This is a genomic window from Enterobacter sp. DSM 30060 (assembly GCF_013375955.1).
GTDB classification, from domain to species: Bacteria; Pseudomonadota; Gammaproteobacteria; order Enterobacterales; family Enterobacteriaceae; genus Enterobacter; species Enterobacter intestinihominis.
Genome location: NZ_CP056118.1, coordinates 4520168 through 4635510 on the forward strand (window position 1 = coordinate 4520168; position 115343 = coordinate 4635510).

General features: G+C 55.0%; 109 protein-coding genes and 1 pseudogene (2 of these 110 running past the window's edge). 36 read left to right on the top strand and 74 right to left on the bottom strand.

The features are described 5' to 3' along the window. The 5 genes from rnd to HWQ15_RS21560 form a co-directional block, all read right to left on the bottom strand. Positions 1-843: the 5' portion of a ribonuclease D gene (rnd, locus tag HWQ15_RS21540; RefSeq protein ID WP_123059168.1), read on the bottom strand. 273 nt of this gene lie to the left of the window's left edge; the window shows 843 of its 1116 coding nt (coding positions 1-843); its start codon is at positions 841-843; its stop codon lies beyond the left edge, outside the window. A gap of 83 nt (positions 844-926) precedes the next feature. Next, entirely contained in the window at positions 927-2612 is a 1686-nt protein-coding gene (gene fadD, locus HWQ15_RS21545) for a long-chain-fatty-acid--CoA ligase FadD (RefSeq protein ID WP_074132809.1), read from the bottom strand. A gap of 203 nt (positions 2613-2815) precedes the next feature. Then, positions 2816-3397 (bottom strand): Slp family lipoprotein, encoded by a 582-nt coding sequence (locus HWQ15_RS21550; RefSeq protein ID WP_023300347.1) that lies wholly within the window; start codon positions 3395-3397, stop codon positions 2816-2818. A gap of 37 nt (positions 3398-3434) precedes the next feature. Continuing rightward, positions 3435-4130: a tRNA (adenosine(37)-N6)-threonylcarbamoyltransferase complex dimerization subunit type 1 TsaB gene (gene tsaB / locus HWQ15_RS21555; protein ID WP_023300348.1), complete on the bottom strand. Its 696-nt coding sequence runs from the start codon at positions 4128-4130 to the stop codon at positions 3435-3437. A 66-nt stretch (positions 4131-4196) separates the two neighbouring features. Beyond that, a complete protein-coding gene (locus HWQ15_RS21560) occupies positions 4197-6107 on the bottom strand; it encodes an ATP-dependent DNA helicase (RefSeq protein WP_023300349.1) in 1911 nt (636 codons plus the stop codon). Between the two features lie 133 nt (positions 6108-6240). On the opposite strand from HWQ15_RS21560, the gene HWQ15_RS21565 reads away from it, so the two are divergent. After that, entirely contained in the window at positions 6241-6585 is a 345-nt protein-coding gene (locus HWQ15_RS21565; RefSeq protein WP_022648440.1) for a RidA family protein, read from the top strand. A gap of 6 nt (positions 6586-6591) precedes the next feature. On the opposite strand, the gene HWQ15_RS21570 is transcribed toward HWQ15_RS21565, so the two are convergent. Further along, the gene (locus tag HWQ15_RS21570; RefSeq protein ID WP_022648441.1) at positions 6592-6771 is read right to left on the bottom strand and encodes a YoaH family protein; all 180 of its coding nucleotides are present in this window, start codon (positions 6769-6771) and stop codon (positions 6592-6594) included. Between the two features lie 61 nt (positions 6772-6832). Here HWQ15_RS21570 and pabB point away from each other — a divergent pair, with 61 nt between their 5' ends. The 4 genes from pabB (at position 6833) to HWQ15_RS21590 (ending at position 12020) form a co-directional block, all read left to right on the top strand. Further along, positions 6833-8167 (top strand): aminodeoxychorismate synthase component 1, encoded by a 1335-nt coding sequence (gene pabB, locus HWQ15_RS21575; RefSeq protein ID WP_063148581.1) that lies wholly within the window; start codon positions 6833-6835, stop codon positions 8165-8167. After that, complete coding sequence (locus HWQ15_RS21580) at positions 8164-8742, top strand: CoA pyrophosphatase (RefSeq protein ID WP_063148580.1); 579 nt, start codon at positions 8164-8166, stop codon at positions 8740-8742. The genes pabB and HWQ15_RS21580 overlap by 4 nt, the downstream gene beginning before the upstream one ends. Before the next feature lie 184 nt (positions 8743-8926). Further along, a complete protein-coding gene (gene sdaA, locus HWQ15_RS21585) occupies positions 8927-10291 on the top strand; it encodes an L-serine ammonia-lyase (RefSeq protein ID WP_022648444.1) in 1365 nt (454 codons plus the stop codon). A 130-nt stretch (positions 10292-10421) separates the two neighbouring features. After that, positions 10422-12020 (top strand): EAL domain-containing protein, encoded by a 1599-nt coding sequence (locus HWQ15_RS21590; protein ID WP_023300353.1) that lies wholly within the window; start codon positions 10422-10424, stop codon positions 12018-12020. 6 nt (positions 12021-12026) lie between these two features. Here HWQ15_RS21590 and yoaE read toward each other — a convergent pair whose 3' ends face one another. Further along, a complete protein-coding gene (gene yoaE, locus HWQ15_RS21595) occupies positions 12027-13586 on the bottom strand; it encodes a CNNM family cation transport protein YoaE (protein WP_023300354.1) in 1560 nt (519 codons plus the stop codon). A gap of 463 nt (positions 13587-14049) precedes the next feature. Here yoaE and manX point away from each other — a divergent pair, with 463 nt between their 5' ends. The 5 genes from manX (at position 14050) to mntP (ending at position 18197) form a co-directional block, all read left to right on the top strand. After that, positions 14050-15006, top strand: a complete 957-nt coding sequence (manX, locus tag HWQ15_RS21600; RefSeq protein WP_022648447.1) for a PTS mannose transporter subunit IIAB — start codon at positions 14050-14052, stop codon at positions 15004-15006. A 47-nt stretch (positions 15007-15053) separates the two neighbouring features. Next, on the top strand, positions 15054-15854 hold the full coding sequence (manY, locus tag HWQ15_RS21605) for a PTS mannose transporter subunit IIC (protein ID WP_022648448.1): 801 nt from the start codon (positions 15054-15056) through the stop codon (positions 15852-15854). Positions 15855-15866: 12 nt separating this feature from the next. Continuing rightward, entirely contained in the window at positions 15867-16718 is an 852-nt protein-coding gene (locus HWQ15_RS21610) for a PTS mannose transporter subunit IID (RefSeq protein WP_006810994.1), read from the top strand. A gap of 53 nt (positions 16719-16771) precedes the next feature. Beyond that, complete coding sequence (locus tag HWQ15_RS21615; RefSeq protein WP_022648449.1) at positions 16772-17230, top strand: DUF986 family protein; 459 nt, start codon at positions 16772-16774, stop codon at positions 17228-17230. Positions 17231-17630: 400 nt separating this feature from the next. Further along, a complete protein-coding gene (mntP, locus tag HWQ15_RS21620) occupies positions 17631-18197 on the top strand; it encodes a manganese efflux pump MntP (protein ID WP_032622454.1) in 567 nt (188 codons plus the stop codon). Here mntP and rlmA read toward each other — a convergent pair. From rlmA to mgrB, 6 genes and pseudogenes are all read right to left on the bottom strand, one after another. Beyond that, a complete protein-coding gene (gene rlmA / locus HWQ15_RS21625; protein WP_063148579.1) occupies positions 18194-19009 on the bottom strand; it encodes a 23S rRNA (guanine(745)-N(1))-methyltransferase in 816 nt (271 codons plus the stop codon). The genes mntP and rlmA overlap by 4 nt on opposite strands. 39 nt (positions 19010-19048) lie before the next feature. Continuing rightward, on the bottom strand, positions 19049-20794 hold the full coding sequence (gene ftsI / locus HWQ15_RS21630; protein WP_023300357.1) for a peptidoglycan glycosyltransferase FtsI: 1746 nt from the start codon (positions 20792-20794) through the stop codon (positions 19049-19051). A 216-nt stretch (positions 20795-21010) separates the two neighbouring features. Then, positions 21011-21220: a transcription antiterminator/RNA stability regulator CspE gene (gene cspE, locus HWQ15_RS21635; RefSeq protein WP_001062678.1), complete on the bottom strand. Its 210-nt coding sequence runs from the start codon at positions 21218-21220 to the stop codon at positions 21011-21013. 12 nt (positions 21221-21232) lie between these two features. Then, a pseudogene (locus HWQ15_RS21640) lies at positions 21233-21377 on the bottom strand (DUF2627 domain-containing protein). Between the two features lie 669 nt (positions 21378-22046). Then, positions 22047-22334, bottom strand: a complete 288-nt coding sequence (locus HWQ15_RS21645; protein WP_022648453.1) for a YebO family protein — start codon at positions 22332-22334, stop codon at positions 22047-22049. 74 nt (positions 22335-22408) lie between these two features. Continuing rightward, a complete protein-coding gene (gene mgrB, locus HWQ15_RS21650) occupies positions 22409-22552 on the bottom strand; it encodes a PhoP/PhoQ regulator MgrB (protein ID WP_003859906.1) in 144 nt (47 codons plus the stop codon). A gap of 160 nt (positions 22553-22712) precedes the next feature. Between mgrB and HWQ15_RS21655 the strand changes: the two genes are divergently transcribed. Beyond that, the gene (locus HWQ15_RS21655) at positions 22713-22952 is read left to right on the top strand and encodes a YobH family protein (protein ID WP_022648454.1); all 240 of its coding nucleotides are present in this window, start codon (positions 22713-22715) and stop codon (positions 22950-22952) included. 63 nt (positions 22953-23015) lie between these two features. Here HWQ15_RS21655 and kdgR read toward each other — a convergent pair whose 3' ends face one another. Next, positions 23016-23807, bottom strand: coding sequence for a DNA-binding transcriptional regulator KdgR (kdgR, locus tag HWQ15_RS21660; RefSeq protein WP_022648455.1), 792 nt, complete (start codon positions 23805-23807; stop codon positions 23016-23018). Positions 23808-23985: 178 nt separating this feature from the next. On the opposite strand from kdgR, the gene HWQ15_RS21665 reads away from it, so the two are divergent. After that, positions 23986-25359: an MFS transporter gene (locus HWQ15_RS21665; protein ID WP_022648456.1), complete on the top strand. Its 1374-nt coding sequence runs from the start codon at positions 23986-23988 to the stop codon at positions 25357-25359. A 51-nt stretch (positions 25360-25410) separates the two neighbouring features. Here HWQ15_RS21665 and htpX read toward each other — a convergent pair whose 3' ends face one another. The 4 genes from htpX to HWQ15_RS21685 all read right to left on the bottom strand — a co-directional run bounded on the left by htpX (position 25411) and on the right by HWQ15_RS21685 (position 29834). Next, positions 25411-26292 (bottom strand): protease HtpX, encoded by an 882-nt coding sequence (htpX, locus tag HWQ15_RS21670; protein ID WP_003859899.1) that lies wholly within the window; start codon positions 26290-26292, stop codon positions 25411-25413. A gap of 193 nt (positions 26293-26485) precedes the next feature. Next, complete coding sequence (gene prc, locus HWQ15_RS21675) at positions 26486-28534, bottom strand: carboxy terminal-processing peptidase (RefSeq protein ID WP_003859896.1); 2049 nt, start codon at positions 28532-28534, stop codon at positions 26486-26488. A gap of 19 nt (positions 28535-28553) precedes the next feature. Continuing rightward, positions 28554-29240 carry an RNA chaperone ProQ gene (gene proQ, locus HWQ15_RS21680; RefSeq protein WP_003859895.1) on the bottom strand — a complete coding sequence of 229 codons (687 nt, stop codon included), beginning with the start codon at positions 29238-29240 and terminating at the stop codon, positions 28554-28556. A 96-nt stretch (positions 29241-29336) separates the two neighbouring features. After that, positions 29337-29834 carry a GAF domain-containing protein gene (locus HWQ15_RS21685; RefSeq protein WP_006811006.1) on the bottom strand — a complete coding sequence of 166 codons (498 nt, stop codon included), beginning with the start codon at positions 29832-29834 and terminating at the stop codon, positions 29337-29339. A 132-nt stretch (positions 29835-29966) separates the two neighbouring features. Here HWQ15_RS21685 and yebS point away from each other — a divergent pair, with 132 nt between their 5' ends. The 4 genes from yebS (at position 29967) to HWQ15_RS21705 (ending at position 35716) form a co-directional block, all read left to right on the top strand. Further along, positions 29967-31250: a membrane integrity lipid transport subunit YebS gene (yebS, locus tag HWQ15_RS21690; protein WP_022648459.1), complete on the top strand. Its 1284-nt coding sequence runs from the start codon at positions 29967-29969 to the stop codon at positions 31248-31250. Then, positions 31219-33852 carry a PqiB family protein gene (locus HWQ15_RS21695; protein WP_063148578.1) on the top strand — a complete coding sequence of 878 codons (2634 nt, stop codon included), beginning with the start codon at positions 31219-31221 and terminating at the stop codon, positions 33850-33852. The genes yebS and HWQ15_RS21695 overlap by 32 nt, the downstream gene beginning before the upstream one ends. Before the next feature lie 71 nt (positions 33853-33923). Then, positions 33924-35372, top strand: coding sequence for a 16S rRNA (cytosine(1407)-C(5))-methyltransferase RsmF (gene rsmF / locus HWQ15_RS21700; protein WP_196344779.1), 1449 nt, complete (start codon positions 33924-33926; stop codon positions 35370-35372). A 104-nt stretch (positions 35373-35476) separates the two neighbouring features. After that, a complete protein-coding gene (locus HWQ15_RS21705) occupies positions 35477-35716 on the top strand; it encodes a YebV family protein (protein ID WP_006811010.1) in 240 nt (79 codons plus the stop codon). Between the two features lie 34 nt (positions 35717-35750). Here the strand turns inward: HWQ15_RS21705 and pphA are convergent, their stop codons facing one another. Further along, positions 35751-36395, bottom strand: coding sequence for a protein-serine/threonine phosphatase (gene pphA / locus HWQ15_RS21710; RefSeq protein WP_063148576.1), 645 nt, complete (start codon positions 36393-36395; stop codon positions 35751-35753). A 167-nt stretch (positions 36396-36562) separates the two neighbouring features. Here pphA and HWQ15_RS21715 point away from each other — a divergent pair, with 167 nt between their 5' ends. Both HWQ15_RS21715 and HWQ15_RS21720 read left to right on the top strand, forming a co-directional pair. Continuing rightward, a complete protein-coding gene (locus HWQ15_RS21715; protein WP_023300363.1) occupies positions 36563-37543 on the top strand; it encodes a VirK/YbjX family protein in 981 nt (326 codons plus the stop codon). A 45-nt stretch (positions 37544-37588) separates the two neighbouring features. Then, complete coding sequence (locus HWQ15_RS21720; protein WP_032609507.1) at positions 37589-37786, top strand: hypothetical protein; 198 nt, start codon at positions 37589-37591, stop codon at positions 37784-37786. 125 nt (positions 37787-37911) lie between these two features. On the opposite strand, the gene HWQ15_RS21725 is transcribed toward HWQ15_RS21720, so the two are convergent. Genes HWQ15_RS21725 through yobA form a run of 3 tightly spaced genes read right to left on the bottom strand, consistent with a single transcriptional unit; the run spans position 37912 to position 39509 of the window. Continuing rightward, entirely contained in the window at positions 37912-38250 is a 339-nt protein-coding gene (locus tag HWQ15_RS21725) for a YebY family protein (protein WP_022648464.1), read from the bottom strand. Positions 38251-38266: 16 nt separating this feature from the next. Further along, the gene (gene copD / locus HWQ15_RS21730) at positions 38267-39136 is read right to left on the bottom strand and encodes a copper homeostasis membrane protein CopD (RefSeq protein WP_063148575.1); all 870 of its coding nucleotides are present in this window, start codon (positions 39134-39136) and stop codon (positions 38267-38269) included. 1 nt (position 39137) lies between these two features. Next, complete coding sequence (gene yobA / locus HWQ15_RS21735; RefSeq protein WP_023300433.1) at positions 39138-39509, bottom strand: CopC domain-containing protein YobA; 372 nt, start codon at positions 39507-39509, stop codon at positions 39138-39140. 137 nt (positions 39510-39646) lie between these two features. Here yobA and HWQ15_RS21740 point away from each other — a divergent pair, with 137 nt between their 5' ends. The 3 genes from HWQ15_RS21740 to exoX all read left to right on the top strand — a co-directional run bounded on the left by HWQ15_RS21740 (position 39647) and on the right by exoX (position 41314). Next, positions 39647-39877, top strand: a complete 231-nt coding sequence (locus HWQ15_RS21740; RefSeq protein ID WP_003859784.1) for a DNA polymerase III subunit theta — start codon at positions 39647-39649, stop codon at positions 39875-39877. 111 nt (positions 39878-39988) lie between these two features. After that, positions 39989-40627, top strand: coding sequence for a nitrilase-related carbon-nitrogen hydrolase (locus HWQ15_RS21745; RefSeq protein WP_063148574.1), 639 nt, complete (start codon positions 39989-39991; stop codon positions 40625-40627). Between the two features lie 24 nt (positions 40628-40651). Next, a complete protein-coding gene (gene exoX, locus HWQ15_RS21750) occupies positions 40652-41314 on the top strand; it encodes an exodeoxyribonuclease X (RefSeq protein WP_022648468.1) in 663 nt (220 codons plus the stop codon). Here the strand turns inward: exoX and ptrB are convergent. Next, positions 41296-43371, bottom strand: coding sequence for an oligopeptidase B (ptrB, locus tag HWQ15_RS21755; protein ID WP_063148573.1), 2076 nt, complete (start codon positions 43369-43371; stop codon positions 41296-41298). The genes exoX and ptrB overlap by 19 nt on opposite strands. A 75-nt stretch (positions 43372-43446) precedes the next feature. Continuing rightward, a complete protein-coding gene (locus HWQ15_RS21760) occupies positions 43447-44097 on the bottom strand; it encodes a tellurite resistance TerB family protein (RefSeq protein WP_022648470.1) in 651 nt (216 codons plus the stop codon). Between the two features lie 171 nt (positions 44098-44268). Here HWQ15_RS21760 and purT point away from each other — a divergent pair, with 171 nt between their 5' ends. Then, positions 44269-45447 carry a formate-dependent phosphoribosylglycinamide formyltransferase gene (gene purT, locus HWQ15_RS21765; RefSeq protein WP_022648471.1) on the top strand — a complete coding sequence of 393 codons (1179 nt, stop codon included), beginning with the start codon at positions 44269-44271 and terminating at the stop codon, positions 45445-45447. 61 nt (positions 45448-45508) lie between these two features. On the opposite strand, the gene HWQ15_RS21770 is transcribed toward purT, so the two are convergent. From HWQ15_RS21770 to zwf, 9 genes are all read right to left on the bottom strand, one after another. Next, positions 45509-46903: a hypothetical protein gene (locus HWQ15_RS21770; RefSeq protein ID WP_063146313.1), complete on the bottom strand. Its 1395-nt coding sequence runs from the start codon at positions 46901-46903 to the stop codon at positions 45509-45511. Further along, positions 46903-47160, bottom strand: coding sequence for a PAAR domain-containing protein (locus HWQ15_RS21775; protein WP_063147810.1), 258 nt, complete (start codon positions 47158-47160; stop codon positions 46903-46905). Before HWQ15_RS21775 ends, HWQ15_RS21770 begins: the two co-directional genes overlap by 1 nt. A 12-nt stretch (positions 47161-47172) precedes the next feature. Then, complete coding sequence (locus HWQ15_RS21780; protein WP_063147809.1) at positions 47173-47892, bottom strand: hypothetical protein; 720 nt, start codon at positions 47890-47892, stop codon at positions 47173-47175. 3 nt (positions 47893-47895) lie between these two features. Next, complete coding sequence (locus tag HWQ15_RS21785) at positions 47896-48603, bottom strand: hypothetical protein (protein WP_063147808.1); 708 nt, start codon at positions 48601-48603, stop codon at positions 47896-47898. A gap of 9 nt (positions 48604-48612) precedes the next feature. After that, positions 48613-50727, bottom strand: a complete 2115-nt coding sequence (locus tag HWQ15_RS21790; RefSeq protein ID WP_155019758.1) for a DUF3274 domain-containing protein — start codon at positions 50725-50727, stop codon at positions 48613-48615. Further along, on the bottom strand, positions 50724-53237 hold the full coding sequence (locus HWQ15_RS21795; RefSeq protein WP_063147806.1) for a type VI secretion system tip protein VgrG: 2514 nt from the start codon (positions 53235-53237) through the stop codon (positions 50724-50726). The genes HWQ15_RS21790 and HWQ15_RS21795 overlap by 4 nt, the downstream gene beginning before the upstream one ends. A gap of 338 nt (positions 53238-53575) precedes the next feature. After that, positions 53576-54217 (bottom strand): bifunctional 4-hydroxy-2-oxoglutarate aldolase/2-dehydro-3-deoxy-phosphogluconate aldolase, encoded by a 642-nt coding sequence (kdgA, locus tag HWQ15_RS21800; protein ID WP_023300441.1) that lies wholly within the window; start codon positions 54215-54217, stop codon positions 53576-53578. Between the two features lie 39 nt (positions 54218-54256). Further along, on the bottom strand, positions 54257-56068 hold the full coding sequence (gene edd, locus HWQ15_RS21805) for a phosphogluconate dehydratase (protein WP_063147805.1): 1812 nt from the start codon (positions 56066-56068) through the stop codon (positions 54257-54259). A 234-nt stretch (positions 56069-56302) separates the two neighbouring features. After that, entirely contained in the window at positions 56303-57778 is a 1476-nt protein-coding gene (gene zwf, locus HWQ15_RS21810) for a glucose-6-phosphate dehydrogenase (protein ID WP_022648481.1), read from the bottom strand. 354 nt (positions 57779-58132) lie between these two features. Between zwf and HWQ15_RS21815 the strand changes: the two genes are divergently transcribed. Both HWQ15_RS21815 and pyk read left to right on the top strand, forming a co-directional pair. Beyond that, positions 58133-59002, top strand: coding sequence for a MurR/RpiR family transcriptional regulator (locus HWQ15_RS21815; protein WP_003859769.1), 870 nt, complete (start codon positions 58133-58135; stop codon positions 59000-59002). Positions 59003-59116: 114 nt separating this feature from the next. After that, a complete protein-coding gene (gene pyk / locus HWQ15_RS21820; RefSeq protein WP_003859767.1) occupies positions 59117-60559 on the top strand; it encodes a pyruvate kinase in 1443 nt (480 codons plus the stop codon). A 43-nt stretch (positions 60560-60602) separates the two neighbouring features. Here pyk and lpxM read toward each other — a convergent pair whose 3' ends face one another. From lpxM to znuA, 3 genes are all read right to left on the bottom strand, one after another. Continuing rightward, a complete protein-coding gene (gene lpxM / locus HWQ15_RS21825) occupies positions 60603-61574 on the bottom strand; it encodes a lauroyl-Kdo(2)-lipid IV(A) myristoyltransferase (protein ID WP_063148572.1) in 972 nt (323 codons plus the stop codon). A gap of 119 nt (positions 61575-61693) precedes the next feature. Then, entirely contained in the window at positions 61694-63013 is a 1320-nt protein-coding gene (gene mepM, locus HWQ15_RS21830) for a murein DD-endopeptidase MepM (RefSeq protein ID WP_022648483.1), read from the bottom strand. 15 nt (positions 63014-63028) lie between these two features. Next, on the bottom strand, positions 63029-63973 hold the full coding sequence (gene znuA / locus HWQ15_RS21835; RefSeq protein ID WP_032677373.1) for a zinc ABC transporter substrate-binding protein ZnuA: 945 nt from the start codon (positions 63971-63973) through the stop codon (positions 63029-63031). A gap of 77 nt (positions 63974-64050) precedes the next feature. Here znuA and znuC point away from each other — a divergent pair, with 77 nt between their 5' ends. Together znuC and znuB are read left to right on the top strand one after the other, a co-directional pair. Continuing rightward, positions 64051-64806: a zinc ABC transporter ATP-binding protein ZnuC gene (gene znuC, locus HWQ15_RS21840; protein WP_003859757.1), complete on the top strand. Its 756-nt coding sequence runs from the start codon at positions 64051-64053 to the stop codon at positions 64804-64806. Continuing rightward, positions 64803-65588 carry a zinc ABC transporter permease subunit ZnuB gene (gene znuB, locus HWQ15_RS21845; protein WP_022648485.1) on the top strand — a complete coding sequence of 262 codons (786 nt, stop codon included), beginning with the start codon at positions 64803-64805 and terminating at the stop codon, positions 65586-65588. The genes znuC and znuB overlap by 4 nt, the downstream gene beginning before the upstream one ends. 52 nt (positions 65589-65640) lie before the next feature. On the opposite strand, the gene ruvB is transcribed toward znuB, so the two are convergent. The 6 genes from ruvB to aspS form a co-directional block, all read right to left on the bottom strand. Continuing rightward, positions 65641-66651 (bottom strand): Holliday junction branch migration DNA helicase RuvB, encoded by a 1011-nt coding sequence (ruvB, locus tag HWQ15_RS21850; protein ID WP_006811035.1) that lies wholly within the window; start codon positions 66649-66651, stop codon positions 65641-65643. A gap of 8 nt (positions 66652-66659) precedes the next feature. Further along, on the bottom strand, positions 66660-67274 hold the full coding sequence (ruvA, locus tag HWQ15_RS21855) for a Holliday junction branch migration protein RuvA (RefSeq protein WP_022648487.1): 615 nt from the start codon (positions 67272-67274) through the stop codon (positions 66660-66662). Positions 67275-67354: 80 nt separating this feature from the next. Further along, a complete protein-coding gene (gene ruvC / locus HWQ15_RS21860) occupies positions 67355-67876 on the bottom strand; it encodes a crossover junction endodeoxyribonuclease RuvC (protein ID WP_014884319.1) in 522 nt (173 codons plus the stop codon). Between the two features lie 34 nt (positions 67877-67910). Further along, positions 67911-68651, bottom strand: a complete 741-nt coding sequence (locus HWQ15_RS21865; RefSeq protein WP_003859747.1) for a YebC/PmpR family DNA-binding transcriptional regulator — start codon at positions 68649-68651, stop codon at positions 67911-67913. 27 nt (positions 68652-68678) lie between these two features. Continuing rightward, on the bottom strand, positions 68679-69122 hold the full coding sequence (nudB, locus tag HWQ15_RS21870) for a dihydroneopterin triphosphate diphosphatase (RefSeq protein ID WP_023300445.1): 444 nt from the start codon (positions 69120-69122) through the stop codon (positions 68679-68681). Between the two features lies 1 nt (position 69123). Beyond that, entirely contained in the window at positions 69124-70896 is a 1773-nt protein-coding gene (gene aspS, locus HWQ15_RS21875) for an aspartate--tRNA ligase (RefSeq protein WP_063215905.1), read from the bottom strand. Between the two features lie 263 nt (positions 70897-71159). Here aspS and HWQ15_RS21880 point away from each other — a divergent pair, with 263 nt between their 5' ends. The 5 genes from HWQ15_RS21880 to cmoB are packed head-to-tail and all read left to right on the top strand — an operon-like array spanning position 71160 to position 74740. After that, on the top strand, positions 71160-71726 hold the full coding sequence (locus HWQ15_RS21880) for a hydrolase (protein ID WP_023300447.1): 567 nt from the start codon (positions 71160-71162) through the stop codon (positions 71724-71726). Then, the gene (locus HWQ15_RS21885; protein ID WP_063148571.1) at positions 71723-72541 is read left to right on the top strand and encodes a DUF72 domain-containing protein; all 819 of its coding nucleotides are present in this window, start codon (positions 71723-71725) and stop codon (positions 72539-72541) included. Before HWQ15_RS21880 ends, HWQ15_RS21885 begins: the two co-directional genes overlap by 4 nt. Before the next feature lie 51 nt (positions 72542-72592). After that, the gene (locus tag HWQ15_RS21890) at positions 72593-72988 is read left to right on the top strand and encodes an MAPEG family protein (protein ID WP_003859737.1); all 396 of its coding nucleotides are present in this window, start codon (positions 72593-72595) and stop codon (positions 72986-72988) included. A 40-nt stretch (positions 72989-73028) separates the two neighbouring features. After that, the gene (cmoA, locus tag HWQ15_RS21895; RefSeq protein WP_003859735.1) at positions 73029-73772 is read left to right on the top strand and encodes a carboxy-S-adenosyl-L-methionine synthase CmoA; all 744 of its coding nucleotides are present in this window, start codon (positions 73029-73031) and stop codon (positions 73770-73772) included. Then, positions 73769-74740, top strand: a complete 972-nt coding sequence (gene cmoB / locus HWQ15_RS21900) for a tRNA 5-methoxyuridine(34)/uridine 5-oxyacetic acid(34) synthase CmoB (RefSeq protein WP_015570275.1) — start codon at positions 73769-73771, stop codon at positions 74738-74740. The genes cmoA and cmoB overlap by 4 nt, the downstream gene beginning before the upstream one ends. 260 nt (positions 74741-75000) lie before the next feature. Here cmoB and cutC read toward each other — a convergent pair whose 3' ends face one another. Beyond that, complete coding sequence (gene cutC / locus HWQ15_RS21905) at positions 75001-75744, bottom strand: copper homeostasis protein CutC (protein ID WP_032622415.1); 744 nt, start codon at positions 75742-75744, stop codon at positions 75001-75003. Positions 75745-75822: 78 nt separating this feature from the next. Further along, positions 75823-76383, bottom strand: coding sequence for a VOC family protein (locus HWQ15_RS21910; protein WP_063148569.1), 561 nt, complete (start codon positions 76381-76383; stop codon positions 75823-75825). Between the two features lie 238 nt (positions 76384-76621). On the opposite strand from HWQ15_RS21910, the gene argS reads away from it, so the two are divergent. Then, the gene (gene argS / locus HWQ15_RS21915) at positions 76622-78355 is read left to right on the top strand and encodes an arginine--tRNA ligase (RefSeq protein ID WP_022648494.1); all 1734 of its coding nucleotides are present in this window, start codon (positions 76622-76624) and stop codon (positions 78353-78355) included. Between the two features lie 45 nt (positions 78356-78400). On the opposite strand, the gene HWQ15_RS21920 is transcribed toward argS, so the two are convergent. The 18 genes from HWQ15_RS21920 to HWQ15_RS22005 all read right to left on the bottom strand — a co-directional run bounded on the left by HWQ15_RS21920 (position 78401) and on the right by HWQ15_RS22005 (position 97788). Further along, positions 78401-78841, bottom strand: coding sequence for a DUF3421 domain-containing protein (locus HWQ15_RS21920; protein ID WP_063215904.1), 441 nt, complete (start codon positions 78839-78841; stop codon positions 78401-78403). 45 nt (positions 78842-78886) lie between these two features. Further along, positions 78887-79177 carry a hypothetical protein gene (locus tag HWQ15_RS21925; RefSeq protein WP_022648496.1) on the bottom strand — a complete coding sequence of 97 codons (291 nt, stop codon included), beginning with the start codon at positions 79175-79177 and terminating at the stop codon, positions 78887-78889. 244 nt (positions 79178-79421) lie between these two features. Then, on the bottom strand, positions 79422-80561 hold the full coding sequence (locus HWQ15_RS21930) for a glycoside hydrolase family 105 protein (RefSeq protein ID WP_063215909.1): 1140 nt from the start codon (positions 80559-80561) through the stop codon (positions 79422-79424). 4 nt (positions 80562-80565) lie between these two features. After that, on the bottom strand, positions 80566-82149 hold the full coding sequence (locus HWQ15_RS21935) for an MFS transporter (RefSeq protein WP_022648498.1): 1584 nt from the start codon (positions 82147-82149) through the stop codon (positions 80566-80568). A gap of 261 nt (positions 82150-82410) precedes the next feature. Continuing rightward, entirely contained in the window at positions 82411-82803 is a 393-nt protein-coding gene (locus HWQ15_RS21940; RefSeq protein WP_063148568.1) for a flagellar protein FlhE, read from the bottom strand. Continuing rightward, positions 82803-84881, bottom strand: coding sequence for a flagellar biosynthesis protein FlhA (gene flhA, locus HWQ15_RS21945; protein WP_003859723.1), 2079 nt, complete (start codon positions 84879-84881; stop codon positions 82803-82805). Before flhA ends, HWQ15_RS21940 begins: the two co-directional genes overlap by 1 nt. After that, a complete protein-coding gene (gene flhB / locus HWQ15_RS21950; protein WP_022648500.1) occupies positions 84874-86022 on the bottom strand; it encodes a flagellar biosynthesis protein FlhB in 1149 nt (382 codons plus the stop codon). The genes flhA and flhB overlap by 8 nt, the downstream gene beginning before the upstream one ends. A gap of 149 nt (positions 86023-86171) precedes the next feature. Continuing rightward, the gene (cheZ, locus tag HWQ15_RS21955) at positions 86172-86816 is read right to left on the bottom strand and encodes a protein phosphatase CheZ (protein ID WP_022648501.1); all 645 of its coding nucleotides are present in this window, start codon (positions 86814-86816) and stop codon (positions 86172-86174) included. Positions 86817-86826: 10 nt separating this feature from the next. Further along, a complete protein-coding gene (gene cheY / locus HWQ15_RS21960) occupies positions 86827-87216 on the bottom strand; it encodes a chemotaxis response regulator CheY (RefSeq protein WP_000763862.1) in 390 nt (129 codons plus the stop codon). A gap of 17 nt (positions 87217-87233) precedes the next feature. After that, the gene (locus HWQ15_RS21965; RefSeq protein ID WP_014884341.1) at positions 87234-88283 is read right to left on the bottom strand and encodes a chemotaxis response regulator protein-glutamate methylesterase; all 1050 of its coding nucleotides are present in this window, start codon (positions 88281-88283) and stop codon (positions 87234-87236) included. After that, entirely contained in the window at positions 88280-89146 is an 867-nt protein-coding gene (gene cheR, locus HWQ15_RS21970) for a protein-glutamate O-methyltransferase CheR (RefSeq protein ID WP_017384409.1), read from the bottom strand. Before cheR ends, HWQ15_RS21965 begins: the two co-directional genes overlap by 4 nt. 19 nt (positions 89147-89165) lie before the next feature. Continuing rightward, positions 89166-90767: a methyl-accepting chemotaxis protein IV gene (gene tap / locus HWQ15_RS21975; RefSeq protein WP_063215903.1), complete on the bottom strand. Its 1602-nt coding sequence runs from the start codon at positions 90765-90767 to the stop codon at positions 89166-89168. 44 nt (positions 90768-90811) lie between these two features. Continuing rightward, the gene (tar, locus tag HWQ15_RS21980) at positions 90812-92479 is read right to left on the bottom strand and encodes a methyl-accepting chemotaxis protein II (RefSeq protein WP_063148567.1); all 1668 of its coding nucleotides are present in this window, start codon (positions 92477-92479) and stop codon (positions 90812-90814) included. Between the two features lie 86 nt (positions 92480-92565). After that, complete coding sequence (locus tag HWQ15_RS21985; RefSeq protein WP_023300457.1) at positions 92566-93528, bottom strand: spore coat U domain-containing protein; 963 nt, start codon at positions 93526-93528, stop codon at positions 92566-92568. Further along, positions 93525-95909, bottom strand: a complete 2385-nt coding sequence (locus tag HWQ15_RS21990) for a fimbria/pilus outer membrane usher protein (protein ID WP_063215902.1) — start codon at positions 95907-95909, stop codon at positions 93525-93527. The genes HWQ15_RS21985 and HWQ15_RS21990 overlap by 4 nt, the downstream gene beginning before the upstream one ends. Continuing rightward, the gene (locus tag HWQ15_RS21995; RefSeq protein WP_023300459.1) at positions 95885-96646 is read right to left on the bottom strand and encodes a molecular chaperone; all 762 of its coding nucleotides are present in this window, start codon (positions 96644-96646) and stop codon (positions 95885-95887) included. The genes HWQ15_RS21990 and HWQ15_RS21995 overlap by 25 nt, the downstream gene beginning before the upstream one ends. Before the next feature lie 16 nt (positions 96647-96662). Beyond that, positions 96663-97208, bottom strand: coding sequence for a spore coat U domain-containing protein (locus tag HWQ15_RS22000; protein WP_022648507.1), 546 nt, complete (start codon positions 97206-97208; stop codon positions 96663-96665). Between the two features lie 7 nt (positions 97209-97215). Beyond that, on the bottom strand, positions 97216-97788 hold the full coding sequence (locus tag HWQ15_RS22005) for a spore coat protein U domain-containing protein (RefSeq protein WP_063199239.1): 573 nt from the start codon (positions 97786-97788) through the stop codon (positions 97216-97218). A gap of 427 nt (positions 97789-98215) precedes the next feature. On the opposite strand from HWQ15_RS22005, the gene HWQ15_RS22010 reads away from it, so the two are divergent. Continuing rightward, entirely contained in the window at positions 98216-99475 is a 1260-nt protein-coding gene (locus HWQ15_RS22010; protein ID WP_023306494.1) for a dicarboxylate/amino acid:cation symporter, read from the top strand. 96 nt (positions 99476-99571) lie between these two features. Here HWQ15_RS22010 and cheW read toward each other — a convergent pair whose 3' ends face one another. From cheW to flhD, 6 genes are all read right to left on the bottom strand, one after another. Continuing rightward, positions 99572-100075, bottom strand: a complete 504-nt coding sequence (gene cheW, locus HWQ15_RS22015; protein ID WP_003859699.1) for a chemotaxis protein CheW — start codon at positions 100073-100075, stop codon at positions 99572-99574. Between the two features lie 19 nt (positions 100076-100094). Beyond that, a complete protein-coding gene (cheA, locus tag HWQ15_RS22020) occupies positions 100095-102104 on the bottom strand; it encodes a chemotaxis protein CheA (protein WP_022648510.1) in 2010 nt (669 codons plus the stop codon). Positions 102105-102108: 4 nt separating this feature from the next. Beyond that, positions 102109-103038 carry a flagellar motor protein MotB gene (gene motB / locus HWQ15_RS22025; RefSeq protein WP_022648511.1) on the bottom strand — a complete coding sequence of 310 codons (930 nt, stop codon included), beginning with the start codon at positions 103036-103038 and terminating at the stop codon, positions 102109-102111. Continuing rightward, entirely contained in the window at positions 103035-103922 is an 888-nt protein-coding gene (gene motA, locus HWQ15_RS22030) for a flagellar motor stator protein MotA (protein WP_003859696.1), read from the bottom strand. Before motA ends, motB begins: the two co-directional genes overlap by 4 nt. A gap of 123 nt (positions 103923-104045) precedes the next feature. Beyond that, complete coding sequence (gene flhC / locus HWQ15_RS22035; protein WP_022648512.1) at positions 104046-104624, bottom strand: flagellar transcriptional regulator FlhC; 579 nt, start codon at positions 104622-104624, stop codon at positions 104046-104048. 2 nt (positions 104625-104626) lie between these two features. Then, on the bottom strand, positions 104627-104977 hold the full coding sequence (flhD, locus tag HWQ15_RS22040) for a flagellar transcriptional regulator FlhD (protein ID WP_176587412.1): 351 nt from the start codon (positions 104975-104977) through the stop codon (positions 104627-104629). Between the two features lie 796 nt (positions 104978-105773). Between flhD and uspC the strand changes: the two genes are divergently transcribed. Next, on the top strand, positions 105774-106202 hold the full coding sequence (uspC, locus tag HWQ15_RS22045; protein WP_022648513.1) for a universal stress protein UspC: 429 nt from the start codon (positions 105774-105776) through the stop codon (positions 106200-106202). A gap of 15 nt (positions 106203-106217) precedes the next feature. Here uspC and otsA read toward each other — a convergent pair whose 3' ends face one another. The 6 genes from otsA to HWQ15_RS22075 all read right to left on the bottom strand — a co-directional run bounded on the left by otsA (position 106218) and on the right by HWQ15_RS22075 (position 113018). Further along, the gene (otsA, locus tag HWQ15_RS22050; RefSeq protein WP_058677595.1) at positions 106218-107642 is read right to left on the bottom strand and encodes an alpha,alpha-trehalose-phosphate synthase; all 1425 of its coding nucleotides are present in this window, start codon (positions 107640-107642) and stop codon (positions 106218-106220) included. Next, positions 107617-108420: a trehalose-phosphatase gene (gene otsB, locus HWQ15_RS22055; protein WP_022648515.1), complete on the bottom strand. Its 804-nt coding sequence runs from the start codon at positions 108418-108420 to the stop codon at positions 107617-107619. Before otsB ends, otsA begins: the two co-directional genes overlap by 26 nt. 153 nt (positions 108421-108573) lie before the next feature. Then, positions 108574-109554 carry an arabinose ABC transporter permease AraH gene (gene araH, locus HWQ15_RS22060; protein WP_022648516.1) on the bottom strand — a complete coding sequence of 327 codons (981 nt, stop codon included), beginning with the start codon at positions 109552-109554 and terminating at the stop codon, positions 108574-108576. Positions 109555-109568: 14 nt separating this feature from the next. Then, complete coding sequence (araG, locus tag HWQ15_RS22065; RefSeq protein WP_023300465.1) at positions 109569-111083, bottom strand: L-arabinose ABC transporter ATP-binding protein AraG; 1515 nt, start codon at positions 111081-111083, stop codon at positions 109569-109571. 71 nt (positions 111084-111154) lie between these two features. Further along, positions 111155-112144: an arabinose ABC transporter substrate-binding protein AraF gene (gene araF, locus HWQ15_RS22070; RefSeq protein ID WP_023300466.1), complete on the bottom strand. Its 990-nt coding sequence runs from the start codon at positions 112142-112144 to the stop codon at positions 111155-111157. 316 nt (positions 112145-112460) lie between these two features. Then, complete coding sequence (locus HWQ15_RS22075; RefSeq protein WP_063148565.1) at positions 112461-113018, bottom strand: DJ-1 family glyoxalase III; 558 nt, start codon at positions 113016-113018, stop codon at positions 112461-112463. A gap of 504 nt (positions 113019-113522) precedes the next feature. Here HWQ15_RS22075 and HWQ15_RS22080 point away from each other — a divergent pair. Beyond that, entirely contained in the window at positions 113523-114026 is a 504-nt protein-coding gene (locus HWQ15_RS22080) for a non-heme ferritin-like protein (RefSeq protein ID WP_022648520.1), read from the top strand. A 141-nt stretch (positions 114027-114167) separates the two neighbouring features. Next, positions 114168-115343, top strand: the 5' portion of a protein-coding gene (locus HWQ15_RS22085; protein ID WP_063148564.1) for an anaerobic C4-dicarboxylate transporter. 168 nt of this gene lie beyond the right edge of the window; the window shows 1176 of its 1344 coding nt (coding positions 1-1176); its start codon is at positions 114168-114170; its stop codon lies beyond the right edge, outside the window.

Consider the following 115343-nt stretch of genomic DNA (forward strand, 5'->3'; position numbering starts at 1 on the left):
CAGCTGCTGAGCTTTCTCTACGAGCGCGAGCAGCGTTTTACCGTGGAAACGGATCTCACTCCCGGAAAGGCCAATGCTGTCCAGTTCGCCAAGGCTACCCGGCATATAGCGCGCTACCGCCCACAGGTGTTCTTCACGCACCACGAAGTTTACCGCCAGATCGCGCTCACGTGCTTTACGCAGCCGCCAGTCAGCCAGCAGTTGCAGACAGGCCAGTTGACGGGTGCGCAGCTGCCAGGCGTTAGTGATGTCACGCCAGGCCTCTTTCGGATCAACCACTTCCTGACGACGCTGCTGCGTCATGCGGCACTCGTCCAGGGCGGCAGACAGCCAACCGGACGCCTCAGCCTCTTTCATAAGCTGGCCAGCAATCGGCAGCAGGTAGAATACATCTGCCGCGGCGTATTCAAGCTGACGCGCCGTCAGCGGGCGCGCGAGCCAGTCGGTACGCGATTCGCTCTTATCCAGCGTCAGACCGGTGTACTCTTCCACCATCGCCGCGAAGCCCCAGGAGAGCGGACGACCGCTGAACGCCGCGAGGATCTGGGTATCAATCAGCGGCTGCGGCATGATGCCAAAGGTGTTGAGAAAGACTTCCAGATCTTCACTGCCGGCGTGCAGATATTTGGTCACGGCGGTATCAAGCAACAGCTCGCGCATTGGCGCCCAGTCGGTAATGCCGAGGGGGTCAATCAACGACACGTGTTTGCCGTCATACATCTGGATCAGGCCCAGTTGCGGGTAGTACGTGCGGGTACGGACAAATTCCGTATCCAGGGCGATAGCGGGGAAATCACGCGTCACCTCGCACAGCGAAGCCAGCTCGTCGTTGGTAGTGATCATCTGGTAATTCAAATCGGACTCTCTTTTGTTTGCGCCCATAAAAAACGCCGGCTTAACCGGCGTCTGGGCGATTAACGTGAAGCTCAGGCCTTATTGTCCACTTTGGCACGGGCTTCGTCACGTAATTCTCGTCGTAATATCTTCCCGACGTTGGATTTCGGCAGCTCATCGCGGAATTCCACCAACTTCGGTACTTTATAGCCCGTCAGCTGCCGGCGACAAAACGTTATCAGCGCTTCCTCGGTAAGAGAAGGATCTTTCTTGACCACAAATATCTTCACCGCTTCACCACTGCTGCCGGAAGGAACCCCCACCGCTGCCACTTCCAGCACGCCGCTGTGCTGCATCACCACGTCTTCGATTTCGTTCGGATAGACGTTGAAACCGGAAACGAGGATCATGTCTTTCTTGCGATCGACGATACGCAGAAAACCTTCGTCATCCATCACCGCGATGTCGCCGGTGTACAGCCAGCCGTCTTTGATGATCTCATCCGTGGCATCTGGGCGCTGCCAGTAGCCCAGCATCACCTGCGGCCCTCTGACGCACAGCTCGCCCGGTTCGCCGTGAGGCACTTCGTTACCCTCATCGTCCACCAGTTTAGCTTCCGTCGACGGGACCGGCAGACCGATACTGCCGCTGTGGTAGTCGATGTCATGCGGGTTGACGCTGACCAGCGGGGCGCACTCCGTCAGACCATAGCCTTCCAGCAGATACTGTCCGGTGAGTTTTACCCAGCGCTCGGCAACCGCCTGCTGAACCGGCATCCCGCCGCCCGCAGAAAGATGCAGCGTGGAGAAATCGAGCTGCTGGAACTCTTTATTGTTAAGCAGCGCGTTAAACAGGGTGTTCACGCCGGTCATGGCGGTGAACGGGTATTTCGCCAGCTCTTTAACCAGCCCCGGAATGTCGCGCGGGTTGGTGATCAATACGTTTTGACCGCCAAGCTCGATAAACAGCAGGCAGTTCATGGTCAGCGCAAAAATGTGATACAGCGGAAGCGCGGTGATCACTAGCTCCTTGCCCGGGTGCAGCAGTGGCCCGTAGGTGGCGTTCACCTGTTCAAGGTTCGCCAGCATATTACGATGGGTCAGCATCGCCCCTTTAGCCACGCCGGTGGTACCGCCGGTGTATTGCAGGAACGCCAGATCTTCTGACACGATCTCCGGCTTAACGTACTGCATCCGGTAGCCCGCATGCAGCGCGCGGCGGAAGGAGATGGCATCCGGCAGGTGGTATTTCGGCACCAGCCGCTTAACGTATTTCACGACAAAGTTGACCAGCGTACCTTTCGCGGTAGAGAGCTGGTCGCCCATGCGCGTCAGGATGACGTGCTTAACCTGGGTTCTTTCAGCGACTTTTTCCAGCGTGTGGGCAAAGTTGGAGACAATCACAATCGCCGCCGCACCGCTGTCATTCAACTGATGTTCCAGCTCGCGCGGGGTATAGAGCGGGTTAACGTTAACCACGATCATCCCCGCCCTGAGGATCCCGAACAGCGCCACCGGGTATTGCAGCAGGTTTGGCATCATCAGCGCGACGCGATCCCCTTTCTGCAAGCCCAACCCTTCCTGTAAATAGGCCGCAAACGCCCGGCTGCGCTCTTCCAGCTTACGGAAAGTCATCACTTCGCCCATATTCACAAATGCGGGCTGGTCAGCGTAGCGCCGTACCGAGTGTTCAAATAATTCAATCAGGGATTGATAACGGTCAGGATTGATCTCCGCAGGGACATCCGCGGGATAACGGTTAAGCCAAACCTTTTTCAATGCATCACCTCTGAAATGAGTGTTCGTCGTCATCACAGCCCCGATAATAAACAGTTTGTTAACATTATATTAACTCAGCGTACCAGTTTATTAATTGCTCAGATTGCAGGTTGCGAAGCGCGTCACTCTTTTTTTTCGTTTTGTCCGTAAAAAAACAGAGACAGCGGCTGAGCCGCTGTCTCTTTCCTAACAATAACAGTAAGTTACTCAGTTACGATTGTTTGAACCTGTGCAGGGCCTGGATTGTACCAACCCCAGCCACCGTAGCCGTAACGATACGGATGTGGACCCCACATCCACGGATCGATTGGCTGTGGCGGCATCACCACCTGCTGGGCGATACGCCAGCGTTTGTAGCCGTTCACCTGCATGGTCATAAATTTGTATGGCGTATTGCCGATTTTCCCCGCCACCGAACCGGTAATCGGCCCGACGACGGTCACCAGCTGCCCGCGGAAATCTACCGGATCGAGGAAGCCGCTGACGTCAGCGTAGATCCGCCCGCGCGAGGCTTCACCCAGAACAGGCCGTGCGCCGCTGTCCAGTGGAACGGTGGCAATCTCCAGCCGTGTTTTCCCCTGCTGGTTTAGCACTTCAACCACCTTGCCGCCAAAGCGCGCTTCCTGCCCGACATACAGCTCCGGAGCATTCATCACACGTACCAGATCCTGCTGTGGCGTCGGGCTGGTGCCCTTGATCGCATCAGGAACGGTGACGCACCCGCTCAGTGCTATGGCAACCGCGCCTGCCATAAAAAAGCGTACAACTTTAGTCTGAACCGCCATGATGCGACTCCTTTTTCTCAGTTCCTGTTACTGAGATTCACTCGCGGCCAGGAAGTTTCTTCCACGCGACGGTGTTTCGTAAATAAACCGGCTCGGCGTGTTCAACGGCCACGGTTTTTCCTGCGGCAAGCTGCTGACAGGCAACAGGCAACATATCTTCGGCGGCAGGCAGGAGCATGTTACCGTCCACCAGCGTAAGGCCGGTGTCCTTCGCCATCTCAGGCCATGCCGGCCAGCCGGTTCCGACCGTCGCCCACTCACCGGTGAGCTGTTTCAGGCGCTCGGTGACGGCTTCAGGTTTAAGCACGGCTTCCGACTCTTCGCCGTGCCAGACGCCGTTTTCGTCACGGGTGTACTCCGCCCAGTAGACTTCACCCATGCGGGCATCAATCGCGGCCAGCACGCGGCTGGCACCGGTCATGCGCCAGGCACCCTGAGCCATGGTCGCAAGCGTTGAGACGCCGATCATCGGCAGGTCAGCGCCCAGCGCCAGCCCCTGCGCAATGCCAATCCCGATACGTACGCCCGTAAAGCTGCCCGGACCACGGCCGTAGGCCAGCGCGTCGAGGTCAGTCAGGGCGGTGTTGCCCTCGGTTAAAATGGTTTTTACCAGGGGCAGAATACGTTGGGTGTGTTCCCGTGGGCACTCTTCGAAATGAGCAAAAGTCGTACCGTCGTTCCACAGGGCAACGGAACAGGCCTCTGTCGCGGTATCAATAGCCAGAATTCGCATCAGTCGTCGCGCTCTCGCAATGGTCAGTCACAAAATGGCGCGCATCTTAACACACTCCGGGAAGAATTACTCCGCCGTCGGGTTCGCCAGGAAGCGGACCGCGCGTTTAATATCCCGTGTGCGCGGCGCAGGCGGCAGGCTGGCGAGGAAGGTGGCGCCGTAGGGACGCATCACCAGGCGATTGTCGCAGATCACCAGCACTCCGCGGTCGGTGACGTCGCGTATCAGTCGCCCTACCCCCTGTTTAAGCGTGATAACCGCGTCCGGCAACTGGACGTCGTCGAACGGATCGCCCCCGCGCAGACGGCAGTCCTCCATGCGTGCTTTCAGGAGCGGATCGTCCGGCGATGTGAATGGCAGCTTATCGATAATCACCAGCGAGAGCGTATCACCGCGCACGTCCACCCCTTCCCAGAAGCTGCTGGTCGCCACCAGCAGGGCATTACCGGCGCTGACAAACTGCTGGAGCAGCTGGCCTTTGCTGGTTTCCCCCTGCAACAGCACCGGCAACGTCATGGTCGCGCGGAACTGCTCGGCCAGATCGCGCATCATGGCGTGAGAGGTGCAGAGCATAAAGCAGCGTCCGTTGTTGGCCTCAATCATCGGCTTTAGCATGGCCGCCAGATGGCGCGCCGCCCCTGGCTGGTTAGGCAGCGGCAGATTGCGTGGCACGCACAGCAGCGCCTGTTTCTCATAGTCGAACGGGCTTGGGAGGAGTAAGGATTCAGCCTGCTCAATGCCGAGACGCTCGGTAAAGTGGTGCAGATCGTCGTTGACCGACAGCGTGGCCGAGGTAAAGACCCAGGTGCCGGGCTTTTGCGCCATCACCTCTTTGAATTTATCGGCAACGGTCAGCGGCGTGAGCGCCAGGGTAAAGTGGCGCGAGGTACATTCATACCAGTAGCTGTAGCCCGGCTGGTTGATCTCTTTCAGCCGCTTCAGCCGCCCACGGTAGAGCGTGGCCCGCTCGAAGGCGGCGTCCAGCAGCGCTGAACGTCCGAGGGACAGCTTCGCCACGTCGTAACAGAGTTCAAGGGCATCATCGAGCAGCAGCAGCGCGCGCTGGATATTTTTGTCCGCAAGCAGTTCGCGCAGGTTGCCGCGATAGCCCGGCTCGCCAAGCTGTAAGCGGAAATCCTGTGCGCATTGCGCCAGGCGGTCCGCGCACTTCTGCAACTGCTGGGTATCTTTGAGCTCGGTGCGATAGGCAATGGTAATATCTTTCGCCAGATCCTGAAGCTGACGGCTGGAGAGCGACTGGCCAAAATACTGGCTGGCGATGTCCGGTAGCTGATGGGCTTCATCGAAGATCATCACCTCCGCCTCCGGGATCAGCTCGCCGAAACCACTGTCCTTGACCACCATATCCGCAAGAAACAGGTGATGGTTCACCACCACCACATCGGCTTCCATCGCCGTTTTACGCGCTTTCACTACAAAACAGTCTTTATACAGCGGGCAGTCGCTGCCGAGGCAGTTGTCGTTGGTGCTGGTCACCAGCGGCCAGGCCGGGGAGTCTTCCGGCACGCTCGCACAGGTGCTGATGTCCCCCTCCTCCGTCTGGTTGGCCCAGGCGCGCAGGACGATCACATCGCTGAGTGTTTGTACCGGCAGGTCACCGCCCGCCAGCGCCTGCTGTTCGAGACGCTCCAGACACAGATAGTTAGAACGCCCTTTCAGCAAGGCCAGACGCCCTTTGTATTTTAGCGCTTTCGCCACCGTGGGTAAGTCGCGGCTGTAGAGCTGATCCTGGAGCGCTTTTGATCCCGTAGAGATGATCACCTTTTTTTTCGCCCGCAGCGCAGGAGCGAGGTAAGCGTAGGTTTTCCCCGTACCGGTGCCGGCCTCCACAACCAGCGGCTGCGCCTTGTCGATGGCGTGTGCGACGGCATGCGCCATCTGACGTTGGGGTTCGCGCGGTTTAAAACCGGGAATTGCCTGTGCTAACTGACCTTCAGGGGAAAAATCGTCTGCCACGGTGTTCTCTCACTGTATTTTTGCACAGGGATTATGTCAGCCCCTTCTCTCCGGTGCCACCCCAAATAGTGACGACGGCGGAACAATATGGCAGTCTTGCCGCCTGACGATGAAAGATAACGAGGATACGTTTATGACAATTACGCGCATTGATGCCGAAGCCCGCTGGTCTGATGTGGTGATCCACAACCAGACGCTGTACTACACCGGTGTCCCTGCCAATCTGGACGCCGACGCCTTCGAGCAAACCGCTAACACCCTGGCGCAGATCGACGCCGTACTGGAAAAACAGGGCAGCGATAAATCCCGCATTCTGGACGCGACGATTTTCCTGGCGAATAAAGACGACTTCGCGGAGATGAATAAAGCCTGGGATGCGTGGGTAGTGGCGGGTCACGCGCCTGTACGCTGCACCGTACAGGCCACGCTGATGAAACCGGAGTATAAGGTGGAGATTAAGATTATCGCGGCAGTTTAAGCCCGGTTATTCATCTTCATCTTCAAATCGCGCCACTATCCGCTCGCCGGTATGACTGGCGCGAATTTCCTGAGCGACGACGGTGATCGCTTCTCCGCTGCTCATACCCTGGCCCATCAGTTCCTGAATCCGCTCTACCGCTTTCTGCTGTTGGTCATGACTGAGAGAAGGTAAACCTGCAAACATCGTTAACTCCTGCTAAATTATTCGCGCTAATTATTTCACGCTACCCGGTAGTATGCCATACATGAACATGCGCTTCCCCACTGTTATTACCTTACCCTGGCGTGCAGACGCCGCCGAGTTCTGGTTTGCCCGTCTGAGCCACCTTCCTTTTGCCATGCTGCTGCACTCCGGGCATGCGGTTCATCCCTACAGCCGCTTTGATATTCTGGTGGCCGACCCGGTTAAAACGCTGACGACCGATGCGCTGTCACCGACGGACGATCCGCTGATGCGGCTTCAGAACGAGATCCATGCTCTGGGCTTATCTGCCACACCGGATCCGGATCTGCCTTTCCAGGGGGGCGCGCTGGGCCTGTTTGGTTACGATCTGGGTCGCCGTTTCGAAAAGCTGCCCGAGCATGCGCAGGCGGATATTTCCCTGCCGGATATGGCGGTGGGGCTGTATGACTGGGCGCTAATCGTGGATCACCGTAAGCAGACGGTTTCCCTGCTTAGCCACCGAGACTTGCAGGCGCGTCTGGCCTGGCTTGAGGCGCAACGGCCCGCCACAGCGGAACACTTTATGCTGACCTCCGGCTGGCACTCGAACATGAGCGCGGCGGAATATGCGGAAAAATTCTCTCGCGTGCAGGCGTATCTTCACAGCGGCGACTGTTATCAGGTCAACCTTGCCCAGCGTTTCCAGGCGGCGTACCGGGGAGACGAATGGCAGGCATTTACTCGCCTCAATGCCAGCAATAAGGCCCCGTTTAGCGCATTTTTACGCCTTGAACACGGCGCCATCCTCAGCCTTTCGCCTGAGCGTTTTATTCATCTGGCTGACGGTATTATTCAGACCCGCCCGATCAAGGGCACCCTGCCGCGCCTTGCCGATGCTAACGCCGACCGCCAGCAGGCGGAGACGCTGGCGGCCTCGCCGAAAGATCGCGCTGAAAACCTGATGATTGTCGATCTGATGCGCAATGATATTGGCCGCGTCGCCGAGCCGGGCAGCGTGCGCGTGCCGGAGCTGTTCGTTGTGGAGCCTTTCCCGGCGGTACATCATCTGGTCAGTACTATCACTGCACGCCTGCCGGCCTCGCGGACCGCCTGCGATCTGCTCCGCGCCGCGTTTCCGGGCGGCTCCATCACCGGCGCGCCGAAGGTCCGCGCGATGGAGATCATCGACGAACTGGAACCGCATCGCCGCAACGCCTGGTGCGGCAGCATCGGCTATGTGAGCCTGTGCGGAACCATGGATACCAGCATCACTATTCGCACCCTGACGGCCTGCGACGGTAACCTTTACTGTTCCGCAGGCGGCGGCATTGTGGCCGACAGCCAGGCCGGAGCGGAATATCAGGAAACCTTTGATAAAGTGAATCGTATCCTGAAACAACTGGAGAACTCACGGTGAAGAAAGACAGCCTGACCCTGGATGATTTTCTGTCGCGCTTTCAGCTTCTGCGGCCCCAGGTTAACCGCGCCGCGCTGAATCAACGTCAGGCGGCGGTACTGATCCCGGTCGTGCGTCGTGAACAGCCGGGTCTGTTGCTTACCCAGCGCTCACCGCATATGCGAAAACACGCCGGTCAGGTTGCGTTTCCGGGCGGCGCGGTGGACAGCACCGATGCTTCCCTGATTGCCGCCGCGCTGCGCGAAGCGCATGAGGAGGTGGCGATCCCCCCGGAGGCGGTCGAGGTAATTGGCGTGCTGCCGCCAGTGGACAGCGTAACCGGTTTTCAGGTCACGCCGGTCGTCGGCATTATTCCGCCCGATCTTCAGTATCACGCCAGCGTCGATGAAGTTTCAGCGGTGTTCGAAATGCCGCTTGAAGAGGCCCTTCGTCTGGGCCGCTATCATCCTCTGGATATTCACCGCCGCGGGCACGATCATCGGGTCTGGCTGTCGTGGTATCAGCATTATTTTGTCTGGGGCATGACGGCAGGCATCATTCGTGAGCTTGCGCTACAAATCGGCCTGAAGCCTTGACTATACTTTACATTCCACCCTTTTCTGGCAGGTTTGCGATCGGCGTCGCGCTATTAGCTAAACCATCGTTAACCATTAGTTTAATTCATGTGAATAGTTAAGCCGAGGTTAGTGTTCCCTCTTACACTATGCGCAGTTATAACATCGTTACTGGAACCCCAGTAACCCTGTCAGGAGTGTGAAAGTGATTAGTATATTCGACATGTTCAAAGTGGGGATTGGTCCATCTTCTTCCCACACTGTAGGGCCGATGAAGGCCGGTAAACAGTTCGTCGATGATCTGGTCGAAAAAGGATTACTGGAAAGCGTTACCCGTGTCGCCGTAGACGTTTACGGTTCACTGTCATTAACGGGTAAAGGCCACCACACCGATATCGCCATTATTATGGGTCTGGCGGGCAATATGCCGGACACAGTTGATATTGATGCCATTCCGGCATTTATCCGCGACGTGGAAACGCGCGGTCGTCTGCTGCTGGCTAACGGTCAGCACGAAGTGGACTTCCCGCAGGATGACGGGATGCGTTTTCGTAGCGACAACCTGCCGCTGCATGAAAACGGTATGACCATCCACGCCTGGAGCGGCGAAAAAGAGATCTACAGTAAAACCTACTACTCCATCGGCGGCGGCTTTATCGTTGACGAAGAACACTTTGGCAAAGAGAGCGCGGGCGATGTGAATGTGCCCTATCCGTTTAAATCTGCCACCGAGATGTTGGCCTATTGCAAAGAGACCGGTCTCTCCCTCTCCGGCATGGTGATGCAGAACGAACTGGCGCTGCACAGCAAGAAAGAGATCGAAGATTATTTTGCTAACGTGTGGCAAACCATGCGCGCCTGTATTGACCGCGGGATGAACACCGAGGGGGTTCTGCCTGGGCCACTGCGTGTGCCACGTCGTGCCTCTGCGCTTCGCCGTATGCTGGTCACCACCGACAAATTCTCCAATGATCCAATGAATGTGGTTGACTGGGTGAACATGTTTGCGCTGGCGGTTAACGAAGAGAACGCAGCGGGTGGTCGCGTGGTGACGGCGCCAACCAACGGCGCGTGCGGTATCGTTCCGGCGGTACTGGCCTACTACGATCACTTTATTGAGCCCGTGACACCGGAGATCTATATCCGTTATTTCCTCGCGGCAGGCGCTATCGGCGCGCTGTACAAGATGAATGCCTCCATCTCCGGTGCCGAAGTAGGCTGTCAGGGTGAAGTGGGCGTGGCCTGCTCTATGGCGGCGGCCGGTCTGGCGGAACTGCTGGGCGCAAGCCCTGAGCAGGTGTGCGTGGCGGCGGAAATCGGCATGGAGCACAACCTCGGTCTGACCTGTGACCCGGTTGCCGGCCAGGTGCAGGTACCGTGCATTGAGCGTAACGCCATCGCCTCCGTCAAAGCGATCAACGCCTCGCGTATGGCGATGCGCCGTACCAGCGAGCCACGCGTGTCACTGGATAAGGTTATTGAAACCATGTACGAAACCGGCAAGGACATGAACGCGAAGTACCGTGAGACTTCGCGCGGCGGTCTGGCCATTAAGGTGCAGTGCGACTAAACCTTCCTTTTCGCCCATCTGCAACAGATGGGCGAATTTTCCCACCGCCTCTCGTCGCTTCACGTATTCCCCACTACACTGTCACTGTTGCGTCTGGCTTTTCCGGCCGGTGCTTATCAGGCGACCGTTCATGCAAACTGCACAAACGATCATTAAAGACTATCGCCGAAAACGCGTTATCGTCTGTGTTACGGTTGCGCTCGTTACGCTCGTCCTGACGCTGGGCATTCGCTTTATTTCACAGCGCAACATTAATCAGGATCGGATCCACGACTTTACTCACCACACCGTGCGTGCGCTTGATAAGGTGCTTCTTGCGTTAGAAACCCAGCGTGAAACTCTACGTTTTCTGGTTGATATGCCCTGCGCTGAAGCGAATCCGATTCTGCGAAAACAGGCGGCGATCCTCCAGACCGTGCGCTCCATCGCCCTCGTCAAAGACGGAATACTGTATTGCTCGAGCGTATTTGGCAGCCGAAATATGCCCGTCAGTGACATTGAGCCGATGCTTCCGTCCAGTGAACCCAGGCTGATCTTGTTGACCGATCGGTGGCTGTTAAAGGGCAGTCCGGTACTGATTCAGTGGTCACCCCTTGCGGGCGACGGCAGTGACGGGTTGATGGAGGTAGTGAATATCGATCTCATCACCAAAATGATTCTGGAGCCACAGCGGCCACAAATCACCGACGTGGTCCTGAGAGTAGGCGATAATTTTCTCCGCGACGGGCAGCAGGTGACGAATACGCCGACCTTCGATGAACACGCCTCCCTGCTGGAACAGTCTTCACAGCACTACCCTTTCAGCGTCACGGTCAGCGGCCCGGGGGCAGGCCAAATGGCATTGAAAAATCTGCCCACCCAGCTACCGCTGGCGTTGATGCTCAGTTTACTGATGGGCTATATCGCCTGGCTTGCCACGGCGCGACGCATAAGTTTCACCTGGGAAATTAATATGGGGATTGCTGCCCGGGAGTTTGAACTCTTCTGCCAGCCGCTGGTAAACGCCCGCACCCGGGAATGCGTTGGCGTCGAGATCCTCCTGCGCTGGAACAACCCGCGTCAGGGCTGGATTTCTCCCGATGTCTTTATCCCCCTGGCTGAAGAACATAGCCTGATTGTTCCGCTTACCCGCTACGTCATCAGCGAAACGGTGCGGCAGATAGGCTTTTTCCCGGCCTCACGGGATTTCCATATTGGCATCAACGTGGCCGCCAGCCATTTTCGCCGCGCTGCGCTGATCCGGGATCTCAACCGCATCTGGTTTAAGGCGAACCCTGTTCAAAAGTTGATTGTAGAGTTAACCGAACGCGATGCGTTGCTCGATGTGGATTACCGCATCGTGCGGGAGCTGCATCGCAAAGGGGTGAAGCTTGCGATTGATGATTTTGGTACGGGCAATAGTTCTCTTTCGTGGCTTGAAAAACTTCACCCGGACGTGCTGAAAATTGATAAATCCTTCACCACCGCGATCGGCACCGACGCCGTGAACTCAACGGTAACGGATATTATTATTGCGCTGGGCCAGAGGTTGAATATTGAACTGGTTGCAGAAGGGGTTGAAACCGAGGAGCAGTCACGCTATTTGCGCCGCCACAGCGTACATATTTTGCAGGGGTACTTGTATGCGCGGCCGATGCCGCTGCGGGAGTTTCCGAAATGGCTGGCGGAAAGTAACCCTCCGCCAGCCCGTCACAACGGACACATCGTGCCTTTATTGCCGTTACGCTAGATAGCGTTACTCTTCTTCGTCGTGTACAGAGTGCTCTTTAACAATACGAACCATATCAACGCGATAGTCGTTGGCTTCAACGATGGTAATTTGCAGCGGCGGCAGCTCAAGCACATCACCGATACGCGGGATCTGCCCGTTAACGGCAATCACCAGCCCCGCTACCGTGGCGATGTCTTCATCGTCATTGACCACGTTTTCGACGCCCAGCGTGTGCGAGAGCGCGTGCAGGTCGGTGGTGCCTTTCACCAGCCAGCCGTCACCGTCGGCAACGATTTCTGGCGTTTCATCCGCATCAGGGAATTCACCGGCAATGGCTTCCAGCACGTCCAGCGGCGTTACCAGACCTTGTACCACACCAAATTCGTTGGTGACGATAACAAAGCTCCCGCGAGCACGACGCAACACGCCCAGCAGGTTAATCGGATCCAGCGTCTCCGGCACCACGATGGCAGGCGACGCGGCCGCTACGGCCTCGACGTTGACGCCCTCTTCCAGCGCCACGAGCATCTCTTTCGCGCGCACCACACCGATGATCTCATCCAGCTCGCCCCGACAGACCGGGAACAGGCTGTGCGGCGAGGAGAGCAGCTGCTGGCGAATTTCGTCGACGCTCAGGTTGGCGTCCACCCAGCTGATTTCACCGCGCGGCGTCATAATGCCGCGCAGGGAGCGGGAGGCCAGCGAAAGCACGCCGTTGATCATGTAGCGTTCTTCTTCCACAAACGCGCCTTCCGGCACCGGAACCGGGTTACGGTTCTCGTTATCCGCCTGCACGTTCACCTGACGACGCCCGCCCATCAGGCGCAGGATCGCATCGGCGGTACGCGCGCGCAGCGGCTGATTCGACTGCTGCTTAATGAAGTTACGGCGCGCAATCTGGTTAAACAGCTCGATCAGAATCGAGAAGCCAATCGCGGCGTACAGGTAGCCTTTCGGTATATGGAAACCAAAACCTTCTGCCACCAGGCTCAGACCAATCATCAACAGGAAACTCAGACACAGCACGACGACCGTCGGATGTTGGTTGACGAAACGCGTCAGCGGTTTCGACGCCAGCAGCATTACCGCCATCGCAATCACAACCGCCGCCATCATCACCGGCAGATGGTTCACCATGCCAACCGCTGTAATCACCGCATCCAGTGAGAAGACCGCATCAAGCACCACAATCTGCAGGACCACCACCCAGAAGCTGGCATACCCCTTACCGTGGCCATCATCATGCTGCCGGTTCTCCAGCCGTTCATGCAGCTCTGTTGTAGCTTTGAACAGCAGGAAAAGCCCACCCACCAGCATGATTAAATCACGGCCGGAGAAGGTGAAATCCATGACGGTGAAGAGAGGCTTAGTCAGCGTAACCATCCACGAGATCACGGACAGCAGGCCCAGTCGCATGATCAGCGCCAGCGAGAGGCCGATCAGACGGGCTTTATCACGCTGTTTCGGCGGCAGCTTATCCGCAAGGATGGCAATAAACACCAGGTTATCAATACCGAGAACGATCTCCAGCACGACCAGCGTAAGCAAGCCTACCCAGATTGACGGGTCCATTAAGAATTCCATGACACGCTCCTGCTAAAGGAATGACAAAACGGTGCCCCGCTAATTTCGGGCATTTCAAAGGGAATGGGGGTCGATGCGTGGCGAAGGTCGCCGGTGAATAAGGCGCGGAATGGCCTGGAAGATGACTGACGTCGGTGACGGTCCATATAGTGGGCTGTAGCCCTATACTCCTGAATAATTAAACGGACGCTAAACATATCAGAGACAATGGGTTTTTAGCAAAGATTTACGTTCCTTTGCAAACTTCTGTAACACACGTGGTTTATCTTACAGAAAAATCTGTAAGGCGTAGCTAAATTACGGATCTTCATCACATAAATTATTTTTTCACTATCTAAAATAATTCGCGGAAGTCTTGGTTTTTTAGAAATCTAACCCTTATCTGAATCGATTCGGTTCGCCAATACGATTCTCAGTACGCCTGCCTGGCAGACGTATAAATGATAATAATAGGAGGTAGCAAGTGACCATTGCTATTGTCATAGGCACACATGGTTGGGCTGCGGAGCAGTTACTCAAAACGGCAGAAATGCTGTTGGGCGAGCAGGAAAACGTCGGCTGGATCGATTTCGTTCCCGGTGAAAACGCCGAGACGCTGATTGAAAAGTACACTGCTCAGCTTGAGAAGCTGGATACCAGCAAAGGCGTGCTGTTTCTCGTGGATACATGGGGCGGCAGCCCGTTCAACGCTGCCAGCCGCATTGTCGTCGATAAAGAGCATTATGAAGTCGTCGCCGGGGTAAATATCCCAATGTTGGTGGAAACCTTCATGGCGCGTGACGACAACCCAGGCTTTGACGAGCTGGTGGCGCTGGCGGTGGAAACCGGTCGCGAAGGCGTGAAGGCGCTGAAAGCACAGCCGGTTGAAAAACCTGCCCCTGCTGCACCAAAAGCCGCGGCACCGGCGAAGCCAATGGGTCCGAACGATTACATGGTTATCGGCCTTGCGCGTATTGATGACCGTCTGATCCACGGCCAGGTGGCGACGCGCTGGACCAAAGAGACCAACGTACAACGCATCATCGTGGTCAGTGACGAAGTGGCCGCCGACACTGTCCGTAAAACCCTTCTTACCCAGGTTGCACCGCCGGGCGTCACCGCGCACGTCGTGGATGTCGCCAAAATGATCCGCGTTTACAACAACCCGAAATATGCGGGCGAACGCGTGATGCTTCTGTTCACCAACCCGACAGACGTTGAACGCATTGTTGAAGGCGGCGTGAAAATCACCTCCGTTAACATTGGCGGTATGGCTTTCCGTCAGGGCAAAACGCAGGTCAACAACGCGATTTCAGTGGATGCGAAAGATATCGAGGCCTTCAACAAGCTGAATGCACGCGGTATCGAGCTGGAAGCCCGTAAGGTTTCCACGGATCAGAAACTGAAAATGATGGATTTGATCGGCAAAGTGGGGAAATAAGCCCGGGCCGGTTTTTCATATAGAGCTTATGTAATAGGAGAAGTGCAATGGAGATTACTACTCTTCAGATTGTGCTGGTGTTCATCGTCGCGTGTATTGCGGGTATGGAGTCCGTACTTGATGAATTTCAGTTCCACCGCCCTCTGGTGGCCTGTACGTTGATTGGCGCCGTTCTCGGTGACATGAAAACCGGTATCATCATCGGTGGTACCCTGGAAATGATCGCCCTCGGCTGGATGAACATCGGTGCGGCAGTTGCGCCAGATGCCGCGCTGGCGTCCATTATTTCGACCGTTCTGGTTATCGCCGGTCATCAGAGTATCGGTGCCGGTATCGCGCTGGCCATTCCACTGGCCGCGGCAGGCCAGGTGCTGACCATCATTGTTCGTACCATCACCGTTGCCTTCCAGCACGCGGCAGATAAGGCGGCCGATAACGGCAACCTGACAGCGCTCTCCTGGATCCACGTCTCGTCCCTGTTCCTGCAGGCGATGCGTATCGCTATTCCGGCCGTTATCGTGGCGATTTCCGTTGGGACCAGTGAAGTTCAAAGTATGCTGAACGCCATACCAGAAGTGGTCACCGGCGGTCTGAATATCGCGGGCGGTATGATTGTGGTCGTAGGTTACGCGATGGTCATCAACATGATGCGCGCAGGCTATCTGATGCCGTTCTTCTACCTTGGCTTCGTTACCGCTGCATTCACCAACTTCAACCTGGTTGCGCTGGGTGTGATTGGTGCGGTGATGGCGATTCTTTATATCCAGCTCAGCCCGAAATACAACCGTGTCGCGGGTGCCCCTGCGCAGGCTGCTGGTAACAACGATCTCGATAACGAACTGGACTAACAGGTGAGCGAAATGGTTGATATGACAAAAACTACCACTGAGAAAAAACTCACTCCGGGTGATATTCGTGGCGTGTTCATCCGTTCTAACCTGTTTCAGGGTTCATGGAACTTCGAACGTATGCAGGCGCTCGGCTTCTGCTTCTCCATGGTGCCGGCAATCAAACGCCTGTATCCGGAAAACAACGAAGCACGCCGTCAGGCAATTAAGCGTCACCTGGAATTCTTCAACACCCACCCTTACGTAGCGGCGCCTGTTCTGGGCGTAACGCTGGCGATGGAAGAGCAGCGTGCAAACGGGGCTGAAATCGACGATGGTGCTATCAACGGTATTAAAGTCGGTCTGATGGGGCCGCTGGCAGGCGTGGGCGACCCGATCTTCTGGGGTACCGTGCGTCCGGTCTTTGCGGCACTGGGCGCCGGGATCGCCATGAGCGGCAGTCTGCTTGGTCCCCTGCTGTTCTTTATCCTGTTCAACGCGGTGCGTCTGCTGACCCGCTACTACGGCGTGGCATACGGTTACCGTAAAGGGGTGGATATCGTTAAGGATATGGGCGGCGGCTTCCTGCAAAAACTGACTGAGGGGGCGTCAATCCTCGGCCTGTTTGTAATGGGGGCTTTGGTTAACAAGTGGACGCACGTGAACATCCCGCTGGTGGTATCGACGATCACCGGTCAGGATGGTCAGACGCGCGTCACCACCGTGCAGACCATTCTGGACCAGCTGATGCCTGGCCTGGTACCGCTGCTGTTAACCTTCGCCTGTATGTGGCTGCTGCGTAAGAAAGTGAACCCGCTTTGGATCATCGTTGGCTTCTTCGTCATCGGTATCGCGGGCTACGCCGTCGGCCTGCTGGGTCTGTAATAAAATGCGTTACCGACCGGGGGCTTGCCCCGGTCTTTTTATCTGGAGGATGAATGACTGTCACGGACACCGTACTGGTTTTATTTATTGTTGCCCTTCTGGCTTACGCGATCTATGACGAGTTCATTATGCCTCGCCGCCACGGCGAGACGCTGCTGACCCTTCCCCTCTTACGCCGTGGGCGCATTGATGCGTTTATCTTCGCCGGTCTGGTAGTCATCCTGATTTACAATAATGTGACCAGCCACGGCGCAATATTAACCACATGGTTATTATGTGCGCTGGCATTAATGGCGATTTACCTGTTCTGGATCCGCTCGCCAAAACTCATTTTTAAAAAACACGGATTCTTCTTCGCCAATGTCTGGATAGAATATAACCGCATTAAAGAGATGAATTTATCCGAAGACGGAGTTCTGGTGATGCAATTAGAACAACGCCGCCTGCTCATTCGGGTCAAAAATATTGACGACCTGGAAAAAATCTACAAATTACTCCTTAAAACTCAATGAATTAATTTTATAGCATCGGCTATGTATTGTATTATTCTCAAACCAGCAATATAGCCGATGCTATATCTCCCCTGCGAATTAACTTATATTTATTAACGATACTTTCACGCATAAACCTAAATGAAAATCGTTATCAATATAGTGGCTATATAAAGCCATCTTCGTTGTTGTTTTATATTCTCAAAATATGTTAAGGTTGCGCCCGTCGTTGGGGAGTAGCCGATTTCCTGCCTGCGGGAAATGTACGTGTCAACATACTCGTTGCAAAACGTGGCGCGTACGGATCGTTTTCAGCACACTTACTGTGCCAAAAGCGATCAGGCGAGACCATAGATACATCAACTGCTGTTTACTGGGGGCAGTGATGTGTCATATGGATATCCCCGGTCTGGACGCACTTATGAATATCTCCGCTACGATCCTTCTGGCTTTTGGCATGTCCATGGACGCATTTGCCGCCTCTATCGGTAAAGGTGCCACCCTCCATAAACCTAAATTTTCCGAAGCCCTGCGCACCGGTCTCATCTTTGGCGCAATCGAAACGCTGACGCCGCTTATTGGCTGGGGTCTGGGGATGCTCGCCAGCCAGTTTGTGCTGGAGTGGAACCACTGGATCGCCTTCGTGCTGCTGGTGTTCCTCGGCGGACGCATGGTAATTGAAGGTTTTCGTGGCAACAGCGATGAAGATGATGCGCCGCTGCAACGCCACGGCTTCTGGCTTCTGGTGACAACCGCTATCGCAACCAGCCTGGACGCAATGGCCGTCGGTGTCGGTCTGGCGTTTTTGCAGGTCAATATTATCGCCACCGCGCTGGCGATTGGCTGCGCCACGCTGATTATGTCAACGCTGGGGATGATGGTGGGGCGGTTCATTGGCCCGCTGTTAGGCAAACGCGCCGAAATTCTGGGCGGTATCGTGTTGATCGGAATTGGTGCCCAAATACTCTGGGCACACTTCGCGGGTTAATCTTCGCGCTGCCAGCAATGGATGCTGAAATCCGTCTGGCAGCGAAATTCTGTCTGTGCTGCCAGCGTTTCCCACACCTCTGGTTTTGCCCGCCACGCAAACGGCGTCATTTGCAGTAACGCCACCGCTTCACTTCCCTGCAACGTCATCTCATACGCCACTGACTGCGCCTGCTTTAACGCGAAGCCCGCCAGCTGTTCAGAGTGCGGCGCATGCAGGTGAACTTCATCATAGATCAGCCCTTTTAGCCCCAGCAGATGACGCGGTCCCGGCGTAACGGTGATAACCCACCCGCCGGGCTTAACGACGCGCGCCAGCTCCTCTGCCTTGCACGGGGCATAGATACGCACTACGGCGTCCATACTCGCTTCCTCAAACGGCAGGCGGTGGCTGGAGGCCACGCAGAACGTTACCGCTGAGTAGCGTTTTGCTGCTGCACGGATAGCCACTTTCGACACGTCCAGCCCGTAAGTTTCGGCGCCCTTCCCAGCCGCGACGTCAGCAAACGTGGCGGTGTAGTAGCCCTCACCGCAGCCGATATCCAGCATAGCGGATGCGCCTTCTGTCAGATATTGACGGAGTAAGTCGACAACGGCATCCCTGAGCGGTTGATAGTGCCCGGCATCAAGAAACGCCCGGCGCGCCTGCATCATCTCCGCGCTGTCACCCGGATCCCGGGAGCGCTTGTGCTGTACCGGCAGAAGATTGACATAGCCCTCTTTAGCCTGGTCAAACTGATGTCCCAGTGGACAGATGAACGTTTTCTCCGCGCGCGTCAGCGGCGCGTGGCAAAGGGGACAACTGAAAGACATGACAGCTCCAGGGCGAAAACCAAAAGGCGAAGTGTACCGCTATTCGCCAGGGTTATAAACGGCTGGGTGACGCATCACGATCAGATGGTCAGAATCTGCCGGCAGCCCGTCTGGCTTCACGTTTTCCAGGCGCAAGACGTTACCCATAATTTCGCTGAACACGGGCGCGGAAACGGCCCCGCCGTAGTAGGCTCCGTTTTTCGGATCGTTGATCACCACCACCAGTGCAAAACGGGGATCGCTGGCGGGCGCAACGCCTGCTGTGTAGGCGACGTATTTATCCACATACTTACCGTGTTCATCGATTTTTTTGGCCGTCCCGGTTTTAATCGCCACACGATAGTTACGCACCGCCGCTTTGATCCCGCCACCGCCGGGTAACGCGACGCTCTCCATCATGTGTTCCACCTCGTGAACAATCTCCCCGGGCATCACCCGTTTGCCAATCACGGGGGGATCGATACGGGTGATGGACAGAGGCCGTTCAATGCCATAGCTACCGATGGTGGCATACACATGCGCCAGCTGGAGGGGAGTAACCATCAGGCCATACCCAAAGGCAAAGGTCGCCCTGTCTAACTGACTCCAGAATTTTCGCTGCGGCAGTAAACCTGAGCTTTCTCCCGTTAAGCCAAGCCCGGTACTCTCGCCAAAACCAAAGTTTTTATAGGTATCAAGTAACCGTTGCACGGGCATCGCGAGAGAAAGACGGGATACGCCCGTGTCGCTGGATTTTTGCAGGATCCCGGTCATGGTCAGCTCGGGGTAGTAACCCACATCGCGAATACGATGGCCATCAATGGTGTAGGGATGCGTGTCTATCACGCTGTCAGGCTGCACCAGCCCCTGCTGTAGCGCCGTCATCAGCACCAGAGGCTTAACGGTCGAACCCGGTTCAAAGGTGTCGCTGATCGCGCGATTACGAAAGTCATCCAGCGTTGCCCCTTCCCGATTGTTGGGGTTGAAGTCAGGGAAGCTCGCCATCGCCAGAATTTCGCCCGTCTGGATATTAATCAGCACCGACGCTCCTGACTCGGCTTTATTCCACGCCACGGCATTATCCAGCGCGTCTTCGGTGATAGTTTGCAGGCGTTCATCGATACTAAGCTGGATATTATGTGCCGGTACGGGCGCCACCTCCGTGAGGTTCTCAACCACATGCCCGTAGCGATCTTTCCTGACCAGCCGCACGCCTGCCTTCCCGGTGAGCTGCGTGTTAAAGCTTTTCTCGACGCCCTCAATACCCTGACCATCAATATTAGTGAAGCCAATCAGGTTTGCCGCCACGTGTCCGGCAGGATAAAAGCGGCGGGACTCATCGCGTAGGTTGATACCGGGAAGACGCAGCTTATCAATCCACTTTGCCTGGGAGGGATCAACCTGACGAGCTAGATAAATGAATCGCCCGTGCGGATTGCTGTTTATTCGCGATGCGAGCGTGCTCAGAGAAAGGTGTAAAGCATTTGCCAGGGCCTGCCAGCGCGAATCAAAGCCAATCCCCCCTTTATCAAGCACAGTTTTGGGATCGGCCCAGACGGCCTGGACAGGTACGCTTACCGCAAGGGGACGCCCTTCACGGTCAACAATCATCCCACGCGGGGCGTCTATCGCCACTTCGCGCAGGGAACGCATATCCTCCTGCTTCACCAGATTATCCGGTTTGATAATTTGTAGCCATGCCACGCGGCCTAACAGAAAAGCAAGGCTACAAAAGATGGCGAGACACAGAAGTGCAAAACGTGCCGGTGTAAAGTTTCCGTTGGCCGTTATTGTCTTTTTTTTCACTTTAACCCCAGGGCTGTTAATCAACGCCCTGATTTAACGGGAAAAAGGGATAATAAGGCGGGAAAACAATGCTAATAATCTCGCGGGTTTGCAACAAGATAATAACAGAGGAGGAATACGTAACATTTTGAAAAATAAGTGAATAAAAAAGCCCCGCATCGGCGAGGCTTATGTCTGAGATCGAAGCGCTAAGCGCTTTAGTCAGCAGTGATTCGATCAGATAGCAGTTACGTTAACCGCAGCTGGGCCTTTCTGGCCGTCCTGAATTTCGAACTCAACGTTCTGGCCTTCAGCCAGAGTTTTGAAGCCGTTACCCTGGATTGCAGAGAAGTGTACGAACACGTCTTTGCTGCCGTCAGCAGGAGTAATGAAACCAAAACCTTTAGACTCGTTGAACCACTTAACTTGACCTTTAATCTTTGCCATTTGCAAAATTCCTTAGAGTGTTTTCTTAGCCCGCAGGCTTTAACATAGATAAAACTGAGACATTACTGCTTGAGGCACTAATATAAGGTTCGGCAGAGAAGCGGTATTCAACGACAACGTGTTTACTCAGGACTTCTTTACTGAAAATGCCACACATAAACAGAACTGTACCTCGTTTGACCCAAAACGTGTTATCACACACAACGTTTAATATGGCAAGCCATTTTTAAACGTGTCTCGATCCGCCGCACAAATTCAGGCGTTACTCCATAACAATCTGCACAGTTATGCGAATTGTCAAATGAAGCGCCACCTGACCTCACCGCCCACAGGGTGCGCTGACGCGCCCTGTAATCAAAGACTTTTTAAACATAGCTCAATCATTTCAAAGCGTCCATCCCAATCCCTGAATTTCTTTAAAGGAATGACTGAGTTAGAACATTTTGTGAAAAGTTATGCTGAAAACATCGCAATGCACCAGAGTGTGACAGTGAATAAACGATGTTAAATACATTTTGCTAACTGTATTAAAATCCACCATTTAATAAGCGTTATTCTGCACCAAAATAATGAAATTTTTATGACTCTGCCTCAAAACAAGGCAAGCAAAACGTTTCGATAAAAATAAAACACTTCAGGAAAGTTAAAGCTCACAATTTATTCAACGAAACGGTATGACTTGTATAAGGATAAATATTCGCCAGTTTTCAGTATACTGAAACAGTAGTTAACTGCTGCTTAATTATATGTTGGGATGTTATGGGTTACATTTGATAAGGGAGGAGATTTACGCCGTACGTCAGGCCACCTCCCCGTTCCGGGCAGACTATCGTTCGGCCACCAGGCGAATGAACTCTTCCTCGTCTTGTTTTTGAACATCAGCTTCCTTCGGCACCGCTTTCTCCTCCGGCTCGTTGGCTTCGCACAGACGACGCAGCAACGCAGTCTGCCGTTTCTGCTGATCGAGCAATGCTTCCAGCAGCTCAATCTGCTCGTTTGTGCGGGAGCTGGCGCGATTAACGAAGAACCACAGCACCAGTCCAACGACCAGCACCACTAAAGACATTACCAAGGATGCAATGCTCAGCAGCCCCGAATTCATTAACTCACCCATTTCACCACCTCAGTAAAAACAGTCATTTTACCACTGCAGCCACGTAAGGACATCGCTCAGTGCAAAAATAGCCACTACCAGGGGATAAACTTATTGATTGAACAAATGCCGCTAAAGAACTGTACATCCTGATCGCACATCACATTGATAGTCTGCGTCCACAGCACCACGCATGCTATCAGCACTATAATCAGAATTACCCAGCGTATTTTTTTCACTCCACACTCCGTCTTATGACCTGATGTAGCCAGGTTATCACGGCTATCTTAAACAGGGGCTAACTGTACCTTCAACAGACGCTTTTCGGAATCGTGCACTTGTTTCACTGCGTAAACCCGTTACGCTTACTCCATGACAACAAAGAAAAAAGAGGCATCGATGCGTTTACTCGTTCGTACGATAATTGTACTGGCACTTGTGTGGATCGGCCTGCTGTTAAGTGGGTATGGCGTATTAATGGGAAGCAAAGAGAATGCCGCGGGTTTGGGTATTCAGTGTAAATATCTCACCGCCCAGGGGGTAAGCACGGCTCAGTACATCCATTCCGACAGCGGGATCATCGGGTTAACCAACTGTCCTGTGCTGCGTAAATCATCTGTTGTGGTTGATAACGGCTAATCAGAGCTAAATTTCGCTTACAAAAACGCCGCAAGAGTGCGGCGTTTTTATTGGAGGCATTGATCAGAACGGGTATTCGTTATAGCCCATCTGCTCTGAAATTTTGCGCGCTGCGGTATGCAGAATTGCCACATACTCATGAAGTCGCTCTTCGGAGAAACGCAGCGTTGGGAAAGAGATGCTCAGTCCCGCAATGACAACGCCGAAGCGGTCAAACACCGGCACACCGATGCAGCGCAACCCTTCTTCCTGCTCTTCGTTATCTTCCCCATAACCCTGCTCACGCACTTTATCCAGCACGCTCAGTAGTTCATCCGTACTGGTAATCGTGCGATCGGTGCTGCGTTTGTATTCCACACCGTCAAGGATTTGCTTAACCTCTTCACGATCGCGCCAGGCCAGCAGGACTTTACCAATTGCGGTACTGTACAGCGGGTTACGACGACCGATGCGTGAATACATGCGCAGGTTGTACATGGAGTCAATTTTGTGGATGTAAACGATGCTGTCTTCATCCAGTGCGCCGAGGTGAATGGTCTCTTTCGTCAACCGCGAAAGTTCACGCATCTGAATGTCAGCGCTGCGGATCAGATCCACGTTCTGCAAGGCGCGGGCACCCAATTCAAACAGTTTCAGGGTCAGAGAATATTTTTCTGATTCTCCTTCCTGCGCGACATAACCCAATGATTTCATCGTCTGCAAAAAGCGATAAACGGTGCTTTTCGACATCATCACACGCTGCGACAACTCTGTAATACCAATTTCACGCTCTTCTCCGAGCGCCTGCAAGATGCCAAACACCTTCAGCACGGAAGAAACAGAATCTGGCTGCTTATCCAAATCTGCGATTGCCATTTATCACCTCATGGAGAGTGTTTTATAAAAATCAGAACCGGTTTTTATTATAAATTCGTGTGATGCGCGCTGCAATCTATCTGGGTTTACTTCGTTACAAATCTGCGACATAAAACCGAAATAACGATGCTAAAATAGTTACTCTGAAAATAATTTCACACTGAGTCATTCTTTTCCCATGCAAAAAAACGTTTCTGATGGCCTGCCCTTACCACAGCGGTACGGGGCAATTGCCACTATTGTCATCGGCATTTCGATGGCTGTCCTTGACGGTGCGATTGCCAATGTGGCTCTTCCTACCATTGCCAAAGACCTTAATGCTTCTCCGGCAAGCTCCATCTGGATTGTGAACGCGTACCAGATAGCGATTGTGATTTCCCTTTTGTCACTCTCTTTCCTGGGCGATATGTTTGGTTATCGCCGGGTTTATCAGTGCGGGCTGGTGGTCTTTACTCTCACCTCGCTCTTCTGTGCCCTTTCCGATTCACTGCACACCCTTACGCTTGCGCGTATCGCACAGGGTTTTGGCGGTGCGGCGCTAATGAGCGTGAACACGGCCCTGATACGGCTAATCTATCCTCATCGCCATCTGGGGCGCGGCATGGGCATTAACTCCTTTATTGTGGCCGTGTCGTCCGCCGCCGGGCCGACGATTGCCGCCGCCATTCTGTCCGTTGCCTCGTGGCAGTGGCTGTTTGCCATTAACGTGCCGCTGGGCATTGTGGCGATCTTCTTCGCCCTGCGCTATCTTCCGGAAAATGGTCCGAAAAACACCATGCCACGTTTTGACCTGCCCAGCGCTGTGATGAACGCGCTGACCTTTGGCCTGCTGATTACTGCACTGAGCGGATTTGCGCAGGGACAGTCTTTGTCGCTCATTGCCGCAGAAATCGTTGCCCTGCTTATCATCGGCTTTTTCTTTGTACGACGCCAGCTGGCGCTGCCCGTGCCGTTACTGCCGGTCGATTTGCTGCGTATTCCGCTGTTTTCGCTATCAATTTGTACCTCCATTTGCTCGTTCTGCGCCCAGATGCTGGCGCTGGTTGCGCTGCCATTCTTTTTGCAGAGCGTGCTTGGCCGTTCGGAAGTGGAAACAGGCTTGTTGCTCACACCCTGGCCTTTGGCAACCATGGTGATGGCCCCGCTGGCCGGGTACCTTATTGAGCGCGTTCATGCCGGACTGCTGGGGGCTATCGGGCTGATCGTCATGGCAGCAGGACTGTTTGCGCTGTCGCTCCTGCCCTCCTCGCCGGGGGATCTGGATATTATCTGGCGCATGATCCTGTGCGGGGCAGGTTTTGGTTTGTTCCAGTCACCTAACAACCACACAATTATCACCTCTGCCCCACGTCATCGCAGCGGTGGTGCCAGCGGGATGCTGGGTACGGCAAGACTGTTAGGGCAAAGCACCGGGGCCGCAATGGTGGCGTTGATGTTTAACCTTGCCGGGCAAAATGCGACACACGTTGCGCTGATTACCGCAGGGACACTGGCGACCCTCGCGGCTATCATTAGCGGCCTTCGTGTGACCCAGCCAAAGGCGCAGGCATAAAAAAACCGGGCGGAGATTGTCTCCTGCCCGGTTTTTTTCATCCGGCGGGTATTACTTCAGGTATTCGCCGCTTCGCAGCGCTTCAATACGTTTATCCAGCGGCGGGTGTGACATAAACAGCTCGCTCAGCGACTTTGATTTACCATTGATGCAGAAGGCCATCATGCTGTTTGCTTCCTGCGGCTCGTAGCTGGTTTTCAGACGTTGCAGCGCAGCAATCATCTTCTCACGACCCACCAGTTTCGCAGAACCGGCATCCGCGTGGAACTCACGATGACGGGAGAACCACATGGTAATGATGCTTGCCAGGATACCGAACACCAGCTCCAGCACCATTGAAACAGCAAAATAGATCAGCGGGTTACCGTTGCTCTCTTCACCCTCATCACGGTTGCCACCCATAAATCCGGCAGCAATCTGCGCCAGAATACGGGAAATAAAGATAACGAAGGTGTTCACCACGCCCTGGATCAAGGTCATGGTGACCATATCGCCGTTAGCGATATGGCTGATCTCGTGAGCAATAACCGCTTCCGCTTCGTCACGGCTCATGTTTTGCAGCAGACCGGTACTGACGGCCACCAGGGACGCGTCACGACGCGCACCGGTAGCAAACGCGTTGATATCCGGCGCGTGGTAGATCGCCACCTGCGGCATGGCTATGCCCGCCTGCTTTGACTGCTGAGCAACCGTGCTCATCAACCACTGTTCCATATCGTTACGCGGCTGCTCAATAACTTCACCGCCCACGGATTTCAGTGCCATCCACTTCGACATCAGCAGTGAAATGAAAGAGCCGCCGAAACCAAACAGCAGCGCCATAATCAACAGACCCTGAACGCTGCTCGACTGAATTCCCGTCAGGCTTAGCACCAGCCCGAATACCACCATCACCGCCAGGTTGGTGAGCAGGAAGAGCGCGATTCGCATCATAATATTCTTTTAACCTCAGTTTAACAAAACGCACTATGCGATTACCCACATCGTATGGGTATTGCGGCTATTTTCAAGCATCCAGACGGCGTAAGTCACCAGAAAGACACAACTTTACACAATTGGAAATCTGCCTGACGGAAGGATGAGGAACAAAAAGAAACAGGCACAATTTCTTGTGCCTGTTGGGGGATTATTTTGTCGGAGCAGGTTGAACGGCAGGTTTCTCTTTTTCCAGCTTCGCGAGATCAAGCGCGATATGCACCGTCTCGTCCAGATACGGATCGGGCTCCTGGTAATCCTTAGGCAGATCGTCCAGTTTTTTGAGCAGAGGCTTGCCTTCACGTTTGAAGCGATCGTTGATACGCGCCAGACGTGTCGCGTCATCTTCATTGTTCTCTTTCTCACGCTGGGCGTAGTTCAGAGAGACAATGTTCCGTTTCGCTTTCAGAGCGTTGAAACGCGCGATGTCCTTCATGATGTACTGGAATTCCGGATCCTTCCCGATGCGGTCGTTGTGATTTTTCAGCAGTTCCGGTCCGAACTGTTTCATATCACCCGATTTCACGAATGTCGCGGCATCAATGCTATCCCACGGCAGCGCGTTATCTTCAAACTTCTCGCCCGTTTCCGTCTCTTCGGTACCTGTCGGCATCATGATGTCCGGCGTCACGCCTTTGCGCTGCGTACTGCCGCCGTTAACACGGTAAAACTTCTGAATGGTGTACTGTACTGAGCCCAGCGCCGGCCATTCAGGACGCAGCATCTGGTCGTAAATCCGGTTCAGAGAGCGGTACTGCTGAACGGTGCCCTTGCCAAACGTCGGTTCGCCGACGATTAACGCCCGGCCGTAATCCTGCATGGCAGCAGCGAAGATTTCCGATGCAGAGGCGCTGAAGCGATCGACCAGCACCACCAGCGGACCCTTATAGTAGACCACGCCATCGGTATCGGCATCTTCACGCACTTTACCGTTGTTATCGCGCACCTGAACCACCGGGCCAGACGGGATAAACAGCCCTGAGAGCGAGACGGCCTCGGTCAATGCCCCGCCGCCGTTGCTGCGCAGGTCGATGATCACACTGCTGACATTCTGCTTTTCAAGCTTCTGGAGCTGCACTTTTACATCATCGGTCAGGCCAACGTAGAAGCCAGGGATATCCAGAACGCCAACCTTCTCTTTACCCACGGTTTTCACCGACATTTTCACCGCGCGATCTTCCAGACGGATACGCTCACGGGTCAGAGTAACGATACGGGTTTTGGTCCCCTTTCCGGCAGGCAGGATCTCCAGGCGAACTTTGCTGCCCTTCGGCCCTTTGATCAACGCAACTACGTCATCAAGTCGCCAGCCAATCACGTCCACCATGCTCTTTCCGGTTTGACCTACACCGACAATACGGTCGCCTACGCTGATCGCTTTGCTTTTCGATGCAGGGCCACCGGCCACCATGGAGTTGATAACGGTGTAGTCATCGTCCATCTGAAGCACAGCACCGATACCTTCCAGAGACAGGCTCATTTCGGTATTGAACTGTTCGGTGTTACGTGGAGAGAGATAATTAGTGTGCGGATCAATTTCGTGCGCAAACGCGGTCATCGCCAGCGAGAAAACATCTTCACTGTTGGTCTGCGCCAGACGACGAATTGCGAATTTGTAGCGACGGTTTAACGTCTCACGGATCTCTTTCTCGTCTTTGCCTGTGAGCTTGAGGCTCAGTTCGTCATATTTGACTTTTCCGTCCCACAGCGCGTTCAGTTCAGCCTCATCTTTCGGCCATGGCGCTTTGCTGCGGTCCAGATTAAAGGTGTCGTTGCCGGTAAAGTCCATCGGACGTTCCAGCACTTTCAGCGCGTATTGATAACGCTCAAAACGGCGCTTTTGCGATAAGTTGTACAGATCGTAGAAAAGATCCAGCTTTCCGGAGCGCAGCTCATCACCCACTTCGGATTTGCGTTTAGCGAACTGTTCGACATCGCTGGCCAGCAGTACGTTATGGCTGTAATCCAGCAAGTTCAGATAACGGTCAAAGATTTTGGCCGAAAAGGCCTGATCGAGATCGAACTGACGATAGTGCGAACGAGTAAAGCGCGACGTCACGCGCTCACTCACCGTCGCGTGCTGAGTCTCTTCCTTGAGAACCGGAATTTGATCAACACGCGTAATATCGTCCACAGCGAAAGCGTGGCCTGTTATAGCAAACAGGCCAGCCAGCGCGGTGAGCTTAAAAAAAGTGTTCATGCCAGGCTCGGCCTCCGTTTCAGAACAACAAGTGTTCTGCGCGTACAATCATTGACATACCAGAAGTCAGCTGTACACGAACGCCATCTTTGGTGATTTCCAGTACGGTGGCATCCATCGCATTGTTACCCGCTTTAACCTTCAGAGACTGACCTACGCTCAGGGCGTTGATGTCCGAAACTGGGGTGTGGCGCGGCTCTTCGCGCGGCGCACGTGGGGCTTTAGCTGCTGGTTTGTCAGCACGCGGTTTGCGATCGTTATTTTCAGTACGACGCGGTGCCGGACGCGGTTTACGCTCGCGACGAGGGGCGTCTTCCTGACCGTTTGCCGCTGCGGCTTCGCGTTTTTTGGCCTGCTGTTCAGCACGCTGTGCCTGAACGCGAGCTTTGGCTTCTTCAAGCTGCTTACGCGCATGTTCTACGTGCTGCTCGTCCAGCTCACCACACGGGTTGCCGTCAAGGTCGACACGGGTCGCACCCGGCTTGATACCGTACAGGTAACGCCAGCTCGAGGTATAAAGGCGCAAGGCAGAACGAAGCTGCGTTTTGCTGAGGTTCATCTCCCCCTCAACGCGCGCGACCAGATCCTGAAAGATACCGACTTTCAGAGGACGCGCTTCACCTTCAGCGCTGAAGCACTGCGGGAAACGCTCGGCCAGAAATGCGATAACTTCTTTACTGCTATTCAACTTAGGTTGATTTTCCATGAAATTTCCTGATTACAACGGACGTTGCCAACAAGCGCAGGCATGAACAGGCGACATTATAATGACGCTATCAGTAAATGCTACGTTATCCGTTGATTATCCTGCGACGCTCGCAAAGAATTTATGATAATCGGTCTCTGCCAGAACATTTTCCAGGTTTGCGGCCAACGCGCGCAGCCCCTGCTCATCCTCGGCAGTAAAGCGGCTGAAGACCGTGCTGTCGATATCCAGAACGCCAATAATCTGATTTTTAACCACCAGCGGCAGTACGATTTCAGAATTGCTGCTGGCATCGCAGGCAATGTGGCCGTCAAACGCATGTACATCTTCGACACGCTGAACCTGACGGGTCGCCACTGCGGTACCGCACACGCCGCGACCTACCGGGATGCGTACGCAGGCGAGTTTCCCCTGGAAAGGCCCCAGCACCAGCGTGTCGCCTTCCAGCAGATAAAAGCCCGCCCAGTTCACGTCAGAAAGGCGTTCGAACAGTAACGCACTGGTATTTGCCAGAGTGGCTAAGAAACTGGTTTCCCCTGCCATTAATGCCTTAAAATCGCGATTCAGATCCGCGTAGAATTCTGTTTTGTTCATTATTCAATCACTTAGTTATCTTACATAATTACCGCATAGCCTATTAAAATAAGCATTAAATGCGCTCATGCTCAAGATGAATCCGTTCATGAGTTATTATAACTTTCAACAATACTTATCTGTGTGCGACTGATGGCCCTAAAAACACCCCAAATTACGCCGACAAGAAAGATCGTTGTCCGTACGGTAAGCCAGGCTCTGCCTCGTGCACATTATCAGCGTTGTCCCCAGTGCGATACGCTTTTTATGTTGCCGAAGATGAAATCGCACCAAAGTGCTTTTTGCCCTTGCTGCGATGCCAAAATTCGCGATGGCCGGGACTGGTCATTGACGCGTCTGGCGGCAATGGCGGTTACCATGCTTCTGCTGATGCCGTTCGCCTGGACCGAGCCGCTGTTAAAGCTCTACCTGCTTGGCGTGCGTATTGACGCTAACGTATTGCAGGGGATCTGGCAGATGACGCGCGAGGGCGATCCGCTCACCGGCGCTATGGTGCTGTTCTGCGTCGTCGGCGCGCCGCTGGTGCTGGTCGCGGCAATTGCCTACCTGTGGTTTGGCAACATTCTGGGGATGAACCTGCGCCCTGTCCTGCTCATGCTGGAAAAGCTCAAGGAGTGGGTGATGCTGGACATCTATCTGGTGGGCGTCGGCGTGGCCTCCATTAAGGTGCAGGATTATGCGTTTTTACAACCCGGCATTGGCCTTTTTGCGTTTATTTCACTGGTCCTGCTGAGTATTTTGACCCTGATTCATCTGAATGTTGAACAGCTTTGGGAGCGATTTTACCCTCAGCGTCCCGCGACCCGGCCTGATGAAAACCTGCGCGTCTGCCTGGGGTGCCATTACACCGGTTTTCCGGATAAACGCGGGAGGTGTCCTCGCTGCCACATTCCGTTAAGATTGCGGCGCAACAACAGCCTGCAAAAATGCTGGGCGGCGCTTATCGCCTCACTGATATTTTTATTCCCGGCCAATATGCTGCCGATCTCCGTAATTTATGTGAACGGCGCCCGACAGGAAGATACTATCCTTTCGGGGATTATCTCTCTGGCGCACAGTAACGTGGGGGTTGCCGCCATTGTGTTCATCGCCAGTATTCTGGTGCCCTTTACCAAAGTGGTGGTGATGTTTACGCTACTTATCAGCATTCACTTTAAATGCGAACAAGGACTACGCACCCGCATCCTGCTTCTGCGATTCGTGACCTGGATTGGTCGCTGGTCGATGTTGGATTTGTTCGTGATTTCGCTGATGATGTCGCTCATCAATCGCGATCAGTTACTTGCTTTTACCATGGGACCCGCAGCTTTTTATTTCGGCTCTGCGGTGATATTGACTATTCTTGCAGTGGAATGGCTGGACAGCCGCTTACTTTGGGACGCACATGAGTCAGGAAACGCCCGCTTCGCCGACTGAAGCGAGAATTAAAACAAAACGCCGCATTTCGCCATTCTGGTTGCTGCCTGTCATCGCGCTGATGATCGCAGGCTGGCTTATCTGGACGAGCTATGAAGATCGCGGAAGTACCATCACGATTGATTTCCAGTCTGCGGACGGCATTGTCGCCGGACGTACCCCCGTTCGCTTCCAGGGGGTGGAAGTGGGTACCGTGCAGGATATTTCCCTCGGCAAAGGGCTGAACAAAATCCAGGTCCGGGCGAGCATTAAGTCTGACATGCAGGATGCCCTGCGCGCCGAAACGCAGTTCTGGCTGGTCACGCCTAAAGCCTCCCTGGCTGGCGTTTCCGGGCTGGATGCGCTTGTGGGCGGTAACTATATCGGCATGATGCCTGGCAAAGGTGAGCCACAGGATCACTTTGTTGCGCTGGATACCCAGCCGAAATATCGGCTTAATAACGGCGATCTGATGATCCACCTCCGCGCGCCGGATTTGGGCTCGCTGAACAGTGGTTCTCTGGTCTATTTCCGCAAAATTCCGGTTGGCCGCGTTTACGACTACGCCATTAACCCGAACAAAGATGGCGTGACCATTGATGTACTGATCGATCGCCGTTTTACCAACCTGGTAAAAAAAGGCAGCCGCTTCTGGAACGTCTCCGGCGTCGATGCTGACCTGAGCTTAAGCGGTGCGAAAGTGAAGCTTGAGAGCCTGGCGGCGCTGGTGAATGGCGCTATCGCCTTCGACTCACCTGTTGACTCCAGCCCTGCCGCCGCAGAGGATACCTTTGGTCTGTACGCCGACCTGGCACACAGCCAGCGCGGTGTCATCGTCAAGTTGACCCTGCCGGATGCCAAAGGCCTGAAAGCCGGTTCGACCCCGCTGATGTACCAGGGTTTAGAGGTCGGGCAACTGACAAAATTAACCCTCAACGCGGGCGGCTCCGTTACCGGCGAAATGACGGTGGATCCGAGCGTTGTGGACCTCCTGCGGGAAAAAACACGCATCGAGCTGCGTAATCCGAAGCTCTCCCTCAGCGACGCTAGCATCAGTTCCCTGCTGACGGGAAGCACCTTTGAGCTGATCCCCGGTGAAGGTGCGCCGAATAAAAACTTTGTCATCGCGCCGGCGGATAAAGCTCTGCTGCAAAAACCGGGCGTGTTGACGGTTAAGCTGAATGCGCCGGAAAGCTATGGTATCGAAGCCGGTCAACCGCTAATCCTGCACGGTGTGCAGGTGGGTCAGGTTCTGGAACGAAAGCTGACGGAAAAAGGGGTCTCCTTCTCCGCCGCCATCGATCCGCAGTACGGCAACCTTGTGCACGGCGACAGTAAATTTGTGGTGAACAGCCGGGTCGACGTGAAGGTGGGTCTGGACGGCGTTGAGTTCCTCGGCGCCAGCGCCAGCGAGTGGGTTAACGGCGGGATCCGCATTCTGCCGGGCAGCAAAGGCGCGCTGCGTGAGAGCTATCCACTGTTCGCCAATCTGAACAAAGCCATTGAAAACAGCCTCGGCGACCTGCCGACCACCACGCTGACCTTAAGCGCTGAAACGCTGCCGGATGTCCAGGCAGGCTCCGTCGTGCTTTATCGTAAGTTTGAGGTCGGAGAAGTGATCACCGTTCGTCCTCGTGCGGACGCGTTTGATATCGAACTGCATATCAAGCCGGAGTATCGCAAGCTGCTCACGCCAAACAGCGTGTTCTGGGCTGAAGGCGGCGCGAAAGTGCAGCTCAACGGCAACGGGCTGACCGTACAGGCGTCTCCCCTCTCCCGTGCCCTGCGCGGTGCGATCAGCTTCGATAACCTGAGCGGCGCGGGCGGCAACATGCGTAAAGGTGACAAGCGGATCCTCTTCCCGTCTGAAACCGCGGCGCGCGCCGTCGGGGGACAGATTACCCTGCACACCTTTGATGCCGGTAAACTGGCAGAAGGCATGCCTATCCGCTATCTCGGAATTGATATCGGGCAGGTTCAGAAGCTGACGCTGATCACCGCGCGCAATGAAGTTCAGGCTACCGCCGTGCTTTATCCGGAATATGTACAGACGTTCGCCCGGGCAGGCTCGCGCTTCTCGGTGGTTACGCCGCAAATTTCTGCCGCAGGGGTTGAGCATCTCGACACCATACTTCAGCCGTACATTAACGTTGAACCGGGTCGGGGCAACGCGCGTCGTGAGTTTGAGTTGCAGGAGGCGACCATCACCGATTCCCGTTATCTGGACGGTCTGAGCATTGTGGTTGAGGTACCGGAAGCCGGTTCGCTGGGCATCGGTACGCCGGTCCTGTTCCGCGGTATTGAAGTGGGGACAGTAACAAGCCTGACGCTGGGTAATCTGTCCGATCGCGTGATGGTTGGCCTGCGCATCAGCCAGCGTTATCAGCATCTGGTTCGCAACAACTCGGTGTTCTGGCTCGCTTCAGGCTACTCGCTGGACTTCGGCCTGACCGGTGGCGTGGTCAAAACGGGGACCTTTAACCAGTTCATTCGCGGCGGCATTGCCTTCGCGACGCCGCCTGGCACGCCTCTGGCGCCTAAGGCGCAGGCAGGAAAACACTTCCTGCTGCTGGAAAGTGAACCGAAAGAGTGGCGCGAATGGGGAACGGCACTGCCGCGTTAATCTCGCAGGCTCCGGTGTCAACGCGCCGGAGCCTTTATGTTACACTGCGCGCCTGAATGTTTCCCTGTGGTGTGCCCGTGGCTCAAAACTCCGTATTTCTTCCTGAACAATTCCTCGCACAGATGCGCGAGGCGCTTCCTGCTCATCTCTCTTTCGACGATTTCGTCGCCGCCTGCCAGCGCCCTTTGCGTCGAAGTATTCGCGTCAATACGCTGAAAATCAGCGTCGGAGCGTTTCTGGATCTCGTCTCCTCCTACGGCTGGCAGCTGACGCCGGTGCCGTGGTGTGAGGAAGGGTTCTGGATCGAGCGGGATGACGAGGAGAACCTGCCGCTCGGCAGCACCGCCGAGCACCTGAGCGGGCTGTTTTATATTCAGGAAGCCAGCTCCATGCTGCCGGTTGCCGCGCTGTTTGCCGACGGAAACCAGCCTGAGCGGGTGATGGATGTCGCGGCGGCGCCGGGCTCTAAAACCACGCAAATTGCCGCCCGGATGAACAACCGCGGCGCGATCCTCGCCAACGAATTTTCCGCCAGCCGCGTCAAAGTCCTGCACGCCAATATCAGCCGCTGCGGGATCCACAACGTCGCGTTAACACACTTCGACGGTCGCGTGTTTGGCGCTGCCTTGCCGGAAGCTTTTGATGCCATCCTGCTCGACGCGCCCTGCTCCGGCGAAGGCGTAGTGCGTAAAGATCCTGATGCGTTAAAAAACTGGTCCGTTGAAAGCAACCTGGAGATCGCCGCCACGCAGCGTGAACTGATCGACAGTGCGTTTCATGCCCTGCGCCCCGGTGGAACGCTGGTTTACTCCACCTGCACGCTGAATCGCGATGAAAACGAGGACGTCTGCCTGTGGCTCAGGCAACGCTATGCGGATGCCGTCGAGTTTCTGCCGCTGGACACCCTCTTCGATTCGGCCAGTCACGCGGCCACCCCTGAAGGCTTCCTGCACGTCTTCCCGCAGATTTACGATTGCGAGGGGTTCTTTGTCGCACGACTGCGTAAAACCCGCGCCGTCGATCCGCTGCCTGTCCCTAAGTTTAAGGTCGGCAACTTCCCGTTCGCGCCGGTCAAAGGCCGTGAGGCGACACAGGCGCAAGCGGCTGCCAGCAAAGTGGGACTGCACTGGGATGAGAGCCTGCGCCTCTGGATGCGGGACAAAGAGCTGTGGCTGTTCCCGGTCAACATCGAACCGCTGATTGGTAAGGTGCGTTTCTCCCGCCTCGGTATTCGCCTGGCGGAGATCCACAACAAAGGCTATCGCTGGCAGCACGAAGCGGTCATTGCGCTGGCAGGCAATGAGAACACCTTCGCCCTGACGCATCATGAAGCGGAAGAGTGGTATCGCGGTCGTGACGTTTACCCGGAAGACGGCCCGTCACAGGATGAAGTCATCGTGACGTATCAGGGCTATCCGCTCGGGCTGGCGAAAAAAGTCGGCTCGCGGCTGAAAAATAGCTATCCGCGTGAACTGGTACGCGATGGTCGCCTGTTTACCGGTAACAGCCGCACTGACTGAAAAAACGCATTTTTTTACTGGCGATTTCTCTCTCCTTGTCTAGGATCAAAAATGGATGACTGCACTGGTCATACCAGATTTTGGGCAACAAACCGGAGAGCATTATGACGAAAACCAGCGTACGCATTGGCGCTTTTGAAATCGACGACGCTGAATTGCGCGGCGAAGCACAAGGCGAACGAACGTTAAGTATTCCCTGCAAATCCGATCCGGATTTGTGCATGCAACTGGACGCCTGGGATGCAGATACCAGCGTCCCGGCGATCCTTGATGGGGAACATTCCGTTCTGTACCGTGAACATTACGACAGTAAAACCGATGCCTGGGTCTTGCGTCTTGCATAACCCAAAGAGAACCCGCCCGAAGGCGGGTTATTTATTACTGAAGCTGCGCCAGCGTCAGAAAGCCCCCGAACACCGCTCCCGTATCAATGTAGTGCAGATTGTTGAAATCGTAGCGCTTGTCCACAGGCGTATGTCCGAACCAGAAGTGATCCGCGCCGCTAATGCCCTGCCCTCTACCCACCATAAAGCCCATTAACCGGTCGCGATCCCACAGCACCCGCTGGGCATCTACCGGCTTATGCCAGGCATATTCGGCGGCGGGATAATCCGCATGAGCAATCACGTTCAGACCGTTTTTGCAGGTTATTTCAATAATGTGCGGTAAGTCCCGACACGCGTCGAGTAAATCCTTCGCCTGCTTTTGTTGAGCGACCGTAAGCCCGGTAAACCAGTTACCGCCATTTATCGACCAGAGACTAAAATCATTATTTTCAAGCGCATCTAACGCCATTTGCTCGTGATTACCGCGTACCGCATAAAACCACTTTTCCTGCATCAACTGTAAACATTTCACGCTGTCGGGACCGCGGTCGATAATATCCCCCACCGAGATAAGCAGATCCGCAGCAGGATTAAAATGCCGTCGTTTAAGCTCATCCATAAGCCACTGATAGCAACCATGAATATCGCTGACAACCCAGACATGACGCCAGTGTTCTCCCTCTATTTTCTGATACATAACGCCTCCTGTAAGAAGTATAGCTGCCACAGAAAATGTCATGCGCTGGCGTTGGATATCGCGAATCCAAACAAACCATAAACCAGCCGGAAATAAAGATCGCTGCGCTATTAATCCCTTATTCCCTGGCCTTTAAAATAATGCGGAATAAAAAGAGGGATTTTCACGTGTCAAACATACACCTGCAAAACGATGTTTTTTATCCGCATCGCACAAATATTATTTCTGAACTGGTGAGAGGGAAACGCGTTCCCGGCCCAATCTGGCACAAACGTGATTACCGGTTAAAGTTCCTTCTGCGCTCGCTTTTATTCTGGTCCTCCACCCATCGCATGCTGGAGGCGCTATCCGGGCGCGATGATTTCGACAGGCTGCTCACCTCTCAAATTACCTTGCCGAGCAAAACTCACCGCCAGTATCTGATGCGTGGCCTGAACTCAAACGACCGGGCCGATGCTATCGTCAGCCACTATCAGTGGATTGATAGTCTGACAAATACCGCCCTCGCCCACGCGCTGACCAATCCGCAAGAGGTGCCGGTTGTCCGGTTCGAGGCAAAAAACGGCGAAATCTATACCGTCCACGCCTCGTCCGCAGGTAAGGCTGAACGTGAAGGCGAAAGCACGCTTTGGCTGCATGACAATGACAACACGCTGCTTGCCAGCCTGACGTTCTGTGTCGCACGCAGTAACGGCCGTATGGTGCTGGTGATCGGCGGCCTCCAGGGTCCACGTCGTCATGTTTCACGGGAGGTGATTAAGCAGGCAACCCGTGCCTGCCATGGGCTTTTCCCGAAACGCGTGCTGATGGAGGTGATCTTCCAGCTTGCCTCACGCTCGAACATCAGCGCGATTTTTGCCGTCAGCGATGAAGGCCATGTTTTCCGCGCGTTGCGCTACCGTCTGAGCAAAGGGCGTCATTTTCACGCCAGCTACGACGAGTTCTGGGAAGGCCTGAACGGAAAGAAACTCTCCCCCTTCTGCTGGCAGTTGCCGCTCCAGATGGAGCGTAAAGCACTGGAGGAGATTGCCAGCAAAAAACGCGCCGAATACCGTCGCCGCTTTGCGTTACTTGATGATATTGCGGCTTCCGTACATGCGCGCATTAATCCCGCAGTCGTCTCAGGCAAAATACAAACAAAAATTTAACAAAACAGCCAAAAAGGACTGGACTTACGCCTGCCGGGTTGTGGTATGTTTGAAGCAGGCGCACAGGAAGTGAACCTTCTGCTGAGACGAAAACCGGATTTTATCGTTTATTTTCATGCAGATAAAAAGAGACCGAATACGATTCCTGTATTCGGTCCAGGGAAATGGCTCTTGGGAGAGAGCCGTGCGCTAAAAGTTGGCATTAATGCAGGCTCAATCGCCTTGCCCTTTAAGAATAGATGACGACGTCAGGTTTTCCAGTCCACAGTAAAAGTGGTCTGAAAAAAAGCGTCAGAACATCACTAAATGTGAAAAACCGCAGAGCTTTTACAAGCACCTGCGGTTTTTTTTTACTGGAAACCTGACGGCTAGCAGAGCTTTTTAGCGCGCTCAATAAACGGTGCCAGACTCTTCTTCTGCCCGGGGTTTGCCGGGTCATCCACCTGGATCACGCTGACAGGCTGTCCGTTACTTTTCCCGCTGGCAACCTGCTGCTCCGCTACGTCATTTAACGGATACTGCACGAGCGTACTGGGATTGATGACATACAGCGCGTTACCGGGACGGCAGGTGAGCATGACCTCTTCACGATTAAATGCCCAGTTGTCCTTACCCACTTCAAACCGGCTGACGGTGATGACCTGCGGCGCGGCCAGCGCACTGCTGGCACAGGTGAGAAGTAAAAGAGAAAGCAGTGTCTTTTTCATAAGTTATTAAACCTTGTCAGAAGGGTTCCCAGGTCGCGAACAGGCTGACGGCCGCCAGTACCAGCGCGCCCAGCACCACTTCTGCCTGTGTCATCCTGATAAAAATCTGTTGTTCCCGCCCGGCATCAGGGCGAAAGCGTGGCACAAGAAAATACCGATTCGCCAGCGCAATTGCCACCATCATGATGACCAGCGCACATTTGAACAACAACAGCCGTACATAAGGCGCTTCCCACGGCACGTCTATGCCCACAATAAAGAGCGTATTGATTATCCCGGTCAGCAGCACGCCCGCCACGGCATAATGCCCCACGCGGGAGAAGCGCATCATGGTAAAGATAGCGGCTGGCTGCCAGCGGCCTTTCGCCAGCCGCATACAGAACAGCAGCGGCAGTAAACCGCCCACCCAGGTGGCGGCGCAGAGCAGGTGAAGCGCATGGTTCAGACGATGCAACGCACCCGGCGCGCCACCGTTCATCGCGGCATGTCCCACACCCGCCAGCAGCACCAGTTGCCCCATCGCGAGCAGTAATAGACGTGAGCCCTTTTGCGGGGTAAGCCATGCAGCGCCCGCGGTCACAGCGGCCAGCACCATTTGCCACAGCCAGACGCCACCAAACTGCGTGCCCAGCACGCTGCGCCAGACCGCCGGGCGAATGACATCCCCCCAGCCGTTACCCATTAACCCACTTTGCAGGCCGAACATCAGCAGAGCAGCCATCAGGCTGATTAAGGCCGCGATATTCTGCTGGCGCTGGAAACGCTGCGCCATGAGGCGCTGCAACGAAGACGGTGCAAACCAGACACTGTATAGCGCGTTGCCGAAAAGTAGTATCAGCGCAACAAAATGGATAAAGCGAAACGCTACGTAGCTCAGGGCCAGCATACTATTTCACGCTAAAGTGATAGCTGCCCTTGGTTTTGTGGCCGTCCACGGAGACCACATGCCAGTCCACCGTATAGGTGCCGGTCGTCAACGGTTTCTCAAGAGGAACAATCAGCTTTGCGTTATCCTTCTCGTCACGCTTCACCGCGCCGGTCTGGATTTTGTGCTGCTGCGCGTCCGTCACCACGACGCCGCTGAAGGCAGGTTCAATGCCTTCCGAGAAATTCAGGGTAATGACGTCGGGTGCCGTCGCGACGGTATTTTCCTGCGGGGATTGTTGCTTAAGGTGCGCATGGGCCAGAGCTGATGGCGCGATTGCCGAAGAGAGCAGAAAAACCAGCGCACACGCGACGCGGGAAGGGGTAAAGTGCATCACAATCATTCCTTTTCGTTATGCCTGAATGCTAAAGAATAACTCTGTATAATTAACGAGTCGAGGAACATCCTTTGCTCCCTTGTCATCGTTGAACAATCGCGGTAACGTTGCCGCCGCAGAAAAAGGAGAAGGAAATGAACGTTAACCTGGCCGCCCTTCCTCAGGACGAGATGGACAAAGTGAATGTCGATCTCGCCGCCGCGGGGGTCGCATTCAAAGAGCGTTACAACATGCCCGTCGTGGCTGAAGTGGTAGAGCGTGAACAACCCGCGCATCTGCGCGACTGGTTCCGCGAACGTCTTATTGCGCATCGCCTCGCCTCCGTTAATCTCTCGCGCCTGCCGTACGAACCTAAAGTTAAATAAGCTTAACGTCCCGTTACACTTCCTTACGCGTTATGTGGCAGGATAAGAAAACCCTGATAAATTTAGGTGTAATCTTAAAATCCCAGCGACTTAGTGTATAAGGAAGTCACGATGTCACGATGGACTATTGCCGCAGCTCAGTATGCTCCGCGGCACAACTGTGTTGATGAGCACGTAAAACATCACCTGCACTTTATTGCCGAGGCTGCCTCGCATGGGTGCGATTTAGTCGTCTTTCCGGAGCTTTCGCTTACCGGCCCTGGCGGAACAACCTTACCCCCACCCCCTGACGATTTGCAGCTTGCCCCCCTCCTTCACGCGGCGCAGTCACGTTTCATCACGGTGATTGCCGGTATTACGCTCCAGCAACAGAAAGGACTCGCGCTTTTCACCCCTAACCTGTCGACCATCCGGCGCTATCCGCAGGGTAACGGTGCGGGTGTTATTCCTGGCAATAAACGGTTAACCATCATTGATAATCAGGCTGACGCCCCGGAACTGGACCCAGAGGCAACGCTGTTCACCAGCAGCCTGGCGGTGGGTGAGCAACGCTGGCGGCAATCCATCAGTTCGTTACAACGCTTCGCGCATAAGTACGCCATCGCGGTATTAATGGCGAACGCGCGCAGCGGTAGCGCGTTATGGGATGAAAAAGGTCAGCTGATCGTGCGTGCCGATAAGGGAGAGTTGCTGTTAACCGGTTCTTTGGGCCGACAGGGTTGGCAAGGGGATATCATTCCATTAGGCTAGGCATTTTAGGATCAGGAGCGATCAATGCTGCGCGTTATCGATACCGAAACCTGCGATTTGCAGGGTGGAATTGTGGAAGTCGCCTCTGTCGACGTGGTTGACGGAAAGATAGTCAATCCAATGAGCCACCTGGTGCGCCCGGACCGTCCCATCAGTGCGCAGGCGATGGCAATTCATCGCATTACGGAATCGATGGTGGCGGATAAGCCGTGGATTGAAGAGATCATCCCTCTTTACCACGGTAGCCAGTGGTATGTCGCCCATAACGCCAGCTTTGACCGCCGCGTGCTGCCGGAGATGCCCGGTGAATGGATTTGCACCATGAAGCTGGCGCGCCGTCTGTGGCCGGGGATCAAATACAGCAATATGGCGCTGTATAAGTCGCGCAAACTAAGCGTGCGGACGCCGGAAGGGCTGCATCATCACCGCGCCCTCTATGACTGCTACATCACCGCAGCGCTTCTGATTGATATCATGAATACTTCCGGCTGGACGCCGGACGATATGGCGACCATTACCGGCCGCCCCGCCCTACTGACCACCTTCACGTTCGGTAAATATCGTGGAAAACCGGTATCGGAAGTGGCGGACAACGATCCGGGCTATCTGCGCTGGCTGTACAACAACCTCGACAGAATGAGCCCGGAACTGCGCCTGACGCTGAAGCATTATTTAGGCGAAGCCTGAGTTCCCGCGCGGCCTGGCAGCGTATCCTGCGCCAGGCCAATCAAAAAGGCGTACTCCAGCGCCACCCCTTCATAGGATTTAAATCGCCCTGATTTCCCTCCGTGCCCCGAGTCCATATCGGTACACAGCAGCAGCAGATTATCGTCAGTTTTTAGCTCACGCAGCTTCGCCACCCATTTCGCGGGCTCCCAGTACTGCACCTGGGAATCGTGCAGGCCGGTGGTCACCAGCATATGCGGATAGGCTTTCGCCTCGACGTTATCGTACGGGCTGTACTCTTTCATGTAGCGGTAATAGGTTTCATCCTGCGGGTTCCCCCACTCCTCAAACTCCCCGGTGGTCAGCGGAATGGTTTCGTCCAGCATGGTCGTCACCACGTCCACAAACGGCACCTGAGCGATAACGCCTTTAAACAGTTCAGGCCGCTGGTTTACCACGGCTCCCATTAACATGCCTCCGGCGCTGCCCCCCATGCCAAAGCAGAGTTGCGGATCGCCATAACCCTGCGCGATCAGCGCATCGCAGACATCAAGGTAGTCATTGAAGGTATTTTTCTTTTTGAGAAATTTTCCGTCTTCATACCAGTGCTGACCCAGCTCGCCGCCGCCGCGAATATGGGCAATCGCATAAACAAAACCGCGGTCGAGCAGGCTCAGCCTGCTGCTGCTGAAATCGGCGTCCATGCTGGATCCGTAGGAGCCGTAACCGTAGATGAGGATGGGGTTTTTACCTTTGTTGAAGTGATCCTTGTGGTAGACGAGAGACACGGGGACTTCAACGCCGTCGCGCGCGGTCACCCACAGGTGTTCACTGCGATAATTTTCCGACTCAAATCCCCGGACCTCAGCCTGTTTAATCACCTGACGCTGCCCGGTGTCCATATCCAGCTCAAACAACGTGTCCGGGGTAGTCATTGACGAATAGCCGTACCGCAGGCGGGACGATTCCGGTTCCGGGTTAAAGCCGATCCACGTCACGTAAGCCGGGTCATCGAACGCAATGCCCACCACTTCGCGGGTTTTGCGGTTGATTTGGCGGATACTGGTCAGTCCGCGCTGACGCTCTTCCACCACCAGCCAGTCGGTAAACAGGGTGAACCCCTCCAGCATCACCTGATCGCGCGCAGGAATTAACACTTCCCACTTCCGTTCATCGCGCACTTTGGTTTTATAAAGGCCAAAGTTTTTGCCCTCGCGGTTCGAACGCAGGTAAAAGCTGTGCTGGAAGTGATCCAGACTGTACTCATGATCTTTACGGCGCGGCAGGAAGCACAGCGGCTGGGCATCCGGCAGTTCGGCATCCAGCAGCAGCACCTCAGAGGTGGTGGCGCTGGCAAGGAAGATAATCACGTAGTGGCGAGACGAGGTTTTATGCAGACTGACGTAGAACGTCTCGTCTTTTTCTTCATACACAAGCTCATCGTCGGCGGAATCGGTCCCCACCGTATGACGCCAGACCTGATAAGGCAGCAGCGTTGAGGTATGCTTTTTAACGTAGTAGACCGTTTCTGAATCGTTACCCCAGACGAAATCGGGGGAGACATTATCCAGCATTTCGGGATACCAGTTTCCCGTTTCAAGATTGCGGAAACGCAAACCGTACTGGCGGCGGGAGAGGTAATCCTCAGCCAGCGCCATAATGGCGTTATCGGGGGAAATGGACATGCCGCCCAGCGTATAAAACTCACTGTGGGCAGCACGTTTGTTAGCATCCAGCAGGATCTCCCATTCGTCCCACTCGGCGCTCAGCACAGACTGGCGCTGGTAGATGGGATATTCGTTTCCCGGCTCATAAATATGGCGATAGCGATAACCGTTTTTGCACCACGGGGCAGAGACATCACGCTGGGGGATACGCTGTACCATTTCGTTCAGGAGCTGATCCTGAAGCGCCTGCTGGCTGGCCATGACCTGGCGGCCATAGTCGTTTTCCTCGTGCAGATAGTCGAGCACCTCTGACCGGGAACGAGAATCGTCCCGCAGCCAGTAGTAGTTATCGATACGCGTATCGCCATGCGTGGTGATCGCATAAGGAGTACGTCGGGCTTTTGGAGGCATGGCATTCTTACTTTTTCGTTTTACATCCTATAAGGTTGGCAAAACACGCGTATGATGCAAGCGAAACATGGCCTTCTAGCCCGCGAGGGTCTGCTTCTGCTGCTGAATATCCTGCTCAATTCCCTCACGAACGTCCTGTGGGATCTTCAGCGCATCACCCAGGGCGTTCAGGTAGCTGCGCTCCATAAAGTGATCGATATCGATGGCAGCACAGCTCAGAAAATAGAGTTCCAGCGCCTCTTCTTCGTTTTTCACGCTTTGCGCCAGACGCTGCGGATCGAGCGGCTGTTCGATGGCCTGCGCCACCAGCGCCCTACCCTGCTCCTCAACGCCCGCTTCCCGCATCTGCTGTTCAATTGCGGCACGTTCACTGGCATCAATATGCCCGTCGCTCTTGGCTGCAAAGACCAGGGCGAGGATCAGACGCTCGGTGCGTAAATCTAACGGCGAAACCTGCTTCCCGTACTGCGGTTCATCCTGATGCGCGTTGCGCACCTTGTCTTTGTATTTGTTCCATAAGACGGAGCCTGCAATAGCCCCTCCGCCCGCCAGCAGCGCGCCGGTACCGTATTTGGTAAGCAGTTTCCGCGATGATTTATTGGCAACCAGCAAACCGGCCAGCCCGCCGAGCGCACCCGGCACAAGCAGCTTGCTCAGACCCTGCTCGCCGGACGACGAGCCTTTTTGTCCCAACAGGGATTGCAGTTGATTCATCCAGCCTGACATATTTTTCCTCACGTAACAGTGCGTAACCTTCACAGCCTAAGCGAGCGGGTGTCAGGAAATGTCTGTCAGTGCTAAAGAAGCGCAAATTTCCCCCGTGTCCGGTTATCCCCATACAAGACAGACGCAAACGTTTTCGTTTATACTGCCCGCATCTTTTTCAGGGGGATTTTTATGACTCGTTTAGGAACCGCGCTGCGTCCTGCCGCGACGCGCGTTATGCTGTTGGGATCGGGTGAACTGGGTAAAGAAGTGGCCATTGAATGCCAGCGTTTGGGTGTGGAAGTGATTGCGGTGGACCGTTATGCGAATGCGCCCGCCATGCACGTCGCGCATCGCTCGCACGTCATCGATATGCTTGACGGTAATGCCCTGCGGGCGTTAATTGCCGACGAAAAACCGGATTTCGTGGTACCTGAAATTGAGGCCATTGCCACTGAGATGTTGGTTGCCCTTGAACAGGAAGGCCAGCGCGTGGTGCCCTGTGCCACAGCGGCAAAACTGACCATGAACCGGGAAGGCATTCGTCGCCTGGCGGCAGAAGAATTACAGCTCCCGACCTCCAGCTACCGTTTTGCCGGGGATAAAGCTGCGTTTCTCCAGGCCGTAGAGGAGATTGGCTACCCGTGCATCATTAAGCCGGTAATGAGCTCCTCCGGCAAAGGGCAGAGCTTTATCCGCGACAGCAGCACGCTGGACAAAGCCTGGGACTATGCCCAGCAGGGCGGCCGTGCCGGTGCCGGGCGCGTCATCGTAGAAGGCGTGGTGAAGTTTGATTTTGAAATTACCCTGCTCACCGTCAGCGCCGTGGACGGTGTTTATTTCTGCGACCCGATTGGTCATCGCCAGGAAGACGGCGATTATCGCGAATCCTGGCAGCCGCAGCGAATGAGCGCGCTGGCGCTGGCACGCGCGCAGGAGATCGCCCGCAAAACGGTGCTGGCGCTGGGCGGCTACGGCCTGTTCGGCGTGGAATTGTTTGTTTGCGGCGACGAGGTGATCTTCAGTGAAGTCTCCCCTCGCCCGCACGATACCGGGATGGTCACGCTGATTTCGCAGGATCTCTCTGAGTTCGCGCTGCACGTACGTGCTTTCCTCGGCCTGCCGGTTGGCGGCATCCGTCAGTACGGCCCGGCAGCCTCGGCGGTGATCCTGCCGCAGCTGACCAGCCAGAATGTCACCTTTGATAACGTCGAAGGTGCGGTAGGCGCAGGCTTGCAGGTTCGACTGTTCGGCAAACCGGAGATCGACGGAAGCCGTCGTCTGGGCGTGGCATTAGCGACCGGGGAAAACGTGGACGAAGCCGTCGCGAGAGCGAAAAAAGCGGCCACTGCGGTGAAAGTGACAGGGTAAATAACTAAAGGCTGGTCAAGTAAGCGACCAGCCACATAGCATGATTAACGTTGTTTCGTTTCTATCGCTTCCATTCGTATTCCATGTCCTCGTGGGCTTCATTCGTTTTCGAGATGAAAACAAAACTACCGAGGCCTATAAAAATAACGAAGGGAATGATTATGCTCGCAATCAGTTCCCAGATTGCTGGCGGATCGTTTTGCGCCAGGAAACTGATACGATAGGCAATGAGGGATAACACGCAGAATAAAGCCGCCATCCCCGCAGGATAAAGGGGATTACTCCAGTTACACCAGGTAAGTTTTTTTGGGATAGCTGTCTTCATGGAGGAAAGCGCAGTAATACAAAATTTGTTTTTGTCTGAATAAGCTACCAGTTGCTCCCCCTGGGCATATTTTACCGCATCCGCCGCAAATGCCAGAGCCAGCCACCGATACCCGGCACTCTTTGCGCCCAGAGAGGCATCGATATCCAGCCGTTCCACCGTGAGCGCTTTTTTGTCCAGTGCCTGCATTAATGGATATTTTTCAATACGGGACAGCCCGGTATACCAGAGATTTTTCGGCGTAAGTACCGAACCCGTCTCAAGGAAGACCGCCATTTTGTCCTCTACATCGGTCACATCAGACATAGGCTGATATAAATATACCGGTTTTTCGCCCTCCTCCCGGACATAATGACTAGTCAGCAGGAATGCACATGCATTTTCCATGCTCTTTGATTCGCCGCTTTCTTCATGTAAATCAACGATAACAATCAGCCGGTTTTCAACTCTGTAATCAGATAAGTTCATCCATTGGCTAACGATCGCGTAGTCAGGGCATTCTGTGCTGTACTCAATTTTACACGTGCTGGCCGTTTCAATACCCAACCGCTCCAGAGTGCGTCTCAGTTCATCAATGCAGGATCCACTCCCTCCGCGAACCCAGACAACGGTTTCAAAAATACGGTAGTTATAGCCCTTCAATTTTTCTGCCATCGGGTCCAGTAAGCGGTAAAACATCTGTTCATTCCTGGTCTGGTCGAAGCGATCTTCCAGCTGAATGTTAACCGGCGTTTTCGGTGCCAGCGGAAATTCGCCTTCCAGTTTCAACATATTCAGCGCGGGTTGCTCCAGGGGGGTTATTGAAGACCATGCTGCGATAGCCATATTTTTCCGCGCATACGCCTTTAAATTAATCTCCTGCTCTTTTGCTATGAATTTTCGGGTTTCAGCATAATGAATGTTGGCGTCATGAAATATGAAACTTGTAAAAACTAATAACGACACAACACAGATGGGCAGAATAACTGAAGGCACAAAAAAGAGAGCCGTAACGTGTTCCTGTTCAGGCCAGGTTAGAGCCCGGATCGCGAGGCCCATTGCGACGGCTATCACATAGAGGAAAACAATCATGACGACTGGCACAGTGGAATCCGGGTCTGGCTGTTTTTTGTATAACCACCACGCGCGCATTACGAAGCTCCCGCCACAGGTAAGGTACTTTTGATTTCACATCCACACGCCGCGCGACAGCCATCTACCACAACCCCACGGCCATGCATGGTCCAGGTTGGGTGACATTCAGTGATTGGGAACGTCCCTTTATGGAGCGGACACTGCGCAAGATCATCTTTCAAGGCCACGGGCTGACCCATAAAGTCTGCCCCAGAGGCCTTAGTGACTTTTCCTCCGCTTATCAGCGGATCGTTTAACCTAATGACGCCTTTCATCACTTTATCTCCCTATTTTCCCGCATCCATGTTGCATTGCATATGATCCCAGCCGGTATAGCCCTTCACGTCGGGTACGCTGTCGGGTAAATCTTGCCAGTTAGCCTTAAATTGCTGCGTGCTGTGCTTAAGCCCCTGCTTAGTCATATAGACCATTCCCCAGGCCCAGCCAGGGAAACGGGGGTCCAGCGTATCGCTTACTTTATTTCCCATTCCGTCATCCACGGTATAGGCAATCCCCGGCCCACCGGGCAGAATGCGCGGGTCTTCAAATGGCTTTGATGACATATACAACCGGTGTTTGGTCAGTAAAAAGCCCTGATCGTTGACGACGGTGAAAGATATGACATCATCATAATAAGGAGCGTTACTTCCATCAGGTTCATTGCTCCCTGGTGACATAGATGCACCACCTCTTTCCCACGTTTTCCCATAGTCTTTTGATACTGAAAAACCACCAGTAACATTTCCCCACCACGGAATAGCAAGATAGTGCTCTGAAGGATGCACGAATTTTTTGGTGAAGATTCGATAAAACTGACTGGCAATTTGTGAATGGATACCTTTCTTAGTATCGCTAAACCAGAGTTCACCTTCGCAATCCCAGCCTTTCAGTTCGAGATAACGATGATCATCGAACCGGTAAACAACCTGTGTCGGCGGTTCTTTCGCCTGGCATTCGGTTGCCAGCACAACGGACGTAGCTGCGAGAACGGTACATAATCCTTTCATCAGTTATCGCCCCGCATCCATATCACAGCGCATATGATCCCAGCCGGTGTACCCCTTCACTTCGGGTACGCTGTCGGGTAAATCTTGCCAGTTAGCCTTAAATTGCTGTGTGCTGTGCTTAAGCCCCTGCTTAGTCATATAGACCATTCCCCAGGCCCAGCCAGGGAAACGGGGGTCCAGCGTATCGCTTACTTTATTTCCCATTCCGTCATCCACGGTATAGGTAATCCCCGGCCCACCGGGCAGAATGCGCGGGTCTTCAAATGGCTTTGATGACATATACAGCCGGTGTTTGGTCAGTAAAAAGCCCTGATCGTTGACGACGGTGAAAGAAATAATATCCTCATACGGCGCGTAGTCATCACCATTGGGTTCATTATGATTTGGTGAAAACGCTACAGAGCGCCACGTTTTCCCATAGTCCTTAGATACTATGAATCCACTCACTCCCCATCCCGTCAGTGCAATATATCGCTCTGATGGATGAATAAATTTACGGGTAAAGAGTCGATAAAACTGACTAACGGGTTCGGTGTGAATGCCTCGCTTAGTATCCGTGTACCAGAGTTCGCCTTCACAATCCCACCCTTTCAGTTCGAGATAACGATGATCATCGAATCGATAAACTACCTGCGTCGGCGGTTCTTTCGCCAGGCATCCGGTCACAAGCAAAATAGCAAAGGTCGTCAGGCCGATAAAAAATATTTTCATGCTCTATCCTTAAGCAAGTTGACTATCACTCATGGGCTTTGGCATATCCCATTGCAAATTTGCCACATCCTGATTTCTGATGGACAGTTCGCGAGACGGCATGGCTGGCGAGGCATTATTAAAGTGGTTTTCCACACCGTACTCCCCTTTTGGAAGCACCTCATCAGGCTTATTCATAAACCATTTCGTACGCTGTTCATCTAGTATTCCGGTACGGTAATATTCTTTAGCGGCAGGATAACCGTTCTGCGGATCGCGCCAGTCCGCACGATGTAACAACCCTTCCCAAAATTTCCCTGCCTGATAATCGAATGATTTGCACTGCCCAATAGCCAAATCAAACGCCATAGCGTGCGATGGCACAAATTCGCTCATCACAATAGAGGAGTGCTGGCTGTAGCCCACCGGGTCAATTTTCTGCCATTCCGCTTGCAGTTCTTCCGGTGTTTTCTTCCAGGTAAGTGTGACTAACTGAAAATCTCGCGAACCTGACACCTCACCATAAATAACTTCATGCTTGCGTTCAAAACTCTCTTCTTTAAGCTCTGAAGCAGATAAAACGTGACCAGGCTGCCAGCCAATATTTTGATAGCGGTTCACAGCAAAGGTTGTCGTAACTGTGCGCTTAATGGCGCTGGCTTTGGCGGAATAGGAAATGTAGGCGTCCGGGCTGTCCGGATCGACATAATAGGTATACGGTTTATCACTGGTTTTAGGATCGTTATCCGGGTGATTATCCTCCCCCTGAAGTTTGAAAATAAAAGGTTCCGGTAACTCCTCACCATTTATCACCACATCGCGAGCGCTGTAACTGGCGTTCGTGAGAAAGGCATATTTTGCATCCCCCTCATTTCGCGGCGGTAACTCAAAGGGGTTAGCATCAGGGATGTTTCCTACTTCACCATGCTGGTAAAACACGCGCTGAAACAGATTCGGTATATCACTGGCAATATTCTGAGGAATGCCCCGCCAGCCAACCCCCTGCACATTCTCCAGCGACACGACGCCATCATTCGGGCAAAAGTAGTTATACACTTTACCGTCGTTGCTTCGGCAATATCTGTCATCCGTTCGTAGCGGATTATCGGAAGGTTTACGCAGGGTACAGGAGGCCTCCAGGGCCAGCAATTCGCTCTCGGCCATTTTCCCGCCACCTTTCCATTGCGTATGCATCAGGCGACAGAAATTTTTAAATGTCTGCTGTCTGGCATCGTCGGTCTGTTGATAACCCGGCTGAATATTTTCAGCCACGCGCGACTCAAGAGAATACGGTGAGTGATTAAGAATCACACAGTTTACCGGAGCATACCCGGCCTGTTTCACCAGCATATTTGCCAGCATAGTAATAATCGTGCCCTGACTATGGGCCACAATGTTAATCACATCTTTCGCCGTAATCGGCTCACTTCGAACCTGAATAATCAAATCCGCCAGCCGTTGAGCGGCAAAAAACTGGTAAATGCGGTGCGGTTTTTCATAAATGGGATGGGTAAAATCGCCATCATTGAAGTGCAGCGAGGCAAATCCCGCAGCGGCAACGCCGAAGCCACCGGCGCCGGGTCCCAGCATATCCGGGATCGTCGTCGTTGCGTTGGCAAAGGTCCCGCCCCCCTTGGCAAAACTCGTATCAAGTGCATTTTTAAAGTTATCGTTCTGGTACTGAAACGGCCCTTTCCCGTCATTACCCAGCGACTTTTTATTCGTCTCGTTATCTTCCTGGTACGCATCATAGGGCAGATGCGCTTTGTCACTCAGCTTCCCGACTTCCTCCCGGTAGCGCTTCTGGTCCGCCCGGTAGTCAGCATGCGTAACCGGTTTATATCCCCAGTAAAACGGGATGATGGGGGAACGCCCGGGAGTGATAATTCTGTAGTCTTTCCATTCGTGGGCGTAAAAATCCTGCCGGTTGAGTCGCTTACCCAGCCCGACAAGTATTCCTTTCTCCTGATTCTGGTAAGCTTCACCCACGTCGTTCACGCCATGGACGAGGATCACAATGCCGGGCATCGGACGCGGTATCCCGACGTTGCGCGTCTGGGCGACTTCGCCCAGGGTTTTGTGTACCGGAATATCGCCTTCTGATACCACCCGTGGAGCGTAGGGTTTTGTCTTCGCCTCCGTCATTCCATTATCTCCATTTTATAGCTGTCGAGGTCGTCAGCATCGAGCAGTGGTGAACGACCGCAGCTGTCCGTCACGCCTTCCACCACCTGTCCGGATGCACTGGTCAGCCTGAATTTTTTGTTTGCCAGAATTTGCTCCGGATCATCGCCGGCGTGCAGTTTGTAGCGAAGTTTAAAGGCGCCTTTCTCAAAGGATGGCGTCGGTACCGACACACTTTCCGGACCGTCGTATTTCAGGCTCGGCGCTTTGAGCTCAATGCCCGTCGGCGAGAAAATCGTGACCAGTCCGGTCGGGCTGATCCGGATCCCGCCGCCCCCGCAGACAAACTGCATTCCCTTTCTGGCACTGCCGTTCATTTTCCCGGCGGTGCTCGTCAGCGTGAAATCCTGCTGCGACAGCATGTGCATTTCGCCCCGCTGCGCCTGCGTCGTAATATCCCCCGCACCGGCAATCATCTGGATGCCGAGTTTGCGGGTAAACAGCGACAGTTTTTCCCCTACGGCCAGCGAGAATTTTTTCACCACATTCACGCTGGCATTCCCGCCCGCTGTGGCAATCAGGTCTTTCCCGGCTGACAATTGCAGGCTGTCCGGCGTAACCTGCGCAATTCCACTTTTTCCATATGCCAAAATACCGGGCTCCGCGAGATGACTCAGCGTCTGGCTGAGCGCATTTTGCCGATCGGTTTCCACATTACTCGCACCTGCCGTAAGCGCACTTTGTTGTAGGGTCATCGCCAGCGATAATGCCTTTTCGAGTTGTGCAATAGCCGCTGTCATATCCAGTTGCTTACCCCCCGCGCGGGGCTGTGCTTCCGTGGTGATCATCACGCCTTTGGCAGCACGCAGCGCCATCCAGTCGTCGGTGCGAGCCTCCACACCTTCCCCGCGCTTTTTGCCCTCAGCATCAACCAGGTGGCCCACACTCACTTGCCCTTTGCCGTACTCGGTAGAGATTTTGATGTGTTCCTGCCCGCGACGATCTTCAAGACGGATCTTGTTCAACGCGGCCGTGCGGATCACGTTTCGGGTATCGTTACGGTTTGTGACTAAATCCGGGTGGCTGCCGTCGTGCATGACATGGGCGATAAAAGGTCTGTCCGGGTCGCCGCCTTCAAAACCGACGGCAACTTCAGTCCCCTCCAGCAACGGAAAGTGAATACCAAAAGTGTCACCGGCGTACGGCCTGCCGAGGCGTACCAGGGCGCTTTCAAATCCGACCCGTTTTTCATCAAGGTCAAAATCGAACTTAACCCGGTAGCGTCCAACCGCATCAATTCCGGCATAGGTTTTATCTCCCCCGATAGCCATCACTCTGGCGGGCACCGTTCCGGCTATCACCGGCCGGGATATGTATTCAGGACGGAAGCTATAGCCGTGGATATAGGGGATCCCAGAAAGTACGGCGCGATAGTGTTCAGCACGGCTGCCGCGGATAGTCATCGCATTTATCACAAACCCGGACTTAAACCCGTCAGGTACAGGCCCTGCAGGATAAAACATAATGCCTGGCTGAAGCTCGGGATCGCTGGTTGTCGCCCCCAGAACACTCTGTCCGTTCAACAGGCGTTCATAACGCAGACGGGCGTAAAATGCGGCGGTTTCCGCCTCTTCACCGTGAAAATCCCCCGCAGCAAGATAGTGATCGGCATAGTGATAGTGTTGGCCTGTCGTTACACCTTCGGGAATATCGCTCGTTTTAACGGTCTTATCCGTCTGCGGCGATTGCGGGTCACGGTAGTTATAGGTGCGAACCAACACATTTTTTGGGATCAGGCCGTGCTGCTCCTCCAGATCGGTGATGTATTCGTTATAACTGGTCATGCCTGAATGTCGGACATAAGGCATCTGTTTGTCGCTGAAGTTGTAACGACGCGCAGAATCCCCAAAAATAACGACGGTTTCCGTTTTCACTTTGTTGTGATTCTCAAAACGGAACCAGATCCCTATCTCTGCTAGCAGCCGACGGATGAACCGCAAATCGGTTTCTTTCCACTGAACGATCATTTCCCGTCGTGGATAACTGTGGCTCAGTTGGTCAAAATCAATGTTGTAGCCGTCAAAGTGACCACTGTCCTTCATCAGCTTTGTAACGAGCTCCGGGACTGTCATGTTCATGTAAACCGCAGAACGGTAATTTTGATCCAGCAGCGCCAGCTCATGCTCCAGCACGCATTCATACAGTGCTTCGTCACCTGAAGACATCAGCCGGGAAAATTGGGTGATCGTGCCATTAATCTGGCGAACCGGCAGCCAGGAGGTTTGCCCATGCCATGAGGCTTCCAGATTGGGTGCACGCAGAATAAACTCAGCCCTTTGATTAAGAACAGCATTAATGGCAATGTTTTGATCCGGACTGGTAAAGCGAATGGTATAGCGATAAGGCTCGCTTAATATCTCTTTTCCTGTAAAAGAATGAACATCAGAAATAACATTTTTGCTACGCGGGAAATACAATAAGTATCTGTTTAACGTGTCCCGCCGTTGAGCCACCTCAGATTCCCCTGACATTATTATCTATCCTTTTAACAAACGTTCCGTTTATTAAAAACAATACACCTATCGTTCTCCTATTAAAATACCCAACCTCAAGTTGAATTGACTCAAAGGAAGTAACATTATTCACAAAATAAATAAAAAGAGCCCAGACAATCTCATCACAGATAAATTAAGAATGAATTATTCATCAAGTATATAAGTGAGGGATTATTTAATAATGAAGAATGATACGCCTGGGGGTTAGGGATATTAAAAATGTTTGTGGGAAGAAGAAGAAGAACTTATACATGCTGGTCACATAAAGTGACCAGCATCAGGCCAGAGGGCCTGCTTTATGCATTGAGCATTTGTTACTGTTTCGCGCCTTCTACCGCTTCGCGAGCCAGTTTAGTAATGCGATCCCAGTCGCCTGCTTCCAGCGCATCCGCCGGAACCAGCCAGGAGCCACCGATGCACAGCACGCTTTTCAGCGCCAGGTAGTCGCGGTAGTTGGCCGGAGAGATGCCACCCGTTGGGCAGAAACGCACCTGGGAGAATGGGCCTGCAATCGCCTGCAACGCTTTGGTGCCGCCGTTCGCTTCAGCCGGGAAGAATTTAAACTCTTTCAGGCCGTAGTCCATGCCCAGCATCAGTTCAGAAACGGTGCTGATACCCGGGATCAGCGGAATAGTACCTTCGGTTGCGGCTTTCAGCAGCGGCTCGGTCAGGCCCGGGCTGATGGCAAACTGTGCGCCCGCTTCGGTCACTTCCGCCAGCTGCTGCGCATTCAGAACCGTACCAGCACCGATGATCGCTTCCGGCACTTCTTTGGCGATAGCGCGAATCGCATCCATCGCACAGGCAGTACGCAGGGTCACTTCCAGAACACGAACGCCACCCGCAACCAGCGCCTTCGCCATTGGGACAGCGTGCTCCAGTTTGTTTACCACAATAACCGGCACGACAGGGCCAGTAGTCAGGATTGCTTCTGCACTTGTTTTCCAGTTTTTCATCAGAGTTTTCTCTCGCCAGATCGTTAAAATCAAGTCGTCTTAAAACGTAATACAGGTTGCGCCCTGCTCCGCACCGGAGAGTTTCTCACGCAACGCACCAAACATTTCGCGTCCGGTACCCACGCGGGATGCGCTCAGGTCAGGAATATATGGCTGACGCGCCGTCAGCTCTGCTTCGTCCACCAGCAGGGTTAACTCGCCTGTCTGACCGTTAACGCGGATCATGTCTCCATCATGGACTTTCGCCAGCAGGCCGCCGTCGTAGGCTTCCGGGGTGACATGAATCGCTGAAGGCACTTTACCGGATGCCCCCGAGAGGCGTCCATCGGTCACCAGCGCAATTTTGAAACGGCGGTCCAATAATACACCAAGCGGCGGCATAAGTTTATGTAATTCTGGCATCCCGTTCGCTTTTGGTCCCTGATGACGCACCACGACTACGCAGTCTTTATCAAGCAGACCCGCGTCGAAGGCAGGTAAAACGTCGTGCTGGCTTTCAAACACCACCGCCGGGGCTTCGATAACCTGATTCTCTTCCGGCACGGCAGAAGTTTTCATTACGGCACGCCCAAGGTTACCGCTCAGCACTTTGGTGCCGCCGTGAGGAGAGAACGGCTGTTCGAAGGTCGCGATAACCTGAGGATCGAGCGAGTTGCTCGCCCCCTCGCGCCAGTCCAGCTCACCGTTGTTCAGCCACGGCTCAAGGGTATAGCGATGCAGGCCAAAGCCCGCCACCGTGTTAACATCCTCATGCAGCAGGCCGCCTTTCAGCAGCTCGCGCATCAGCACCGGCACGCCGCCCGCGGCCTGGAAGTGGTTAATGTCCGCCGGACCGTTCGGGTACAGACGCGCCATCAGCGGTACCACGGAGGAGATCTCGGAGAAGTCATCCCAGTTGATCAGAATGCCCGCCGCGCGCGCCATCGCGACAAGGTGCATGGTATGGTTGGTTGAACCGCCGGTCGCCAGCAGGGCGACAATCCCGTTGACGATGACTTTTTCATCCACCATTTTGCCCATTGGCATCCACTCGTTGCCGTTACCGGTCAGACGCGTCACCTGACGGGCTGCGGCTTCGGTCAGCGCTTTACGCAGTGGCGCATCCGGCTGGATGAACGACGAGCCCGGTAGCTGCATCCCCATAAACTCCACCACCATCTGGTTGGTGTTGGCCGTACCGTAGAACGTACAGGTGCCCGGCGCGTGATAGGACGCGGCTTCCGCTTCCAGCAGCGCCTGACGGTCCGCTTTTCCTTCGGCATACAGCTGGCGGATACGGACTTTTTCCTTGTTTGGCAGACCGCTTGCCATCGGGCCTGACGGCACAAAAATCGCTGGCAGATGGCCAAACGACAGCGCGGCCATCACCAGCCCCGGGACGATTTTGTCGCATACGCCCAGGTAGAGCGCGCCATCAAACATATTGTGAGAAAGGCCCACTGCCGCCGACATGGCGATCACTTCGCGGCTCAACAGAGACAGCTCCATACCGTCCTGTCCCTGAGTCACGCCATCACACATGGCCGGCACGCCGCCTGCAACCTGGCCCACCGCGTTCACGCTGTGCAGCGCATTGCGGATGATAGACGGGTAAACCTCATACGGCTGGTGGGCTGAAAGCATGTCGTTATAGGAGGTAATGATGGCGATATTGTTACGCAGCATGCTTTTCAGCGCGTCTTTATCACCAGGCTGGCAGGCGGCAAAGCCGTGGGCCAGATTCCCGCAGGCCAGCTGTGAGCGATGGACCGTTTCACTCTTCGCCTGTTCGATGCGGGCAAGGTAGGCAGCACGGGTCTCTTTCGAGCGTTCAACGATGCGTTGTGTTACGCGTAACAATGTCGGATTCATAAAAGCTCCTCTAATTTATCTGTCCAGGCTCGGGAGTTTACACAGTTTCTGACGGTTGTTAACAACGCTGAAACGCCTGATATCCGGAGCACAGGGGCAAAATGTCTGAAGGGAGTGTAATAAAAAAAGCTCCGCGGGTGAATCCACGCGGAGCTTAAAAGATTAAAAATTATGCCACTTGCTGTGTTAGATCATGTTACCGGTAAAATAACACCTTTGGGCTAGAGATGGGGGTTATTCAAACTCGTTCCAGGAGCGGCCATCACGGGTGATCATCGCAACGGAGGCGACAGGTCCCCATGTTCCCGCCTGATACGGTTTTGGCGCGTCCTGGTCGGCTGCCCACGCTTCGGTGATTGAGTCCACCCACTTCCACGCCTCTTCCACTTCATCGCGGCGGACGAACAGCGCCTGGATACCACGCATGGTTTCCAGCAGCAGACGCTCGTAAGCATCGGCCAGATGCGTCTGGTTGAAAGTTTCAGAGTAACTCAGGTCGAGCTTGGTGGTTTGCAGGTTGTGTTTGTGATCAAGACCCGGCACTTTGTTCAGGATCTGAATATCCACACCCTCATCCGGTTGCAGACGAATAGTCAGTTTGTTCTGCGGCAGTTCCTGCCAGGATTCTTTGAACAGGTTCAGTTCCGGATTTTTGAAGTAGACCACCACTTCGGAGCATTTTGCCGGCAGACGTTTCCCGGTACGCAGGTAGAACGGCACGCCGGCCCAGCGCCAGTCGTCGATATCCACGCGGATCGCCACAAACGTTTCGGTGTTGCTGGACTTGTTCGCGCCCTCTTCTTCCAGATAGCCAGGGACTTTTTTCCCCTGGGCAAAACCTGCGGTGTACTGGCCGCGCACGGTTTTCTCACGCACGTTGGAGCGGTCAATACGGCGCAGTGATTTCAGCACTTTCACTTTGGCGTCACGAATGCTGTCGGCCGTCAGATCTGACGGTGGAGACATGGCAATCATGCACAGAATTTGCAGCAGGTGGTTCTGGATCATGTCACGCATCTGGCCGGCCTGGTCGAAGTAGCCCCAGCGGCCTTCAATGCCCACCTCTTCCGCCACGGTAATTTCCACGTGGTCGATAGTGCGGTTGTCCCAGTTGTTCACAAACAAGGAGTTGGCAAAACGCAGCGCCAGCAGGTTCAGAACCGTCTCTTTACCCAGATAGTGGTCAATACGGTAAACCTGACACTCCTCAAAGAACTCGCCCACCTGGTCGTTGATTTCACGCGAGGTTGCCAGCGACGTACCCAGCGGCTTCTCCATCACCACGCGCGCCGGTTTGGCGTTCAGCTTCGCTTCGCCCAGACCTTTGCAGATGGCGCCGAAGGTGCTTGGCGGCATGGCGAAATAGTTAATGGTGACGCGATTTTCCTGGTCCAGCATTTCACCCAGACGGGTAAAGGCGCTTACATCGTTGACGTCCAGATTGCAGAAATCGAGACGCCCGCTCAGCTTATCCCAAAGGCTTTCATCGATTTTCTCTTTCATGAAGGTTTCGAGCGCCTCGCGCACGACTTTGGTATAAGCCTCCTTATCCCAGTCGGCGCGCCCTACCCCAAGGATTCGGGTATCGGGATGGATCTGGCCCGCTTTTTCGAGCTGATACAGGGAAGGCAGCAATTTTCGGCGTGCAAGATCGCCTTTCGCGCCGAAAATGACCAGGTCACATGCCTGGGCTGTTTGCGTTACCGCCATGTCATTCTCCTCAGTTAGATCTCCTGGTACTCTGCCAGGTATCGTTGTAATTTTATTACAATGCACTGTACTGCTTTTACGCGTTTCCTGAAACCATTAGCGCTTAACGTCACGTGCGATACGGTGATTTTTCGTCGCGCGGGCCATTACGCCCGTCTGGTGACGCAACAAACGTCGATTCTTTGCGCAACAGGGTCAGAGCAAAACCCGACGTCGATCAAGTAATGAAAAAAAACAACAACATTTCTTGTCGACGATTACCCTTTCGGGTGTCCCGGGGGTAATATCGGCTAAATCGAATCTAGGTTTCATCTCTATGAAATCGTTTATGCCCTCATGAGCGTCTTGTTAACAATGAACATGCTGGAAAAAATCCAGTTTCAACTGGAACACCTTAGCAAATCCGAGCGCAAAGTGGCCGAAGTTATTCTCGCCGCGCCCGCTCAGGCGATTCATTCAAGCATCGCCGCTCTGGCACAGGAATCGGGCGTCAGCGAACCGACGGTCAATCGATTCTGTCGTAGTCTGGACACCCGCGGCTTTCCTGATTTTAAACTGCATCTGGCACAAAGTCTGGCAAACGGTACCCCGTATGTTAATCGCAATGTAGATGAAGACGACAGCGTTGATGCTTACACCGCAAAAATATTTGAATCGGCAATGGCCACGCTCGACCATGTTCGCCAGTCTCTGGACATGAGTTCAGTGAATCGCGCGGTCGATCTTCTTACGCAGGCCAAACGGATTGCCTTCTTTGGCCTTGGCTCGTCCGCCGCCGTGGCGCATGACGCCATGAATAAGTTCTTTCGCTTTAACGTGCCGGTGATTTACTCCGATGACATTGTGCTGCAACGCATGAGCTGTATGAATTGTAGCGAAGATGATGTCGTGGTACTCATTTCCCATACGGGCCGCACCAAGAGCCAGGTGGAGCTGGCGCAACTCGCGCGTGACAACGATGCGATGGTCATCGCCCTGACGACGGCAGGTACGCCGTTGGCCCGGGAAGCAACGCTCGCCATTACCCTGGACGTACCGGAAGACACCGACATGTACATGCCGATGGTCTCCCGCCTGGCGCAGCTGACGGTCATCGACGTGCTGGCGACCGGTTTTACCTTACGCCGGGGCGCAAAATTCCGGGATAACTTGAAGCGGGTCAAGGAAGCCCTGAAAGAATCGCGTTTTGATAAAGAATTGCTTATAAAGAGCGATGTTCCCTAATAACGACGATGTACGATTTACGGCATTCGGTCCCCTCGCTACTGCCTTGCGATAGATGAAGGCCGATTCTATGTTCACGCAACACCAAAGTTGTTTCAGTCAACGGAGTATTACATGTCCAGAAGGCTTCGCAGAACCAAGATCGTCACCACCCTAGGCCCGGCCACCGACCGCGATAATAACCTCGAGAAGATTATCGCCGCGGGTGCCAACGTGGTGCGCATGAACTTCTCTCACGGTACGCCAGAAGACCATAAATTACGTGCCGACAAAGTGCGTGAAATCGCAGCTAAACTGGGCCGCCATGTTGCTATCCTCGGTGACCTGCAAGGTCCAAAAATCCGCGTATCGACCTTTAAAGAAGGCAAAGTCTTCCTCAACATCGGCGATAAATTCCTGCTGGATGCCAACCTGAGCAAAGGCGAAGGCGATAAGGAAAAAGTGGGTATCGACTACAAAGGTCTGCCTGCTGACGTTGTGCCTGGCGACATCCTGCTGCTGGACGACGGACGCGTACAGCTGAAAGTGCTGGAAGTTCAGGGTATGAAGGTGTTCACCGAAGTGACCGTCGGCGGTCCGCTCTCCAACAACAAAGGCATCAACAAACTCGGCGGTGGCCTGTCTGCCGAAGCGCTGACCGATAAAGACAAAGCGGATATCGTGACCGCAGCGCAGATCGGCGTGGATTATCTGGCCGTCTCCTTCCCCCGCTGCGGCGAAGATCTGAACTATGCTCGCCGTCTGGCGCGTGATGCAGGCTGCGATGCGAAAATTGTTGCGAAAGTGGAACGCGCTGAAGCGGTCTGCGATCAGGACGCGATGGACGACGTGATCCTGGCGTCTGACGTGGTGATGGTTGCCCGTGGTGATCTGGGCGTGGAAATTGGCGACCCTGAACTGGTCGGTATCCAGAAAGCGCTGATCCGTCGCGCGCGTCAGCTGAACCGCGCGGTGATCACCGCCACCCAGATGATGGAATCCATGATCACCAACCCAATGCCAACCCGTGCGGAAGTCATGGACGTGGCGAACGCCGTGCTGGATGGTACTGACGCGGTGATGCTGTCAGCAGAAACCGCTGCGGGTCAGTATCCGGCGGAAACCGTGGCCGCCATGGCGCGCGTCTGCCTGGGTGCGGAGAAGATCCCAAGCATTAACGTCTCCAAGCACCGCCTGGATATCCAGTTCGACAATGTGGAAGAAGCGATTGCGATGTCCGCGATGTACGCAGCCAACCACCTGAAAGGGGTCACGGCGATCATCACCATGACCGAATCTGGCCGTACCGCGCTAATGACGTCTCGCATCAGCTCCGGTCTGCCGATCTTCGCCATGTCCCGTCACGAGCGTACGCTGAACCTGACGGCGCTGTATCGCGGCGTGACGCCAGTCTACTTCGACAGCACCAACGATGGCGTGGCCGCCGCGCACGATGCTGTGAACCTGCTGCGCGACAAAGGTTATCTGGTATCCGGTGATATCGTTATCGTGACGCAGGGTGACGTGATGAGCACCATCGGCTCAACCAATACCACCCGCGTACTGACCGTAGAGTAAGCTCCGATCCCCTCTCCCCTAAGGGGAGAGGGGTGAAGGTTTCCTATTTCTTCGGGAAAAGCTCTTTACGCTTGTACGGCTCTGTTTCGCCAGGTTTACGCGTTTTGAGCAACTTCAGGATCCACGTATATTGCTCCTTATGTGGCCCCACCAGCACTTCCACCTCTTCATTCATGCGGCGTGCAATGGTGCGATCGTCCGCGGTCTGCAGATCGTCCATCGGCGGACGTACCTCAATGCTCAGGCGATGCGTTTTACCGTCATAAACCGGGAACAGCGGGATCACGCGGGCGCGGCAGACTTTCATCAGGCGACCAATCGCGGGTAGCGTAGCTTTATAGGTCGCGAAGAAATCGACAAACTCGCTGTGCTCAGGACCGTGATCCTGATCGGGCAGATAGTAGCCCCAATAGCCCTGACGTACGGACTGAATGAAAGGCTTAATGCCATCGTTACGGGCGTGCAGGCGTCCGCCAAAGCGACGGCGCACGGTATTCCAGACGAAATCGTAGATTTTGTTTCCCTGATTATGGAACATCGCCGCCATTTTCTGGCCCTGCGATGCCATTAACATTGCCGGAATGTCGACCCCCCAACCGTGCGGCACCAGGAAAATCACTTTTTCATCATTGCGACGCATCTCGTCGATGATTTCCAGCCCTTTCCAGTCAACGCGGTCGACGATCTTTTCCGGCCCTTTCAGCGCCAGTTCCGCCATCATCGCCATGGCCTGTGGCGCGGTGGTATACATGTCATCAATGATTGCTTCGCGTTCGACGTCGGTTTTATCCGGGAAGCAGTACAGAAGGTTTATTTGCGCCCGGCGGCGTGCGCTTTTACCTAAGCGCCCTGCCAGGCGCCCCACATTGCCGAGCACCGGATCGCGGAGGGAAGCAGGTAGCAACGCCATGCCAGCAAACACGTATACGCCAAGCCAGGCGCCCCAGTTACGCGGGTGGCGAAAGGATTTTTCAAACTCGGGAATGTACTCAATATTGTTTTTTTTGGTTTCCATGCGGGTTCCAGGGTCTGGTGACGCAAAAATATATTCAGATAGTGTAGCGAGGCAGCCGTCCGCGTACAAAAGAAAAAGCCGGCGCACACTGACGCCGGCTTATTTTTGAGGGTGTTAGCTTAGTCGAAGCGCAGCTGTGGCATCACCTCTTTCACCTGCGCCAGGTAATCTTTGCGATCTTTCCCGGTCAGCCCTTCTGTGCGCGGCAGTTTCGCCGTCAGCGGGTTAACCGCCTGCTGGTTGATCCACACTTCGTAGTGCAGGTGCGGGCCCGTCGACCGGCCGGTGTTACCAGACAGCGCGATGCGATCGCCACGTTTCACCTTCTGGCCCGGTTTGACCAGCAGTTTACGCAGGTGCATGTAGCGGGTGGTGTACGTGCGACCGTGACGAATAGCAACGTAATAGCCAGCAGCACCGCTGCGTTTCGCCATGACCACTTCACCATCCCCTACCGCCAGCACTGGCGTGCCCTGCGGCATGGCGAAGTCAACGCCACGGTGCGGCGCTACGCGACCCGTTACCGGGTTCAGACGACGCGGGTTAAAGTTGGAGGAGACACGGAACTGTTTCGCCGTTGGGAAACGCAGGAAGCCTTTTGCCAGGCCCGTACCGCTGCGGTCATAGAACTTACCGTCTTCCGCGCGAATGGCGTAGTAGTCTTTGCCGTCTGAACGCAGACGAACACCCACAAGCTGGCTCTGCTCGCGCTTACCGTCCAGCATTTCGCGGGACATCAGGACAGAGAACTGATCGCCTTTTTTCAGTTTGCGGAAATCCATCTGCCACTGCATGGCTTTGATCACCGAGCTGATTTCAGCGCTGGTCAGGCCAGCATCGCGGGCACTGGAAACAAAGCTGCCGCCGACGGTCCCTTTCATCACGCTGTTAACCCAGTCGCCCTGCTGCATTTCACTGGTCATTTTGAAACCGTTTGCGGTGCGATCGTAGGTGCGGGTTTCGCGACGGGACATCTCCCAGGTCAGACGTTGCAGATCGCCGTCGGGCGTTAAGGTCCAGGAAAGCTGCTGACCAATTTTCAGGTTACGCAGCTCTTTATCGGATGCGGCAAGCTGGCTAATGTTGCCCATGTCGATACCGTACTGGTTCAGGACGCTGCTCAGCGTATCGCCAGTAGAAACAACATATTCATGAATGCCGGTTTCATTCTGGATCTTGTCATCCAGCTCATCCTGGGGAATAGCTTCATCTTCCTGTGCGGCCTGATCGATAGGCTCGCTGGCCTCAGGCAGCAGAGAGCGGATCTCGCTCTTCTCCAGTTCGATGGTTTTAATAATAGGGGCAGAACTCGGGTGGTAAACATAGGGCCGCCAGACGGCGACCGCTAACGTGAGAACTGTAAGCGACCCCAGCATAACGCGGTGGGGTCGAGGCAGATTGTTAAATGCCAGGGCGACAGAGCGGGCTATCTGTTGCACGTATTCACTTCCTCGTTAATCTCCTTTCAGGCAGCTCGCATACTGATTCGCCAGTTGGCTGAGGAACTGCGAATAGCTCGCTTTGCTCAACTGGATGTTCGTACCTAGCGGGTCAAGGGTTCCCATGCGCACGGATGTTCCCCTGGCCACGGCTTCTACGACCGCTGGCCTGAACTGTGGCTCAGCAAAAACGCATGTCGCTTTTTGCTCAACCAACTGTGTTCTGATTTCATGTAAACGCTGCGCACCAGGCTGAATTTCAGGGTTGACGGTAAAATGCCCCAATGGGGTCAGACCGTAATGTTTCTCGTAATACCCGTAGGCATCATGAAAAACGAAGTACCCTTTTCCTTTAAGCGGTGCGAGCTCGTTACCTACCTGTTTGTCGGTTGCGGCTAATTGAGCCTCAAAATCCTTCAGGTTGGCGTCGAGTTTGATTCGACTTTGCGGCATAAGTTCCACTAATTTGTCGTGGATTGCAACCGCTGTAAGCCGCGCTATCTCTGGGGAGAGCCAGAGATGCATGTTGTATTCACCGTGATGGTGATGGTCGTCACCTTTTTCGCCATGAGCATGGTCGTGGTCGTGTTCGTCGCCCTCGTCCTCAGCCCCTTTCATCAGCAACGGTTTCACAGCGGACAGCTCACCAATCGTCACCTGTTTCTGCGCAGGGACCTGTTTAGCGGATTTCTGCATGAACGCTTCCATCTCAGGACCAATCCAGACGACTAAGTCCGCGTTCTGTAAGCGTTTTACATCAGACGGACGCAGAGAATAATCATGCTCGGAGGCCCCGTCAGGCAGAAGAACCTCTGTGTCCGTCACACCGTCGGCGATGGCAGCGGCGATAAAGCCAAGTGGTTTAAGCGAAGCGACAACGGCAGCGTTAACATCTTGTGCTGTTGTCCCCCAAAGAGCAGCGGATAAAGCTGCGAAAAGAAGCGTATTTTTCTGTAACATAATGCGACTAATCATCGTAATGAATGCGTGGAATGTGATATTATAACATTCGATGACTTCTGCAAGCTTAAATTGACATGACGACTTTAGTTTCTCTTGAAAATGTTTCGGTCTCATTCGGCCAGCGCCGCGTCCTTTCTGACGTGTCGCTGAATCTGAAGCCCGGCAAAATACTCACGCTGCTCGGCCCTAACGGTGCAGGCAAATCGACGCTGGTGCGCGTCGTATTAGGCCTGGTAGCCCCTGACGCAGGTGTTATCGTCCGCGAGGATAAATTGCGTATCGGCTATGTGCCGCAAAAATTACATCTTGATGCCACCCTGCCCCTGACGGTGAGCCGCTTCCTGCGTCTCCGTCCCGGTACGCGTAAAGCGGATATCCTACCGGCGCTAAAACGCGTTCAGGCGGGACATCTTGTTGAGGCGCCTTTGCAAAAGCTGTCGGGCGGTGAAACCCAGCGCGTATTGCTTGCCCGCGCCCTGCTCAGCAGCCCTCAGCTGCTGGTCCTGGACGAGCCGACGCAGGGTGTCGACGTCAACGGTCAGGTTGCGCTGTACGATCTTATCGACCAGCTCCGTCGGGAGCTTAACTGCGCGGTGCTGATGGTCTCCCACGATCTGCATCTGGTAATGGCCAAAACCGACGAAGTGCTGTGCCTGAACCATCACATCTGTTGTTCCGGCACGCCGGAAGTGGTGTCAATGCATCCCGAATTTATCTCCATGTTTGGCCATCGTGGCGCCGAACAGCTGGGCATCTATCGCCATAATCACAATCACCGCCATGATTTACAGGGACGAATTGTCCTGCGTCGGGGAAATGGACACTCATGATTGAACTGTTACTGCCCGGCTGGCTGGCCGGGATTATGCTTGCCTGCGCCGCGGGTCCACTCGGCTCGTTTGTCGTCTGGCGCAGAATGTCCTATTTCGGCGATACGCTGGCCCATGCGTCATTGCTGGGTGTCGCGTTTGGTTTGTTGCTGGACGTAAACCCGTTTTATGCGGTGATTGTCGTCACGCTGCTGCTGGCCGCCGGTCTGGTCTGGCTGGAAAAACGCCCTCATCTGGCCATTGATACCCTGCTCGGCATTATGGCGCACAGCGCCCTGTCGCTGGGCCTGGTGGTGGTGAGCCTGATGTCCAACATCCGCGTGGACCTGATGGCCTATCTGTTCGGCGATCTGCTGGCCGTCACGCCCGAAGATCTGATTTCCATTGCCATTGGCGTGGTGGTGGTACTCGGGATCCTGCTGTGGCAGTGGCGGAATTTACTGGCAATGACCGTCAGCCCCGATCTGGCCTTTGTCGACGGCGTGAAGCTTCAGCGCGTGAAGCTGCTCTTGATGCTGGTGACGGCGTTAACCATCGGGGTGGCGATGAAATTTGTTGGCGCGCTGATCATCACGTCGCTGTTGATAATCCCTGCCGCCACGGCGCGTCGTTTTGCGCGTACGCCGGAGCAAATGGCCGGTATCGCGGTGATTATCGGAATGATCGCGGTGACGGGCGGCTTAACCTTCTCGGCTTTCTATGACACGCCAGCAGGGCCGTCGGTGGTATTGTGCGCGGCGGTGTTGTTTATTTTCAGTATGATGAAAAAGACCGCGCAGTAGTCAGCATGTCCCCGGTGGCGCTTCGCTTACCGGGGCTACCATTAATCGCTACTTACGGCATCGCGGGCGGCGTAATGCCGAAATGATTCCACGCCCGCACCGTCGCCATACGACCACGCGGGGTACGCTGTAAGAAGCCCTGCTGGATTAGATACGGCTCCAGCACGTCCTCGATAGTCTCACGCTCTTCGCCAATTGCCGCCGCCAGGTTATCCAGCCCCACCGGCCCGCCAAAGAACTTATCCAGCACCGCCAGCAGCAGCTTACGGTCCATATAGTCAAAGCCTTCGGCATCAACGTTCAGCATATCCAGCGCCTGCGCAGCAATGTCAGCCGAAATGGTGCCATCGTGCTTCACCTCGGCAAAATCACGCACGCGACGCAGCAGGCGGTTGGCGATACGCGGCGTACCGCGGGAACGTTTCGCCACTTCAAACGCTCCCTCTTCGCTCATATCCAGCCCCATGTAGCGCGCGCTGCGCCCCACAATATGCTGAAGGTCGGGCACCTGATAAAACTCCAGACGCTGCACGATACCAAAACGGTCGCGTAGCGGTGAGGTCAGCGAGCCGGCGCGGGTCGTGGCACCAATCAGGGTAAACGGTGGCAGATCGATTTTGATCGAGCGCGCGGCCGGGCCTTCGCCGATCATGATATCCAGCTGGTAATCCTCCATCGCCGGATAGAGCACTTCCTCCACCACCGGGGACAGGCGGTGGATTTCATCGATAAACAGCACGTCATGCGGTTCGAGGTTGGTCAGCATCGCCGCCAGGTCCCCTGCTTTCTCCAGCACCGGGCCGGAGGTGGTACGCAGGTTAACGCCCATTTCGTTGGCGACGATATTCGCCAGAGTGGTTTTACCTAACCCCGGCGGACCAAAAATCAACAGGTGATCGAGCGCATCGCCGCGCAGCTTTGCCGCCTGGATGAAAATCTCCATCTGAGAACGAACCTGCGGCTGGCCGATGTACTCATCCAGCAGTTTGGGACGGATCGCGCGATCCACCACGTCATCTGGCTGAATGGTGCCTGCCGATACCAGGCGGTCTGCTTCAATCATCCTTTACCTCACAATGCAGCGCGCAGCGCTTCACGAATCAGAGTTTCACTGCTGGCATCCGGTTTGGCAACTTTACTCACCATACGGCTGGCCTCCTGAGGTTTATAGCCCAGCGCCACCAGCGCGGCAACCGCTTCCTGCTCGGCATCATCATCCGTCGCTGGCCCGCCCGGTGAAGTCAGCACCAGATCGGCTGCCGGAGTGAACAGATCGCCATGCAGACCTTTAAAGCGGTCCTTCATCTCGACAATCAGGCGCTCGGCGGTTTTCTTGCCGATGCCCGGAAGTTTAATTAACGCAGCCGGATCTTCGCGCTCAACGGCATTCACAAACTGTGGCGCTGACATACCGGACAGAATCGCCAGCGCCAGCTTGGGCCCGACGCCGTTGGTTTTAATTAATTCGCGGAACAGGGTGCGTTCCTGTTTGTTATTGAATCCGTACAGCAGCTGAGCGTCTTCACGCACCACAAACTGGGTAAAGACAACCGCCTCTTTGCCCGCCTCCGGCAACTCGTAGAAGCAGGTCATCGGCATATGGACTTCATAGCCCACGCCACCCACTTCCAGCAGCACTAACGGGGGTTGTTTTTCAATGATGATGCCTCTGAGTCTGCCTATCACGTGACGCTCCTGCGTTCTGGATGAAATTAACTGCCGACATAATAAAAAAAGGCTGGATAAACATCCAGCCTGATTTGTCATTATCGTAATCTGCCTCGCGCCAGATTGAGCCTCGACTCGCTCATTTGCATCGCGTTCTGGCTGACGTGGCAGTGGGTAATCGCAATGGCCAGCGCATCGGCGGCGTCGGCCTGCGGGTTCGCCGGGAGCTTCAGCAGGGTACGCACCATGTGCTGCACCTGGCTTTTCTCCGCGCTACCTATGCCCACCACCGTCTGCTTAACCTGACGGGCCGCGTATTCAAACACTGGCAGGTCCTGGTTCACGGCGGCAACTATCGCCACGCCGCGCGCCTGCCCGAGCTTTAACGCCGAGTCAGCGTTCTTCGCCATAAAGACCTGCTCGATGGCGAAAAAGTCCGGCTGAAACTGGGTGATGATCTCCGACACGCCCGCATAAATGAGCTTCAGGCGCGACGGCAGATCGTCCACTTTGGTACGAATACAGCCGCTGCCGAGGTAGGTTAGCTGGCGTCCCACCTGACGGATAACGCCATAACCGGTGACGCGTGAGCCGGGGTCAATCCCGAGGATAATCGACATCACGCGTCTCCCGTAAACGGTTTACAGGCTCTCATCAGAGAGTCGCTGCAACCTCATCAGAGATTTCACCGTTGTGATACACTTCCTGCACGTCGTCGCAGTCTTCGAGCATGTCGATCAGACGCAGCAGTTTCGGTGCGGTTTCTGCATCCATGTCCGCTTTTGTGGAAGGGATCATGGACACTTCAGCGTTATCCGCTTTCAGACCTGCCGCTTCCAGCGCATCGCGCACGGCACCCATCTCTTCCCATGCGGTGTAGACATCGATAGCGCCGTCGTCGTAGGTCACTACGTCTTCCGCACCGGCTTCCAGCGCCGCTTCCATGATCGCATCTTCGTCGCCTTTCTCGAAGGAGATGACGCCTTTTTTGCTGAACAGGTAAGCAACGGAACCGTCAGTGCCCAGGTTACCACCGGTTTTGGTGAACGCGTGGCGCACTTCCGCAACGGTACGGTTACGGTTGTCGGACAAGCACTCTACCATCACCGCCGTACCGCCAGGACCGTAACCTTCATAAATGATGGTTTCCATGTTCGCGTCTTCATCACCGCCCACGCCACGTGCGATTGCACGGTTCAGGGTGTCTCGCGTCATGTTGTTGGACAGGGCTTTATCCACCGCCGCGCGCAGACGTGGGTTAGAGGCCGGATCGCCGCCACCCAGACGCGCCGCTGTTACCAGCTCACGAATGATTTTGGTAAAGATTTTACCGCGTTTGGCATCCTGTGCCGCTTTACGGTGTTTGGTGTTGGCCCACTTACTATGACCTGCCATAAAAAGTTCTCCAAAAATCGCGCCTTCTCAGGCAGCGTTAATTACAAATTCTTCTATCGCCTGCCGGTTGCTCCATGACTTGGTCAGTGCGGCGGCATCCGCCGCATCCACCCAGCGGTAGGTCAGGTGTTCCGTGAACACGATCTCCCGCTCATGGGGAAGCGCAAGGCAGAACCACGATTCCGTATTGCGCTCAATTCCCGGTGCATAGCGATGACGTAAATGGCTAAAAATTTCAAACTCCACCGTGCGCTGACAGTCCTTCAGGGTCAGTTGCTCGCGAGCAACGTCAATGGCGACCTCTTCCTTTACTTCACGCGCGGCGGCCTGCGGCGCGGACTCCCCCTCTTCCAGACTGCCGGTAACCGACTGCCAGAAATCAGGATCGTCGCGCCGCTGCAACATCAGCACCCGCTTCGAGTCTTCTGCATAAATGACCACCAGAACCGAAACGGGACGCTTATATGCCATATCAGTTTTTCTCTTCCTTCTTCACCACCTCAATGCCCAGCTCAGCCAGCGCGGCCGGGTTGGCAAAGCTTGGCGCTTCAGTCATCAGACACGCCGCTGCGGTGGTTTTCGGGAAGGCGATAACATCACGGATGTTGTCGGTGCCGGTCAGCAGCATGGTCAGACGGTCAAGACCAAAGGCCAGACCCGCGTGCGGAGGCGTACCGTATTTCAGGGCGTCCAGCAGGAAGCCAAACTTCTCGCGCTGCTCCTGCTCGTTAATGCCCAGAATGCCGAACACGGTCTGCTGCATTTCACCGCTGTGAATACGCACGGAGCCTCCGCCCACTTCGTAGCCGTTGATAACCATATCGTAGGCATTCGCTACCGCATCTTCCGGTGCAGCCTTCAGTTCCGCCGCCGTCATGTCTTTTGGCGAGGTGAACGGGTGGTGCATCGCGGTCAGGCCGCCTTCACCGTCGTCTTCAAACATCGGGAAGTCGATCACCCACAGCGGCGCCCATTTGCTTTCATCGGTCAGGTTCAGGTCTTTGCCGAGCTTCAGACGCAGCGCGCCCATCGCATCCGCAACGACTTTCTTGTTGTCTGCGCCGAAGAAGATCATGTCGCCGTCCTGCGCGCCGGTGCGCTCCAGAATAGCTTCCACGATGTCCGCATTCAGGAATTTCGTAACAGGGCTGGTAATGCCTTCCAGACCTTTAGCACGCTCGGTTACTTTAATATAGGCCAGACCTTTCGCACCGTAGATCTTGATGAAGTTGCCGTAGTCGTCAATCTGCTTACGGCTCAGGGCAGCACCGCCCGGTACGCGCAGGGCAGCCACGCGGCCTTTCGGATCGTTAGCCGGACCAGCAAAGACCGCAAACTCAACGGCTTTCACCAGGTCTGCCACGTCCACCAGCTCCATCGGGTTACGCAGGTCTGGTTTGTCGGAGCCGTAGCGACGCTCGGCTTCCGCGAAGGTCATGATTGGGAAATCGCCCAGCTCAACGCCTTTCACGTCGTTCCACAGGCTACGCACCAGGGCTTCCATCACCTCACGCACCTGCTCGGCGGTCATGAAGGAGGTTTCCACATCGATCTGGGTAAATTCTGGCTGACGATCTGCACGCAGATCTTCATCGCGGAAGCATTTCACGATCTGATAGTAGCGGTCGAAGCCTGACATCATCAGCAGCTGTTTGAACAGCTGTGGTGACTGCGGCAGCGCATAGAATTTGCCTTTATGGACGCGGGATGGCACCAGGTAATCGCGCGCGCCTTCCGGCGTGGCTTTGGTCAGCATCGGGGTTTCGATATCGAGGAAACCGTGGTCATCCATAAAGCGACGCACCAGGCTGGTGATTTTCGCACGGGTTTTCAGGCGCTGAGCCATCTCCGGGCGACGCAGATCCAGGTAGCGGTATTTAAGACGCGCTTCTTCTGTGTTGACGTGGTTGGAGTCCAGCGGCAACGCTTCTGCGCGATTGATAATCACCAGATCGGACGCCAGCACTTCGATAGCACCGGTCGCCATATCGGCGTTGATGTTTTTCTCGTCACGCGCACGCACGGTGCCCGTCACCTGAATGCAGAACTCATTACGCAGCTCAGAGGCCAGCTTCAACGCATCAGCGCGATCCGGATCGAAGAACACCTGAACGATACCTTCGCGGTCACGCATATCAATAAAGATAAGGCTACCAAGATCGCGACGACGATTGACCCAACCACACAGGGTGACCTGCTGCCCGACGTGGGACTGACGCAGCTGCCCGCAATATTCTGTACGCATGAGATATCCCTTAATTAGCCGCAGGCTGATTGTCGCCTGTCTTACAGGCTACGATGTCGCAGCTTTCTGTATGTCACAACTGGATGAAAAAAGGCGGCTATTATACTGGAAATTCTGCCGCACGATAAGAGCGAAGCACGGCCTGACGCGTGTTTGCTGTGCTCTTATTGTCTATTCTCACAAAAATTAACAAAATTATCCGACCGATAACAGGCCATCCCGTCGTAAGGTGTAAAAAAGCAATTAATTTTACTGGAGTGACAATGTTAACGCTTGATGCCACCAAAACCGCCCTTGTGGTCATTGATTTACAGGAAGGGATCCTGCCTTTTGCCGGTGGTCCACACACCGCTGACGATGTTGTAAGCCGTGCTGCGCGTCTGGCGGAAAAATGCCGGGCCAGCGGTGCGCCTGTCGTCATGGTGCGCGTCGGCTGGTCCACTGATTTCGCCGAAGCGCTAAAGCAGCCAGTTGATGCTCAGGCCCCGGCGCATGCGCTGCCGGACAACTGGTGGACATACCCGGTCTCGCTCGGTAAACGCGACAGCGATGTAGAAGTCACCAAACGCCAGTGGGGCGCATTCTATGGCACTGACCTGGAGCTCCAGCTGCGCCGTCGCGGGATAGACACTATTATTCTGTGCGGGATCTCCACCAACATCGGTGTGGAATCCACCGCCCGTAACGCCTGGGAGCTGGGCTTTAATCTGGTGATAGCGGAAGATGCGTGCAGCGCAGCCTCTGCGGATCAGCATCAGGGCAGCATGACCCATATCTTCCCGCGTATTGGTCGCGTGCGCAGCACGGATGAGATCCTCAGCGCGCTATGATGTACGTGGGTTTGCCCCAGTGGTCGCACCCGAAATGGGTGCGCCTGGGTATTACTGGCCTTGAAGAGTATGCCCGACACTTTAACTGCGTGGAGGGCAATACCACGCTGTACGCTCTGCCACGCACGGAGATCGTCGAGCTCTGGCGCGAGCAAACCACCGACGATTTCCGCTTTTGCTTCAAATTTCCGGCAACCATCTCCCACAACGCCGCACTGCGAAACTGCGATGATTTAACCCACGAGTTTTTCACCCGGATGTCGCCCCTGGCAAACCGTGTTGGCCAGTACTGGCTCCAGCTTCCCGCCACGTTCGGCCCGCGCGATCTACAAGCCCTCTGGCAGTTTCTCGACGCCCTGCCCCACGATTTCACGTACGGTGTGGAGGTGAGGCATCCAGATTTCTTTGCCAAAGGCGACGCGGAGAAAGCGCTGAATCGCGGCCTGCATGAACGATCGGTCAACCGCGTGATCCTCGACAGCCGCCCCGTGCACAGCGCAATCCCGCACAGCGAAGCCGTTGTTGATGCCCAGCGCAAAAAACCGAAAGTACCGGTTCACGCCATTGTTACCGCGCAGAACCCGATGGTCCGGTTTATCGGCAGCGATAACATGCAACAGAATGAGGAGATGTTCGCCGTCTGGCTGCAAACGCTCGCGAAATGGGAGCAAACCACCACCCCGTACCTGTTTTTACATACGCCGGATATTGCCCAGGCACCTGAACTGGTCGCTGCTCTCTGGCAGGCCTTGCAGCAGGCGGTTCCGTCGGTTGGCCCCGCGCCGTCCATCCCACAACAATCTTCTCTTTTCTGAAATCACCCCCTATCATAGAGACGTGCCATCTGCCAAAAACAGGGAGTTAGTATGGTCAGCGCGCTGTATGCGGTGTTAGGTGCATTACTGCTGATTAAATTTTCATTTGATGTTGTGCGCCTGAGAATGCAGTACCGCGTCTCCTACGGTGACGGGGGCTTTTCTGAGCTGCAAAGCGCAATCCGGATCCACGGCAACGCGGTCGAGTACATTCCCGTCGCGTTAATTTTACTGCTGTTAATGGAGATGGATGGCGCTGAAACCTGGATGGTGCACGTCTGTGGGCTGCTGCTGATTGCAGGTCGTTTGATGCATTATTATGGTTTTCACCACCGCCTGATCCGCTGGCGTCGTTCCGGCATGAGCGCGACCTGGTGCTCGCTTTTGCTGATGGTGCTGGCTAACCTTTGGTATATGCCGTGGGAGTTGGTTTTCTCCTTCCATTAGCGCACAATATGCCCCTTTATTTTTCCCGGATTTTTACGTTATGTCAGATCGCGACACGCTTTTTTCCGCGCCTATCGCCAGCCTGGGCGACTGGACCTTTGATGAACGGGTAGCCGAAGTCTTCCCGGATATGATCCAGCGCTCTGTTCCCGGTTATTCCAATATCATCTCCATGATCGGCATGCTGGCGGAGCGTTTCGTTCAACCCGGCACGCAGGTCTATGACCTGGGCTGTTCGCTGGGAGCGGCAACGCTGTCCATTCGTCGTAACGTTCATCACGAAGGCTGCAAGATTGTGGCTGTCGATAACTCACCGGCCATGGTTGAACGCTGCCGTCGCCACATTGACGCGTATAAAGCCCCTACGCCTGTGGAGGTGGTGGAAGGCGATATCCGCGATATCGACATCCAGAACGCCTCGATGGTGGTACTGAACTTTACCCTTCAGTTCCTGGTGCCGGACGATCGTCAGCGGTTGCTGGATAAAATTTATCAGGGTCTGAACCCGGGCGGCGCGCTGGTGTTGTCTGAGAAATTCAGCTTTGAAGACGCCAGCGTGGGCGAATTGCTGTTCAATATGCACCATGATTTCAAGCGTGCAAACGGCTACAGCGAGCTGGAGATCAGCCAGAAGCGCAGCATGCTTGAAAACGTCATGCTGACGGATTCCGTTGAAACCCACAAAGCGCGCCTGCGCAAAGCCGGATTCGAACACAGCGAACTGTGGTTCCAGTGCTTTAATTTTGGTTCTCTGGTGGCGCTGAAAGCCGGAGACGCAGCATGATCGAGTTCGGTAATTTCTATCAGCTGATTGCCAAAAACCACCTATCCCACTGGCTGGAAACCCTGCCTGCGCAAATTGCCACCTGGCAGCGCGATCAGCAGCATGGTCTGTTGAAGCAGTGGTCCAACGCCGTGGAGTTTCTGCCTGAACTGACGCCTCATCGTCTGGATTTACTGCACAGCGTGACGGCGGAGAGCGAAGAGCCGCTCCCGGCTGGGCAGATCAACCGCATCGAAACGCTGATGCGTAACCTGATGCCGTGGCGCAAAGGGCCGTTCTCGCTGTACGGCGTGAACATCAATACCGAATGGCGCTCAGACTGGAAGTGGGATCGCGTTCTGCCGCATTTATCCGACCTGACCGGGCGCACTATTCTGGACGTGGGCTGCGGTAGCGGCTATCACATGTGGCGCATGATCGGCGCAGGCGCGCATCTGGCCGTCGGTATCGATCCGATGCAGCTGTTCCTGTGCCAGTTTGAAGCGGTGCGTAAGCTGCTGGGTAACGACCAGCGCGCGCACCTGCTGCCGCTGGGTATCGAGCAACTCCCTGCTCTGAAAGCCTTTGATACCGTGTTCTCGATGGGCGTGCTGTACCACCGTCGTTCCCCGCTGGAGCATCTCTGGCAACTGAAAGATCAGCTGGTCAGCGGCGGTGAGCTGGTGCTGGAAACGCTGGTCATCGAAGGGGATGAACATGCCGTTCTGGTGCCAGGCGATCGCTATGCGCAGATGCGCAACGTTTACTTCATCCCTTCCGCGCTGGCGCTGAAGAACTGGCTGGAGAAATGTGGGTTTGTCGATGTACGCATCGCCGATGTGTGCGTGACGTCGGTTGAGGAACAGCGCCGCACCGACTGGATGATCACCGAATCGCTGGAGCAGTTCCTCGACCCGGACGATCACAGTAAAACCATCGAAGGCTATCCGGCCCCGATGCGTGCGGTATTGATTGCGACCAAGCCGTAGTTTGTGCCGGGTGGCGGCTGCGCCTTACCCGGCCTACGCGTCGCACGTTTTCTCCAAAATAGTTCAAGTTGCAGCAAGGCGGCAACGCAGCGAATCCCCGGGAGCTTACATCAGTAAGTGACCGGGGTGAGCGAGGCGGCCAACGCGGCTGCGGCTTGAAATATGAAGGAGAAAAAAAGGCCCCTGTGTAATTTGCAGGGGCCTGGTACAAGCAAGCATCATATTGGGCGACATGATGCGCGGTAAAAATCGGTACGTTGCTACACGTGATGACGTTCAATCAGCGATTTCATTTCCGCAACCGACTCTCCATCCACACCGTAGCGCGAGTACTCATCCGCTTCAGCATCCGTCGACATTGACAACCCTGTATTGCGATAACGCATGGGTGAAGGTATCCATTTACCCGCCGAGCTGTGTAGCTCTTCCACCCCTGCGTTTAAAAACAGTTCCAGATTGCTGGCGCGTACTCCTGCGCCCGCCATGATTATTGGAACACCGGAATGTACTTTTAGTTCCGTAATTAATTTCAGTCCTTTTTCAGCCGAGGGCTGCTGGCCCGACGTCAGAACGCGCGCCACGCCCAGTTCTGCCAGCGTATCAAAGGCTTGTATCGGATCCTGACACATATCGAACGCACGATGAAAAGTGACCGCCATTCCCTGGGCTGCACGCATGACCTGGCGCATACGCGAAAGATCGATGTTTCCGTCTTCGTCCAGCACACCGATCACCAGGCCCGGAAAACCGGAATCACGGACGAGGGCGATATCCTCAAGCATGGCACTGAACTCACCCGCCGTATAACAAAAATCACCGCCGCGCGGGCGAATAATCGGGTGCACCGGAATGGTGATGGCCTGACGGGCTGATTTCAGCACGCCAAAGGACGGGGTTAATCCCCCTTCTTTCGGTGCCGCGCAAAGCTCGATGCGATCGGCCCCCTGCCGTTGCGCAGTGACGGCACACTCCACGCTGTAACAACAAATTTCCAGCAGCGCCATGTCATCCTCCTTAAATTTCACTCAACGTACCATCGTGGCACGTTGCCCGATTCGTGTCTGGATCGACGCTCACAGTGCTTACGCTTCGCTGGCGACGATCTGCTCAATAGTCCAGGGATGGAATTTCACCGTCACGTTGCCGTCCGTTACGGCAAGCGTAGGGTTCGGTAAGCGTTCGCGCTCACCTTTTGGCGAGCTGGTTTTGACGAAAATACCCGGCTGGCTTAACCCCTCGTCGGAAAGCAGCGCCAGCGCACGGGCGTTCAGCGTCTCGGGCTCCCCAGGCAGAACAATTTCGATATGCTCCCAGCCTTCGTGCGGATAACGCTTTTCTCCTGGCCAGGGCAGTTCCACAACGGTGAATTGCCAGTGCGCCACCGTAACCGGCGCGTGAAGTTTGAACAGGCAAATCGGGCGACCGTTAATGATATTCTCTGACAGCAGTTCACCGCACTGTTCAAAGCCACGCCGCCAGCGTTCTGCGGTGGCATTCTGGTGGCAGCGCAAAGAGATGTGATCGGCCTCAAGCGGCGCGATATCCAGCCGGAGACGGGTGGCAAGTTCTGTGAACGCCTGGGTGAAGCGCGGTAAATCTGCGGAAATATCATGCAGTTCGTCAATGGTGTGCCAGTTCGCCATAGGTCAGTCTCGTTTCGTGTCGCAAAGCCGCTAATTTACTCTGTTGCCCTCTGTCGACCAACCGCATAATCACGGTTTTTTCGACTGCATGATTATGCATACCGTCTTCGCCTGGATTCTGAGCGATCTTCGCCCCCCGCAGGGCTGACGCCCGAGGGCATTTGCAGTATACTCCCGCCCTAAATTCTTAAACTGGTGTGGGTGTTTTTTACCCGCATCAAAAACGTAAGGTATCCAGGTGAATATTCAGGCTCTTCTCTCAGAAAAAGTCAGTCAGGCACTGATTGCCGCAGGTGCGCCTGCGGATTGCGAACCACAGGTTCGTCAGTCAGCGAAAGTACAGTTTGGCGACTATCAGGCTAATGGCGTGATGGCAGTGGCTAAAAAACTGGGCATGCCGCCGCGACAGCTCGCTGAGCAGGTACTGACGCATCTGGATCTCAACGGCATCGCCAGCAAAACCGAAATCGCCGGTCCGGGCTTTATCAACATTTTCCTTGAGCCTGCGTTCCTGGCAAGCCACGTTGACGCGGCGCTGAAATCTGACCGTCTGGGCGTGGCTCAGCCAGAAGCGCAGACCGTGGTGGTTGACTACTCCGCGCCAAACGTGGCGAAGGAGATGCACGTCGGTCACCTGCGCTCCACCATCATTGGTGATGCGGCCGTGCGTACCCTGGAGTTCCTCGGTCACAAGGTGATCCGCGCTAACCACGTAGGCGACTGGGGCACGCAGTTCGGTATGCTGATCGCATATCTGGAAAAACAGCAGCAGGAAAACGCAGGCGAAATGGCGCTGGCAGACCTGGAAGGTTTCTACCGTGAAGCCAAAAAACACTACGACGAAGACGAAGCCTTTGCCGAGCGCGCGCGCAGCTACGTGGTGAAACTTCAAGGCGGCGATCCGTACTTCCTCGAGATGTGGCGCAAGCTGGTGGACATCACCATGTCCCAGAACCAGCTTACCTATAACCGTCTGAACGTGACCCTGACCCGCGACGACGTAATGGGTGAAAGCCTGTATAACCCGATGCTGCCGGGCATTGTGGCGGACCTGAAAGCCAAAAACCTGGCGGTGGAAAGCGAAGGCGCAACGGTAGTATTCCTTGATGAGTATAAAAACAAGGAAGGCGAACCGATGGGCGTGATCGTCCAGAAAAAGGATGGCGGCTACCTCTACACCACCACCGATATCGCCTGTGCAAAATACCGTTACGAAACCCTGCATGCGGACCGCGTGCTGTATTACATCGACTCCCGTCAGCACCAGCACCTGATGCAGGCGTGGACTATCGTGCGTAAAGCGGGTTATGTGCCGGATTCCGTGCCGCTGGAACACCACATGTTCGGCATGATGCTGGGTAAAGACGGTAAGCCGTTCAAAACCCGTGCGGGCGGCACCGTGAAGCTCTCCGATCTGCTGGATGAAGCGCTGGAACGCGCCCGTCGCCTGGTGGCCGAGAAGAACCCGGATATGCCTGCTGACGAGCTGGAGAAACTGGCTAACGCGGTTGGGATCGGTGCGGTAAAATACGCGGATCTCTCCAAGAACCGTACCACCGACTATATCTTCGACTGGGACAACATGCTGGCGTTTGAAGGCAACACGGCGCCATACATGCAGTACGCTTACACCCGCGTACTCTCCGTCTTCCGTAAAGCCAGTATTGACGAAAGCGTGCTGGCGAACGCCACGGTGACCCTTACCGAAGACCGTGAAGCACAGCTGGCTGCCCGCCTGCTTCAGTTCGAAGAGACGCTCTCTGTGGTCGCGCGCGACGGTACGCCGCACGTTATGTGTGCTTACCTTTACGATCTGGCCGGTCTGTTCTCTGGCTTCTACGAACACTGCCCTATCCTGACCGCCGAGAGCGAAGCGGTGCGTAACAGCCGCCTGAAGCTGGCGCAGCTGACGGCGAAGACCCTGAAACTGGGTCTGGATACCCTGGGTATCGAAACCATAGAACGTATGTAAAAAAGAAACCCGGCGGTTGCCGGGTTTTTTTATAAATGAACGCCATCAGTCGTGAACGAGTACCTGGAAGGTATCTAATTCATACTCTCTGCCGTTATAGCCGATGCAGCAACCTCTGCTGAGGTGACTTCCAGCTTTACCCACAAAGAGACCGTTATCGAATTTTGCGCGGGCAACGTAGAGCTTAGTGCCATTGGCTTCATGTCCCGCCTCAACCATATTCGGTGGGAAATGTTTTTCCTTAACGTCTACCCATTTTAAAGCGCCCACGTAAACTTCAAATTCATTACAAAAGTGCTCTCTTCCTCCCCATGGGACCCATGCCGTATTGCCGAACACCCATTTCCCCGGATGAATCCCACCATTCACTTTTGCGCGAATAATAAACAATGGAGAAGGTCCTTTGATACCAGGTACACCTATTTCATAACCTGCTACAGGCGCGTCCAATGGGATAAACTCATCTCTTTTCGCTGATTTCCACATAATGATGTCCTTTTCAGTCTAAATAATTATCCGTAGTTAAAATCATTAAAACTCAGAAATTGAATGAATGGCAAAGTCATTATTCAGGCTTTGAAAAATAATCACCTTAACCAGTGATTTTTCCGGGCCTTCCGCATGGATAAAACGGCGAAGCGCAATAAAGGTATGGAACTGGCCAGCCACAAGCTGGCTTCCGACATACAGTAGTGGGAAATAACCCGCACCATCAATATCCTTGAAAACCGTGTCGAACATATTGATATGTTCATCAGACATTTTATCGGCATGCATATTTACAGCAGGGTTAACGATAATACCGCCCATTGTATTTTCCATTGCATCACTCCTTGTATGAATATTAGAAGAATCTTAACGCAGATAAAAAATAGGATAAATACGGATTGTGTTTTGTGAAGAAAATCACGATTTAATACTAAGCGTAATGTATTTCCAGCCTAGTATTCACTCCATCAATATATAACACGCCTGATATTGATGGCGTAAGGTATTTTCCCGGTGCCATTATAAAAAAAGCCTCTTCTAAAAGAGGCTTTGCAGTAATGAGATTATTATTCAGGTATTAAAAATATTTACGTAAATATTCCGTCAGGCACAAAATCGCCATTGCCTGTCCATACGGCATCGAGGTCAGCGGTATCTGGCGGTAAAACGCCAGATCGCTGCCCATCCCCGTCCCGAAGGACGTTTGCAGCAGTTCCCCTTCCGGCGAGATGTTTTGCACGATACCGCGGATCGCTTTCTCCGCCACCTCTGCATACTCTGCGCCGGCATACCGCTTGCGCACGGCTTTCAGAATGCCGTAGGCAAACCCTGCCGTGGCCGACGCCTCCAGATAAGAATCAGGATCGTCCAGCAGCGTATGCCACAATCCACTCTCATCCTGACATTTTTCCAGTGCGGCGATCTGCGCATTTAGCACCTGCACCAGATAGCGACGAACGGCATTGTTTTCTGGCAGATCCACCAGTTCGAGGAAATCCGGGATCACGATGGTCAACCAGCTGTTGCCGCGCGCCCAGCGGGCCCGGGCAAAGTTGTGATTGCCGTCGTAATTCCAGCCGTGGAACCACAGCCCCGTCTCACGATCCATCAGGTTCTGTACGTGGAGCAGGAACTGATAGATCGCCTCCTCGACGTACTCCGGCTTGTTAAGCAGTTTGCCGATTTTCGCCAGCGGCAGCACCGTCATCATCAGCGTGTCATCCCACATCTGCTGATGGTTCTCTTCCGCCAGTGTGATGTGCTGCATGCCGCCATGTTCGGTGCGCGGCATCTCATTCATCGCCCATTCCGCCCAGCTTTCCAGCCACGGCAGCCAGGCCGGGTTTTTGGTCTCTTCGTAGCGATACGCCAGCGTCAGGAACGGCGACATGGTATTCACGTTTTTGGTGGTTGCGCCTTCTGCGAAACGGTCATTAAACCAGCTGTCGATAATCTCGCGCATGCCTGCGTCACCGGTCTGGCAGTAATACTGCCAGATACCGTACAAACCAACGCCGTGCGTCCATTCCCATCCGGCCCAGCCTTTGGTGTCGATCACGCGCCCGTCGTCCAGCCGCAGCAAAAACTCACCCGTTTTGTCGTGGATATTGACCAGATTATGCGTCACCTTTTGAATCAGCGATTTCAGTTCATCCCTGGCGATAAAGCGCTCAGGCTGACGCAGTAACGGGCTATGTTTGACAGGCCAAACTTTCATCATCTTAACCTCTGTTGTATGTCGAATTCAGTACCGCACGATCCTTCAGTGAAGGGGCCGCCGGCTTGTTGCGATTCAGGTAACCGATATTGTTGTTGCCCCACAGGGATTCATACGGCATACCGGCCAGCATCTCCACGGTGGCGCGGGCCTGCGGGGTCGCCGCCTCCGGCATCGCATGGCCGGACTCGCGCATTTTCGCGGTCTCTTCACGCAGGGTGCTGTGGGTCTGCAAATTGAGTTTGAAGCGCAGGGAGACCAGGAAGCCGCAGAACAGTACCAGAATGGTGCCGACGCTCAGGATCATCAGGATAGTGTGGCTCACTTCCGCAGGCTGCACTTTTTGACCGCTGACAAAGCCAGACATCTGCATCACGATCCCCACCAGCATTACCGCACCGGCCTGGGACGCTTTACGGGTCAGCGTCATGATGCCCGCGAAGATCCCTTCGCGACGCTGACCGGTGATCACTTCGTCCACGTCAGCAATATAGGTGTAGGTATTCCACGGTACGTAGTTGATACCCCCGCGGCCAAGACCGGCAACCGCAGAGATCAGCAGCAGCAGAGCGTAAACGTCGCTCAGGCCCGCGTAATAAAGCACCGCGTAAGAGAGCGAGGCCAGGCCAAACAGCACGACCACCATGCGGTAAGACGGCGCAGGCCCGAAGCGAATGCACAGCGGGATCATGCCAATCACGGCGAGGAACTGGAAGATGGCCATCGTGCCCAGCAGGTTGGACGCCATGGATGCTTCCTGCATCAGCACAAACACCACGTAATAGGTGAATACGGCGTTGAACACATCCTGGGCAATATAGCCGCCGAGATACATGCCCAGATGCTGGCGGAAAATCTTGATACGCAGCGTCGAACTTAATTCGACAAAAAGACGGTTCAGGCTCTGTCCCAGGGTCAGCTTTTTCTTCTCTTCTTCAGCGCGCAGGGCTGCTTCAGACCACTCTTCCCGCGGACGCTCCCAGGTGAAGAACCAGACGAAAGTAAGCATCAGCGCGCAGAGTACAGAGAAGACCAGGCTTGCATAGAAGAAGGAGATCGCGTTGTCTTTGCCGAAATGCGTGAGCAGGATCCCCGGCAGGAAGGAGGCCAGAATGGCGGACATCTGGGCCATGGAGATACGCGCCCCGGAGAATTTGGTTTTTTGTTTGAAATCGTCAGTCATTTCCGGCACCAGCGTTTCATACGGCACCAGAATCATGGTGTAAACAATATCAAAGATCAGATACGTCAGGAGGTAATACCAGAAACTCATGTCCCCTACCCACATCAGCGAGTAGCTGAAAACGCAGGGAATACCGAGCAGGATGAAGAACTTACGCCGGCCAAAACGCTTACCCAGCCAGGTGGTACCAAAATTATCGGTTAAAAAGCCCATTAACGGACTGACAACCGCATCCAGCACCCTTGCGGCGGCGAAGATAAAGGTTGCTTCAATCGGTGTGAGTCCACAGAAGGTCGTATAAAAATACAAAAGCCAGGCGGCCGTCAGGGCGGTAGTCCCCGCTCCGAGGAAGTCCCCTGAACCGTAAGCAAGATAATTTGCGAGTCCAATTTTACGTGTTTTCATTGCCGTCAACCCTAATCAGTTTTGGGAGACTCCCTGTAAGCAAACCTCGTCCGGGAGCTTTTACACGGCTACAGTAAAAGTATCGACCTGGTGAAACCTTTCTGTTTCTGCCATCACAGGGTGGTGAATGGCAAAAATGCAAAGAGTGTCAATACGCGTGTCACTGATTTATAAAACAGCGTTTCTTTTGTATCAAAAGGGAAGGTCAATTTTGCGAGCCAGCCTTCAGAAATGCCTGAAGACTGGCGAAAAGGCGGGCAGTTAGCGGTAGTTGACGAGCACCTCGTTGCGCTGAACCTTCAGCGCCGGGATCAGGCGTCCGCCGCCTGACACTTCCCAGATAAAGCGTAAAGGTTCCTGAGCAGACACCCCGTTGAAGGCCTGGGTGATGCCACTTTGGCCCTCGATTTCCGCGCAGCGGGTCAGCGAGCACAGCCGCACCCGCAACCCGGCCGGTGTGGGTCCCGTCAGGGTGTAATTCCAGGCCACCAGCGTCATCTGCCCGGAGACGGTCTCAGAGGCTGACAGCGGACGGGAGGAGATCGACTCCCCCCGATGGTTGAGCGTTAAGCCGATACTGCTGGCCTGCCATGCCCCCTCGCCTGCGGCCTGCACCGCCAGCGGGAAAAATAAGATCCACAGCCACTTACGCATTATTTCCCTCCTATGGTCGCCGTCATGCGAATATTGCGGTTATCGGACAGCTCCATATTCGACAGCACCACCAGCTGGTTCAGGCTCCGGCGCAGGAAGCGCGACAGCAGCGGACGCAGCGCATGATTCACCAGCAGCACCGGCGGCGCGCCCAGCATCTCCTGACGCGCCAGCGCCTCCTGGGTTTGCGCCAGCAATCTGTCCGCCAGACCCGGCTCCAGCCCGCCACCGCCCTGTAGGGCCTGAAGCAGCAGACGTTCCAGCGGCGTGTCCAGGCCAATCACCTGCACTTCGCCTGTTCCCGGGAACCATTGCTGGGTTATGGCGCGCCCGAGCGCCACGCGCACCACCGCCGTCAGCTCATGTGGATCGCTCTGGAGCGGCGCATGCTCGGCCAGTGTTTCCAGAATGGTGCGCATATCGCGGATCGGCACCTTCTCATCAAGCAGATTTTGCAGCACTTTGTGCAGGGTGGTTAAGGTAAGCACGCCCGGCACCAAATCTTCGGTTAGCTTTGGCATCTCCTGCGTTACGCGGTCAAGCAGCTGCTGCGCCTCCTGACGTCCAAACAGTTCCGCGGAGAACTGGCCAATCAGATGGTTGAGGTGCGTCGCGACCACGGTACTGGCCTCAACAACCGTGTAACCCTGGATCTGCGCCTGCTCTTTCAGGGCGCTCTCAATCCAGATGGCCGCCAGACCAAAGGCCGGGTCGGTCGTCTGCTCACCCGGCAACGTGCCTGCGGCCGTGCCCGGGTTAATCGCCAGCCAGCGGCCAGGGTACGCATCACCGCTGCCGATTTCCACCCCTTTCATCAGGATGCGGTAGCGTGCGGGCGGGAGATCCATATTGTCCCGGATATGCACCACCGGCGGCAGGAAGCCCATGTCCTGGGCGAATTTTTTACGAATGCTGCGGATACGGCCAAGCAGTTCGCCATCCTGCTGGAAATCCACCATCGGGATAAGGCGGTACCCCACTTCCATCCCCAGCGAATCTTCGAGCTGAACGTCGTTCCAGGTGGCTTCCACCGCCTGGGTGTTCTCAGGCATTTTGACCGGCGCTGGCTCTGCCTTAGGCTGCGTTTCGCGGCCACGCATCCACCAGGCAAGGCCCAGCAGCGCGGCAGTGAACAGCAGGAATACCAGGTTTGGCATGCCCGGCACCATACCAAGCAGGCCCAGTACCGCCGCGGAGAGCAGCATAACGCGCGGGTTGCTGAACAACTGCCCCACCATCTGCTCGCCTACATCCTGATCGGTGCTGACGCGGGTCACAATCACCCCCGCCGCGGTGGAGATCACCAGTGCCGGGATCTGCGCCACCAGACCATCACCAATGGTCAGCAGCGTATAGCTTTCCGCTGCGTGGCCCATGTCCATGCCGTGTTGCAGCACGCCGACGAGCAGGCCGCCGACGACGTTAATCACCATGATCAGAATGCCCGCGATGGCGTCACCGCGCACAAACTTACTCGCACCGTCCATGGAGCCGTAGAAATCTGCCTCCTGGGTCACTTCGGCACGGCGTTTTTTTGCTTCATCTTCCGCAATCAGCCCGGCATTCAGGTCGGCGTCGATTGCCATCTGCTTGCCCGGCATCCCGTCGAGCACGAAGCGCGCGCCCACTTCTGCGATACGCCCCGCCCCTTTAGTGATAACCATGAAGTTGATAATCACCAGAATGACGAACACCACGATACCGATGGCGAAGTTGCCGCCCACCAGGAAGTGACCGAAGGCTTCGACCACCTTGCCCGCCGCCGCCGCGCCGGTGTGCCCTTCCATCAGGATGATACGCGTGGAGGCAACGTTCAGCGCGAGGCGCAGCAGCGTGGTGAACAGCAGGATCGTTGGAAACGCGGCGAACTCCAGCGTGCGCTGGGTGAACATCGCCACCAGCAGCACCATGATGGACAACGCAATGTTGAAGGTGAAAAGCAGGTCGAGGATAAATGCCGGTAACGGCAGCACCATCATCGACAGAATTAGCAGGATCAGAATCGGTCCGGCAAGGATCTGCCATTGCGTCGATTTCAGGTTGCCGGGCAGGCGCAACATTGCCACCAGATTAGCCATCAGTGTCCTTCTCGTTCAAAAAATCCAGTGCTTCAGGCACCGGAAGGTTCTCAGGTTTTACAGGTCGTTGACCGCCCGCTAAACGCCAGCGTTTCAGTTGCCACACCCAGGCCAGCACCTCTGCGACAGCGGCGTAGAGCTGGCCCGGGATCTGTTGTCCAATTTCCGCGTGGCGATACAGCGCACGGGCTAATGGCGGTGCTTCAAGGATCGGTACGCGGTTTTCCGTCGCGATTTCACGAATGCGCAGCGCAATCAGCCCGGCCCCTTTCGCCACTACTTTCGGTGCGCTCATTTTGTTTTCGTCGTACTGAAGCGCCACGGAGTAGTGGGTCGGGTTAGTGACAATCACATCGGCTTTCGGCACATCTTCCATCATGCGACGACGCGCGGCAGCACGTTGCATCTGGCGGATACGGCCCTTGACGTGCGGGTCGCCTTCCATCTGTTTATATTCATCGCGAATATCCTGACGCGACATTCGCAGCTTCTTGATATGGGAAAAGATCTGGAAGATAACGTCGAACGCCACCATCGGAATAATGCTGAGAACCACCAGCAGCGAGCCTAATCCGACCAGGTTCAGGGCATTCTTCATCGCCGTCATGGGGGATTCACTGATCAGACGCATCATCTCCGGCCAGTGGTGCCACAGAAAAAACCCGGCAGCACTGCCCATAAGAAGCGATTTCAGGATCGCTTTAAGAAGCTCAGCCCCGGTTTGAGCTGAAAACATTTTCGCAATACCGGGTAGCGGGTTGAGCTTGGAGAATTTCGGTTGCAGCGATTTACCGCTGAACACCAGGCCACCGAGCATGACCGGCGAAACAAGAGCCACGATGACCACCCCGGCAATCAATGGCAGCAGAGCGATCATGGCGCTTTTTACCAGGTTGATGATCTGAATGAGGATCAGATTGGGGTCATTGACCATGCTGTGATCAAAACGTAAGCCAGCAGAGAGCATTCCCGCCAGTCTGCGGGCAAGCATCTCCCCGCCCCACCAGATTATGCAGACGCCCACCACCAGGATCAGCAGGGAGGTCAGCTCTCGGGATCGGGGGATCTGCCCATCCTCACGGGCTTTTTCAAGTCGGTGGGGTGTGGGGGCTTCTGTTTTGTCGTCGTTCTCTTCTGCCACTGTGCCTGCTCGCAGCCCATTAATTCACGGGTATCATGCCAGCGCAGAGAAAATCCAATGGCGGGAAAAGCCCGTTTATTCGGGCTCTTTTCGCTGTTTTTGTTCTGAACAACCTCAGGCCGCGTTCACAGCCTGAGGCAGAAGGGCAATCAGAAACCAAGACTGTCCAGCAGATCGTCCACCTGATCCTGGCTTGCCACCACGCCCGCTTTGCTGGTGTCAAGCTGTGGACCATTGAGCAAGCTTTCGTTCTCGCGTTTCGGACGGGCAGCCGGTTCCGGAATATTTTCCAGCAGCACCATCAACAGCTGACGTTCAATCTCCTGAATCACATCCATCATGCGCTTGATCACCTGGCCGGTGAGGTCCTGGAAATCCTGCGCCATCATGATGTCCAGCAGTTGCGCATTGGTGAAGCTGGTGTGCCCTGGCACATCGCCCAGGAACTGACGGGTGTCCGTTACCAGTTCGCGGGCATCCGCCAGCTCAATGGGGTTCTCAAACCACTCATCCCAGCGTTGGGTCAGCGCTTTCGCCCCCTTCTCCATCGCATCCTGGTGCGGCTGTGACGCCTCAACGCTGTTCAGCGCTCGCTCGGCCGCCTGCGCGGTCATCTGCACCACGTAGTCCAGACGGTCGCGCGCGTCGGGGATGGCTTCCGCCGCTTCGGCGATAGCCTGGTCCAGCCCCAGCTCACGGAGGCTGTCGCGCAGCATGCGGGTCAGGCTACCAATACGGGCAATAATGTCGCTCGGCGAATGTTCTTCAACGGGTTTCATAGCAGGTTGCAACATTTCCATCACCTCACATGCCGAGTTTCTCGAAGATCTTCCCGAGCTTCTCTTCCAGAGTCGCCGCGGTGAATGGCTTCACCACGTAGCCGCTTGCGCCCGCCTGTGCAGCGGCAATAATGTTCTCTTTCTTCGCTTCTGCGGTCACCATCAGCACCGGCAGAGAGGCCATGCCTGCATCCGCGCGGATGGTTTTCAGCAGTTCGAGACCGTCCATGTTCGGCATGTTCCAGTCGGAAATCACAAAACCAAACCCGCCAGCCTGGAGTTTGTTCAGCGCATCCACCCCGTCTTCTGCTTCTTCAACGTTGTTGAAGCCTAGCTCTTTTAGCAGGTTGCGCACAATGCGACGCATGGTGGAAAAGTCATCCACAACCAAAAACTTAAGCTCTTTATCCGCCATAAAATAATACTCCTGAGTCAAATACGTATTGCCTGTCCGGCACTGATTTTCGCCAGCATCTGCTGGCTTACCTGGCTAAGATCGACCACTTCGCTTACGCCACCCATATTGATGGCCTCGCGCGGCATGCCGAACACCACACAACTTGCTTCATTCTGCGCAATCGTCCAGGCGCCAGCCTGGTGCATCGCGAGCATTCCGGCGGCGCCGTCGTTGCCCATCCCCGTCAGGATCACCCCCACGGCGTTGCGCCCCGCATGTTTCGCCACCGAATGAAACAGCACATCCACCGACGGACGGTGCCGGTTAACCGGCGGCCCGTCATGAATTTTGATTTGATAGTTCGCCCCGCTGCGCGCCAGCTCCATATGTTTGTCACCCGGGGCGATATACGCGTGACCTGGCAGCACGCGCTCGCCGTCTTCCGCCTCTTTCACGCTGATCTGGCACAGCTTATTCAGGCGCTCCGCGAATGAGCGGGTAAACCCCGGCGGCATATGTTGCGTAATCAGGATACCCGGGCTTGAGAGCGGCAATGGCTGGAGTACATGGCGAATTGCCTCTGTTCCTCCGGTTGACGCCCCAATGACCAGCAGTTTTTCCGAGCTGAGTAACGGTCCGGCCTTCAGGGTTGCCGGCGCGGCCATCGGCTTGTGGGCCGCCAGTTTTGCGCGCGACGCGGTACGGATTTTCTCGGCGATCATCTCGCTGTACGCCAGCATCCCCTCGCGAATGCCGAGCTGCGGCTTGGTGACAAAATCCACCGCCCCCAGCTCCAGCGCGCGCAGGGTGATTTCTGAACCTTTACCGGTCAGAGATGACACCATCACCACCGGCATCGGGCGCAGGCGCATTAATTTTTCCAGGAAATCGATGCCATCCATGCGTGGCATTTCGACATCCAGCGTCAGCACGTCGGGGTTATATTTTTTGATTAAATCCCGCGCGACCAGCGGATCGGGCGCTGTTGCCACCATCTCCATATCGCTGTGGCTATTGATGATTTCGGTCATGATCTGACGCATCAGCGCAGAATCATCGACAGACAATACCCTGATTTTACTCATGCTTTTTCCTTACTCAGCGCATAAACCGTTTGCCCACGCAGGCTAAACTCACGCACGAGGTTGCTGAAGTTTTCCGAGTGCCCGGCAAACAGTAAACCGTCAGGCTTGAGCAACGGAACAAAGCGACGCAGAATGTCCTGTTGCGTCGTTTTATCAAAATAGATCATCACGTTACGGCAAAAAATGGCGTCGAATGGCCCCGGCACGTTGTACTGCTTATCCAGTAAATTAACGGGAGCAAATTCCACGCAGTTCGCCAGCTCCTGGCGTACGCGCACCAGTCCTTCATGCGGGCCGGTACCGCGCATGAAGTAACGCTGTAGCTGCTGAGGAGACAGCGTTTTTAGTTCATCCTGGCGATAAACGCCGTTACGGGCTTTTTCCAGCACTTCGGTGTCGATGTCGCTGGCGTACACTTTCCAGCGGCCCGGCGCCATTCCCAGGGTGTCTGCAAGGGTGATGGCCAGCGAGTACGGCTCTTCCCCGGTAGAGGCTGCCGCGCTCCAGACGCGATACTCTCCGCTACGGCGACGGGCGTGTTCCGCCAGCACCGGGAAGTGATGCGCCTCGCGGAAAAACGCGGTCAGGTTGGTGGTTAATGAGTTGATAAATGCCTGCCATTCGGCGCTGTTCTGGTTCGCTTCGAGCATGCTCAGATAGCGGCCAAAATCATCCAGCCCCAGCGTGCGCAAGCGCCGCACCAGCCGGTTGTAGACCATGTCTCGCTTATGGTCCGCAAGCACGATCCCCGCACGCTGGTAGATTAACTGACATATCCGACGAAAATGCGCGTCGGACAGCGCGAGGCGCTGTGTCATCTGCAACAATAATGACGTTTGCCCTGAGGGCATGGGTGATGTCATAGCGCCTTCTCAATCACATTCAGGATACAACGGGTACGGCCTGTGACCGTCCGACTTCTGTTACTGCTTCAACGTGCTCTTTCACATTAAATACGGCGACCAACCCGGTAAGGTGATCCGCCTGGTTTGCCAGCTGATCGGTAGCCGCCGCCGCCTCTTCCACCAGTGAGGCGTTCTGCTGCGTAACCTGATCCATCTGTGTAACGGCCTGCGCCACCTGCTCAATACCACGGCGTTGTTCATCAGACGCCGAGGCAATCTCGCCCATAATGTCGTTAACCCGCGTCACGGAGGTGACAATCTCGTGCATGGTCTGCGCGGCGGTATCCACCAGCGCGGAGCCCTGCTGAACGCGGGAGACCGACTCTTCTATCAGCCCTTTGATCTCTTTCGCCGCGTTGGCGCTGCGACTGGCGAGGTTTCGGACTTCACCGGCAACCACCGCGAACCCGCGCCCCTGCTCTCCGGCACGCGCTGCTTCAACGGCCGCGTTCAGCGCCAGAATATTGGTCTGGAACGCGATACCGTCGATGACGCTGATAATGTCGCCAATTTTCTGCGAGCTGGCGGCAATCTGCTGCATCGTGCTGGCGACGTGAGAAGCCTGGTCGCCCCCACGTTTCGCCGTCATCGCCGCCTGTTTTGACAAGTCGGACGCCTGACGCGCGTTATCGGCGTTCTGGCTTACCGTCGCGGTCAGTTGCTCCATGCTGGCCGCCGTCTGCGCCAGCGATGCCGCCTGCTGTTCGGTGCGGGATGAGAGGTCGTTATTGCCTGCCGCAATCTCGGAGATCCCGGTATGCATGGCGTAACTGCCCTGACGAACGTTGCTTACCGTTTCCCGCAGCGAACTCTGCATCGCCTTCAGGCTGGCGAAAATCGCTGATATTTCATTCCTGCCATACACGGCCACCGGACGCGCCAGGTCGCCCTTCGCCATACTGTCGAAGTGGCTGCTGACGATCGCCAGCGGCTGGACGATCATTTTGCGCGACCACCACAGCGAGCCGCCGGTCAGCAGGGCGGCCAGGATCACCATGGTCAGGAAAATCACCCCTGACATGCGGTAGCTGGTACGGCTGTCCGCACCGGCACGCGCCACAAACTGGTTAATATCCTGCTGCCATGCGTTAAAGCTGTCGTCAAATGCCGCCTGAGACGCCTGCACCGGCGCGGTCAGGAAGTCAGAAAGCTGGTTGTTTTCCAGCCACGTCGCCTGATGGTCGAGATCGCCGTACCACACATCAAAGTTCTTTTTCATGGCGACCTTCAGCGTTTTCTCTTTCTCACTCACCGCCTCCTGCGCCGTAAACGTCTTAAACTGCGCGTCGGCCTGCTTCAGGCTGCTGCGGGCCACGACCATCAGCGCCTTAGTATCATCCGGCGGATAGCTCAGCGCGGTTAACGTCCCTGCTTTGTTCAGCGCAGTGCTTGCCTGTAACAGCACGGCACGCGTTTGTGCCAGTGCGGAGCGCTGCTGATTACTCGTCTCAACTTCCTGCAAATTCTGATAGCCATCGCGAAACGCCCAGAAAGACAACCCGTTACTGCCAACCTGCAAAACCCCACACAGGATCAGAATCAAAAACAGTGTGGTCGAGATACGAATACGATTTAACATCCACGCTCCCATCAAGCGGCAAGCAGCCGCGGTTTAATTGTCAGTCAAAATGTTTCCCAGTTTTCATCTTGTCCGGTCACCGCTGCGCGCGTAGGTTTTGTCACGGGCGCCGGGGTTGCTTCGCTGTACGCCGACCGCGAGCTGACCGTAATTGTTGTTTTTGAAGTAAGACGGAACGCCGAGACGGCCATTTTCAGGCGGCTCGCCTGATCCTCAAGCGCAGCGGCCGCGGCAGCGGACTCCTGCACCAGGGCGGCGTTTTGCTGCGTCACACGATCCATTTCCGATACCGCCAGAGCGACCTGGTCAATACCACGACTCTGCTCATCCGATGCAGAGGCGATTTCACCCATGATGTCCGTCACGCGCGTCACGGCATTCACGATGTCATTCATGGTTTCACCCGCACTTTCCACCAGCACCGAGCCGGTATCCACGCGTGAAACAGAGTCTTCAATCAGGGCTTTGATCTCTTTCGCCGCATTGGCGCTGCGGCTGGCGAGGTTACGTACTTCGCCAGCGACCACGGCAAACCCACGTCCCTGCTCGCCCGCACGCGCCGCTTCAACGGCCGCGTTCAGGGCGAGAATGTTGGTCTGGAAGGCAATGCCGTCGATAACGCTGATGATATCGGCGATTTTCTTCGAGCTGTCGGCAATGTCATGCATGGTTTTCACCACGCCGTCGACCACCCGACCGCCGCGCTGGGCGGTGTCGGACGCGCTTTCTGCAAGCTGCGACGCCTGACGGGCGTTGTCGGCATTCTGCTTCACGGTCGCGGTGAGCTGCTCCATGCTGGCCGCCGTCTCTTCCAGAGCGGACGCCTGCTGTTCGGTACGGGACGAGAGATCGTTGTTGCCCATCGCGATTTCACTCGTGCCGGTATAGATGGCATCCGCCCCCTCGCGCACGTTGGCGACGGTATCAATCAGCGAACGCTGCATATGGTCGACGCTGGTCGCCAGCTCGGTGATCTCGTTGCGACCAGAAACGGTCAGCGTTTTCGTGAGATCGCCCCGGCCAATATCGCGGATATGGGCAATGACGCGGCCAAGCGGATTAAGAAGGATATGACGAATGCCGTACCACACGGCCACCAGCACGATGACCAGCGCGAGGGCGAGCACCGCCATCTGCCATTTCGCGAAACGGTAGTCGTTCTGGCTTTGCGTAAAGGCGGAGTGATAAAGCTCGCCGCTGGCTTTGGCGTACTCGCCGAGCGCCGCGCCGAGGGCGTTCTGCATGCCCTGGGTCGGCTGCGCGAAATAGGCGTCCATATTGCCCTTCTCCAGGAACTGCACCAGCTCCGTGAGGCCGGCGAAGTAGGCCAGATATTTTTCATCTATGTTCGCGCTCGCCTGCGCCATTGCGGGCTGAGGGGCGATTTTTTTGAAGGCCTCGTAATGTTTCGCCGCGTCTGCCAGGGTGGCGCGCGCATTCTTCAGCAGTTCCGTTTTTGCGCTGCTCTGCTGGTTGTTCGGATCCATCATCATGCGGGCAGACGAGCGGCTCAGATTGATACGCGTCTGCAACATCAGATCCCAGGTTGTGGTCAGTTCGCTTTGCTGCATCCGCAAATCGTTCGAGGCCGCGAAGCTGTCCTGGTTCTGTTTTAACGAGGAGAAAAAGAGGCCGCCAGAAATAAGCTGAAGAAGTGCGAAAATGACCAGCACCATCATAAGCATTGTGACAACGCGGATACGGTTCAACATACAACACCTTCTCATCGATTGATTAACGGTGTTATCGGCAGGGGCCACGGGAACTTTACATTTGCGAAAGGGAAAAGCGCGGGGAGTCAGAACGCGACGTCAACGATCAGCGTGTCGGTGTAGGTTCCGGCAGGCGGCGTGGCCTGGCTGGTCAGGACCTTAGCGCTGTAGTTATAGGTGCGTAAAAGCCCGTCGGTACTGACCTGGGATGAGCTGGCGCTGGCCCAGCGCTCGCTGCCACTGCCGCCCCAGCGGTTGCTGGTCGCCTCTTTATAGATGTCGTAACTCATAAAATTGCTGCCGCTAACCATACGACGAACGTTGTTCAGGGCGTTTGCTCCATTATTAATGCCTATGGTGTAGGTACTGCCCTTGGTGCAGGTGACGGCGATCGACTGCGAAACGGTGGGAAAATTTTGCACCAGCGGCGCGCTGTTAAAATTCACGTCCGGCGTGGTCATCGTGCTGCAATCGTTGGTGACGGTCATGTTGAGGAGAATGGAGGTAGTTGCCGTGCCGGTTTGCGGGGTCAGGCATAGCCCGCCCGCGCCAACGGCGCACACGTTGTAGTTGATGCTGAACGTTAACAACACCTGGTACGGCCCGGCCGTGACGTTCTGCCCCGGCACAGTACGGAAATAAAGCGGAATGTTGTAGCGCCTTGACCCCAGCAGCCCGAGCAGGGTGTTGCCATTCCAGGTATAGGTTTTGCTGATTTGTACTTCACTGTTTCCGCCGCAGCCAGTGGCACCGCACAGGCGCGTGGGGATAACGTCCGCGATGGCCGCATTATCGGTACGTTTCATGGTGGCGCGGCTGTTGGCGGCTATCGACGCCGAGGTGTAGGTCAGCGTCACCGAGTCGTTGGTTAGCAGGTTGAGAACAGTATCGCAGGACACCACCAGCGTGCCGGTGGTTTGCACCTCCCCCGTACTGCTCAGGGCGAATGAGGTGACGCTGCCAAACGAGGCGTTCACCGTACTGACGGTGCAGGCCGCCCAGCCGCTGCCCGAGAACAGCAACAGTATGGCTATCAACAGGCGTTTCACGGCGCCTCCCGGCAGGTCAGCGGACCGTAGGTTTGCAGCTTATGCTCGGGATTTGCGCCCACGTTCAACGTTGCCATACAGCGTTTACCGTCCGGGGTGATGACCTCCAGAGGATTCACATCGTTGAGGTTTTCCAGCCAGGCGAGGCCGTCGTAGCCAACAACCGCGCTACTGCGGGACGCGCGTTTGACCTGGCTTCCCACCGGGATCGCATTGCCCTGCGCGTCATGCAGGACCACGCTGGCAACCCGCTCCTGCTCCATCGGGAAATCCACCAGATAACCGTTATGCCGACGAATCGCCACCCGACGCTCGGTCTCTTTCAGCCGGGTATCCGCAGGTAAGTTCAGGGTATCAATGCGGTAGCTCGCCGGGTAATAGGCGGAAACGCCGCTGACCAGCAGATAACCTTTGTTATTGGTTTTACCAACCGGCTGGTTCTCGTAGCTGACGGGTACGTCCGGATGTCCGTCGGTGCTGATCACCACAAACGCATCGTTGATTTTGTTCGCCGCAAACAGCTCACCGTCCATCAGGACGACAGAGCCCATCGCCTCGCCCCACCAGGTCATCATCCCCTTCTCACCGTAGCCGCCGCCCTGAAGCTCAACATTGTTATTCCGCCAGCCGAGCGTGGCCTGTTGATAGTTACTCGACCGCGACTGGTTGGCCCAGGCCATGTTCCAGCTAAAGCCGCCGTCAGACGGCATCGAGTGGTTGTAGTTAATGCGTTGAGTGCTGCCTGCGTCAGGCGTGTTTTCAAAGGTAACGGCGGCGCTGTCACGTTCGCCCAGAGGGACCTGCAACGACAGCGCAACCGTCCAGTCGTCCCGCTGCTGGTCACGGCTGGCCGCCAGGTAAATACTGCTTGAGCGCCACAGATTTCGGCTCCAGGAGAGGTTGAGCAGCTCGGTTTTCCGGCTGTCAAAACTCTCCACGCCGATCCACGCCGCACCGATATTGCCGTAATCACCGAGGTTAAAGGTTAAGGAGTACTGGTCGGTATTGCGGCTCAGGCTGGCAACGGGGTTATCATATTCATCATAAACGGTGGGCTGATCGTACAGGGCGAGGTTGCCGAAGCCGCGGTCGCGTCGGGTATGCTGGGTCGCTACGCTAAACTCGCTGGTGCTGTACTGATAGCCCCAGTTCATCTGGCCCCCTTCGTCGCCGCGCATCCGGCTTTGGGTATAAGACGTGTTCACCACGCCAAAACGCCCGAGCTTCAGCACCGTGCCCGCGCCGCCGAGCGCCAGCGACTCCGCCCCTTCCGCATGCCCCTCCAGCGTCAGCCAGTCGGTCACCCCGTAGCGATACGATCCGCTGCCCGCCGCCGGGCCATAGTCAAAATTCTCTATACCGTAGTTGCGCCGCAGGCTGCCCAGCGTCACGGCGCCGTCGCTTAACCCCTGCTTCAGCAGATCGCTGCTGACATAAAACGGCAGCGTGGTGCTCACCTGACGTCCCAGCGCGTCGGTGGTGACCAGTACCGCATCCCCTGCGCCGTTGATGTACGGCAGATTAGTGAGGGTAAACGGCCCCGGCTGAAGGCGGGTGGAGCCGGAACGGTAGCCATTAATAAAGAGATCGACCGAGGTCGGGACGGCCGCCTCACCGGAAAACGCCGGCAGCGGCCAGGTCACCAGATCCGGACGCAGGGAGAAGTCGCGCCCGTAGCTGATCCCGCCCATCCGCACGCTGGTGCTCCAGCTCAGCGCATCGCTGATGACGTCCCCAACGGTCCAGGTGGTGGCATCCTCCTCGTTGGTGATCAGCAGGGTTGAGTCATAGCGCACGTATCCTTCCTGCTGCCCGCTGCTTCCGGCGAAATTCTGTCGGGCGTACCCTGTCGAAGAAAACGAATAGTCTTCGTTGAAATAGCGGAACTCATGCCACACCGACGCCTGGCCGCCCGTGTGCTCGGTATGGTTGGTATAAACGTCGTAGTTGAGCAGCGCGCCCCGGCCATAATGCGGCTTGCTTTGCGCGCTCTGACCCCTAAACGACGTGATCCGCGCCGCAACCCAGTCCCGGGGGACCGTCAGCATGAGCCGCTGGGCGCTGCTGTCATACTCTACGCGTACCGATGAGAGCGTTGAAAGGTTCACCTCTCCGGCAGGCACATGCTCCTGCGGCAGTCCGGCGCGAAGCAAATCCGCTCCTGAAATAAACCAGGCGCCCTCGCGCTGCGTCACCGGCACCACCAGACCCGTGTCATAGTGGTTCAGCACCAGGGCGAGCTGGAATACAGCTTCGCCGTTCATCGTCCGCGCGTCCGGCGGCGGCGGTAAACTGTCGTCGCCGGTTTCGGCAAATGCGCTGGTACTGACGCAAAGCAGGATCATCATCGCCGGTTTCAGTTGACGGGCGTCGATTGCCATTGCGTATCCCTGGCATTAATTTGCGCGCTCATCCGATTCGGCTGATAAATCCCTGCCGGAAGCGGCCAGCTTCGGGTGCTGCCTGGCAGCACATAACCCAGCAGCCCCTCGGCAACCGTGCGTTTTTGCCCGCCCTGCTCAACCGCAACCTGGCTGAGCCTGACGTGAACGTTCCCCTGATTGCGGACCTCAAGCGCGGGTTTCCCCTCCTCCTGAATGACCCGCCAGTTGAGCTGCTGAGTGTTCGCCAGCGCGTGATGCTCTCCTTCGTTGAGGGTGGGGATCCCCTGTCCATAAACAAATAAGGGAATGGAATAGCGCATTTGCAGTTTGAGGCCCATAGACGGTTCCGCTTTGGCATCCGGCTGGGGAATCTCATCCACAATGATGCGGTAGGCTTGCTCGACGCCGGACGGGATCGTCCCCTGCTTAATCAGGCGAATAAGCTGTTTACTGCCTTTAGCGATAGTCACGATCGGCGGGCTGGCGACCACATCCTGCTGGGCGGTGTAACGCTCATATCCGCCCTCCTGTTTCCAGCGCACAATGCGTATCTGCATTGTCGTGGCGCTGTTGCCCTGATTCTGGATCCACAATTCAGTTGCTCTGGCGTCTGCCGAAAGCCACGGATCGATAGGCCAAAGAAGAATGGTTGCGGCTGCTTGCGCCTTAACCGCTGTAAGGGCCGTTATCCCCAACAGACTCAACAGGCCTGACCGCCTGAAAAATGGCTTCATCAATGCTCTCCCTTTCCTACCATGACAAGGTCACGGTGAGTTGATCTGAATACGTTCCTGACGGGCTAAACCCGGTCAAAAGCGCGACGCCAAAAAGAGGCAGCGCGATGTTATTGCTGTTGGTATAGGTAATCGGTATTGCCTGGTTAACCCCAATTTCACTGTTTGCGGCCAGAGAGCTGCTGCTGTAGAGCCGGTAACCGACCACCTCTGTCCCGCCTGAACGCGTCATCCGCCGCACAGAGCTATAATTCTGACCGCCATTAATGCTCATACTTAGCGCCACACCCGGTGTGCAGGCGATGGACAACGCGCCGTCGGCAACAAAGCTGGTGCTGACCGGTGCGCTCTCCACGCCGCTGCGGGTCCCGAAATTCAGCGTACCGAAACGCCCGCCGGTGCCGGTGCTCACCGAGCATCCAGGCACAACCGTCGCGCTCACCCTGAATGACTGGGACGTCACCGCCCCGGCGTCTGGGATCAACATCAGCCCGACCAACAGGGTCAAAAAAGGGTGCACGACGCCCTCTGCGCTGTCGCGCAGACATAACAATGCCTTCATGGCTGAATCAGTAGGTGACGCTGACGTTAATCGTGTCGGTATAGGTTCCCGGTACGACCGTCACGCTATTGCCGCCGCCCGTAATGCGTGCGTAGAGGGTGTAGCTATCCACCCCACCCGCAGTAGAGGCGACCGGCAACGCGGCATTGTTCGCAACCACGTTGTTGTAACCACTATCGCTGAACAGGCTGTAGGCAACGCCCTGCGCCGCATTGGCGGTGTTGACCAGATAGCGGCCCGGCGTACCTGGGGTGCCGACAACGGTTCCGGGTGCGGTAGCGTTAGTGTTGCCGGTGATCGCCACCGTGTAACTGGCAGTGGTACATTGAATGGTAAAGGTGTTTCCTCCGCTGGCACCGGTTAACTGGGTTGTCAGGGTGGAGAATGTTGCAGGATGAGTGCCGAAATCCAGCGTCCCGAAGTTAATGCCATTTTGCGTTGGCGAGCCGTTGATCAAGCAGCCGTTTGTCAGCGTCAACGTCGCGCCGATAGTGCCGCTACTGGTGACCGCGAGAGCCTGACCGACCGTTCCCGCCGTCAGCAGCGTGCCCGCGCAGATAAAAAGAAGTTTTCTTTTCATTTACCACCCTCCAGAAGAAATATAGGTTCGCTTGCCATATTTTATTCATACTGTTCAGTATGTTAGCCCCGCTTAAACATTCCCCGGCGCGGTTACTGAGAATTTAGTTTATGGTTAGCACTTCAACCACTTTCATCAAAAAGAGGGCAACCCCGCTCGAATTAACAGGTTATTAACAAACATTACAAAGGGTTAGCAAAAAAAAATGGGCATTATTCTTGCTTAACTTGAGGATATATCGCCTGTAGTGTGATCTGAGTCACAATATATCGTCATGATAAAAACAACGAATTTCATAAAAATTAAAAACAAGTTGTAACTCACGCAGCTTTACTTCAATTTATGCCCCGAATATTTTCCTGCGCTTAAATAAAAATTTTGTATGCATTGACGCAGGAAACTCTTTTAGCGCATAGAGGATCTTTTTGTGGCAAGTGCAAACAAACTCACGCTCTTCATCGTGATTTTCATGCTGGCGGGCATTCTTTCCGGTGCGGCCATCCATGAGTATGCTTCGTCCGACGCGATACAGGCCTGGTCGGAGAACATCACCCTGCTGACCGATATTTTCCTGCGGCTGATCAAGATGGTGATAGCCCCGCTGGTGTTCAGCACCCTGACGGTGGGCATTATGAGGCTGGGTGAAACGTCTACGATTGGGCGCGTCGGGGGTAAAGCGATGGTGTGGTTTATCAGCTCATCCGTACTTTCCATTCTGGTGGGGCTGTTTATTGTTACCCTTGAACAACCCGGCAGCGGTCTGAACCTGAGCATTCCGACAGAGACGGTTGATACCGGCCTGGCCGTGAGCGGGATGTCGCTGAAAGCCTTTCTGTCACACACCATTCCAACCAGCATTGCCGGCGCGATGGCCAACAATGAGATCCTGCAAATTGTGGTCTTCTCGATGTTCTTCGGCATTGGCGGCGCGTCACTGGGCCAAAAATTCAACGCCCCGCTGGTCGCGGCGCTGGATGTGGTATCCCACATTATGCTGAAGGTGACGGGCTACGTGATGTACGTTGCGCCGCTGGCCATTTTCGCGGCGATTTCGTCCGTCATTGCCACCCAGGGGCTGGGCATTTTGCTGAACTATGCCTCGTTTATTGGCGGTTATTATGTGGCGATCCTCCTGACCTGTCTGGTATTGCTGGCCGTGGGTTACATGGTACTGAAGAAAGAGATTTTCCGTCTGGTGGCGATGCTGAAAGATCCGGTGCTGGTGGCGTTTACCACCAGCAGCTCTGAAGCGGCATACCCAAAAACGCTGGAGCAGTTAGCGCGCTTTGGTTGTTCACGGAATATCGCCTCTTTCGTCCTGCCAATCGGCTACTCGTTTAACCTGGTCGGCTCCATGGTGTACTGCTCGTTCGCCTCAATGTTTATTGCCCAGGCGTACAACATTCACCTGAGTTTTACCGAGGTGACGGTGCTGATGTTAACGCTGATGCTGGCCTCGAAGGGCATTGCGGGCGTACCGCGCTCGTCGCTGGTGGTGCTGGCGGCAACCATTCCAGGCTTTAACATTCCGGTAGCCGGGATCCTGCTGCTGATGGGGATTGACCATTTCCTGGATATGGGGAGATCGGCCATTAACGTGCTGGGGAACGGGATTGCGACGGCGATGCTGTCGCAGAATGAAGGGGCGCGGGAAGCGGAGGCAGAGCTGGTGGAGCAGGAGGCGTAAAGATACAAAAGAGCCGGGTGGCGCTGACGCGTACCCGGCCTACGTGTTCGAGCCATTTGTAGGCCGGGTAAGGCGAAGCCGCCACCCGGCATTATTTTATGCCACGTGATTCGCCGCAATATCCAGCAGCGCCATCTCTTCGCTGTTCAGCAGCTTCTCAATATTCACCAGAATCAGCATACGCTCGCCGAGCGCACCCAGCCCTGTCAGGTATTCCGTCGACAGCGTGACCGCAAACTCCGGCGCAGGACGGATTTGATCGGCGGTCAGCGACAGCACATCTGACACGCCGTCCACCACAATCCCCACCACGCGCTGCCCCAGATTCAGAACAATCACCACCGTGTTATCGTTGTACTCCACATCGCCCTGGCTGAACTTCACGCGCAGATCCACGATAGGCACAATCACACCGCGCAGGTTGGTCACACCCTTGATAAACGCTGGCGTATTCGCGATGCGCGTTACCTGATCGTACCCGCGAATTTCCTGCACTTTCAGGATGTCGATACCGTACTCTTCATCACCTAAAGTGAAAACCAGGAATTCCTGCCCAGATGGCTCGCCCGCCAGTTTCGTTACGTTACTCATACCGGTCATGTTATTACCTTTTACTTAATCAGGCGGCTGTGTTCGCCACACGTTGTTCACGATTTAATCCCTGAAGTGCCGATACATCGACGATCAGCGCGACGCTACCATCACCCAGGATGGTGGCAGCAGAGATCCCCGGCACTTTGCGGTAGTTACTTTCCAGGTTCTTAACCACCACCTGATGCTGACCAATCAGCTGATCGACCAGCAGCGCGTAGCGGCGTCCGGCGCTTTGCAGGATCACAACGATACCCTGCGTGGCCTCGGTTTTTGCCCCGTCCACTTCGAACACTTTCCACAGTTCCACCAGCGGCAGGTACTCGCCGCGCACTTCGAGCACGCGCTCGCCGCCCGCCAGCGGATGCAGATCTTCTTCGCGCGGCTGGAGGGATTCCATCACCGCGTTCAGCGGCAGAATAAAGACTTCGTCCGCCACTTTAACGGACATGCCGTCAAGAATGGCCAGCGTTAGCGGCAACAGGATACGGATCGTGGTGCCCGCGCCCTGCTTAGACTGGATCTCAACATGACCGCCCATCTCCTGAATGTTACGTTTCACCACGTCCATGCCCACGCCGCGGCCGGAAACGTCGGTGACCTGCTCTGCGGTTGAGAAGCCCGGGGCAAAAATCAGCATGCCCACTTCTTCGTCAGTCATGTTTTCGTTGACCGCCATGCCCTGCGAAATCGCCTTCGCCAGAATGCGCTCGCGGTTCAGGCCCGCGCCGTCATCGGTCACTTCGATGCAGATGTTGCCGCCCTGATGTTCTGCTGACAGGATCAGGTTGCCCACTGGCGATTTTCCGGCTGCCACGCGGTTTTCCGGCAGCTCAATGCCGTGGTCGAGGCTGTTACGCACCAGGTGCGTTAACGGGTCGATAATGCGTTCAATCAGGCTCTTATCCAGCTCGGTGGAGCTGCCCATCAGCGTGAGTTCGATCTGTTTGTTGAGCTTGCTGGCCAGGTCGCGCACCAGGCGCGGGAAGCGGCTGAAGACATATTCCATCGGCATCATGCGGATGGACATCACCGATTCCTGCAAATCGCGGGCGTTACGTTGTAACTGGCCCATGCTGGTGATGAGATCGCCGTGGGTCACCGGGTCCAGCTCGTTGGAGCGCTGGGCCAGCATCGACTGGGTGATCACCAGTTCACCCACCAGGTTGATCAGCTGATCCACTTTCTCCACCGCCACGCGAATGCTTGTGGACTCGCTGGAACGCGCCGCCGGTTTTTCACCGCGGGCCGGGGCGGCCGTCTCTTTGGGCACGGCTTTCAGTGCAGGGGCAGCGGCAACTACCGCAGGGGCAATTTCTGCCGGCGCGGGCACTTCAACGGCCGCCGCCTCGGTTTCAAACGCAATTTGATCCGCTTCAATCACGAAGCACAGCACCGCCACAATGTCATCCTGGCCGATCCCGCCGTCGAGCGTCGCGGCCAGGCTGTCTTTACCCTTCACCACGTTGCTGAGCGTCGCCAGGTTACCCAGCTCCTCTTCCAGCAGGTTGACCTCGTTCTCTTTCAGCCGTGACAGCACTACGCGCAATTTTCCTGCGGGCGCATCAGGCGCACTGTCTGGTTTGGCCGCGGCGTCAACAACGCTCAGTTTTGCCGCAGGGACAACGGGCGCAGACGCCTCACCTTTGGCTTCCAGCGCTAACTGACGCAGCGCGTTGCAGATGTATTCAAAGCTGGCGGCATCAGGCTCTGCCGAACTTTTATAGGCGTCGAGCTGTTCCTGCATAATATCTTTCGTTTCCAAAAACAGGTTGATAATGTCGGTATTGAGCTGCATCTCACCGCGTCGTGCTTCATCCAGCAGGTTTTCCATTAAATGGGTTGTTTCCTGCAAAATGGTAAATCCAAACGTTCCGGCTCCGCCTTTAATGGAATGCGCCGCACGGAAGATGGCGTTGAGCTGTTCTGAGTCCGGTGCCTCGGGCACCAGATCCAGCAAATGTTGCTCCATATCGGCCAACAATTCGTCGGCTTCATCAAAAAATGTCTGGTAAAAATCGGTAATATCCATGCTCACGCTATCACCTCGGATTGGCTGGTGGCGATGTTGGAACGGCAGCCGAAGGGACGGCCCCAGGCTGTTTTAAATCGTCCAGTGACTCATTCTGACTTTCGGCGTTTTCATGCAGGATGGCCTGCTCCGCCTGCTGGTTCAGCACTAAAAGACTGATACGACGGTTGATGGCGTCATCCGGTCCGCGGTCGGTCAGGCGCATGGTTGCAGCCATGCCGACCACGCGCAGGACCTTGCCATCATCAAGCCCACCCGCCACCAGCTCGCGACGCGAGGCGTTGGCGCGATCGGCAGAAAGCTCCCAGTTGCTGTATCCCTTCTCTCCCGTGGCGTACGGGAAATCATCCGTGTGACCGGAGAGGCTAACGCGGTTCGGAATGCCGTTCAGCACCGGTGCAATCGCACGCAGAATATCGCGCATGTAGGGCTCCACGTCGGCACTGCCGGTTTTGAACATCGGTCGGTTCTGGCTGTCGATGATCTGAATACGCAGCCCTTCCTGCACCAGGTCAATTTTCAGATGCGGACGCAGCGCGCGCAATTTAGGGTCCGCCTCAATCAGCTGATCCAGGTCACCGCGCAGTTTTTTCAGGCGCGCCTGCTCCATCCGTTTTTTCAGCTCGTCGATGTTAGGCTGTTTTTTCACTTCGCCCTGCTGCTGGGTGTAATCGTCACCGCCGCCGGGGATCGGGCTGTCGCTGTTCGATATGCGCGGCCCGCCGGTGACCGCCGTCGCCAGCGGCGTTCTGAAATATTCCGCAATCTGAATAAGCTCTTTCGGGCTGGAGATGGAGATCAGCCACATCACCAGAAAGAAGGCCATCATGGCGGTCATAAAATCGGCGTACGCGATCTTCCATGAACCGTGAGAACCGTGCCCGTGCCCCTTATGCTTGCGTTTTTTTACGATGACGATCGGATGGGACTGGTTTTTCATGCGTCCTCAGTTGTCGTCTGTTGGTTGGGGTTTTTCACCGCGCGCACATGCTCTTCCAGTTCGATAAACGACGGACGTTCGCTGGAGTAGAGCGTCTTACGGCCAAATTCGACGGCGATCGGTGGCGCATAACCGTTGAGGTTTGAGAGCAGCGTAATTTTCACGCACTGCATCATTTTGGTGGTTTCAGCGCTCTTCTGGCGCAGCACGCTCGCCAGCGGGGAGATAAAGCCGTATGCCAGTAAAATACCGAGGAACGTCCCCACCATTGCGTGGGCAATCAGGGCGCCCAGTTCAGCCGCCGGGCGATCCGCCGAGGCCAGGGCATGAACGACGCCCATGACCGCCGCCACGATACCGAACGCCGGAAGCGAGTCGCCCACCAGCGCCAGGCTGTTGGCCGGAACTTCGGATTCGCTCTCGTGGGTTTCGATCTCTTCGTCCATCAGGGCTTCAATTTCGAAGGTGTTCATGTTGCCGCTGATGATCAGCCGCAGGTAATCGACGATAAAATCGAGCATCATCGCGTCAGCCAGAATACGCGGGTAGCTGGCGAAAATTTCGCTCTCTTTCGGGTTTTCAATGTCCCGCTCCAGCGAGAACATTCCTTGCTGACGTGACTTCGCCATCAGGCGATAGAGCAGCGCCAGAAGATCCATATACATGCTTTTGGTGTATTTCGAGCGACGAAACAGCAGCGGAATCGCCTTCAGCGTGCCCTTGATCGATTTACCGTTGTTACCAACGATAAAAGCCCCTACCCCTGCACCGCCGATGATGACAAGTTCAGCCGGTTGATAGAGTGCTCCAAGGTGCCCGCCGGTCATCATGTAACCGCCGAAAACTGTACCGAGAACTACCAGGTAACCTAATAAGATAAGCACGACATCATCCTTCCGCTAGTGACTATGGCAGGACGTTCATTTCGAGCGCGTGACCTGAACGCAGGGTAAAAAAAAGCAGCGGTAATCGCTTACCGCTGCTGGAATCTTGCCCACAGGTTCGGGTTAAACAGCGTGTTCGATCTGTTCATCCAGCAGTTGTGGAATAATATCGGCAGCATCCCGGGAAAGTTTACGTCTTTTTACGGCTCGGGATGGAGGCTGGCATAAACTACAGGCGAAGCTGCCCGCAGGCTGGTGCGCGTGGGTAATAAAATTGCCGTCACAGCAGTTGCAGCGCGACAATTCAAGCATTCCGCTTTCAACAAAACGCACCAGCGTCCAGGCGCGGGTCAGCGCCAGCAGGGGTCCCTGTTCCTGCTGCGGGCATTGCTCAAGGTAAAGTTTGTAGGCTTTAATCACGGCATCCACGCCGCTGCATAAGCCCGTTTTAAGCAGGTACTGCCAGGCGTTACAGAACATGGAAGCATGGATGTTCTGCTCCCAGGTCATGAACCAGTCAGTCGAAAACGGCAGCATGCCTTTTGGCGGTGGGCTACCACGCAATTCTTTGTACAGCTTGATCAAACGACCACGGCTCAGTTGCGTCTCGCTTTCCAGCATTTGTAAACGCGCACCCAGCGTGATGAGTTCCATTGCCAGCTGGATATCACGGGCTTCCTGAACAATGCTTTTTTCGCTCATTGTTAAGCCCTTTTCTTCCGGGCTACGTCGTCAGGCTGGCTGATTTCGTTGAGCAGGCGGGTGGAGAGAAGAATACCGGTGTGGATCTGTTGCAGATCGTCCACGCGGGATTCCTGAGTCAGACGCGTAATGGTCTGCGGGTTATCGAAACGGAACTGGCAGACAAGCTGATTGGTTTCAGCCAGCTTGACCATCTGCGGAAGTGTTAATCCCACCAGCATGGTTGCCATCTCTTCGTTAACACCCAGACGAAACATCGCTGACGGTTTGTCCTGACTAATCAAACGCTGCGCGAGCAATAAATACGACAAATTGATGTCGTAAATATGTTTTAGCAACTCGGATGTATGCATTTTTCCCATCCCGAATAACCAACTATTATTTTTATGCGGAAAGACCGCACCCCGTGATGTCGCCGGGAAATCACCCGGTATAAAAAGAAAAGGCCAAATGCATAGTTGAATTTAGGTTTGTACGTCGTAAAGCGCGTGACCGGTTAACATGGCCAAAATGTCGGTTACACATTTTATCTTTTCTTACAAATAACTAAGATTTTTCCTAATTCGACGCAAACTCTACTCGTCAGTTTTGACACATACAATGCAGCCCCCCCTGGAATTTAAAAAAAATGTGATCTGCGTCACATAATTTACGCGAATGTAACCTATAAATCCATCAGCGTGACTTGTAATTTGGGTGTTTTTTATCCAACCCAAGCTTGTTTATATTCTTCAGGAACGAATACTCATGCATCCGGACGGGGGAATTGGGTCTGGGAAATGTAAAGACAGGGCAAATCCGCATTGATCTGCTATGGGGAAAACTTCACGCTGAAACTACCATTAATTAATAAAGTAAAAACAGTGGGTTAACGCTGGTAACACAAAAATCAGTTTCGTTGCGTAACGATCTACGCCGGGTTGATGATGAGTTAAGGCGAGTTAACCACCCGGAAGGGAAAATGTGTAATTTACGTTAAGCTGTTAATTTTTTTCATTTAGGCCATCTTTTCAGTTATTCTTCTTATAAGAATAATTAATGAATAATTATGATAAGCTTCACACTAATGACGCATTCACCTCTTGCAGTAATGGCAGTTTCGCGGTAAAGCTGGGGAAACTTGTCATTCTGACATCAAAGGAGTGCGTGATGAGTTACTCCCATCTGCTTGTTTCAGTTGCTGTTTCTCCCGAAAGCCACCAGCTTGTCGCCCGAGCCGTATCCATCGCCCGCCCCGCCAATGCCCGCATCAGCCTGATCACGCTGGCTGCAGAACCCGAAATGTATAATCAGCTGGCTGCGCCGATGCTGGAAGATATACGTGAGGTATTGCAGGAGGAAACGCACCAATTCCTGCAAGAGTTGGTGGAGAGGGCAGACTATCCGATTCATCAGACCGTTATCGCGACCGGTGAATTAAGCGCGCATATACTCGACATCTGTCAGAAAGAGAATATTGACCTGGTTATTTGCGGAAATCATAACCAGAGTTTTTTTTCTCGTGCGGCATGCTCGGCAAAATCTATCGTTTCGTCAAGCCAGGTTGATGTCCTGCTGGTGCCTCTTGGGGGCAATTAATGCCCCCGGAGAAAATCAGGCGAGTTTAGGGAAGGTCGCGATCTTTTTTTGCAGATCACCTTCCTGACTTTGCGGCTGGATCGCGCGCAAATCGTCAATAAAACGCGCCTGCCAGCGGTTAATATCATTCTTCATGATGGTCTCCATCATTTCCGAATGGCGTGAAATACGTTCCGCAAGCGGCATAGTTAACGCACGGTTCAGGGCATTTGCCACGTCATCGCGATCGTAAGGGTTTACAATCAGCGCTGAGGTTAACTCGTTTGCCGCACCGGCAAATTGAGACAGCACCAGCACACCCGGGTCAGCAGGATCTTGTGCTGCAACATACTCTTTTGCCACCAGATTCATCCCGTCGCGCAGGGGCGTGACTAGCCCGACGTCCGCATAGCGGAACACTTTCATCAGAATTTTGCGCTCAAAGTGCTGATTCAAATAGAAAAGTGGTGTCCAGCCAAGCTGCCCGTAGCGCCCGTTGATGCGCCCTGCTTCGGTCTCAAGCTGGTGACGGATATCCTGATAGGCCTGAACCTCACCGCGTGAGGTCGGCGCTATCTGGGTATAACGAATCTTGCCGTGATGCTGCGGGAATTTTTCCAGCAGGGTTTCGTACGCGAGGAATCGCTCCGGCAACCCTTTGGAATAATCAAGTCGTTCAACCGAAAAGATATTCTTAACGTGCTTGAGTTCATCCTTAAGCTGGGCAAGCTTCGGAGGCAATGGACCGGAGGCCTGCTCGGCAATTTCGTCTGGCTCAATACCAATCGGGTAGACCTCGGTATGGAAATGACGTCCCCACGCGGTGTGAGATTTGCCGCCGTGAGTGACCAGTCGGGTTTTACCGGACACGCTGTCGAGGAAGGCCAGTCTGTCGTTTTCCGTCTGGAAACCGAGCAGGTCGTAATCGGACAGCGCCTCAAGGATCTCTTCATGCTGCGGCAGTGCCGTGAAAATCTCCGGCGTCGGGAAAGGAATGTGCAGGAAAAAACCGATTCGGTTATTCACACCACGTTTTCGCAGCTCTCTGGCGAAAGGCAGCAGATGGTAGTCGTGGATCCATAAAATATCGTCTTCTTCGATCAGCGGCAGCAGTTTATCTGCCAGCAGCGCATTAACGCGCATATAGCCTTCATAGGATTCACGCTGGAATTTCACCAGGTCCAGACGATAGTGAAACGCTGGCCACAGCACGGCGTTTGAGAACTCGGAATAATATTCATCATAGTCCTTCTCACTGAGTGCGAAGGAAGCCCACGTGATATTGCCCCGTGACACCTTTTTAAGCGGTTTCTCATCATTACTGATTTCCCCGCTCCAGCCAAACCAGAGTCCACCCGCGGCTTTGAGGGCACCTAATACCCCGACCGCCAGGCCACCGGCACTGGCTTTTTTATCATCCGGCGGTGCGATGCGATTAGAGACGACGACTAAGCGACCCATAATGATTTCTCCCGTTGTTTTGCGCTATTTGTTGTTGTTGCTGGTTAGCGACATCAGATATCCACTGCCAGACGCTGGCGACGTTTTCCAGCCGCCATCCGGCAACGGTTTCACCCGGCCCTACCTTGACAGACATGCCACTGGCCTGGTTTACCACGCTGAACCCGGCCTCGTCGGTCAGGTCATCCCCAAAAAATACTGGCGTGCGCCCTTTAAACGGCGCTTCCGCCATAAACGCTGCAATGGCAGCGCCTTTATTAATTCCTGCTGGTTTAATCTCGACCACACATTTACCGGGCTGTAACGCCAGCTCCGGATGGGCTTCCGCCACGCTTCTTGCTACCGAAAAGATCGCCGCCTCATGGTGAGGCGCCTGACGGTAGTGCAGCGCAAAGGCCATGCCTTTGGCTTCCAGTTCCGTACCGGGAAGCAGTTCCAGAGCAGAAGAGAGTTGCGCATGCAGCGCCTGAACCAGCGTATCGGGGAGTGAAACTATATGCAGTTGATCATGGATATCGCGGCGCTCCGCTCCGTGCACACCGGCCAGCGGAAAGTGATAAGGACTGGCGAGCACATCCAGCTCGGCCATTGAGCGCCCTGAAATCAATGCCAGTGCCCCCTCGTTCTGTCGGGAGAGCTGCTGCAAATTCTCTAACACCAGATCCGGTACAACGACGTCGTCAGGATGCGGTTCAATTCCGGCGAGCGTCCCGTCGAGGTCAAAAAAGAAAGCAAATTTTCCGGGCAGTACAGGCGGTGCGGTTAACAAGTCAGCCACCCTAATCCTCCTTACAGTGAACAAAACAGCCATGTAAGTATAGACAGTGTGACGGCGCTCGCCATTTAGCAACCGGCCCGTCAGCATAACTGGCGGGCCGGTCAGGGAGTCAACTATGGTTAATAGTTGAGCAGATAAGTGGCTAAAAATAAATCAGACGGTACGCTTCGCTTTTTGCTTGTAACGGTCGAAGATCACTGCTGCCAGCAGGATCAGGCCGCGTACGACGTACTGAGAGAACGGAGAAATATTAAGCAGGTTCATGGCGTTCTCCACGGTCCCCAGAATCAGGATCCCCGCCACCACATATGAGATTTTTCCGATGCCGCCCTTGAGGGATACGCCCCCCAATACGCAGGCGGAAATGACAATCAGCTCATAACCGATAGAGGTCATTGGCTGGCCGCTGGTCATACGCGACGCCAGAATAATCCCCGCCGCTGCCGACACAAGCCCGGAAAGCACGAAGATAATGATCTTGGTCCGTACGACCGGGACACCCGCCAGACGCGCCGCTTCCTCGTTCCCGCCAATCGCCAGGGTATTACGACCAAAGGTGGTGCGGTTAAGCAGGAAACCAAACAGGATCAGACAGGCTACCGTCAGCCAGATAGGCGCAGGCAAGCCCAGCCAGTTGGCATAGCCCAGCGTAAAGAAGCGCTCGTCTTCAATCCCCACCGCCTTACCGTCGGAGATGATATAGGCCAGACCGCGCACGATTTGCATGGTCGCAAGCGTCGTGATCAGGGCGTTAATCTTCAGTCGCGCAATCACAAAGCCGTTCACCAGACCGCTCAGCACGCCGAGCATCAGCCCCGCCAGCACGCCGATCCACAGGCTTTCGGTCATATTGATCACCACGGCAGTGGTGACCCCGGCACAGGCAATCACCGAGGCGACCGACAGGTCAAAATCGCCGGAGGCCAGGCAGAATAGCATTCCGCAGGCCACCATGCCGGACATGGAGATGGCCAGCCCCAGCCCCTTCATGTTGATGAAGGTCGCGAAGTTTGGCACAAAAATCGCGCACGCAACGAACAGGGCGGCAAAAACCACCAACATGCCGTACTGGTCCCAGATGCGGCCAAAACTGAAAGCCGACTTCGGCGCTCCGGATGTAGTAACAGAGGACATCATTGACTCCTTACTCAGGCGACAGCCTGGCTAACTTTAGGCATGGCGAGACTCAACGCCTGTTGTTCATTCGCCTGTTCATGCAGCAATTCACCGGCAATTTCGCCTTCACGCATCACTACAATGCGGTCGGCGACGCCCAGCACCTCGGGCAGATCGCTGGAGGCGAACAGCACCGCCACGCCGCGTTTTGCCAGCTCATAGATGACGTTATAGATTTCGTGTTTCGCCCCCACGTCGATACCGCGCGTTGGTTCATCCAGCAAAATGACCTTCATGTCTTCCGACAGCCAGCGCCCCAGAATGGCTTTTTGCTGGTTGCCGCCGGACAGGTTCATGATCAGCTGTTCAGCCCCGGGAGTTTTGATGTTCAGCGAACGGATATGGTGATCCGCGTTGCGCGCCTCCCACCCGTCGTTAATCAGACATCCCGCGCGGATGAACTTGCGCCGGGCAGAGATGTTGATGTTGTCGCGCACCGAGTGCACTGGAATAATGCCTTCGGCCTTTCGATCCTCCGGACAGAGCATGATGCCCGCGTTAATCGCCTGCGCAGGCTTCTGTATATCGACCTTTTTCCCGTCGACGAAGACCTGGCCCTGGGTAATGCGCGTACCGCCAAACAGCCCTTTCATCAGCTCGCTGCGCCCTGCCCCGACAAGGCCAAACAGCCCGACGATTTCGCCGCTGCGCACCGAGAGTGAAATAGGTGTGCGCACGCCTGGGGCTTTAACGCTATCCAGACGCAGACGCTCAGGGCCGTACTCGCGCGGCTTCCAGTGGTAAATATCCCCCAGATCGCGCCCAACCATCGCCTGCACCAGCTGGTCATGATTGACCTGCTGCATATCGGTGAAGGTGCGCACGTAGCGGCCATCCTTAAACACGGTGATGGCATCGCTTAAGGCAAAAATCTCTTCCATACGGTGGGAGACGTACAGAATGATGCGGCCCTCTTTGCGCAGCTCGCGGATCACGCGAAAGAGGTTTTCAATTTCACGCGCCGAGAGCGAGCTGGTTGGCTCGTCAAAAGCGATGATCTTGGCGTTACGCGCCAGCGCTTTGGCAATTTCCACCATCTGCCACTGGCCGATGGAGAGATACTTGAGGGGCGTTTGTGGATCGACATCCAGCCCAAGGTGCCTGAGTTGCAAGCCCGCTTCATAGTTGAGCAGCGAGCGGTTGACCACGCCGCTTTTATGCGGAAGCTGGCCCAGGTAGATGTTCTCCGCCACGGTCATTTCAGGAATGAGATGCAGCTCCTGATAGATGATGGCGACGCCCGCGTTTAACGCTGCCGTGGTATCGGCAAAGGCCACCTCTTCGCCGCGAATGGCCAGCGTGCCGGTGGTGGGCGTGTAGTTGCCGCTGAGAATTTTTAGCAGCGTGGATTTTCCCGCGCCGTTCTCCCCCATCAGGGCATGAACCTGACCGGCATAGCAGTCGAAGCTGATATCGGTCAGCGCGTTTACGCCGGGGAATGTTTTACCGATGCCGCGGAAAGAGAGATACGGATCAGACTGTTGCATAACGACTCCGTGATTCCTGTAGTGTGTACGTCAGGCCCCTCACGGCGTGTGAGGGGCGCAATCACAGCGTATTACTTGCCGCCCAGTCCTTTTTTCGCCAGCTCCTCTTTGAAATTATCGCGGGTGATCAGCACCACATCGGTTACTTCGGTGAATTTCGGCGGCTCAACCCCCTTGGTCACCCAGTTGTAAAGCATTTCGCTGGATTTATAGCCGTGGACATCCGGGCTTGGCAGCAGAGAGCCGTAGAAGCCGGTCGCCTGCGCTTTAGACAGTTCGCTCACGGCGTCCACGCCGTTGATGCCGATCCCGATAATGTCCGGTGCTTTAAAGCCCTGGCCTTCCGTTGCACGCACGCCGCCCAGCACGGTGTTATCGTTCATCCCCACCACCAGCCAGTGTTTCACCTCCGGGTGCTGGACGAGCATAGAGTTCGCCGCATCAAAGGCGCCCGGGATATCGTTGGATTTGGTCGGGACTTTGTAGATTTGTTTTTCCGGGAAGCCAGCCGCTTTTAGCGCGTCCATGGAGCCCGTGGTGCGACGACGGGCGGTATCCAGCTCGTCAGCGGTAATCGCCATCACGGCGGTCTCTTTTACATCCCAGCCGCGTTTTTGCATCTCTTTATAGAGCTCCTGGCCCTGACGCTCGCCGATTTTGGTGGCCGCCATCATCACCAGCGGAACGGTATCCATCGGTTTGCCTTTGGCATTCACGAACTGATCGTCCACCGCAATCACTTTCATGTCATAACCGCGCGCTTTCGCGGCAATCGCTGAACCCAGCTTTGGATCCGGCGTACAGATAACGAAACCTTTCGCGCCGCTCGCCGCCAGGCTATCAATGGCGTTAAGCGTTTTCTCGCCGTCAGGTACGGCGATTTTAATTACCTCAAATCCCAAATCTTTTCCGGCTTTATCAGCAAATTTCCATTCGGTCTGGAACCACGGTTCTTCCGGCTGTTTAACCAGAAAACCGAGCTTTAAATTTTCAGCGATAGCGGATTGTGACATAACGGCAGCCAGGCCGATGGCCGCCAGCGCTTTAGTAAATTTGTGCATGGTAAACTCCAGCTTTAGCATTCTTATCTGTAGGGAATAATGGCGAACAACTTATTTATTCGGACTTAAAACAAGGCATTAGCGCTTACCTCGTCATAAGCGTTATTGCTGGTGATAGTTTTAGCGGGAAATTAATCATCCATAAGAGAGCGACATCACACCGCAGAATTACAGTAATTGCGTACATAAATTCAGCGAAAAATGACATAAAAAAGGACGTAATTGTCCTACAAATGGAAAGGAGTTAAGCAGGATTATCCATAAGGTCAGCTAAGAAATCCCTGTAACCCAGACGCCTTAGCGTCCGGCAGAAAATTTACCAGCGGTAATAGATGTGTTCAGCATGATCGCGCACGGGGGCATCGTCGCCCAACAGACGCGCAGAGAGCGTCAGCGCAAAGTCAAAAGCGTGCCCCAGCCCCTTGCCGCTGATGAGGTTGTTATCCTCCACCACCGGCGCATCTACATATACTCCATCATCAACGGTCTGCCACAGATCGCCGGAACAGACGTAGCGCCGCCCCTTCAGTAGCCCGTTTGCGCCCAGCACCCGCGCGGCCGCAGAGCAGATCGGGCAGATGAGTTTGCCGTGCTCGTCATGCGCGGAAACAAAGCGTATCACCTCCTGGTTAGCCGCAAGATTGATACTCCCCTGCGGCCCACCGGGTAACACGACCGCGTCATACAGCCTATTAATACGTTCCGTTAATGTACTGTCAGCCACCATGGGGATATTGTGGTAACTCACTACCGCACGGGACTCCGCGCAGGCCAGCATTTCCACCTCGATCTGCAAGCGACGCAGGATATCCACTGTGATAATCGCTTCTGCTTCTTCAAAACCAGGTGCCAGCAGCACCGCAACTTTTGTCATCATGAACCTCTACGGGTGAAAAGATATAAAACATCGTTTCATTTTCCAGATTTGTTAGATAACAATCTTACGACGCGATCACAGAACGATATATTATGTGAAAATTGATTTAGCTCAAATTTGCTACAGCAGGATATATTTGCAGTTATTATTTCTGATTTAACACTTTCACAGAATTTCCCGCCACAGAAGGTTTCCTGAAACGATAAAAATGGGAAGCACTGATTTTAATATCATTAAAAACATAAAGATAAAAAATATTTTATCTCGCCACCTGTTTTCTGTTCTGCGCTATATTTAAATTTGTAATGTATGGTAAACACAGCCCAACTAAGAGTTTTCTTAATTCAAAGAGAAGCGTATGCTTATTTAAATCGAACACAGGACGTGAATTTTCGAGTTTGTTTACCTTGCAGAAATCTTTTTCTGTTATTCAATCGTCAGTACCTGCCGGGTCAGGTTTCGTAGCGGACATCAAGTCCCACAGTCAATAAGGATATGAGTATGACTACCCAAACGATGATGCAAAAACTGAATGCCCAGATGAACCTGGAGTTTTATGCTTCAAATCTGCATCTGCATTTGAGCGCCTGGTGTTCCAGAAAAAGCCTCAACGGCACTGCCACCTTCTTTCGTACTCAGGCGCAAAGTAACGTCACGCACATGATGCGTGTCTTTAACTTTTTGAAAGCCATCGGCGCCAATCCCACAGTCAAAGAGCTTGAAACGATTGAAGATAATTACTCCTCTCTGGAGGAACTGTTCCAGAAAACGCTTGAAGAGTATGAGCAACGCTGTACAAAGCTGAACAAGCTGGCCGATGAAGCCAAAGCGCAACAGGACATCATTACCCTCAAGTTTTTACGTGATATGGACAGAGAGCAGCAGCAGGATGGCATGCTGCTGAAAACGCTCGCAGACGAAATCCGCAACGCGAAACGCGCGGGGATCTGTCTGGAGCAGACGGACCGCCATCTTCTCGACATAGCTACCGTGCAACACCACTAAGTCCCTTCACCCGCTCCCGTCAGGGAGTGGGTGCCAACTCCCTGCTTTTGCTGACATTTAACAAATCAGATCTTGCTCCCAATGAATAACCACACATCGTGTAATGATTTGTTTAATTACATTCATTAACGAGGGAGCATTATGATCACCATTGAGTTTATTGTCATTATCCTCTGCCTGCTGGTAGGTACCCGCTTCGGCGGGATGGGCCTGGGGCTGATAAGCGGCATCGGCCTGTTTATTTTAAGTTTTGTCTTTGGTCTGCAACCCGGTAAACCGCCGGTTGACGTGATGCTCACGATCCTCGCCGTCATCGGCTGCGCGGCAACACTACAGACCGCCGGTGGCCTGAACGTGATGATGCAATTCGCAGAGCGCCTGCTGCGAAAACATCCCCAGCACATCACCCTTCTCGCGCCGTTTACCACCTGGATGTTGACCTTTCTCTGCGGGACCGGCCACGTCGTCTACACTATGTTTCCCATTATCGCGGATATCGCCCTGAAAAAAGGCATTCGCCCGGAACGACCGATGGCTGTTGCCTCGGTGGCCTCTCAGATGGCGATCACCGCCTCCCCCGTTTCCGTGGCCGTCGTTTCGCTGGTCTCAATTCTGGGTGCGCAGCACGGTATCGGCCACGCGTGGGGGATCCTCGAAATACTCGCCGTTTCCGTACCGGCCTCACTGTCTGGCGTCGCCATTGCGGCACTGTGGAGCCTGCGCCGGGGGAAAAACCTCGCAGACGATCCTGAATTTCAGGAAAAGCTGAAAGATCCGAAACAGCGGGAGTTTATCTATGGGGGAACGGAGACGTTGATGGATCAGCGTTTCCCTAAACAGGCCTACTGGTCAACGTGGATCTTCTTCGCCGGGATTGCCGTTGTGGTCCTGCTGGGTGCGTTGCCCGAGTTGCGTCCGGCGTTTGAGATCAAAGGCAAAATGACGGCCCTGTCGATGAACCTTGTCATTCAAATGATGATGCTTATTGCCGGGGCCATCATGCTGATGACCTGTAAGGTTAATGCGTCGGCCATTTCAAACGGAGCGGTATTTAAGGCGGGGATGGTCGCCATCTTCTCGGTGTTTGGCGTGGCATGGATGAGCGATACCTTTTTCCAGGCGCATCTCGACCAACTGAAAATGGCACTGGAGGGGGTAGTGAAGAGTCATCCCTGGACGTATGCCATCGTGTTGTTTCTGGTGTCGAAACTGGTCAACAGCCAGGCCGCGGCCTTAACCGCAGTCGCCCCGATGGGGTTGATGTTAGGCATCGATCCGAAAATGCTGGTGGCCTTCTTCCCGGCCTCCTACGGCTAC

Coding starts and splice junctions, on each gene's coding strand:
- araF (WP_023300466.1), bottom strand. CDS start 112,144: ATGCACAAATTTACTAAAGCGCTGGCGGCCATCGGCCTGGCTGCCGTT.
- araG (WP_023300465.1), bottom strand. CDS start 111,083: ATGCAACAGTCTGATCCGTATCTCTCTTTCCGCGGCATCGGTAAAACA.
- HWQ15_RS21795 (WP_063147806.1), bottom strand. CDS start 53,237: ATGTCAGGGGAATCTGAGGTGGCTCAACGGCGGGACACGTTAAACAGA.
- HWQ15_RS21935 (WP_022648498.1), bottom strand. CDS start 82,149: ATGAAAACACGTAAAATTGGACTCGCAAATTATCTTGCTTACGGTTCA.
- HWQ15_RS21995 (WP_023300459.1), bottom strand. CDS start 96,646: ATGAAGCCATTTTTCAGGCGGTCAGGCCTGTTGAGTCTGTTGGGGATA.
- HWQ15_RS21890 (WP_003859737.1), top strand. CDS start 72,593: ATGGTCAGCGCGCTGTATGCGGTGTTAGGTGCATTACTGCTGATTAAA.
- HWQ15_RS21940 (WP_063148568.1), bottom strand. CDS start 82,803: ATGCGTAAGTGGCTGTGGATCTTATTTTTCCCGCTGGCGGTGCAGGCC.
- HWQ15_RS21885 (WP_063148571.1), top strand. CDS start 71,723: ATGATGTACGTGGGTTTGCCCCAGTGGTCGCACCCGAAATGGGTGCGC.
- HWQ15_RS21745 (WP_063148574.1), top strand. CDS start 39,989: ATGTCACGATGGACTATTGCCGCAGCTCAGTATGCTCCGCGGCACAAC.
- tar (WP_063148567.1), bottom strand. CDS start 92,479: ATGTTGAACCGTATCCGCGTTGTCACAATGCTTATGATGGTGCTGGTC.
- kdgA (WP_023300441.1), bottom strand. CDS start 54,217: ATGAAAAACTGGAAAACAAGTGCAGAAGCAATCCTGACTACTGGCCCT.
- cmoA (WP_003859735.1), top strand. CDS start 73,029: ATGTCAGATCGCGACACGCTTTTTTCCGCGCCTATCGCCAGCCTGGGC.
- HWQ15_RS21920 (WP_063215904.1), bottom strand. CDS start 78,841: ATGTGGAAATCAGCGAAAAGAGATGAGTTTATCCCATTGGACGCGCCT.
- lpxM (WP_063148572.1), bottom strand. CDS start 61,574: ATGGAAACCAAAAAAAACAATATTGAGTACATTCCCGAGTTTGAAAAA.
- cheZ (WP_022648501.1), bottom strand. CDS start 86,816: ATGTTGCAACCTGCTATGAAACCCGTTGAAGAACATTCGCCGAGCGAC.
- HWQ15_RS21705 (WP_006811010.1), top strand. CDS start 35,477: ATGACGAAAACCAGCGTACGCATTGGCGCTTTTGAAATCGACGACGCT.
- mntP (WP_032622454.1), top strand. CDS start 17,631: ATGAATATCTCCGCTACGATCCTTCTGGCTTTTGGCATGTCCATGGAC.
- tsaB (WP_023300348.1), bottom strand. CDS start 4,130: ATGCGAATTCTGGCTATTGATACCGCGACAGAGGCCTGTTCCGTTGCC.
- ptrB (WP_063148573.1), bottom strand. CDS start 43,371: ATGCCTCCAAAAGCCCGACGTACTCCTTATGCGATCACCACGCATGGC.
- otsA (WP_058677595.1), bottom strand. CDS start 107,642: ATGGGTCGCTTAGTCGTCGTCTCTAATCGCATCGCACCGCCGGATGAT.
- HWQ15_RS21790 (WP_155019758.1), bottom strand. CDS start 50,727: ATGACGGAGGCGAAGACAAAACCCTACGCTCCACGGGTGGTATCAGAA.
- HWQ15_RS21910 (WP_063148569.1), bottom strand. CDS start 76,383: ATGGCGAACTGGCACACCATTGACGAACTGCATGATATTTCCGCAGAT.
- HWQ15_RS21775 (WP_063147810.1), bottom strand. CDS start 47,160: ATGAAAGGCGTCATTAGGTTAAACGATCCGCTGATAAGCGGAGGAAAA.
- ruvB (WP_006811035.1), bottom strand. CDS start 66,651: ATGATTGAAGCAGACCGCCTGGTATCGGCAGGCACCATTCAGCCAGAT.
- aspS (WP_063215905.1), bottom strand. CDS start 70,896: ATGCGTACAGAATATTGCGGGCAGCTGCGTCAGTCCCACGTCGGGCAG.
- HWQ15_RS21965 (WP_014884341.1), bottom strand. CDS start 88,283: ATGAGTAAAATCAGGGTATTGTCTGTCGATGATTCTGCGCTGATGCGT.
- HWQ15_RS21665 (WP_022648456.1), top strand. CDS start 23,986: ATGCAAAAAAACGTTTCTGATGGCCTGCCCTTACCACAGCGGTACGGG.
- pyk (WP_003859767.1), top strand. CDS start 59,117: ATGTCCAGAAGGCTTCGCAGAACCAAGATCGTCACCACCCTAGGCCCG.
- HWQ15_RS21925 (WP_022648496.1), bottom strand. CDS start 79,177: ATGGAAAATACAATGGGCGGTATTATCGTTAACCCTGCTGTAAATATG.
- HWQ15_RS21685 (WP_006811006.1), bottom strand. CDS start 29,834: ATGAACAAAACAGAATTCTACGCGGATCTGAATCGCGATTTTAAGGCA.
- HWQ15_RS21720 (WP_032609507.1), top strand. CDS start 37,589: ATGTTTGAAGCAGGCGCACAGGAAGTGAACCTTCTGCTGAGACGAAAA.
- HWQ15_RS21780 (WP_063147809.1), bottom strand. CDS start 47,892: ATGAAAGGATTATGTACCGTTCTCGCAGCTACGTCCGTTGTGCTGGCA.
- HWQ15_RS21770 (WP_063146313.1), bottom strand. CDS start 46,903: ATGCGCGCGTGGTGGTTATACAAAAAACAGCCAGACCCGGATTCCACT.
- HWQ15_RS21565 (WP_022648440.1), top strand. CDS start 6,241: ATGACAATTACGCGCATTGATGCCGAAGCCCGCTGGTCTGATGTGGTG.
- kdgR (WP_022648455.1), bottom strand. CDS start 23,807: ATGGCAATCGCAGATTTGGATAAGCAGCCAGATTCTGTTTCTTCCGTG.
- HWQ15_RS21865 (WP_003859747.1), bottom strand. CDS start 68,651: ATGGCAGGTCATAGTAAGTGGGCCAACACCAAACACCGTAAAGCGGCA.
- HWQ15_RS21930 (WP_063215909.1), bottom strand. CDS start 80,561: ATGAAAGTTTGGCCTGTCAAACATAGCCCGTTACTGCGTCAGCCTGAG.
- HWQ15_RS22005 (WP_063199239.1), bottom strand. CDS start 97,788: ATGAAAAGAAAACTTCTTTTTATCTGCGCGGGCACGCTGCTGACGGCG.
- rlmA (WP_063148579.1), bottom strand. CDS start 19,009: ATGTCTTTCAGTTGTCCCCTTTGCCACGCGCCGCTGACGCGCGCGGAG.
- ruvC (WP_014884319.1), bottom strand. CDS start 67,876: ATGTCGATTATCCTCGGGATTGACCCCGGCTCACGCGTCACCGGTTAT.
- cheY (WP_000763862.1), bottom strand. CDS start 87,216: ATGGCGGATAAAGAGCTTAAGTTTTTGGTTGTGGATGACTTTTCCACC.
- zwf (WP_022648481.1), bottom strand. CDS start 57,778: ATGGCGGTAACGCAAACAGCCCAGGCATGTGACCTGGTCATTTTCGGC.
- HWQ15_RS21550 (WP_023300347.1), bottom strand. CDS start 3,397: ATGGCGGTTCAGACTAAAGTTGTACGCTTTTTTATGGCAGGCGCGGTT.
- HWQ15_RS22075 (WP_063148565.1), bottom strand. CDS start 113,018: ATGACAAAAGTTGCGGTGCTGCTGGCACCTGGTTTTGAAGAAGCAGAA.
- HWQ15_RS21655 (WP_022648454.1), top strand. CDS start 22,713: ATGCGTTTACTCGTTCGTACGATAATTGTACTGGCACTTGTGTGGATC.
- pphA (WP_063148576.1), bottom strand. CDS start 36,395: ATGTATCAGAAAATAGAGGGAGAACACTGGCGTCATGTCTGGGTTGTC.
- yoaE (WP_023300354.1), bottom strand. CDS start 13,586: ATGGAATTCTTAATGGACCCGTCAATCTGGGTAGGCTTGCTTACGCTG.
- HWQ15_RS21615 (WP_022648449.1), top strand. CDS start 16,772: ATGACTGTCACGGACACCGTACTGGTTTTATTTATTGTTGCCCTTCTG.
- yebS (WP_022648459.1), top strand. CDS start 29,967: ATGGCCCTAAAAACACCCCAAATTACGCCGACAAGAAAGATCGTTGTC.
- copD (WP_063148575.1), bottom strand. CDS start 39,136: ATGCTGGCCCTGAGCTACGTAGCGTTTCGCTTTATCCATTTTGTTGCG.
- HWQ15_RS21695 (WP_063148578.1), top strand. CDS start 31,219: ATGAGTCAGGAAACGCCCGCTTCGCCGACTGAAGCGAGAATTAAAACA.
- HWQ15_RS22080 (WP_022648520.1), top strand. CDS start 113,523: ATGACTACCCAAACGATGATGCAAAAACTGAATGCCCAGATGAACCTG.
- pabB (WP_063148581.1), top strand. CDS start 6,833: ATGAACATGCGCTTCCCCACTGTTATTACCTTACCCTGGCGTGCAGAC.
- edd (WP_063147805.1), bottom strand. CDS start 56,068: ATGAATCCGACATTGTTACGCGTAACACAACGCATCGTTGAACGCTCG.
- HWQ15_RS21785 (WP_063147808.1), bottom strand. CDS start 48,603: ATGAAAATATTTTTTATCGGCCTGACGACCTTTGCTATTTTGCTTGTG.
- flhD (WP_176587412.1), bottom strand. CDS start 104,977: ATGCATACATCCGAGTTGCTAAAACATATTTACGACATCAATTTGTCG.
- prc (WP_003859896.1), bottom strand. CDS start 28,534: ATGAACACTTTTTTTAAGCTCACCGCGCTGGCTGGCCTGTTTGCTATA.
- HWQ15_RS21990 (WP_063215902.1), bottom strand. CDS start 95,909: ATGGCAATCGACGCCCGTCAACTGAAACCGGCGATGATGATCCTGCTT.
- znuC (WP_003859757.1), top strand. CDS start 64,051: ATGACGACTTTAGTTTCTCTTGAAAATGTTTCGGTCTCATTCGGCCAG.
- cmoB (WP_015570275.1), top strand. CDS start 73,769: ATGATCGAGTTCGGTAATTTCTATCAGCTGATTGCCAAAAACCACCTA.
- cheW (WP_003859699.1), bottom strand. CDS start 100,075: ATGACCGGTATGAGTAACGTAACGAAACTGGCGGGCGAGCCATCTGGG.
- yobA (WP_023300433.1), bottom strand. CDS start 39,509: ATGCACTTTACCCCTTCCCGCGTCGCGTGTGCGCTGGTTTTTCTGCTC.
- uspC (WP_022648513.1), top strand. CDS start 105,774: ATGAGTTACTCCCATCTGCTTGTTTCAGTTGCTGTTTCTCCCGAAAGC.
- flhA (WP_003859723.1), bottom strand. CDS start 84,881: ATGGCTAATCTGGTGGCAATGTTGCGCCTGCCCGGCAACCTGAAATCG.
- HWQ15_RS21610 (WP_006810994.1), top strand. CDS start 15,867: ATGGTTGATATGACAAAAACTACCACTGAGAAAAAACTCACTCCGGGT.
- purT (WP_022648471.1), top strand. CDS start 44,269: ATGACTCGTTTAGGAACCGCGCTGCGTCCTGCCGCGACGCGCGTTATG.
- HWQ15_RS21880 (WP_023300447.1), top strand. CDS start 71,160: ATGTTAACGCTTGATGCCACCAAAACCGCCCTTGTGGTCATTGATTTA.
- HWQ15_RS21815 (WP_003859769.1), top strand. CDS start 58,133: ATGAACATGCTGGAAAAAATCCAGTTTCAACTGGAACACCTTAGCAAA.
- cheR (WP_017384409.1), bottom strand. CDS start 89,146: ATGACATCACCCATGCCCTCAGGGCAAACGTCATTATTGTTGCAGATG.
- htpX (WP_003859899.1), bottom strand. CDS start 26,292: ATGATGCGAATCGCGCTCTTCCTGCTCACCAACCTGGCGGTGATGGTG.
- znuB (WP_022648485.1), top strand. CDS start 64,803: ATGATTGAACTGTTACTGCCCGGCTGGCTGGCCGGGATTATGCTTGCC.
- cspE (WP_001062678.1), bottom strand. CDS start 21,220: ATGGCAAAGATTAAAGGTCAAGTTAAGTGGTTCAACGAGTCTAAAGGT.
- HWQ15_RS21740 (WP_003859784.1), top strand. CDS start 39,647: ATGAACGTTAACCTGGCCGCCCTTCCTCAGGACGAGATGGACAAAGTG.
- araH (WP_022648516.1), bottom strand. CDS start 109,554: ATGTCCTCTGTTACTACATCCGGAGCGCCGAAGTCGGCTTTCAGTTTT.
- motB (WP_022648511.1), bottom strand. CDS start 103,038: ATGAAAAACCAGTCCCATCCGATCGTCATCGTAAAAAAACGCAAGCAT.
- flhC (WP_022648512.1), bottom strand. CDS start 104,624: ATGAGCGAAAAAAGCATTGTTCAGGAAGCCCGTGATATCCAGCTGGCA.
- nudB (WP_023300445.1), bottom strand. CDS start 69,122: ATGGCATATAAGCGTCCCGTTTCGGTTCTGGTGGTCATTTATGCAGAA.
- znuA (WP_032677373.1), bottom strand. CDS start 63,973: ATGTTACAGAAAAATACGCTTCTTTTCGCAGCTTTATCCGCTGCTCTT.
- cutC (WP_032622415.1), bottom strand. CDS start 75,744: ATGGCGCTGCTGGAAATTTGTTGTTACAGCGTGGAGTGTGCCGTCACT.
- HWQ15_RS21725 (WP_022648464.1), bottom strand. CDS start 38,250: ATGAAAAAGACACTGCTTTCTCTTTTACTTCTCACCTGTGCCAGCAGT.
- HWQ15_RS21590 (WP_023300353.1), top strand. CDS start 10,422: ATGCAAACTGCACAAACGATCATTAAAGACTATCGCCGAAAACGCGTT.
- manY (WP_022648448.1), top strand. CDS start 15,054: ATGGAGATTACTACTCTTCAGATTGTGCTGGTGTTCATCGTCGCGTGT.
- HWQ15_RS21645 (WP_022648453.1), bottom strand. CDS start 22,334: ATGGGTGAGTTAATGAATTCGGGGCTGCTGAGCATTGCATCCTTGGTA.
- HWQ15_RS21760 (WP_022648470.1), bottom strand. CDS start 44,097: ATGTCAGGCTGGATGAATCAACTGCAATCCCTGTTGGGACAAAAAGGC.
- exoX (WP_022648468.1), top strand. CDS start 40,652: ATGCTGCGCGTTATCGATACCGAAACCTGCGATTTGCAGGGTGGAATT.
- proQ (WP_003859895.1), bottom strand. CDS start 29,240: ATGGAAAATCAACCTAAGTTGAATAGCAGTAAAGAAGTTATCGCATTT.
- tap (WP_063215903.1), bottom strand. CDS start 90,767: ATGTTAAATCGTATTCGTATCTCGACCACACTGTTTTTGATTCTGATC.
- HWQ15_RS21570 (WP_022648441.1), bottom strand. CDS start 6,771: ATGTTTGCAGGTTTACCTTCTCTCAGTCATGACCAACAGCAGAAAGCG.
- HWQ15_RS22000 (WP_022648507.1), bottom strand. CDS start 97,208: ATGAAGGCATTGTTATGTCTGCGCGACAGCGCAGAGGGCGTCGTGCAC.